Source organism: Burkholderia sp. AU28863 (assembly GCF_002223195.1).
GTDB lineage: Bacteria > Pseudomonadota > Gammaproteobacteria > Burkholderiales > Burkholderiaceae > Burkholderia > Burkholderia sola.
Genome location: NZ_NKFE01000005.1, coordinates 1,541,663 through 1,655,092, shown reverse-complemented (window position 1 = coordinate 1,655,092; position 113,430 = coordinate 1,541,663). Strand labels below are relative to the sequence as shown.

The following is a 113,430-nucleotide window of genomic DNA, read 5'->3' as shown; positions in this document are numbered from 1 at the left end:
AAGTCGGAAAGTAGATATGTGGGGCGCGACATTCATCCGTCACCGATGTCGCGCCGACGGTGGAGCGTGACAATTTTCTACATTTCAAAATTTGGTTATTTTATCAGATTGGTGACTTGATATCGCTCAATATGTCGATGATTTGTATGGAATTTTTTGGATATCGTTCCGTATAAATCTACTTGTATTTCGAGAGGATTGGTTTTCTCCGGTGACGGCTGGGAACCCACGTTGCAGCAGCACGAAGACCTATATTTCCCGTTCGGTGGTTCGATTTTAACGATGCTTGTTGAGATCGCGGCTGGATGTAATAAGAGATAAGAAAAAATGGAAATTTTAATAAAATCAAATAAAAATTCATAAAATAAATAAATGGCTTATGTGATTATTTTAAAATTCCGAATTGCCAGATCTGTGACCGGTGCGTGTTCATTTTCGTGAACACATGCTTCACTGGCGAGAGCGTTGTGGCACTGCGCCCCTGAAAGCGTGCATGGGCGAACGTGCCGGCGTAAAACCTCTCGTTCAACGGCAACCATGCGAACCATTCAGGATGTACTGAAACACCCCAATTCGGTCGTTACCCAACCTCTGCATCTCGAGATCGTGGGGCTCGATGCGCCGGTCTCCGTTCTGTCATTCGTTCTGACCGAGGAAATGAATACGCGATTCCTCGCGGACATCATCGTGACCTCGCAGGACAAGCGGATCGACGGTGCGACGATTGTGGGCCAGCCGGCAGTCTTCACGATCGTGGAACACGCTTCGGTGCCGTCGATGGCGGCTGTGATCGATCCGGTTCGGCATGCGGCGCGTACCGTGCACGGCGTCGTCACGCAATGGACTCGCGTCAAAACGTCTCGCGACGAAGCAACTTACCAAGTTCATCTGAAGCCGCGTCTCTCGCTGCTTGAAGAGGTGCACGATTCGGCCGTACTGCTGGACAGGTCGTTTCGCGAGCTGCTGAGCGACATGATCGTCGATCGCGACTTGTTCCAATCCTTCGACGTCGAGTTCGAGCTGGAAGGGCTCGACGGGAAGCTGGAGCAAACCGTGATGTACGAAGAGACGGTCGCGAACTTTATCGACCGGCACTGCCGGCGCGCGGGTGTCTATTACTACTTCAAGCAGGCGAAGAAGGAGGACGGCCCACAACGCGACACGTTGGTGTTCGGCAATACGCCTCGAGGCTATATGCGAGCGCTCGAGGTGCCGTTGATGCCGCATTCCGGTCTGACGAGCTGGCACGAGGCGATTCTGACGCTGGAAGTTACGCGTGCGCTGGTGCCGCAGACGGTGCGCGAATGGGATCGCAACTACCGCATACCCGACGATCCGCTGCAAGTCGAATCGATCGTGGCCTACGACGACCGCTCGGTATATGGAAGCGTGAATCGCAGCGTCGAGCATTTCCATTCGGTCGAGGAAGGGCAGGCGCTGGCTGATGCGCGGCGTGACGAACTGCTCACACGGCAAGTGCGGCTCACGGGCACGAGTAACGTCATCGGCATGACGCCTGGCATGGTGGTGCGGATCACCAATGACGAGGTGCACGAGGCGCCGCACGGGATGGTGATCACGAAGCTCGTCACGGCCGGTAGCCGGAGCCAGTCGGTGGTCAACACCTTCGAAGCGATCCCCGCACATCAGACCTACCGGCCCGAATACGTTCCTGAAAAGCATTGGCGATGGATCGCCGGCATGCTGATCGGTGTGGTCGAGTCCGGCGACGACGAGCCGTACGCATGGATGGACGAATATGGCCGCTATCGCGTCAGGCTCCTGTTCACCCGGCACAGCGGCAAGCGCGGCACGAACAGCATGCCGTTGCGCGTGCTGCGTACGTCGGCGTCGCACCAGGGCGGCCTGCACGTCCCCTTACTGCCGCGGTCCGAAGTACGCGTCGTCGCGACCCAGGGAAATTGCGACCGCCTGCTGATCGCAGGGGCGCTGCATGACCATGCGCGTCGTGACCTCGTTCACGGCAAGGAGGGTTGGTACAGCCGCGCCGTATTCCGCTCGCCATTGCTCGGCAACAAGTTGCGCTTCGAGGATCTGAAAGACCACGAGGGCATCCGGTTGGCGACGGTGTTCGGGCAATCGTCGCTCAACATGGGCCATCTGGTCGACAGGGACAAGAACAAGCGCGGCCAGGGCTTCGAATTGACCACGCAGAAATGGGGCACGTTGCGCGCGCCGAAGGGGCTGTTCGTTTCGGCAGACGCAGCAGGTGGATCCGAGACGCCGCATCTCGACATGCCCGCCGCTATCGCGCAACTCAAGGCTGCATTGCAGCGCGTGACGGACCTTGCGGCCGCGACGACGCAAGCCAAGGCCGACCCTGCGGACCGAGCGACGCAGGCGGCGCTGCTCGACGGCCTGAATCAGCTTCGCGACGCGGGGCTGCTTGCGAGTGCTCCCGGCGGCATGGCATTCGTGACACAGAAATCACTGCAGCAATCGGCGGGCGAGAACGTGATCGTTACCGCAGGCCGGGATATGGACGTGAGCATCGTCAGGCGACTGCGCATGGTGGCAGGTGACCTGATCTCGCTGTGCGCGCACAAGCTCGGGCTGAATTTTGTCGCAGCGAAGGGCAAGGTCATGATGGCGGCGCTTACGGACGGGATGGACTTGTTCGCGAAGCAGCAGTTGCGCGTCGCGAGCCAAAGTGCAGACGTCCAAGTGTCGGCCAAGTCGAAGATCACACTCAACAGCGGTGGAGCTTCGCTCGTAATCGAGAACGGCAACATGACATTTCACTGTCCCGGCGCCTTCACGATAAAGGCGGCGTCATTCTCGTTTCACGGGCCGAACAACGTCACAACACCATTGCCGTCGCTACCGCAGGCCAACCTGAAGGTTTCTGACCGGTACTCGTCGTCCCACTGAAGCCATGATCATCAGCCCTCCCTTTCTTCCCGTATCGGGCGCGACGTCTAGTGATGCGTCAAAGACGGACCCTATGATGGACGTCGTCGATCAGTTCGAGATTGGTCATCATGGGGTCTATCCCGTTGCCTTCGACCGGCGCTTTCACTGTGGCATTCACCTGGATCCGGGCGAGCAGCACGAACCGGTGCGGGCAATCGCTGACGGCGAGGTGGTCGCGTATCGCGTTTGCAAAAGCGCTCTGTCTGATGGCGCGAAAGATCCGACTGGACAACCAGTGCTGAACTCGAATGCGGGATTTGTCTTACTCAGACATAAGACCGAGACAGGACATGGGCGAACGATCACGTTCTACTCACTATATATGCATCTGCTGGACATGACCGAACAGGAGTGGCTTGCTCCCCAGTCAACCGATCCGCCGGCCGAGGGATCGATGAATGTCCTCCCCAAATGGTTGCTCGATACGGCGGGCGGCAAAGACGGAGTCGTTCAGCCGGGCGGCGCAAAGAAGGTGTACCGCAAGGACATGCTCGGGTACGTCGGTCAGCATCAGGGGGTGCGGCATCTGCATTTCGAAGTCTTCATGTCAGATGCTGACTTTACAGCCTGGTTTGATCAGGACGGCCAACAGGTTCAACTGGGCGAGAAAGATCCTGTTCAGCCTGCGTCGAGCGACTACTGGGGACATTCCTATTTCATCATTAAGGGTCCACAGGATTTTGTCGCGCAGCCGGCGGGTATGACGGACGACTGGTTTCCGCGACTGCCAGGCGGCTCAATTGGTGAGCAAGACATCCTTTATGTGGAAGCGTGGTTCAACAAGGGGCGGCGCTATACATGCGCATGGATCGACCGTGGTAGCAGCGGCAACGTTATCCTGCTTACACAGGTTCCGGTTGCTGACCCGTACGACGGAGAAACGAAACAGTACGAATATGATCTGTATGATCGAGCGGTAGCACTCTATTCAGAGTGTCCGAGCGATGGCTATGAAATGCTGCGCTTTGGGCGAATTCTTTCAAGTACGGTGGTGCCGGGAGAGGCGCCTGCTACTTGGGTCGCAGTGCCAATCGACGAGAATGGTACGCAAGGATATGTCAACATCGCTGCTGACGAGATCATCAAATTGTCGGACGCCGACTTTCCATTCTTCAAGGGCTGGAAAAAAGTTAACGAAAGCAATACGCCGTTTAATCAGGATGGGTTATGCGGATACGATGAACTTTGCCGTCTGACCGGCGTTGCTGATCCACAGGCAACGTCCGGAATGATCCAGCCGCTCGAATACGACAATAACAACGACGATAGTGCCAACCAGTTGCTCGCAGGCTATGTGCAGAATGCAGAGGGTGTGCGCACAAAGCTCAGAGGGTTGGTGTTCAACGCGCGCAGCGAGTGGGATCCGTTGTACAACGACGATCGCTATAAAGGTCTGAATGAACCAGATGGATTCTTTGGAAAGCAGAAAGATACCAATCCAGATGGCTATACCTCGTTTATTAAGTTCCTCGGAAACTTTCAATTTCTGGACAAGTTGCCGTCCGAATCGTCGCTAGCAGATCAGAAGTTCTGGTATTTTCATCCGCTTGAATTTATCCGGCACTTCAGGAAATGCGGGTGGCTCAGTAAGAAGGAGATGCTTCAGCTTATACCGGATCACGTTATCAGAAAGCCCGGGTCGCATAATTCGCCCTCTCAAGGAGTATGGGAATCGCCAAATCCAGATTATGCTTCATCTTTGCTTGATAGATTTGGACTGGGTTTGAACAATTCGATGAGGAAGTTCAAGCTTGATACCCCTGTCCGACAGGTGTGTTTTATGGCAAATGCTACACAGGAAACAGGGTGGTTCCGCTATCTTACGGAAGGGGATCGCAATGATGGCGCGACAGATCTGCACGGCGGTTGGTTTGGTCGGGGTTTTTTGCAGTTGACAAATCCTAACGGAAATATGGGTGGTGGGAATAATAATTATTATAAATATTTTAAATTCATTGGTCGAAACCCGAGTTTGCCGCCAGGGGAGCAGGAGTTGCGGTGGCGAAATGAGGTTGCAAGAGATGTTTTTCATGCGAGTCATAGTGCAGGAGCTTATTGGGTTTGGTCCGGAAAATCAATGCCAACGGCGAACAATCCGTCGCGACCACGGGTGGATAGTGCGAATAAATATGCGGACGAGATGAGTGTGAACGAAAGAAGGACAATTCGAACAAATGCCGGTGTTAAGGTGTGGTATTACAACCAGTCCTTTGCGAATTGTGCTGCGGCAGTGAATTATCCGGGGGCTACAGGAAGGAATCCACCAAACATGAATGGTCTAGTAGATCGATCGACGTCGTTCACTAATGCACTAATGGTTCTGACTGATATTGCGGTTTTCAAGGGCCCAAATCAAGAGGATCTAACGTGGCCGGAAAATTTCACAAGGCGGAAGTTGTCGTGAGAAATGTATTTTTAGCGTTGGTGGCATTTTTTTGGCTTGATGGGGCTGCGATAGCTGAGTTAGCTTCTAACGGTCGATCTAATTATAGGGATAATATATTTCTATTGGAGAGTCGGTGTGGGTATATTCTCGGTGAAAATATATCATCAAAAATAGTTGATTCATCTGTGAGTGTAAATAATGGAATTATATCGTTTGATTTTTATCTTGTGATGAAGCTGGATGGGTCTGCTATACGTGGAAAGCTGTCGTTTAGTTGCTTTGTGGCTGGGGCGAGTATTTCAGGGTCGAGTGTTGCGAATAAAACTACCGCCGTCGACGAAATTGCTTTGGAAGATTCTGGTGGGCGATATGTGCGCAATGTCGTATGGCAACGGAAATATGAAGGAAAGGGGTGGGATGGAACCGTTGCCTATGTTAATTCAGTATATGGCGATCGAGAAAGGGTGCGTGTTCCTGATTATTTTTTAATATGTCCTAATACGATATATTTTCCGTGTTTCTCGTTTGAGGTTATGGGGAGGGGGCTTGCAAAAAAGGAAAGCGAACGAATTCCTGCAGCACTCGGCGGAATTGAAGTTGTTGCCTTGCGATCGACAGTTCCTGAAACAGATGAAAGAAATCGATAGATTTTAATTCACCATTTGTTCGTGGGCTTGGGCGTGCGGTGTGCCGGGAATTCCCCAAATCCCTACTCAACTAGATAGCCGATATATGCAATCTCCCATTCGCAAAGGTGACAAGCTCGAACATGGCGGCGAAGTCACCAGTGGCTCGCCATGGACGATGTTCATGGACAGGCCGCTTGCACGTAAAGGCGATAATGCGACCTGCGACTTGCATGGTCCGACCGTCATTGACGAGGGCGCCGACAAGTATTCCGATCGCGACGAGAAGCTGTTCGCGCTGGACGGCCATCGATGTGCATGTGGTTGTCGATTGATTTCGTCGCTACCGAACGTCCACTTCGAGTAATGCCGGTCGATCTTTCTCCCGCCGGGCGCCCCAGCGCGTATCCGCCCAGGATGCGTTTCTGGCCGTGGGCATTAACTTGGTTCGTCTGTAATGTGTTCGTCCCGGTGGTTGTTTTGCTGGCATGGCCGAAAAGCGAGCCTTCGAGTGGCCTTAGGTTTTGGGGCTTGATTATTGGGGTGCCGAACGGGCTGTTTCTGGTCCTGCTCGGCTTTGGCCGCGCAGGCTACGAGGGGCTGTGGTATCGCTCATACTGGCGCAACCATCATCGTGACCGCTGGCTTGCGAAGAAGATCGGGTTCGCGCAGCGACCGCTTTATGTACTCGGCGCAGGCTATTGCCTGCCTCTTGGCGGGGCATCTCTGTCCGACGTTCTGATAGGGAAACGCTCCCTCATGCAGGTGCAAGCCCCGCGGCACGGCTCAGGAAAGGTTTTGTGCAATCGCTTTGAGGACAACGACCCGCTACTGGACGACCTGTCCAATGATCCGCCACTGGACGCTTCATTCATGCCGGATGAAGAGGAAACCCCAACTGACAATGCTGCCGTCCCGAAGAAAGCCGATCCAGTTGTGCAGATGATCCGCGTTGCGCTTGAGCCTCTCGCTGGAAGCATTCAGGCATTAACCCGATACGAAAGGGCATATTGGCCCCAAGTACGCGTATTGACCGAGTCGGAGGTCGCGAACATGCGTTTGACCCAGGTTCGCGCTGCAATGCATCTGGCGGCGCTTCCGCTCTTGGAAGTCCGGGCCGTTCCGGCTGCCGACGGGTTGCTTGTGGCCGATGTATGGCTTGATACGCATGAATCCCGTCCGCTCCTCGTCATCGCTGCGATGTGGTACGACGATGATATCGATGAGGGCCTCGCCGAGGGATGTGTGGCTGCGTTGCTCGATGCCGGCTGTTTCGAGCTTCCGCAGGAGGTCAGCAGAAAGGCTGCGCTACATAGGCCAGTTGCGGGCGACTCCGCTGAACCAGAATATGGTTTCGCGAACGCCGCGATCTGGGGCAAAGCCGATGCCGCGTCGGTGACGCGCGCATGGATAACGCGGCCGGTTGAAAACTGCGACCGCGCTTTGAACGCTGCCGGGTTTGTGATTGCAGCAAAAGACGCTGCGCAGAGTCGACTGGATCGTATCGTTGGCGACATGCGGGCAGCGAACGGTCTGCTGGCGATCGCTGCGGCGATCGAGTCCGGTGCCAGTGACGGACCGCAACTTGTCGTCGATGGCTCGCAGTCGGCCATCCTCCATGTCTTACCCCAAGATCAAACGGCTTCAACGCATGTCGATATCCAAAAATAACCTGCATAACGCGCAGCCTCAAGCGGCCTTAACCGAAGAAGCTCACAGCCGGGTCGCAATCTGGGGGCTGCCTCTTGCCGTGCTGGTTATTGCCGTTGCAGTGCTTGTGCTGGCGTGGTTCCAGGGCGAGCGCCTCGGCGTCCCCGATGGCACGCCTCGCACACTGGCATTGATCGGTATTCCGGTATTGCTGGTTGTCATCGTGATCATTCATCTGATTGCGATATCGACTGGCGCATATGTGGGCGCTGCCAAACTGTTTCGTCTGCAAACCGGCGAGAAGGAGGCTGCTTCAACGACGGGACAGCCGCTCAAACGCGATGCCCGTCTGCAACGCCTGGTCGAGGAACTACGGGTATCGCGGGGTCGGCGCTGGCGATACCGCTTGCCGTGGCTGATGGTGACCGGTGCGGACACGTTGCTCGATCAGGTCGCGCCGGGCCTGAAGCGCGCGGGCGCAATGCCGGTTGGCAACGCGATCCTCGTACACGCAGCACCTGACGGCATCGACGCGGGCGCGTGGCGTCGGCAGATCCGTAAGCTGCGCAGCAGACGGCCGGTCGACGGCATTGTGCACGTCACGCACGTGGACGAGCGCGATGTCGAATTGCCGCGCGTCCTCGCCGCGCTGGCCGCCGACATCGGCTGGGCCGCGCCTGTCAAGTTGCTGCACGCCGTGCCCGCGCAGGGCGATCGACCCGAGACGTTCGAGGCGATCGGTGCATTTCCGGGGGCGGCATACAAGGGGGGGCAGCCGGCGCTGGTCCTGCGCGATCAGCTTGCCGCGATCGAGCGTGGTACGGCGGACGCGGGCGTGCGGCAATGTACGGCGCCCACGCGGATCGGCTATCTGGCCGAAATCTCGCAATACATCGGGACACAGCTCGAGCACATCGTGACCGGCTGGCAAGTGCTTCGTGCATCGCAATGGCTGCGCGCGCCGCTGGTCGGCGTGATGTTCGTTCCCATATTCAAGGCGACAGCAGCGATGCCGACGCCGGTGCCGATCGCCGCGGACGCGAGCACAACGGTGACCAACATCCCGATCGAGTTCCCGCCGCAACCGGCTGCACTGCTACCCGCGTGGCGCGCAATCGCCAGCCGGCGACGCATTGGCCGGCGGGTGGGAGTCTATTGGCCGGATGCGCTGGCGATGGGCGTGACCGCTGCGGCGATCGCGTGGTGCGCATGGATGACCGCATCGTTCATCGGCAACCAGCGACTCATGCGCGAAGCGAAGGCGGCAGCGAGCGCAGCGCTGGATGCGCGGCCGCGGACCGCAGCCGCCTGGCGCGCGCAACTGGGGCTACAGCAGTTGATGGAAAAGCTCGAATACCGGCAGCAGCATGGCGTACCGTGGCACCTGCGGGCGGGCCTGTCCCGCAATGACGATATCCTCGCAGGTCTCTGGCAACCGTACCGAATCGCTGCGACCCGCAACTTGCAAGCGCCTGTCGTGCAAACAATCGGCGAACTGTTGGAGGCAGCAGATCAGGCGCGCGCCGATAGCCTGCAATCGCAGGACGCGCGAGCTAGTACCTACAACGCGTTCAAGACTTATCTGATGCTCGGCGAGCCATCGCGCGCCGAACCCGCATTTCTGAAGCGCATGCTCGTCACCCTGTGGGCGCGGCCGGTCGAGATGCCGCTCGGCGAGCGTGACGATACCGGCAGGCGGCTTGCAGGCTTCTACGCCGATCACCTGAGAGCGCATCCCGAATGGCGGATAGCGACGAACGACCGCATCGTGACCTCGACCCGCAACATGCTGGTCACGCAAATGGGGCTCGCGTCGGCTGACGACACGGTGTACCAACGTATCGTCGACGAAGTCAAAAACAAATACGCCGACGCGTCGCTCGAAACGCTGCTGAATGGCGCCGATGCGCATGGAATGTTCAAGGCATCACGGACCGTCCCGGGGATCTATACGCGTGCGGCATGGGACGGCATGGTCGCCTCGGCAATCGACAAGGCGTCGCATGAACGCCGGATCAGCAGTGACTGGGTGTTGTCCGGCTCGCAGGCTTCGCAGACGATCGGCAATACGCTCGCGCAGGGCATGACCCGAACCACGGCGATCGACGATGAGAAACGCGCAGCCGAGGAACTGAAGCAACGATTGACGGCCCGGTATTTTGGCGAGTACACGGCGGCATGGCAGCGCATGCTCAATAGCCTGCAGTGGCAACCGACGTCCAACCTCGGTGGCGCGGTCGAGCAGCTTTCCCGACTGGCAGATGCGCAGACGTCGCCGTTGATCGCGCTGATGAAATCCGTGCAGTATCAGGCGCAAGCGGGGCGGCCGTCGCAGGCGCTGGCCGCCACCCTGGTGAGAAAGGCGCAAAACCTAATCGGGGCTGACGAGCAAGCAGGGGCGACCGTCGTCAACCCGCTCGACAAGGCGTTTGGCCCGCTGCTGGTGCTGATGGGCGACACGGGCGCATCGTCTGCCGCGGAAAACGGGAAGCGCGCCACGCCAGCCGACATCGCGCTAAGCGGTGTCAGCTTGTCGCGCTACCTGACGGCGGTCACGACGATGCGGCTGAAACTGCAGCAGATCGCGGGCAGTCCGGACGCTCAGGTCATGGCACGCTCGCTCGCCCAGGCCGTGTTTCAAGGCAAGTTGTCGGAATTGTCCCAGGCGCGCAACGACGCGGCGCTCACGGCCGCGAGCCTGGGTACGGCGTGGGCGGGCTTCGGCGATACGGTGTTTGCGCAGCCGCTCGAAACGGCATGGCAGACGATCCTGCAACCGGCCGCCGCGAGCTTGAATGACGCATGGCGAGCCGGTGTTGCCGCACCGTTCAACGCAGCGATGAGCGGCCGCTATCCGTTCTTCGATACGCAGGCCGATGCGTCCTTCGCCGAGCTCGGCCGCTATGTACGACCGGATACCGGATTGATTTCGCGTTTCATCACGACCCAACTGGCCGGCGTGATGAAACTCGAGGGCGATCGTTGGGCGCCCAGCGAACTTGCACCGCAGGCCTTGCAGTTTGATCCGACATTCCTGAGCGCCGTCCGGCAGTTGTCGGCGGTTGGGGCACAGCTCTACCCGCAGGCCGATGCCGGGGAGAAATTCGACATGATGGCGCTGCCGACGCCGAACGTGACGCGATCGGAACTGTCGGTCGACGGCATGCAGATCGTCTATTTCAATCAGCAGGAGCGCTGGACCCCGCTGGCGTGGCCCGGCAACGGCTTGAACGGGCACGCGAGGCTCACATGGCAGACGCTCGACGCAGGCTTGCGACAGGCATTTGATTCGACCGGCGATTGGGCATTCCTGCGTCTGCTGAGCGAGGCGGAGATCAAGCCGCTCGATGGCGCACGCTATCGGCTCACGTGGAACACGGGGAGCGGCGAGCCGCTGTCGTACGTGTTGCGTACGCGGGTCGGCGCCGGGCCGATCGACTTGCTGAAACTGCGCGGGTTTCGCATGCCGGATCGCATTTTCGTCGTTGGCAAGGCGGGCGCCGTGCCGACGCCGCCGCTTCTTCCGCCACTGCCACAGGATTTCCAGCCATGAGTGAAGACGACAACCATCCGACGAAGCCTGCAGGGAGCGGTTTCGGTGTGGATGACGATCGATACCTGCGCTACTTCGATGCGGAGATGCGTTATCTGCGCGAGGCGGGGAGGGAGTTCGCGCGGTCCCAGCCACACGGAGCCCGCCGGGTCGGAATGACGATGCCTGGCGCGCGTCACGACAGTGTCGAGCAGACCTATGAGGCTTTCGCGTTCCTCACGAGCCGGCTGCGGATGAAGCTCGACGACGCAGCGCCGGAAATCACCGATCCACTGCTCGATCATCTGTGGCCGCATACAGGCCGCACGATTCCGTCGCTGACCATCCTCGAGTGCGTGCCGCGCAGCGGCGAGGCGCGCGTCCTCGATACGTTACCGCCCGGGTTGCAGGTACGTTCGACACCGGTCGGACCGGACGGGACGATATGTGTCTATCGAACCACTCGGGCGATACACTTGCTACCGCTCAACGTGCGCGAGGCGGGCGCACGCATGCGCGAGGACGGCCGCACGGTCATCCGTCTCGCGTTCGACCTGCTGCACCGCGAGCAGCGATTGCTGGACGACCTGTCGCGTATCCGGCTATACCTGCATGGCGACCGGCCGACTGCATCGGCGCTGTACGCGGTTTTCACGCGCCAGGTGGAGTCGATCGGCGTGCGCATGCCGCGCGTGCTCGACGGCCAGCTACAACCACGCCCGGCGATGACGATCGAGGCAGCGGGCTTCGGCGCACAGGCGCGACTGTGGCCGACCGACGTCGATATACGCGACGTCGATCTCGACCGCGAGCAGACGATGCTCGAATATTTCGCGTTCCCCGAGAAGTTCCACTTCGTGGACTTGTGCGGTTTCGACGCGGCCAGCGTGCCACCGGGTGAAACGCGTCTTGAATTCGAAATCGTGATTCGAGACCGAATCCCCGGTGACGCCACGTTCGGTGCGGACAACATCCGGCTGTTCTGCACGCCGGTGATCAATCTGCTCGAACTGGACGCCCAGGCAATCCGCCCTAATGCGCATGACCGCGACTATCCGGTGCGCGCCCCGACCTCCGCGGGCGAGCACGTCGAGCCCTACGATGTACTGTCGGTCGTGGCGACCGATCCGCGCACCGCGAGGCAATACCCGTATCAGTCGATCAAGGCATTCCGGCACCGCGGCGGGATGATGCGGCACGAGTCGCCGGATCGGTACTACCACGCTTCGATTCGGCAGGGCGTAACGGGCCAGCGCGAGATGGTCGTGACGTTGGGCGGGCATCTGTGGGCGGAACCGGGCAGCTTGCCGGACGCACACGTAACGGTCCGCGTATTGGCGAACAACGGGCGGCTGCCGCGCATGGCGCTGCGTGAATCGATGATTGCCACGCCTGCTTCGACCTTCAATGGCGTCGAGCGCGTGCACAACTTGACAGCCCCGACGATGCCGCTGTATCCGCCGCGCGGTGGCGACTATGACTGGCGGGTGATTTCTCACTTCAATGGGGCCGGCACAACCGAACTGAACATGATGGACGCGAATGTGCTGCGCGGCGCGCTGTCGTTGTACGACTGGACGCGAGAGGGCGATAACCGGCGACGCATCGACGCGATTCATCACGTTTGGCTCGATGAGGAAACGGAACGGGTGGGGGCGCGCGTCGACCGTATCGTGAATGTGAACGTGGGTATCGAGCCGTCGGGGTTTGCCGGGCCGGGCGACGTCGCGCTGTTCGGCGACGTACTCAGTCGCTTCGTCGGCCGCTATGCGTGCTTCCATTTTTCGGTGCGGCTCGTGCTGTATGAAGGCGTGGGCGGCCCGAGTCGGCGCTATCCATGCACGATCAAGACGGGAGACTGGCTGTGACGCCGCGAGCACATCCGATGATGCGAAGCGTTCGATTCGCGGCTGCTACTGCAATGACGGCCGCGTTGCTGTCTGGCTGCGGGTTGTGGCAATCGATGAAAGAGACGACCGCGGGCATGACACACGCGATTTTTGTCACGAAGGTCAAGCAGATGAACCTCGTGATCGAAAGCCGCGCCGCGCTCAACGAGAACGAGCAGGGACAATCTCTACCGGTCGTGATGCGCGTCTATCAGTTGAAGGATGTGAAGGTTTTCGAGAGCGCGGCTTACGTCTCGTTGCTTGATGACGACAATGCGTTACTGAGGGCCGATCTGCTCGACAGCATGGAGGCCACGCTCGTGCCTGGCGCCACGGTGACGCTGTCCGCGCCGATGGCAGCCGACGCGCAAGCCGTGGGTGTGGCCGGGTTCTTTCGCGATCAGCGTGGCGCCGAATGGCAACTGGTGATTCCGAAGTCGAAGTGGAAGAAGACGGACCCCGTCAAATTGGTCGTGACGGGCAACCGGATGGAACTGGCACCCTGAACGAGGGAATGCGCCGGTGGTGGGCTGGTGCGTTGCATGCGGGGTTTGCAGTTTGCACACGCCACGAGGTCGAACGCGGACGCCCGCGCCCGAACGGCCACAGGCCATCACTCCGGCAAATCCCGCTGGCTCACATCCCACTCGATCCCGCCCGCATTGAGCTGCTCGATCTTTTCCATCCGCTGCCGCGCCAGTTCCGGCAGCCGGTTCGTCACGCCGATCACCAGCGCTTCGGCGAGCGCGAGCGCCGGCACGTTGGTCTGCAGCATCGCGAAAGGACGACCCTGAATCCGCAGCACGATCTCCGCGAACTCGCCGATCGGCGAGCGCCATTCGTCGGTGATCAGCAGGATTCGCACGCCGAGCCGGTGCGCGGCCTGCGCGAAGCGGATGCTGTCCTTCTGGTAGCGGCGAAAGTCGAAGATCACGAGCACGTCGTTGCGCCCCATGTCGGCCAGCGCGACGGACGCGAGATTCACGTTCGGCTCGACGGACTGCACATGCGGCCGTGCATACGCGAGCGTAAACGAGAACAGGGACGCGAGCGGCGCCGTATAACGACCGCCGCCGCAGAACACGCGCACGTCCGGATCGGCCAGCACCGCCACGGCCGCATCGAATGCAGCCGCGTCGAGCCCTTCGATCGTGGTCGCGAGCGATTCGGACAGCCGCTGGAAAATCGCCGCATGGCTGTCGCGCATGCCTGTTTCCGAATGAAACGCGTCCATCCGCGCGAGCGGCGAATTCATCGCGGTGTCGATCTCGTCGTGCAGCGCCTGCTGGAACGACGAATAGTTCGGAAAGCCGATCCTGACGACGAAGCGGAACACGGTCGGGTCGCTGACTTCCGCCTGCTTCGCAAACTGCGCGATCGGGCCCAACCCGAGACTGGGATAGCGATCCAGCAACGCCTGCGCGACCTTCTGTTCCGACGGCGTGAAGCTATCCATCTGGGATAACAGCAACGCCCTGATGCTCGTCCCCATCGGCACTCCGGCTCTCTATCTGAATGGATTGACCAAACGGCAGACGGGCGCCTGCCGGCAACTGCACGCATGTTAGCCGATTGACGTGCGGCAACCCGCGTGTGGCCCGAAATTAGAGGGACGTATCACTCGGTCAGCGAATACGTTCATATGTGTAATAAATCGAACATACATCGGTGCACGTGGCGAGGTCCACTCCCAATGAATTTAGTGGTTACCCTAGTTTTTGGCGCAAAAAAGTGAGTGTTATGATCGCGGCCTCGCTGAAATGTATCGTTTATTACATGCTGGATGGGCTGGGCCGAATACGCAGCGGCGCACCGATGCATCCCGGCATGGCCCGGTTTATTCGTCTGGAGGATCCCGTCATGAGGCGGCTGGTAGTACTCACCCTGTTGTCGGCGATGAGCGTGTGCGCGTTCGCCGCGTCGGACCCGGCGATCGAAGCGAAGAACGGCATGGTCGTGTCGTCGCAGCACTTCGCGTCGCAGATCGGCGTCGACATCCTGAAGGCGGGCGGCAACGCGGTGGACGCGGCGGTGGCCGTCGGCTATGCGCAGGCCGTGACCAACGCGTGCTGCGGTAACATCGGCGGCGGCGGTTTCATGACGATCCACCTAGCCGACGGTCGCGACCGCTTCATCAATTTCCGCGAGACCGCACCGGCCGCGGCGTCCGCGAACATGTATCTCGATGCGTCGGGTAACGTGATTCCGGAGCAGAGCCTGTACGGCTATCGCGCGGTCGGCGTGCCGGGTACGGTGGCCGGCCTCGATCTCGCGCAGCGCAAGTACGGGAAGCTGACGCGCAAGCAGGTGATGGCGCCGGCGATCCGGCTCGCGCGCGACGGCTTCGTGCTGACGCGCGGCGATACGGACATCCTCGATACGACGGTCGAGCGCTTCAAGAAGGATCCGGAAGCCGCGCGCATCTTCCTGCGCCCGGACGGCACCGCGTTGCAGCCGGGCGATCGCCTGGTGCAGAAGGACCTGGCCCGCACGCTCGAGCGCATCGCGGAGCAGGGGCCCGACGCGTTCTATCACGGCGAGATCCCGAAGATCGTGGAGGCGGCGGCGAAGCGCGGCGGCGGCGTGATCACGGCGGCCGATTTCGCGTCCTATCGCGCGCAGGACATGGCGCCGCTGACCTGCACGTATCGCGGCTACGAGTTCGTGTCGGCGCCGCCGCCGAGCTCGGGCGGCGTGACGATGTGCGAGACGCTGAACATCCTCGAAGGGTATGACCTGCGCAAGCTTGGCTACCACTCGGCCGCGGCGGTCCACTATATGACCGAAGCGATGCGCCACGCGTACGAAGACCGCAACACGCTGCTCGGCGACCCGGACTTCATCGACAACCCGATCGCGAAGCTGACGAGCAAGGAATACGCGGCGCAGATCCGCAAGAGCATCCATGCCGATACGGCGACGCCGTCGGTCGACGTGCAGCCCGGTGTCGGCGTGCACGAGAAGCCGGAAACGACGCATTACTCGATCGTCGACCACGACGGCAACGCGGTGTCGACGACCTATACGGTCAACGGCCGCTTCGGCGCCGTGGTCATCGCGCCGGGCACGGGTTTCTTCCTGAACGACGAGATGGACGATTTCACCGTGAAGGTCGGCGCGCAGAACCTGTTCGGCCTCGTGCAGGGCACGCGCAACTCGATCGCGCCGGGCAAGCGTCCGCTGTCGTCGATGGCGCCGACGATCGTGAAGAAGGACGGCAAGGTGTTCATGGTGGTTGGTTCGCCGGGCGGTTCGCGCATCATCACGATCACGCTGCAGACCGTGCTGAACGTGATCGACTACGGGATGACGCCGCAGGACGCGGTCGCCGCGCCGCGCATCCATCACCAGTGGCTGCCGGACGCGGTCTATTACGAAACCTACGGCCTGTCGCCCGACACGCTCGCGATCCTGCGCAACATGGGCTACAAGATGGTCGAGCAGACGCCGTGGGGCGCCGCCGAGCTGATTCTGGTCGGCCTGCCGGGCACCGAAGCGGCGAGCCGCCAGAGTTCCGGGAACGATTCGTCCGTGTCCGGCAACGTGCGTGCCGGCTTCATCTACGGCTACAACGACCCGCGCCGTCCGGCGGGCGCCGCGATCGGCTACTGACCGATCGCTTCATGCCGAATCGCTGCCGCCGGCGTTCGCGTTGCCGCGAATGCCGGTGCGGCGGCAGCGCGTCCGTCGGTGGACATTCGCCAGCCTGAGCGGCACGCGCGCCTTTTTTCCGTCAACTCCGTCGCCATGCGGCGAATTCCGTCATGAACAAACGAATGTCTGCGGCAGGCTGGATCCTGCTCGCGATGGCAGCCGGCATCCTGATCGGCTACCTGATCTATACGCAGCTTCCGGACAAGCAGTCGGCCGCGGAAATCGCCGGCTACATCTCGCTCGTTTCCGACGTGTTCCTGCGGCTGATCAAGATGGTGATCGGCCCGCTGGTGTTCTCGACGCTGGTCGTCGGCATTGCGCACATGGGCGATGCGTCGTCGGTCGGGCGCGTGTTCGTGAAGGCGCTCGGCTGGTTCGTCACCGCGTCGCTGATTTCGCTGCTGCTCGGCCTGCTGATGGCGAACCTGCTGCGGCCCGGCGAGAACCTCGGCCTGCCGCTGCCGGATATCGGCGCGTCCGCGCATCTGGCGACGTCCAAGTTCACGCTGAAGGATTTCGTCGGCCACATGGTGCCGAAGTCGATCGCCGAGGCGATGGCGAACAACGAGATCCTGCAAATCGTCGTGTTCTCGATGTTCTTCGGCGTCGCGCTCGCCGCACTTGGCGAGCGCGGCAAGATCCTCGTCGCCGCGATCGACCAGCTCGCGCACGTGATGCTGAAGATCACCGGCTACGTGATGAAACTCGCGCCGCTCGCGGTGATGGCCGCGATGGCGTCGACCGTCGCGGTCAACGGGTTGTCGATCCTGCTGAAGTTCGCGGTGTTCATGGGCGACTTCTACGTGAGCCTCGTGCTGCTGTGGGCCACGCTCGTCGCGGCCGGGCTGCTGTTCCTCGGCCGTCGCGTGTTCAAGCTGCTCGTGCTGATCAAGGAAGCGTTCATGCTGTCGTTCGCGACCGCGAGCTCGGAAGCCGCGTATCCGAAGATCCTCGACGCGCTCGACCGTTTCGGCGTGCGTCGCAAGATCTCGAGTTTCGTGATGCCGATGGGCTATTCGTTCAACCTCGACGGCTCGATGATGTACTGCACATTCGCGTCGCTGTTTATCGCGCAGGCGTACAACATCCACCTGTCGCTCGGCACGCAGATCACGATGCTGCTGATCCTGATGCTGACGTCGAAGGGGATGGCCGGCGTGCCGCGCGCGTCGCTCGTCGTGATCGCGGCGACGCTGCACCAGTTCGACATCCCGGAAGCCGGGCTGCTGCTGATTCTCGGCGTCGACACGTTCCTCGACATGGGCCGCTCCGCCACGAACGCGGTGGGCAATTCAATCGCGAGCGCGGTGGTCGCGAAGTGGGAAGGCGAGCTGATGTCGGAGTCCGAGGCGAACGCGCATGCCGCGCATCTCGATGCCGAACTCGAACGGCAGAACGGTGCTCCGGCCTATGGCGCCGGTCAGACCACATCGACCTGACGGTCAGGCCGCCAATGCGTCGTCGATGCACGCCGCGAGCACCATCGCGGCGGCGTTGCCGGGCGTCGAGCCGAGCAGTTGCGGCGCATAGACGCTGTCGCCGATCTCGATCGATCGCCCCGACAACGCACACACTCCGCGCTTGCGCGTCGTGAACAGGCGCCACTTCTGGTAGCCGTAATGTCCGGTGCAGGCGTCGCACCACGAAATCATCACGGTGTCGGCCGTGGGCCGTTCGAGCACGCTGATGGTCGGCTTGCTCGTCGCGTCCCACGACGGCAGCCGGTCGCGCGTGATGCTGCGCCGCCGCGGCCCGCTCCACGAGACGGATGGCATGTCGAAGCTGCCGATCGCGGCGACGGTCATGAGCCAGGGCGCTAAACGGTTGTTCATGTCAGTTTTCCTCTAAACGTTACGCGACACCGCCAAGCGCGATATCACGACAGGCGGATGCGCGGCTGCACCCAGCCGTTGATCCGTTCGGCGATCCACAGCAAGGTCGCCTTCGAGAAGCCGTGCAGCGCCTGCTGGTGCCGCCGGTAGAGCATCAGGTGGCTGAACTGCGCGAAGCGCCCCTGGATGAAGCCGCCGCGGAAGAACCCAAACTGCCCGAGCGTGCCGAACGCGTCGTAATCGCTGATCGACACCAGTGCGCCGAAATCGTGGAACGCGAACGGCGGAATCGGCGTGCCGTCGAGCCACGCGGGCAGGTGCTTCGCGAGATGCTCGGCCTGCTGCGTCGCGACCTGCGCGGTCGGCGGCAGCGGCCGTTCCTGGCCATCGAGCTGCAGGCTTGCGCAATCGCCGATCGCGAACACATGTTCGTCGCCGCTCGCCTGCAGCGTGGAGCCGACGACGATCTGGTTCGCGCGGTTCGTGTCGAGCCCGCCCAGCCCCTGCATGAAATCGGGCGCCTTCACGCCGGCCGCCCAGACCATCAGGTCCGCTTCGGCGAATGAGCCGTCGCCGTAATGGAAACCGTTCGCGTCGGCCGACGTGACACGCGTCGACGTCAGCACGCGAAAGCCGATCTGCTCGAGCCGCCGCTGGGCCGACGCGGAAATCCGCGGCGGAAACGCGTTGAGGATGCGCGGGCCGCTTTCGAGCAGCGTGAGCTGCAGCCGCTCGCGCACCGTTTCGTCACCGTACGCCTGCGCCACTTCCAGCAAGCGGCTCAGCTCCGCCGCGAGTTCCACGCCCGTCGCCCCCGCGCCGACGATCGCGACGCGAAACGGCTCGTCGCGCGCGATGCTGCGGAACACGCGCATCCGCAACGCTTCGTTGAAGACCTCGGCCTGGCGCTGGCTATCGATGAAGTAGCAGTGCTCGCGCACGCCGGGCACGCCGAAATCGTTGGCCTGGCTACCGAGCGCCAGGATCAGCACGTCGTATTCGAGTTCGCGAGCGCCGATCACGACGTCGCCGTCCTGCGAGCGGATCTCGCCGAGTTGCACGCGGCGGCGCGCGCGATCCAGCCCCTTCAGTTCGCCGGGCTGGTACGTGTAGCCGTGGTCGCGGGCATGGGCGAGGAAGATCACCTGTTGCTGCTGGACGTCGCGCGTGCCGGCCGCGATCGTATGCAGCATCGGCTTCCAGATATGCGTCGGACTGCGGTCGACGATCGTGACCTGCGCCCGCCCGGACCGGCCGAGACGCTCGCGCAGGCGGGTCGCGAGCTGCAGCCCGGCGATCCCGCCGCCGACGATGACGATACGTGTAGGGGTTGTCATGTATAAATCATCACGTGATGAATAAGGTATGATCCTAGCGCTTCCCGGCTCCGCGTGTCAACGAAGCGGGGCAGGCCGCCCGATTCCGGGTCGGGAAACCGGGGCCGGATACGGGCATTCGAATCGTTCAAGGAGCAGGAAAAACGTGGCAGAAGTCACTGAGCGCGCGCCGTTGAAGCGGCGTACGCGCGGACGGCCGCTGGCGGAGGCGTCCGTCGGTCCGGACGTGATATTGCGGGCCGCGCGCCGCACGTTCGCGAAGCGCGGCTACGACGCGACGAGCGTGCGCGAAGTCGCGCGCGAGCTGGGCATCGACGCGGCGCTGATCGCCCATCACTTCGGTGCGAAGGAAACGTTGTGGCTGGCCGTCGTCGAGCAGATCGTCGAGCTGGCCGAACCGATGTTCGACGCGCTGCACGCGTTGCGCACGTCGCCGCTGTCGCGTCGCGACCGTGTGCGGCGCGCGCTCGAGCTGTGCGTCGATCACGAATTCGCGGAGCCGGATATCGGCATGTTCTTCTCGACGGCGGCGACCGAGGAGGGCGGGCGGCTCGATCGGCTGCAGGAGCGGATCGTGCGCCCGTATCACGACGCGATGTTTCCGCTGCTGGCGGACGCGGTCGAGGCCGGCGCGATCCGTCCGGTCGATCCGAACGTGCTGTTCTTCATGATCGCGAGCGCGATCGGCACGACGGTGTCGTACAGCCACATGATGCTGGAGTACACGTCGCTGCCGACGCGGCCGGAGGCGTTCCGCGAGGCCGTGCTCGGCGTCGTGTTCAACTTCCTCGGCGACCGGGACTGAGCGCCGCGCGCGATGCGCGCGGTCACGTCGCCGCAACCAGTCCCAGTTCGCGCACCGCGTTCCGCGCGGTGTCGCGCAGCGCATCGACGAGCGGCGACGGCGTACGGTACGCGAGCGCCACTTCGTATGCGAGCGGGCTGCCCGCATCCTTCAGTTCGCAGAACGTAATGCCTCGCGGCTGCATCGGCACGAACAGGCGCGGCATCAGCGCGACGCCGATGCCGCCGGCGACGAGCCCGGCCGTCGTCTGCATCTGGCGCGGCTGCTGGACCACGCGTGGCGCGAAGCCCGCCTGCGCGCACGCCGTCACGATCAGCGCGTGCATGCCGGGTCCGTGGTGCGCGGCAAACATGACCCACGGTTCGTCCGCCAGTTCGGCCAGCGCGATGCGGCGGCGGCGCGCGAGCCGATGCCCGTCGGGCAGCGCGGCCACCATCCGGTCGCGCAGCAGCGGCTCGACATGCACGTCGCCGGCGTCGGGCACCGGCAGCACGACGAGGCCGACGTCGGTGCGGTCCTGACGCAGCGCGAGTACCTGCTCGGCGGTCGTGCCTTCCTCGAGCTGAAAATCGACGTTGGGATGCCGTTCCTGGAACGCGCGCAGGATCAGCGGCAACAGCGCATTGACCGTGCTGTCGACGAAGCGTAGCCGCAGCGTGCCGCCGAGGCCGGCGCCCGCGCGGCGCGCGACGGCCACCGCGCGCTCGGCCTGTTCGAGCGCGCGCCTCGCTTCGAGCAGGAACGCTTCGCCGGCCGGCGTGAGCCGCGCGCCGCGATTGTCGCGTTCGAACAAAGCGACGCCCAGTTCATCCTCGAGCTTGCGGATCGCCGCGCTGAGGGGCGGTTGAGCCATGTGCAGCCGTTCGGCCGCGCGGCGGAAGCTGAGCGTTTCGGCCACCGCGATGAATTGGCGGAACTGACGCAGATCGATCATGCGATACCTGTTTCGTATCAAGACGTCATTGAATTCGTATTTTACCTATCGCTGCGCGTTGCCCACACTGCAACTGTCACCAAGCGTCAACACCGAGGAAAGGAGGGCAGGTCATGACGGGCAACGAACAGCAACGCACGGCGATCGTCACGGGCGGGTCGAGCGGGATCGGTTTCGCGATCGCGAACCGGCTGGTGCAGGACGGGTATCGCGTCGCGATCGTCGGGCGCGATGCGGCGAGGCTGGAGGCGGCCGTCGAGCGTCTCGGCGGTGAGGCGATCGGGCAGGCCGGCGATCTGAGCGTCCGGCGCGACGCGGAAGCGGCGGTCGCCGCGATCGTCGCGCGATGGCCGCGTATCGACGTGCTGGTCAACAACGCGGGGCTGACCGGGCGCGTCGGCGCGGATACCGAAGCGGGGGAGGCCGAGGCCGTATGGGACGCGGTGCTCCATGCGAACCTGAAAAGCCTGTTCCTGACGACGATGGCCGTGCTGCCGCACCTGGCCGACCGTGCCGCGCGAATCGTCAACATCGGTTCGATCGCGGCGCGCGCCGGCAGCCTGTTGCCGGGCGGCCTCGCGTATGCGGCCGCGAAGGCCGGCGTCGAAGGCTTCACCGTCGCGCTGGCGCGCGAGCTCGGGCCGCGCGGCGCGACGGTCAATACGGTCGCGCCCGGCTATATCGCCGGCACGCGCTTGTTCGGCGATAGCGGCGTCGCACCGGCCGTCGCGGCGATGATCCGCGTGCAGACGCCGGCCGGCCGCGCCGGGCAGCCGGACGACGTCGCCGATGCGGTCGCGTGGCTCGCCGGGCCGCGCGCGTCGTTCGTCACCGGCGCGACGATCGCGGTGAACGGCGGCTGGCGCGTCGGATGATGCACGGCGCGCGGCCTGCGTGTCATGCGGAATCGATCGGCGGCTTGTCGCCGAGCCAGCGCCGCGCGCCGGGCCCGTTGCGGCCCGCGCGGTCTTCCGGGTTCGTCAGCTTGCAGCGTTTCAGCGACAGGCAGCCGCAGCCGATGCATTCGTCGAGGTTGATGTAGAGCCGCTGAAGCTCCTCGATCCGGCTCGCGACGCGCTGCTTCCAGCCGCGCGACAGCCGCTGCCAGTCCTTGTTGCTCGGCGCGGTGTCCTCGGGCAGGCTGACGAGCTGTTCGGCGATCTCGTCGAGCGAATAGCCGATCTTCTGCGCGAACACGATGAACGCGATCAGCCGCAGCACCGCGCGCGAATAGTGGCGATGGCTCGAGCCGTTGCGGTGCGACTTGATCAACCCGCGCATCTCGTAGAAACGAAGCGTCGACGCCGGCACGCCGCTGCGCGCGGCCACTTCGCGGATCGACATCAGCGGCCATTGCGGCGTTTCCTGGATACCCATGACACCCTCCGGGAAAGCTTGACTTGAAGTTAACTTCAACTTTTATGCTACGCGGCAGTTTAACCCGTCGCGAGGCATCATGTTCTCCTTTTCCCTACGCAGGACGCCGCCTTTCGGCGCCGCCTGCGCCCTGTTGCTGGCGTTGTCGGGTTGTCACGACGGCAAAGGCGCATCGTCGGCTTACCCCCTTCCCGAAGTCGGCGTCGCCACGATCGCGCCGCGTACCGTCCGCCTCGCGGACGAATTCAACGGGCGCGTCGAAGCGGTCGACGCGGTCGAACTGCGACCGCGCGTGAGCGGCTATCTGCAGCGTGTCGCGTACAAGGAGGGCGACGTGGTCGCGCAGGGCGCGCTGCTGTTCGAGATCGATCCGCGTCCGTACCGGATCGCGCTCGACCGTGCGAATGCGCAGCAGCAGCGCGCCCGTGCGGCGGCAAGCCTCGCGAATGTGCAGCTCAAGCGCGTGCAGACGCTGATCGATGCGCATGCGACGTCGCAGGAAGAACTCGACAATGCGCGCGCCACCGCCGAGCAGGCACGCGCGGATCTGCAGGCGGCCGATGCGGCCGTTGCCGATGCGAAGCTCAATCTCGGTTTCACCGAAGTGCGCGCGCCGATCGCGGGTCGCGTCGGCCGCGCGGTCGCGACCGTCGGCAACCTGGCGCGCGCGGACGACACGCTGCTGACGACCGTCGTGTCGCAGGATCCGGTCTACGTGTATTTCGATTGCGACGAGCAGAGCTACCTGCGCTACAACGCGCGGCGCGCCGATCCGACGCATCGCGCGATCGGCGCCGATCCGGTGCGCATCGGCCTCGCGAACGAGACGGGCTTCCCTCATGCGGGCACCGTCGATTTCCTCGACAACCGGCTCGATCCGCAGACCGGCACGATCCGCGCCCGCGTGCGGCTGCCGAACGCGGACCATACGTTTACGCCGGGGCTGTATGCGCGCGTGCAACTCGTCAGCGGCCGCGACCAGCACGCATTGCTGGTCGACGACAAGGCCGTGCTGACCGACCAGGACCGCAAGTACGTGTACGTGATCGGCCCCGGCGACAAGGCGCTGCGCCGCGACGTGACGATCGGCCGCGAACTCGACGGCGAGCGGATCGTCGAGAAGGGGTTGCAGGCGGGCGATCGCGTGGTGGTCGACGGCGTGCAGCGTATCTACTATCCGGGCGCGCAGGTGAAGCCGAAGGCGCTGCCCGCGCGCGCCGCGGCGGACCCCGGCGCCGGCACGCAGGCCGTGGCCGACGCCGGCGCGCCTGCCGCGCAATGACGGGAGCGATACGATGGATTTCTCCCGATTCTTCATCGACCGGCCGATCTTCGCGGTCGTGCTGTCGATCGTCATCTTCGCGCTCGGCCTGATCTCGATTCCGATGCTGCCGGCCGGCGAATATCCGGAAGTCGTGCCACCGAGCGTCGTCGTGCGTGCGACGTATCCGGGGGCGAACCCGAAGGAAATCGCCGAGTCGGTGGCCGAACCGCTGGAAGAGGCGATCAACGGCGTCGAAGGCATCATGTACATGAAGTCCGTTGCCGGTTCGGACGGCAGCCTGCAGGTCGTCGTGACGTTCCTGCAGGGCGTCGATCCCGACACGGCCGCGGTGCGCGTGCAGAACCGCGTGAGTCAGGCGCTGTCGCGCCTGCCCGACGAGGTGCGCCAGTACGGCGTGACCACGCAGAAGCAGTCGCCCACGCCGCTGATGTACGTGAGCCTCTATTCGCCGGACAACAGCCGCGATTCGCTGTACCTGCGCAACTACCTGACGCTGCACGTGAAGGACGAGCTGTCGCGCCTGACCGGCATCGGCGACGTCGGCGTGTACGGCTCCGGCGACTATGCAATGCGGCTGTGGCTCGACCCGAATCGACTCGCGTCGCGCGGGCTCACCGCGAGCGACGTGATCGCGGTCGTGCGCGAGCAGAACGTGCAGGTGTCGGCCGGCCAGCTCGGCGCGGAGCCGTCGCCGAAGAAGAACGACTTCCTCGTGTCGATCAACGTGCGCGGCCGGCTGCGCACGGCGCAGGAGTTCGGCGACATCGTGCTGCGCAACGGCGACGACGGCCAGGTCGTGAAGCTGTCCGACGTCGCGCGCATCGAGCTCGGCGCGGGCGACTACACGCTTCGCTCGTATTTCAACGACAAGCATTCGGCCGTCGTCGGCATCTTCCTGTCGCCGGGCGCGAACGCGCTCGACGTCGCGAAGGCTGTGTATGCGAAGCTCGACGAGCTGTCGAAGCGCTTCCCGCCCGGCGTCGCCTATCGTCCGGTGTGGGACCCGACCGTGTTCGTGCGCGAATCGATCCGCGCGGTGCAGCACACGCTGATCGAGGCCGTCGTGCTGGTCGTGCTCGTCGTGATCCTGTTCCTGCAGACCTGGCGCGCGTCGATCATTCCGCTCGTCGCGGTGCCCGTGTCGGTGGTCGGCACGTTCGCGTGGCTCTACCTGCTCGGCTATTCGATCAACACGCTGACGCTGTTCGGGCTCGTGCTCGCGATCGGGATCGTCGTCGACGATGCGATCGTGGTGGTCGAGAACGTCGAGCGCAACATCGCACAGGGTTTGAGCCCGCGCGACGCCGCGCACCAGGCGATGCGCGAGGTGTCGGGGCCGATCGTCGCGATCGCGCTCGTGCTGTGCGCGGTGTTCGTGCCGATGGCGTTCATGTCGGGCGTCACAGGTCAGTTCTACAGGCAGTTCGCGGTGACGATCGCGATCTCGACGGTGATCTCCGCGATCAACTCGCTGACGCTGTCGCCCGCGCTCGCCGCGAAGCTGCTGCGTTCGCACGGTGCGCCGAAGGATGCGTTGACGCGCGCGCTCGATCGCGCGTTCGGCTGGCTGTTCCATCCGTTCAACCGTTTCTTCGAGCGCAGCTCCGACCGCTATCACGGCGTCGTCGGTCGCACGCTGAAGCGGCGCGGCGTGGTGTTCGCGGTCTATGCGGCGCTGCTCGCGGCGACCGCGCTGCTGTTTAACGCGGTGCCCGGCGGTTTCATCCCGGTGCAGGACAAGCTGTACCTGTTCGCGGGCGCGAAGTTGCCGGAAGGCGCGTCGCTCGCGCGCACCAGCGCGGTGACCGAGCAAATGACGAAGATCGCGCTCGGCATCGACGGCGTCGAGATGGTGCCGGCCTTTGCCGGATTGAATGCGCTGCAGGGCGTGAACACGCCGAACATCACGAATTCGTACGTGATCCTGAAGCCGTTCGACCAGCGCCATCGCAGCGCCGCGCAGATCAATGCGGATCTGAACGCGCGCTTCGCGGCGATCGATGGCGGCATCACGTATGCGCTGATGCCGCCGCCGATCCAGGGCCTTGGCAACGGTTCGGGTTACTCGCTGTATCTCGAGGATCGCGGCGGGCTCGGCTACGGCGAATTGCAGAAGGCGCTCGCCGCGTTCCAGGCGGCGGTCGCGAAGACGCCGGGGATGAGCTATCCCGTCAGCTCGTACCAGGCGAACATCCCGCAGCTCGAGGTGAAGGTCGACCGGCTGAAGGCGAAGGCGCAGGGCGTCGCGCTGACCGATCTGTTCAATACGTTGCAGGTGTATCTCGGCTCGATGTACGTGAACGACTTCAACGTGTTCGGCCGCGTGTATCGCGTGATGGCGCAAGCGGATGCCGGCCACCGGCAGACGGCCGCCGACATCGCGAACCTGCGCACGCGCAACGCGAAGGGCGAGATGGTGCCGATCGGCTCGATGGTGACGGTCGGGCCCGCGTACGGTCCCGACCCGGTCGTCCGCTACAACGGCTATCCGGCCGCCGACCTGATCGGCGACGCCGATCCGAAGGCGATGTCGTCGTCGCAGGCGATCGCGAAGCTGCAGCAGATCGCGAAGGACGTACTGCCGCCCGGCATCACGCTCGAATGGACCGACCTCAGCTACCAGCAGGTCACGCAGAGCAATGCGGCGATCGTCGTGTTCCCGCTCGCGGTGATGCTGGTGTTCCTGGTGCTCGCGTCGCTGTACGAGAGCTGGACGCTTCCGCTCGCGGTGATCCTGATCGTGCCCGTCTGCATGTGCGCGGCGCTGTTCGGCGTGTGGCTGTCCGGCGGCGACAACAACGTGTTCGTGCAGGTCGGACTCGTCGTGCTGATGGGGCTGGCGTGCAAGAACGCGATCCTGATCGTCGAATTCGCGCGCGAGCTCGAGATCCAGGGCACGGGCGCGGTCGAAGCGGCGCTCGAAGCGTGCAAGCTGCGGCTGCGCCCGATCGTGATGACGTCGGTCGCATTCATCGCCGGCTCGGTGCCGCTGCTGATCGGCAGCGGTGCAGGCAGCGAGGTGCGGGCGGCCACTGGCGTCACCGTGTTCACCGGGATGCTGGGCGTCACGCTGTTCGGGCTGTTCCTGACGCCCGTGTTCTACGTGGCGATCCGCAAGCTCGCGGGCGGCACGCCGGCCGTCTGGAGCGAACAGCACGGCACTCTCGAAGGAGAAAACAGATGAGCGCCGTTTTCCGTCTTTCCGCGCTCGCGATGTCGGTGACGCTAGCCGCCTGCGCGGTGGGCCCCGATTTCAAACGGCCGGATACGGCCACCGCCGCGCGGTTCGCGCGCGACGCTCACCCGGCGACGCAGCGCGACGGGGCGCCGGCCGATACACGGCCCGATATGCCGCCCGATGCATCGGCGGCGGCCGACGCCACGTTCTGGCGCGGCTTCGGCGATCCGACGCTCACGCAGTTGATCGATACGGCGCTCGCGGCGAACCAGGACCTGCAGGTCGCCGTATCGCGCTACGACGCGTCGAACGCGCTGTTGTCGCAGGCGACGTTCGATCGCTATCCGACGATCACCGCGAGCGGTCAGATCGGCCATCAGCTGACGAGCAAGGACCAGGCGTTCGGCGCGCCGCGCAGCCAGCGCGATACGCCGATGTCGAGCGTCGGCATCAATGCCGCGTGGGAACTCGACCTGTTCGGCCGCGTGCGCCGCTCGATCGAATCGCAGCGCGCGGAAACGGCTGCCAGCGCGGCCGACGTGCGCGCGGTGCGCGTCGCGATCGCGGGCGAGGTCGCGAGCACGTATGTCGACCTGCGCGGCTCGCAGGAGCGGCTGCGGATCGCTCGCGAGAACGCCGACAACCAGAAGCAGACGCTCGCGCTGATCAATGCGCGCGTCGGCGCGGGACGCGGCTCGGATCTCGATGCGGCGCGAGCACGCGCGCAGTACGAATCGACGACGTCGCGCATCGCGGTGTACGAAGCCGCGATCGGCGTCGACGAGCATCGGCTCGCGGTGCTGACCGGGCAGACGCCGGATGCGTTGATCGGCCGGTTCGATTGGCCGAAGACGGCCGCGCCGACCGGCACGCCGGTGCCGTTGCCGGCCCTTGTCGCCGACATCGATCCCGGCACGCCGGGCGACCTGCTGCGCCGGCGTCCCGATGTCGCGGCCGCCGAGGCGCGCCTGCATGCGGCGACCGCGCGCGTCGGCATCGCGACCGCCGACCTGTTTCCGCGCTTCACGCTGTCCGGCCTGCTCGGCAGCGCGACGAGCAGCTACGGGTTCTTCCGTGCGGGCAGCGACACGAACCTGATCGCGCTCGGCATCGACTGGTCGTTCCTCGACATCGGCCGCGTGCGTGCGCGGATCGCCGCGAGCGACGCGGAGGCGGTCGGCCAGCTTGCGCAGTACCGGCAGACCGTGCTCGGCGCGCTGGAGGAAACCGAGAACGCACTGCTGCGGGTCGCCCGCACGCGTGACGAGACCGCGCACCTCGTGCGCGCGGCCGACGACAGCGCACGCGCCGCGCAGCTCGCGCAGGCGCGCTTCTCGGCCGGCGCGATCGACTACTACGAAGTGCTCGACGCGCAGCGGACGCTGCTGCAGGCGCAGGATGCGGCGGCCGACGGGCGGATGCGCAGCGCGGCGTCGACGGTCGCGCTGTACAAGGCGCTCGCGGGCGGCTGGCCGGCGGGCACGGGGCAGGGCACACAAGGCCCGCTCGCTCGGTCGGGGAGGTAGCGCGAGCAGTGCGGCGCGGCGGTCGTGGCGCCGCGTCGCGCGACGAAACGCTTGCCTTGCCGATCGGCGGGCAAGACGGATGCGATGGCAGGCGCATGAAAGGGCCGTCGTTCTCGCGGTAAAATTTAATTGCAACTGCAATTAAGCGAGAGGAACGACCTGACATGAACGCAACCGAACCCGATCTGTGGTTCTCGTTCGTCCGCGCGCACCGGACGATGATCCGCGAGATCGAGCGTCGCCTCGCGGCGGCCCGTCTGCCTGCGTATGCGTGGTACGACGCGCTGTGGGGGCTCGAAAGCGGACCCGACGGCACGCGCCGGATGCACGAACTGGCCGACGTGCTCGCGATCGAGCGCTACAACCTGACGCGGCTCGTCGACCGGCTCGAACAGGAGGGGCTCGTCACCCGCACGCGTTCGGCGGACGACGGCCGTGCGGCGTTCGCGAGCATCACCGACAAGGGGCGGACGCTGCGCAAAAAGATGTGGAAGGTGTACCAGTCGACGGTCGCCGAGCTTTTTCTCGACCAGTTCACCGGCAAGGAGCGGGCGGCGATGGTCGCCGCGCTCGATCGTGCGACCGCTGCGGCGCGCGACGCGGCAGCCGACGCGAAGTAGCGGTATCCGGCGCACCGAGCGGCCACGCGCCACGCGCCGAGCGGAGACGCTGCGCGGCCTTGCGGCGCGTGGATGCCGGGCGCTGTACGGGCGGACCGGGTCGCACTTCTGCATGTCCCTCCTTCGAGTATTGGCATGTCGCCGGCGCCGACGGTTTCGGCATAGGATTGCAATTGCAACGATTGTAGTTGCAACGATAACCCGATGACAAGGACCGACATGACCTCGACGCACTCGCTCACGTTCTATACGGCCGACACGCCGAACGGGCACAAGATCGCGATCTACCTGGAAGAGGCAGGGCTCGCCCACGATCGCGTGCAGGTGAACCTGTCCGCCGGCGAGCAGCGCAGCCCGGCGTATCTCGCGATCAATCCGAACGGCAAGATCCCGGCCATCGTCGACCACGACACGGGGCTCGCCGTATTCGAATCCGGCGCGATCCTCAGCTATCTCGCCGCGAAGACGGGGTGCCTGCAGCCCGAAACGCTGGCCGAGCGCACGGCGGTCCAGCAATGGCTGCATTTCCAGATCGGCGGGATCGGGCCGATGCTCGGCCAGCTGTGGTGGTTCCTGCGCGCATCGAAGACGGGCAATGCGGAAGCGATCGACCGCTACCGGAAGGAGGCGCTGCGTCTCTACGGGGTCGTGAACGGCCGCTTGTCGGAATCGGCGTATCTCGCGTCGTCGCGGTATTCGATCGCCGATATCGCGGCGTTTCCGTGGCTGCGCACGGCGGACGAGCTCGACCTCGACATTGCCGGTTTTCCGCACGTCGAGCGCTGGCTTGCCGATATCGCCGCGCGGCCGGCCGTACAACGCGGCCTGATCGCATGCCGCGCGTCGACGGTCGAGGCGGCGCACTGACATCGGGCGCGCCGCATGCGGCCATGATCGCAAACAAAGCGCGCGCTTCGTGTCATCCGAATGGACGAGAACGCTGCATGCGGCCGGCGTGCGGATTCGTGTGGCGGGGCGTCGTTCCGGCTGCTCGCCAGCGTGTTCATGCACGACGGCACGCCATGCATGGTCGCGCGCCGCAGGTTCGGCGCAAGCTGCTGAGCGTCGAGTAGCGGCCGCACGGCCGGGGCGGCTATCCATCGGCGCTGGCCGTACGCAGGGTATCGCGCGAACCGATGCTTAGCATCGCGGCCGGCGGCCTACCGCGGCCGCCGCCCGGTCATTACGCTGGGGCGATCATTCACTCTGTCCGGAAGGTCGCCATGTCCCGGCTCGACTACACACTGCTCGGCCCCTGTCTGCTCGCCATCGCGCTCGACGCGATGGGATTCGGGCTCGTTTATCCGATGATGTCCGCGATCTTCAGCGATCCGCACGCGGGCATCCTGCCGGCCGACGCCGGCGCGCACGTGCGCAATTTCTATCTCGGTCTCGGCTACGGAATCTACCCGCTGTGCATGTTCTTCGGCTCGTCGCTGATGGGCGAACTCTCCGACCGCTACGGACGCCGCCGGATCCTGCTGCTGTGCGTGCTCGGCCTCGCGGCCGGCTACGCGATGATGGCGGCAGGCGCGTGGCACGCGAGCATCGCGTTGCTGCTGGCGGGCCGCGGGCTCACCGGCCTGATGGCCGGCTGCCAGGGCATCGCGCAGGCGGCCATCACCGATCTCAGCACGCCTGACACGAAGGCGTACAACATGAGCATCATGTCGCTCGCGTTCAGCGCGGGCGTGATCGTCGGGCCGGTGCTCGGCGGCGTCACGTCCGATCGGACGATCTCGCCGCTGTTCGACTACGGCACGCCGTTCGTGCTGGTCGCCGCGCTGTCGCTGATCTGCGCGTGCTGGACCTGGGCGTCGTATCGCGATTCCGCCGCGCCGCGCGGCGATACGCGCATCGATCCGCTGCTGCCGCTGCGGATCATCGGGGAGGCTGCGCGCCAGCGCAACGTTGCGTTCCTGTCGGCGGTGTTCTTCTTGATGCAGGTCGGTTACGGGCTCTACCTGCAGACCATCATGCTGCTGTTGCAGGCGAAATTCGGCTATACGAGCGCGCGGCTCGGGCTGTTCAGCGGCGTGATCGGCATCTGTTTCGTGTTTGGCCTGCTGTGCGTCGTGCGGCTGATGCTGCGCGTGTGGCGCGTGATCGATATCGCGAAGACGGGCCTGCTCGTCGCCGGGCTTGGTCAGATCCTGTCCGCGCTGTTTCCGCGCGAACCGGTGCTGTGGACGCTCGCGATGGTCGTCGGCTGCTTCGACATGGTTGCGTACACGACGATGTATACGGCGTTTTCCGACGCGGTCAGCGACGATAGGCAGGGCTGGGCGCTCGGCGTCGCGGGCTCGGTGATGGCGGTCGCGTGGGTCGTGACGGGCGCGCTGACGAACCTGCTGCCCGTGCTCGGCGAGACCGGGCTGCTACTGATCGGCGGCGCGGGTTTCCTGCTCGGCTTTGCGATGATGGTCGTGTATGGCCGCACGCGGCCGGGTGCGCGAACGGCCGTGTTGTCCTAGGCGGGCTCGCACGTCCGTTAGCCTGCCCGCGGCGATGATCCGGCGGCCCCACGAACATCATCGCGCGATCTGCGCGGCGCGCCGTCGTACACGCGAGTTGGAAGAAGGCGGGCGCGGGGCGCGGCGCACGCATCGGTCCGTTGGCTGGCGGTATGCGGCAGACGAGCGCGATGGGGCGAGCATGGCCGGATGCATGGCATGACGTCGTGGTCGGAACGATGTCGTCGGAATGGCGGCCAAACGATATGTTCGACCGTAGCGCGGCTGCCGTGGCGCGTGATTCCGTGGCGCGGACAGCGCTCACGCTCGCGCGCGGTCCGGCTCCGGAACTTGATCGGTCGGAGCCGGACCGCAGCTTACCGCCACGAACCGTCGACGTAGACCCACACCGGCCCCTGCCGGCGCCAGTAGCCGGGCACCCAGCGGCGTCCGGGGCGCCGTGCGACCCAGCGGCCGGACACCCATATATAACGGCCGCGCTGCCAGCGCCAGTAGCCGTCCGTCCATATATAGCCGTGCGGCCGTGGCGGCGGCGGGCGACGGTCGTGGCGTGCCGGCGGCGGCGCGAAGCCGGGGCGATCCGCATACGGCGGGCCGCCGGGAACGCGGTTCGGGCCGGATGGCCGGTACACGGGCGGGGCAGGCTGGGCAGAGGCGGCACGCAGCCAGCCGGTGCCGACGAAGGCGGCGGTCAATCCGATGGTGCGCAGCAGCGAGCGTCGATTCATGGCGGTTCCTGTTCTGTATTCGAGGCCGCCTTACATTAGCCTGCCTGTACGCCCGCCGGGTTACGTGGACGGTCAAGGCTGTTACCGAGTGTCACGGCAGGCGCGAGCCGCCTTTCCTTTCCAGCGACTGACGGATCGCGCCGTGGACCGGCGGGCGCCCGCTGTTGACGGGTCGAGGGGCGCTTTGGAGGCGGATTGGCCAATATTTGAGATTGATTTGGGTAATAGTTACCGATTTGAGGCTGCCGAACCGAATCCGTTTGTTGTTTCTATGCAACCGTCAAGACGATGACATGTAAGAATGGTGCGATGAAAGCCTCCAAAAAGTACGCGTCAAGAAGTCAAAAACAAACGTTAAAACAAATACTTATGACACGTCCCCACTTTCATTATTTCTAGTTCTGGAAAAGCTTATTTCTTTATTTGCGGATCGCTCCCCTAGGGTACACCCCTAAACTCACGGTTCCCAAACGGGCAACTATCCGGGCGCCGCCAGCAGGACCGATGGCGCTCCCGGGCGGTTGCAGACCGTTTATGAACAAGGTCGCGAGACCTGCCTCTTTTTATAGAAGGGAGCTCCACGAATGAACAAGACTCTGATCGTTGCAGCAGCTGCAGCATCGTTCGCTACCGTCGCTCACGCGCAAAGCAGCGTCACGCTGTACGGCGTGCTGGACGCAGGCATCACCTACACGAGCAACGTCCAGCCGGCACTCGGCCAAGCTGGCAAGTCGCGTTGGGCGATGGGTTCGGGCATTGACCAGAGCCGTTTCGGCCTGCGTGGCTCGGAAGATCTGGGTGGCGGCCTGAAGGCAATCTTCACGTTGGAAAGCGGCTTCAACATCGGTAACGGCCGCTTCGCGAACGGCAACGGCGGCATGTTCAACCGCCAGGCTTTCGTCGGCCTGTCGAGCCAGTACGGCACGGTCACGCTGGGTAAGCAGTATGACGCAACGCAAGACTACCTGGCGCCGCTGACGGCAACGGGCTCGTGGGGCGGCACGTACTTCGCGCACCCGCTGAACCTCGACCGTCTGAGCACGAACGGTGACGTCGCACAGAACAACACGATCAAGTTCACGAGCGCAAACTACGCTGGCCTGCAATTCGGCGGCACGTACTCGTTCTCGAACAACACGAACTTCGGCAACAACCGTGCGTACAGCGCAGGTGCTGCATACCAGTTCCAAGGCCTGAAGCTGGCAGCTGCATACTCGCAAGCGAACCTGGGTGACGGCACGAACGCAAACGGCGCAACGTCGTCGGCGATCGGTGGCATCGCTTCCCAAGGCCGCGTCCGCACGTACGGTGCTGCTGCTGGCTACGCATTCGGCCCGGCACAAGTCGGCGCTGCATGGACGCAAGCACGTCTGGACAACAACGCAGTTGCTGCAGGCACGCTGCGCACCGACAACTACGAAGTCAACGCGAAGTACAACCTGACGCCGGCTCTCGGCCTGGGTGCTGCTTACACGTACACGAACGCGAAGATCAACAACGGCAGCACGCACTGGAACCAGTTCGGCCTGCAAGCTGACTACGCACTGTCGAAGCGCACGGACGTCTACGCACAAGCTGTGTACCAGCGTGCAGCGAAGAACGGCATCGGCGCGTCGATCTACAACGGCGACAGCTTCAACAACAACCTGCCGAGCTCGTCGATCAACCAAACCGCAGCAACGGTTGGTCTGCGTCACCGCTTCTAAGCGTGACGGGCGGGGTAACCCGCTCCGCAGCATCGAAAAGGCGCCTTCGGGCGCCTTTTTTTCGTTTGCGGAAGGCGATGACGATAATCCGGATCGTCCGAATGCGAAAAAGCGAGGCTCATGCCTCGCTTTTGTCGTTCCGTGCCCGTATGGCGCGGCGCTGACCGGCTGCTCGCTCAGCGCGTGTATTCGCCGTTGGCTTCCGGCTGGAAGACGATCGCGGCGACCTTCATCAGCTTTTCGCCGCCGCTCGGCTGCATCACCTTGACCATCTGGCCGCGCTGCGTGCCCAGCAACGCCATGCCGACGGGCGAGAACACGTTCAGGCGCCCGAGTTCGAGGTTGGCGGCGTCCGGATAAACGATCGTCCAGGTGGCCTGTTCCTGGGTTGCTTCGTCGAGCAGCGTGATTTGCGAGTTCATCGTGACGACGTTCGCCTTGATGGCGTCGGGCTGGACGATATCGGCGCGCTCGAGCAGCGTATCAAGCATCGTCTGAAAGCGCGGGTTGTGCTCGGCGTGCTTTTCGAGGCGAGCGACGTCGAGTTCGGTCAACTGGTAAAGGCGTTGTTTCATGGTGGTTCTCCAAATGATCGGCAGGGGCAGGCGTGGCGTGCCTATGAGGATCGCCCGGAGCCTGTCTAACCTGGCTCCGGGTGGAGACCGTGCGGTCAGATCAGGCGCCGGGCAGGGGCGAGCGGCACCTGGGCCGTGCGTCGAGCGAGGGGGTGCGCCGGCTGGCTGGCGCGCGCGCACACGCCGGCCGGGCCGGACTGCGAAACCGAAAGGGGCGCGAGCGCGTACATGATGGACGGAATATCGACTGGCGAATGAAACCTTACGATTCTACAACACAACCTTCCGGACATGTGATCTGGCTGTTGGCGTTTCGTCAGCGATTGTTGTGTAGATGAAGCAAGTTGGGGCGACCCTGTTCCGAAACAGTGGGCGATCTTTTCCAAAAACGCAACGCTGTATGTTCAAACTAAGGGTTTCCCCTTGGGGTGGCGCGCACTACACTGAATTCAATCGCTTCGGACAGTCCTGCCGAGGCGACGTCAAAACAGAACATATTCCGGAGGTAAATCATGAAGTCGATCATCTATGCAGCCATCGCCGCATCCGTCCTTGCCGCTCCGATCGCATCGTTCGCGCAGTCCGAGCAGGGGTTGACCCGCGCCGAGGTCAAGGCCGAACTCGTGCAACTCGAGCAGAACGGCTACAAGCCGCAGGCGAGCGATTCGCAATACCCGAGCGACATCCAGGCCGCCGAGCAGCGCGTCCGGCCGAACCAGCCGATGCTCGCGCAAGCCGACACGAGCGGCTACGGTGCCGTGGCAACGGGCGCGGCGCAAGGCGGCCGCCGCGTGACGCGGGAAGCGCCGAATCCCGTGAATTCGGTCTACTTCGGTAACTGATCGAACGTCCCCCCCGGGTCTGCCCGAGCGCACCGCTGAATTGACGAGACGCGCGCCAGGCGCGCGGGTCGTTCGCCCGCAGGAGCAGAACCTCCGTCGCCGCATGCCGGCGGCTTTCCGCCCAGACGCTGACGCGTTTGGGCCTTTTTTGCTGGGCGGATCAGGCGGACGTGACGCTCGGCGTGCCGTGGATGTAGTGCTCGAGCTGGCTGATCGTGAACTGCTGATCGGCAATCACGCTCTTCACGAGGTCGCCAATCGAGATGAGGCCGACCAGCTTGCCGCCGTCGAGCACGGGCAGGTGACGCATCCGGTGCTCGGTCATCAGCGCCATGCACTCGTCGGTGGATTGCGACGGTTCGACGTAGCGCACCTTCGCCGTCATGATTTCCTCGACGCGGGTGGCCTTCGACGAGCGGTCCTGCAGGACGATCTTGCGCGCGTAATCGCGCTCGGTGACGATGCCCGCAATGTCGTCGCCGTCCACGACCAGCAGTGCGCCGATGCCCTTTTCCGCCATCAGCTTGATGGCGTCGTAGACGAGATCGGTCTTCGCGACGGTGTAGATGGTGCGGCCCGAATCCGGCTTGGCCTTGAGAATCTGCGCGACAGTCGTGCTCATTCGCTTTCTCCGTGTGCAGGTCGATGCAGGGCAGGCGGGGCGTGCTGCGCGTCACCCGGTGAACCCAGTATAGCCGGGCGGGCGGCGGCAGTCGCGTGACGTTTCCAGATTAGCGGTAAACTCGCGTCACGCACCATCCACATAACTCCTACATTCCTGAAGTTTCGATTGAATTCATGATGTCTTCGCGTCCCCAATCGCCCACGCCGGGCAATGGCCAGGCCGACGAGTGCGTGACGCTCGTCGCCACCGCGTCGCTGCCCACGCGCTACGGTACGTTCACGTCATACGCGTTTCGCGTATCGGGCAGCGATGCCGAACACCTCGCGCTCGTGATGGGCGACGTGACGGGCGAGCAGTCCGTGCTGACCCGGCTGCATTCCGAATGCCTGACCGGCGACGTGTTCGGCTCGTACCGCTGCGATTGCGGCGAGCAACTCGATCTCGCATTGCGTTACATCGCGGCCGAAGATCGCGGCGTACTGCTGTATCTGCGCGGCCATGAAGGCCGCGGCATCGGCCTGAGCAACAAGATCCGCGCGTACGCGCTGCAGGAGCAGGGGCGCGACACCGTCGAGGCGAACCTCGATCTCGGCCTGCCAGACGACGCTCGCGAATACGACTCGGCCGCCGCGATCCTGCGCATCCTCGGCGTGACGTCGGTGCGGCTGATGAGCAACAATCCGAAGAAGTTCGATACGCTCGTGAAGCACGGCATTCCCGTTTGCGAGCGCGTGGCGCTCGCGGTGCCCGTGCGCGAGGAAAACGAACGTTATATCCGCACGAAGCAGACGAAGTTCGGGCATTACTTCGAGGAAAACGAGTAACCCGAGCAGGCGTGCCAGCGCCTGTTTCTTGTCACCCATTCTTTCGATCGTCGCTGCGACATGCGACGATCGCGATTTCTTCCTCATTCGTTCCGGTTCCGGGTTCGTGACGTCATCTGAATTGCACCCGCCGCCCATCTGCTCTGCACGCCCATGACGACCACGCCATTCAGGATCGAAACCGAACGCCTGACGCTGCGCCGCTGGCGAACCACGGATGCGGAAGCGCTATCGGCGATGCATGCGGATCCGGACGTGACCGCGTGGCTCGCGCGCGGCCCGATGTCGATCGACGAGGCGGGTGACGTCATTGCGCGCTTCGACGCGCATGTCGATGCGCACGGCTTTGGCGCGTGGGCAGTCGAGCGTCGCGCCGATGCGTTTCTGGTCGGCGTTTGCGGGCTGTCGTATGAGGCACGCGCAACGCATCCGATGGCGCCCTGCGTCGAGATCATGTGGCGACAGGCGCGCCATGCGTGGGGGCATGGCTACATGGGCGAAGCGGCCGCTGCCGCATTGGCCGACGGGTTCGACCGGATCGGGCTCGGCGAGATCTTCGCGTGGACGGCCGACGCCAACCTGCGATCGCAACAGGTGATGCAACGGCTCGACATGCTGCGCCAGCCCGCGCGCGATTTCGACCATCCCGCGTTGCCGGAAGGGCACGCGCTGCGACGGCATGTCGTTTACGTCGCCCGCTCCGGCAGCCACGCCGGCGTGTAACGGCTCCGCGCGCGTGCCCGTCAGCGCCACGTGCCGTTCTGCAACACGATCCTATAGCCGTCGGCATCCTCGAAGGTCTGGCCTGATATGTCCCAGTATGGATTGAACGACGTCACCGGCATGAAGCCGTGTGCGGTCGCGCGCTCGCAGGCGGTTTCCCATTCCGGACGATCGGGCAGATAGAACACGATCAGATCCTCGGGTGTCGGCGATGGCGCGATCGGATGGTCGGGGCAGTGCGTGAACTCGAAGTGATAGTCGAGGCCTTCGCGTCCGAGCATCACGCCGGAAAAGCCGTCGTGATCTTCGAAGCGAGCCAGTACGGACAGATCCAGTGCGTCGCGATACATGCGCTCGGTGCGGGCGAGGTTGCTGACCGGGCGGGCAATGCGCAGATGGGCGTGCAAGATGGCCTCGGCGGGAAGTGGCGGGCCGCTCAATGATAAGCCGTCCGATCGCGATTGCGCGAGGCGAGCGGGCCGCGCTTCGGGCGATACTTGGCGTATCGAACGATATCGATTCGATACGGCCAAGCGAATCGAATGGTGTCGACTCTCATCTCGCGAAAGAAAAAAGCATGACGCTTCTCGATTCCATGTGGGCACGCCGCGTCGCAGCGGCCACTCGTCGGCAAGACATTCGAATTCATGCGTTCGGCGCCGCCTGTCGCACGACATGCGGATACGCGCATGCTGGGTGGGAGGTGACGAATGGGTAAGCCCGATTTTCGTCGACCGGTTGCCGGACCTTATCGTCAGTCGCGATGGGCGGCTGGAGTTGAGGCCGCCTTCGGGTGGGTGGCAAGGGGGACGTTGGTGCTGGCCGGCTTGGCGCTGGTCGCGTTGGCGGCGCTGACGGGCGACGTCGGTGCCCTGACGGACCTGCCGACGACCCGGAAGGGCTGGCTGTACCTGCTGCTGGCGCTTGTCGTCGCGGTCGCGCTGATATTTGCGGTGCGCCACTACTGGCTGCGGCCGACTGGTATGCATCCAGCGGGCTAGCCACACGGGGAAGATGATGCGCCCCCACAAACGTTCAGGCAATAAAAAAGCCCGCTGCTTGAGCGGGCTGAATCCATGTTTGGAGACATGGAGGAGACAGACGTAAATTTAAGGGAAAACCCGGACGTTTGCAAGCCCTCGTTGTATCCGCACAACTTACCGCCGCGCAGATCGCCGCGCAGCGGCACGGCCTCATTCACATGCCGCCGGCCCGTGCATGCGCCGCAAACGCGCCAAACCGCTCTTGCGCGATGGGGAGCGCGTATTTGCTGCGCATTTCCGTCTCGATCCATGCACAGGCCTCGCGTGCGCAGTCGGTCAATGCGTGCCGCGTCGCATGCCCGTCGATGTCGTAGACGAAACGCACGCCGACCTCGTCGTCGTCGACCTGTCGCTCGAGCTGATTGAGCTGCAGTTGCGGCCCATGCTGTTGGGACAGCGCGCGCAATTCGTCGAAGTGATATTCGAGCCAGTCCGCGAAGAACAGCGCGTCGCTGTGGCTGGGCAGGCGGAAAGCTGCGCTGCGCGACGGGCGCGCTGCGATTTCGCCGGGCGCCGCACGCGGTTCCCGGGCCGAGGCGACGGGCGCGAGCGGGTGCCGCATCTGCCGGTACGGCTCGCGATCGCGCAATGCGTGCCACAGCAATTCGTCGCCCGCCGCGCCGGACGGCTGCATCGTCAGGTCGTGCCGGCCGTCGCCGGTCGCGGCGATGTCGCGGATCACGAGACGCAGCGAGCACAGCGGCTCGTCCGCAACCAGCAGGGTGGCCGGGCGCGGCAGCCCGCACACGAGCGGCGCGGCGCCGGCTGCCCGAAACACGAGCCCGCGGCGGTCGAGCCGTACGAGCGGCAACGGCCTCGGAAACGCCGGATAGGCGACCGCGATGCCGGCGCCGCTGGCGTTCGTCAACCGCGGCATCATCGCGCGAAAGACCTGGGACTGGTCCACGTTGGTTCTCCTTCGTTACGATGCCGCCCGGACGGAAACGTGCGTTCCGGCTCAGGCGGCGATAGCTTGCCGGGCAGTCTGCCCCGGCTCGATTCCTAGTGCCGCAAACGTTTGCGAGTCGATGTCGATCCAGCACGCGACCACCAGACGTCCGTCGACCTGCTTCGGCGGGCCTGCGCGGTGCGCGTGTATGCCGATCCGGCGGAACAGCCGCTCCATGCTCGCGAACGTCACGCCGATCAACTGCCGCGCACCGAGCTGCGCCGCGCATTCGACGACGGCCGCGAGCATCGGGCGCACGGCCCATTCGGCATTGCCGGGCCCGCCTTCGTCGTCGGTCGCCGCGAATCGGGACAGTTCCCACACGGCGGCCGATTCCGGCAGCGGCATGTCCCCGGCGACCAGGTCGGCGAACAGCGACTTCAGCAGATACGGGCGCGTCGTCGGCAGCAGGCGCGCGCAGCCGCACATGTCGCCGTCGGCGTTGCGCGCGAACACGTAGACGGTATCGTCGCGATCGAACTGGTCGCGCTCGAAACTTTCGTTCGCCGACGGGAGCGCCCAACCGAGCTGTTCGACGAACACGCGGCGCCGATAGCGCCCTAGATCCGCCGCGAGTTCGTGTGATAACCGCCCTTCCTCGTGAACGAAGGTCTGCATGGATGTCCTCGGATCTGTGCTTTTGTATGCATGCATTACAGCGCGCGGCACGAGGAGCCTGTAACTGGTAACTCTTACAGGGTGATGGCGTAAAGACGCCATTTGCGCGGTGGTAACGGTTTCTTGATCGACGGGATTGAAAACCGGGCCGCTTTTGCTTATAAAGAGCGCCAGTCTTGCAAAATTGTCAGAGGAATGCGCAGCCGGTTGTCACTGGAGCGTGGGCCCGGCATGATAGGCGTCGTCGTGCCCGAGGAGGGCCGACGCGACCGCGGCGGGCCAGTCGATGGCGGCGAGCCGCGCGGCGAGCGCGGCGGCCGTGCGGAACATGCCGATGTCGGCGCCCTTGGCGTCGACGGCCATCACGTTGCTGCGGACGTCGCCGCCCGCGATCACGAACGTGCCCGTCGCACGTTCGAGGTACCAGTCCCAGCCGACCGTCACGTAGGCGACGCCGGCACCGGCCGCGCGATGCCATTCGGTATAGCCGGCGAGGCGGGCGTCGATCGCGTTGTCGTGCAGTTCGGCCAGCAGCGAGGGGTCGAGGCCGCTCGCGACATGGTCGAGCACAAGCGCGGCCAGTGCGCTTTCTGACAGGCGTACGTAGCCGTCCGGGGACGGGCCGGGGACTGGGTGCAGCAAGGGTGAAGTCATGCGCGGAATGTATCAGCCTCGAACGGGTGCTGGAACCTGACAAGTATGACAGCGTGACGTTGTCGGAGAAAGAATGGAACTGCGCTGGCAGGATGCCTACCAACAATTCAGCGCCGCGGAAGACGAGCAGCAGCTCTTCCAGCGGATCGCCGCCTATTCCAGGCGGCTGGGATTCGAATATTGCTGCTACGGCATTCGCGTACCGCTGCCCGTTTCGAAGCCCGCGGTCGCCATCTTCAATACCTACCCGGAAGGCTGGATGGCGCACTATCAGGCGCAGAACTATATCGAGATCGACTCGACGGTTCGCGACGGCGCACTCAGCACCAACATGATCGTCTGGCCGGACGTCGACAACATCGACCCATGTCCGCTGTGGCAGGACGCGCGCGATTTCGGGTTGTCGGTGGGCGTCGCGCAATCTAGCTGGGCGGCGCGCGGCGCGTTCGGCCTGTTGAGCATCGCCCGTCATGCCGACCGGCTGACGCCGGCCGAGATCAACATGCTGACGCTGCAGACGAACTGGCTCGCGAACCTGTCGCATTCGCTGATGAGCCGCTTCATGGTGCCGAAGCTGTCGCCCGCGGCGGGCGTCACGCTGACCGCGCGCGAGCGCGAGGTGCTGTGCTGGACGGCCGAGGGCAAGACCGCGTGCGAAATCGGCCAGATCCTCAGCATCTCGGAGCGGACGGTCAACTTCCACGTGAACAACATCCTCGATAAGCTCGGCGCGACCAACAAGGTCCAGGCGGTCGTCAAGGCGATCTCGGCCGGCCTCATCGAACCACCTTGACGTGACGTCGCGCGACGGTGGCGCCGGATGCGGCGGCCGCCACGCCGCGGCTCACTCCATCATCGGCTCCGCTTCCTTCGCGGTCCAGCTCACGCTGGAAATGCTTTTCTCCATGCTCATCCGGCTCGCGATCTGCTCGAGCTTCTGCTGATCCTTCGGATGCAGCTTCAGCGTCGCGGTCACCTTCAGCCGGTCGGGTTGCTCGGGCACGTCTTCGCTCGTAAGGCTCTGGAACGACAGCGGCTTCGCATACATCGCGTTCGACAGCAGCGTGCGGATGTGCACTTCGTCGGCGGCGAGGCAGATCACGGTGATCTGGTATTCGCGCACGAGATCGGCATTCGACACGGGCGTCGCGTTGATGGCCTGGCTGACGCCGCGCAGCACCGTATTGGTGAGCAGCACGACGCCCGTGCCGGCGAGCGCCGGCACGTAGTGGCCGGAGCCGGCCAGCACGCCGACGGCGGCCGAGCACCACAGCGTCGCGGCGGTGTTGATGCCCTGGATCGAGCCCTTGTCGCGCATGATCACGCCGCCGCCGAGAAAGCCGACGCCCGACACGACGTACGCGGCGATCTGCGTGACGCCCGCGACGCCGTTGCCGGTCAGCACGCCGAGCGTGACGAACAGGCACGCGCCGCTCGCGACGAGCGTGATGGTGCGCAGGCCGGCCGTGCGCTGGCGCATCTGCCGCTCGAGGCCGATGGCGACGCCGCAGGCGAACGCGGTGAATAGACGGAGTGCGAAATCGAAAGTCATGGTTGTCCTGCCGTGCAAGAAGCGCATGCCGGCGCGCGTCGCCACGGCGCAAGGCCGAACGCGACGCGGCGATAGCCGTCATCGCGCGGTACTGTACCGCGCGAATGCGTCATTCAGTGTGAAACGGGGGGAGCGTGCGGCTCGCGGAACGCGAGCCGCGGCAGGAGAACTGCGGCGGACAGGCGTTCAGGCGGCAAGCGGCGCACGCAACGGAGTGCTGCAACTGTCCACGATGGTTCCTGAAGGAAGAATGGGCGGCATTCTAGTGGGCGGCGCGCGCCCGCGTCAACCGCCTCGCGGCGGCGCTACCGGGTCGTGCCGATCGTCCCCGTCGCGAGCGCGAGCGCGGCGGCGGCCGACAATGCGCCGGCATAGCTGTCGACTTCCGCGTTCCGCGCGGCGAGCAACTGGCTTTGCGCGATCGTCGCGTCGGTGACCGAACCGACGCCGCTCCGGTACGCGGTCAGCGCCGCGTCGTAGCTGGTTTGCGCGGCATCGACGAGTGCCTTCGCGGCGTCGTGCGACGCCAGGCTCGTCTGCACCGCGTTCTGCGCGGCGACGACCTGGCGCACCGCTTCCTCCTTGGTCCGCGTGAGGCGAGCGGATGCGTTGTCCGCGTCGTTGCGCGCCTGCATCAAGACGGCGGAGCGCAAGCCGCCGTCGTACAGCGGAATCGTCACGCCGAGGAACACGCCGCCACCGTAGCGGCTGCCGTTCAGGTTGACGGTCGGCGCCTGGTCGCCGATCGCGGGCAGCGCGGAGATGGACGTGCCGCCGCTCGCATACGACGTCGATGCGGACAGGAAGATCTTCGGCATGAACGCGGCTTGCGCTGCCTTAATCTTCGCGCGATTGGCCTTTTCGACCGCGAACGCGCCCTGCAGATCGGGGCGGCGCGCGATCGCGTCCGACACGATCGCATCGACCGACGAGCCGAGCGCGGGCGGCAGCGGCCGCTTCGGCAGCGCGGCGATCGTCGGCTTCGACAGCGGCGAGATGCCGAGCGCGGAGACGAGCGCGAGGTAGCCGTCGCTCTCGGCGCCGTTCGCCTGCACGAGCGCGAGGTTCGCCTGCGCGCGGTTCTGCGTCGCCTGCGCGAGCTCGACGACCGTGCCGACGCCGTGCTTGAGCCGTGCGCGGGACGCCGCAAGGATCGCATCCGCGTTCGCGAGGCCCTGTTGCGCGCTGAGCGCGCGCGAGCGGGCGGCTTCGTAGCGGTAGTACGAGACGGTCACGTCGTGGATCACCTGCTGGTGCACGGCCGTGAACGCGACGTTCGACGCGATCGACGCCTGCTCGGCCGCTTCGACGCGCGCCGCGCGGCCGCCGAAATCGAACAGCAACCATTGCAGCGACAGCGCCGAAATCGTGCCGTGCACGGTGGTGTTGCTCGACGAATCGCCGAGGATCGTCGACGTCGAACCGTGGTTCGCCTGGTACGCGCCCATTGCCGTCGCCGACAGGCGCGGCAGATAGGCGGACTTGGCGAGGCCGACCGCGAGCGCCGCGTTGCGCGCGTCGTTCCAGGCGATGCGGGTCAGCGGGTTCGCCGATTCAGCGAGATCGATCAGCTCGGGCAGCGTGTACGCATGCGCGGCATCGAGCGCGGCCGGCGCCGACACCGACGCGAGCGCCGGCGAGGCCGGCAGCGTGTAGTCGTGTGCACCTTGCGCGGATGCGCGCGGCGGCGCCGCCACGATGTCGCCCGCGGCCGACGTTTGCGGTTGCCACGGGCGGTCGGACGCCTCCGGCGCCAGATCGATCGACGACGTCGCGCAGCCGGCCAGCGCGACGGCGGTCGCGAGCGCGGCGGCGGCGATCGAGGCGGCCGGCGGTTCAGGTACGCGCATGAGGGGCAGACTCCTTCGGTGTGGCTTGACGGGCGGCGTCGGCGATCTGCGCGAGCCGCGTGTCGATCAGGTTCAGCAGCGCGTCGCGCGCGGGGTCGGTGGGGGCGGCGCTCGACGGCGGAGCCGGGGCACGCGCGCGGGGCATCGTTTCGTCATCGTCCGGCGCGGCCACGCGTGCGAGTTGCGCGCCGATCGCCGCGTCCCCGGGCTTGCGTTCGGCGAGCAGGAACAGAGGGCCTTCGAGCGCGCCGAGTTCCGCGAGCGCGCGTCGCCGGGTGGCCAGCCACGCCGCGGCCGGCCGCACCCACGACGGTTCGTAATGGACCAGGCCGAGTTCCTGCGAGATCGCCCCGTGACGCGCGAACGCGTCGGCCGCGAGCGCGCGCCGTTCGGCCGGCTGCGGGATCTGCGCGATGCGCCGCCACTGGTCGAGCAGCGCGGCGAACGCGACGTCGATCTGCTTGCCGATGCTGACGGGCCAGATGCGCGTGAACACCAGATACACGACGACGTTGCCGAGCAGGATGCCGATCGTGCGGTCGCGCGCGATCGTCAGGTCGAAGCCGGGTCCGGCGCCCTGAATCACGCACAGGAAAAACGCGAACGCAATCTGGAAGCCCGCATACGCGATGCGCGGCGATCCGAACGCGACCCACGCGGACAGCCACGCGCCGGCGAAGACGAGCGCCATCAGTTCGCCGATCGACGACAGCGCCGGCACGACGAATACGAGCGCGGCGGTGCCGAGCAATGCGCCGATCATGCAGCCGAAGATCCGCAGCGTGAGCTTCTCGACCGTTTCGGCCGTCGAGCCGAGCGACACGATGTAGCAGGTGACGACGCAGGTATGGATGCCCGACCAGTCGAGCTGCGAGTACAGCAGGTAGCAGAAGATCGCCGCCGCTGTCGTCTTCAGCGCATAGCGGATGTGGTCGGGATTGGTGCGTGCGTCGGGCAGGAAGAAGCCGCCGCGTGGGGCCGCTACCGGGGCGGCGGTGGGTGCTTCGGGCGTGGCGGCAGGGGCGGCGGGCGTTGCTTGGGCCGAAGCCTGCGCCGCTGCATCGGCCGTCGGGGCCGTCGCGCCCGGCTCCGCAAAATGCGTGATCGTTGCCTGCAGACCGGTCGCGACGACGCGCGCGAGCGGCGGCAGCGCGTCGGCGGGCGGCAGCGCGAGCGTCACGTCGACCGGGTAGCCACCCTGTTCGAGAATGGCGGCCATGTCGTCGAGCGTCGCGGCGATCGGCGTGGCGAACGCATCGGGCAGCCGCGCTTCCGGTTCGCGATCGGCCAGCGCGACGTCGACCATCAGCGCGGTGCTCGATGCGATCGCCTGTCGCAGCGCCGCGAAATCCGCGACATCGGACGAGCCTTCGAGTTTCGACAGCTTGAGCCACGTGAGCAACGGCTTGTCGCCTTCGCGCAGGCTCGCGTCGAACGCGGCGCGTGCATCGTCGTCGTCGCGCAGTCGCCGCGCGGCGAGCCGCAGCCGCTTCGCGAGTTGCGCGTGCGCGAGCTTGCGCGGCGACGGCGCGATCAGCAGGTTGACGACGAGCGCGACGCCGACGGGGATCGCGATCGTCAGCCAGATGTACAGCAGCGCGCGGGTGGCGGCTTCGCCGAACGGCGCGAGGCCGAGCTGGTCGAGCCCGAAGCCGACGATCATCGCGAGAATCGCGCCCACCGGGCGCAGCTTGCTCGCGGAAGTCAGGTACAGCAGGGCGACCGACAACACGGCCATGCATGCGACGCGCAGGATCGAATAGTCGATGCTGAAGATCGCGATGCCGAGCACGAGCCCGATCACGATCGTGACGATCAGCAGCAGCGCGGCCGCGAGTACGACGCTCGTGACGCGGTCGGCGCGGATCATGAAGAACACGACGTACGCGGACAATGCGGCTTCGGGCGTGCCGTATGCGGCCGTCACGAGCGCGGTCAGCGCGCAGATCAGCGCGACGCGCACGGCCATGGCCGTGCGCCCCGGAAACGGCGCAAGCAGCCGCAGGACTTCGCGCGGGCCCGGCGTGCGGACCTCAGCGGCAGGCTGAGCCATGCCGGACCTCGACGATCGCGCTCGCGCCGACACGCACGAGCTTGCCGTCGGGTTCGTCGAGCTTCACGCGCACGGGGAAGCGCTGCGCGACGTGCACCCAGTTCACCGAGCGCTGCACGATCGGCAGCGAGCGCGGCAGGTTGATGCGATCGCTGTCCGCGATGCCGGCGCCGATGCCGACGACCTTGCCCGTCATCGGGCGGTCACGGTCGATCATCGAATAGACGGTCGCGCAGTCGCCGACCGCGATGCGATTGAGCGACGTCTCGCGGAAGTTGCCGACCGCGAACCATTCGCTCGCGTCGATCAGCGTGAAGATCGACTGGTTCGGTGCGAGGGTTTCGCCGGGGAGTACGCTCAGCCCCGTCACGAGCCCGTTGTGCGGCGCGCGCACGACCGTGTCGTCGAGCGCATGCTGCGCGCGGGCCAGCGCGGCTTCGCGTGCATGCAGCGTCGCGATCGCGTCGGCGTCGTCGCCGATCGTCTGCGCGGACGCGCGCTGCTGCTCCTGCGCCTGCGCGAGCGACACGGACGCGTCGCGCTGGCGCACCTTCGCCTGGTCGAACTGCTGCGCGCTGACGTAGCCCTGCGCGGCGAGCGGCGCAAGCCGGTTCACGTCGCGCGTCGCGAGATCGTAGTTCTGCGTCGCGCGCTTGACCTGCTCGGCGGCGACGGATGCGTTCGAGCGCTCGCCGATCAGCGAACGGCGGCGGGTGTCGAGCGACGCGCGCGCGAGTTCGAGGTCGGCCTGCGCCTGCGCGACGCTCAGCCGGTACGGCACGGGATCGATCACGTACAGCAGGTCGCCTTTCGCGACGCGCTGGTTTTCATGCACCGCGAGCTGCACGATGCGGCCGCCGACCGGCGACGCGACGTGCACGACGTCCGCGTCGATCGACGCATCGTCGGTGGACGGATAGGCGGTCGTGCGATGGTACGCGTACGCGAGCGCCGCGATGCCGAGCGCGACGATCGCGAGCGCGATCACGCGGCCTTTGACGGACGGGCGGGCGATGCCGGCGGCCTTCATGCGAACGGCCCCGTGCCGGCGAGCCAGACGATCACGGCGACCACGAGCCCGATCGCGGTGCAGACGGCCAGCTGGTAGGGCACCGTCGCGGCCCAGCCGGTCGCGACGAACACGCGGTGAGCGACGATCGCGCCGACGATGCCGACGATCGCGCTGACGAGCCACAGCGGGAAATACGCGCCGAACAGCACGTAGGACGGTGCGCCGCGCGATGCGCAGCCCGCGAGCGGCAGGGCGGGCGCCAGCACGGCGGCGACGCGCAGGGGCGCGCGCGGCGTTGTTTTTCTCATGGTGTGACGAGCTCGACGTTGGGGGTGGATGCCGGGCGCGGCGCAATGCGGATCGTCGCCGCGACGACGATTCCAGGATACGGAGGCGATCATAAATCAGCGCGATACGGATCGCCAGCAATCCGGCATGTTCACCGCATCGGCCGAGGCTGGCCGTGGCCGCGTCGTCAGTCATGCCGGACGATCCGGCAGCGCGTGTCGGCAGCGATGATCGGACCGCCGCGATTTTGCCAGCACCCGCTCGCGTAGGGTTGCTAACGGACTGTAAAGGATCGTCAGATGAAATCGCGCGGCGGAATTTGCCATGCCGACGCAGCGGCAATCGGCGCGCAAACCGTCGATTGCTGCTTGGACCCATGCAAATCCGGTGGGCCCGCTGACCGCGCGGATCCTCGACGAGCCGGCCGACGAGATAGTGGCGGAGCACGCCCGGCAGGAACGCGCTCATCGCCGTGGTGTTCGCGAACACGCGTACGTGGCCTTTTATGCCCGACGCCTGTTCCTGCCGGTTGCCGGTCAGCTGCTGGAGCTGGCGCAGCACGCCGCGCGCATGCGTGTCGCCCGGCGCGGTCAGCGTGACGCCCTGGCTCGTGCGGCTCGGCAGTTCCACGCCGACCTGCTCCTCGAGGGGCTTGATGCGCATGATCGCGGCCGGCCGCGACAAATGCGCGCGTTCGGTGGCGCACGTGGGGATGCTCGCTTCGGCGATCTGCGTGAAAAGTTTGAAGTCGACGAGAACGAAGCGCATGGCCGTGGCGGCGGGAGGATGGCCGATTGGCGTGTAAAGCGGCACGGCGCTGCGCCGCCGGCCGCGACCCGTCGTCGCGGCCGGGATCTGTGTACCATCGTGCGTATGGCGCGACGCGCGGCACCGGGCATCACGGCCCGCGCGACGCGCGTCGGGGAAGCAGTACTGCAACGAAGGTGAACGTTCCATGCGAAGTTTCTTTGTCCGGTTCATTGCAATCGGCGTGCTGTTCCATCTGTACGTCGGGATGCGGATCATTCCCGACGCATTCGCGTCGCCGCTCGCACGCACGATCGCGGCGCTCGTGCTGGCGAGTTTCGTCATCCTGATTCCGGTCGGCATGTTCTCGCGCCGTTTCGACGAAGGGTGGGCGGCGACGCTGGTCGGCTGGGCCGGCGCGCTCGCGATGGGTTTCTTCTCGTCGCTGCTGGTGCTGACGTTCCTGCGCGAAATCGTGCTGCTCGGCGTGCTCGCGTGGCGGCATCTCGGGCATGACGGCGCATGGAGCCGCGCGGCGCCCGACACGGCGCTCGGCGTGCTGGCCGTCGCGGTGCTCGCGACCGCGATCGGGTTCGTCGGCGCGCGCCGTACGGCGGCGGTCAAGCGCGTGTCGATTCCGGTCGCCGGGTTGCCGGCCGCGCTCGACGGGCTGACGATCGTGCAACTGTCCGACATCCACGTCGGGCCGACGATCAAGCGGCCCTACATCGAACGGATCGTGCGCGCGGTCAATGCGCTCGACGCCGACCTGGTGGTCGTGACGGGCGACGTGGTGGACGGTTCGGTCAAGCGCCTGCGCGAACACACGGCGCCGCTCGGCCAGATGCGCTCGCGGCACGGCACCTTCCTCGTGACGGGCAACCACGAGTACTACGCGGGGGCGCATGCATGGATCGACGAGTTTCGTCGTATCGGGCTGACGGTGCTGCTCAACGAGCACGTGCTGATCGAGCACGGCGGCGCGCGCGCGGTGCTCGCGGGCGTGACCGATTTCACGGCGGGCGGCTTCGATCCCGCGCATCGCAGCGACCCTGCGCAGGCGCTGGCGGGTGCGCCGCGCGACGTCGGCACGAAGATCCTGCTCGCGCACCAGCCGCGCAGCGCGGAAGCGGCGAACCGCGCGGGCTTTACCGTACAGTTGTCAGGGCACACGCATGGCGGCCAGTTCCTGCCGTGGCCGCCGTTCGTGCGGTTGCAGCAGCCGGTGATCGGCGGGCTGAACCGCTTCGGCGACATGTGGCTGTATACGAGCCGCGGCACCGGCTACTGGGGACCGCCTAACCGTTTCGGCGTGCCGTCCGAGATCACGCTGATTCGGTTGACGCGCGGCTAGCCGATGGCCGGGAGGCGGCCGTCGCGCGATACGAACGCGCCTCGCGGTGCACGGCGGCTTCCTGTCGGCCTTTCGGCGGCGAATGACAGCGCATGGCGGCGCGCGGCGCCGTTGGCTAGTATGCAGACATGCGTCGTTCGCTCCGTTCCTTGCCCGTTCCTGCCGACATGTCGACCCCCGATCTCTTCGCTGACACGCCCGTGCCCGACGTGGACTGGTACCCGGACTGGCTTGCGCCAGCCGACGCCGATCGCGCGCTGGCCGCGCTGATCGGCGAGGTCGCGTGGCGGCAGGACACGATCCGCACGCCGCGCGGACGCATTCCGTTGCCGCGGCTCACCGCGTGGCAGGGCGAACCGGATGCCGTGTACGTGTATTCGGGGATCCGCAACGTCCCCGAGCCCTGGACGCCGGCCGTGCTCGAGCTGAAGCAGGCGGTCGAGGCGACCTGCGGCGTGCGTTTCAACAGCGTGCTGCTCAACCGCTATCGCAACGGGCTGGACAGCCTCGGCTGGCATGCGGACAACGAACCCGAACTCGGCGACGCGCCGGTGATCGCGTCAGTGAGCCTCGGTGCGATGCGCGTGTTCGATCTTCGTCATCGCGCGATCGGCATCACGCATGCATACCGCCTCGTACATGGCAGCCTGCTCGTGATGCGCGGACGCACGCAGGCCGAATGGCAGCACCGCGTGCCGAAGGCGCCGGGCGTGCAGGGCGAACGTGTGAACCTGACCTTCCGGCGCGTGTCGATGGCGGGCGGATAGGTCGCGCCCCGTTTCTTTGATTCACGAAAGGTGGACGCAAGCAATCGGCCGCGCGTGCGGCACGTTGCCGCACGAACGCGATACCGGACGGCGCGACCGGGCGCTGAGGCCCGTCCCGTATGGATTTCAGGTAGATTCGATCGACCACGCGGTTCCGATAGGTGAGTGAAACCTCTGATGGTGCGTCGCAACAATTCCTGAATAAACTGTCGAATGACAGAAGTGCGTCGGCATGCCGGCGCGACCCTTTCGACATGTCTCCGTGCGTGGCCGACGCAGCGCGCAACGGGGCAGGAGCAAAACGCGTGACCGTACTCGACCCTTCCTTCGCACCCTCGCTGCACGTCTTCGAGCAAGACGACGGATGGCAATGGGCGCTGACGGTGAAGCGGGCGACCGGCGTCGGCGTGAAAGTCGTGGCGTTCAGCCGGGAAGGCTTTCGCGGCGAAGCCGAGGCATACGCCGCCGGCCAACTCGCCCGCGCCGAATATGACGCCGCCGTGACGGCCTGACGCCGTCGCGGCGATCCCGCCCGAGGATCGTCTTCCTCCGTGCCGTCCGTTACCGGGCGGTGCTTCCCTGACTGCTTTCCATTTTTCGCTTTTCGCGGGTGGCGAGAGGCGACTGCCCGCTCGCGTTTGCCGCGCCATCTGTCCTCGCGCCGACGATGCGACGCGCATGGCGAAAGCCTGTACGCGGGCTCGCGAGCCCCCGAGCAAGTACGCACTGCGTTCGGCGCGAGCAAGCCCGGAAAACGCCCGGCCATATCGTAATAAGATATGACGTTATCGCACCGGCGAGACGATGACGTCCCGCCTTCCTGAAAGGAGCTATCCGTGCAACTGACCCAGTTAGGCGGGCATGTCGCCCAATCCGGTGTCGCCGAGCGGCAAAAACACGCGCAAGCGTTGATGTTCGGGATGGCGAACATCGACGAATACGTGTCCGGCGGCGTCTGCTACGACGCCGCGGCGTATGTCCGGTATCTGCTGCGCGCCGACGCGATGATCGCGCCGGGCGCGCTGCTCGACACGATCGGCCAGCTATGGAAGACGCGCTTCAACTTCGAGACCGGCAATCAATGGGACGGGCGCGCGAGCATTCCCGCGGGCACCGCGGTGGGCTTCGCGCGGGGCACCAATGTCTTTCACGCCGCGATCGCCGTCGGCGGTACCCGAATCCGCGGGATCAACGGTGGCTTGCTGGGCGCCGGATGGCTGCATCCGGTCGATCTGACGCGGGTACTGCAGCCGGACCCGGCCGGCGGCTTTGCGTACGACCGCACGACCATTCGCGTCTATCTGTCGCGCCTGTAGGCTGTCCGGCGTCGAATCTCACGCTCCGGCCAGCGTCGCCCGACCACGTGCCGCGCGCGGCCGCCTTCCGGCCGTCCGGCGATTTCCGCATGGCGTCGCGCCGTCCAACGCTGCTATCCTCTCGACCTTGAATGACGTGCGATGGCGGCGGGCGCGCATGCCGCATCGCGGCGCTGCGCGCCGGTGCGAGCCCACGCGCGCACTGAGGTAGCATGACTGAATATCCACGACGATCGACGACCTGTTTCGTGACTGACTTCCTTCCGTCCATGTCCACATGGTCAAGACAACGATGAGCGGTGCACCCGATCCGGCGGCGCCCGGCGACGACGAGTCGTCGGGCGGCGTTTCGTCCTATCTGGTGCCGGGGCTCGAGCGCGGGCTGCGGATTCTCGCCGAATTCTCCGCGCGCGAGCCTGTACTCGGCGCGCCCGAGCTGTCGAAGCGCATCGGCATTCCGCGCACGACCACGTTCCGCCTGCTGCAGACGCTCGAGGCGCTCGGTTTCCTCGAGCGTGTGAACGGCGACCGCTATTTCCGGCTCGGCGTCGGCGTATTGCGGCTCGGCTTCGAATACCTGAATTCGCTCGAACTGACCGATCTCGGCACGCCCGTGCTCGAACGGCTGCGCGATTCGACCGGCCTGTCGACGCACCTGCTGATCCGCGATCAGCGCGACGTGGTGTTCGTCGCGAAGGCGCAGAGCAATACGTCGATGTTCGGTTCGGTGAAGGTGCACGTCGGCACGCGCCTGCCCGCGCATGCGACCGTGCATGGCCACGTGCTGATGGGCGACCTGACGCGCGATGCGCTGCGGCAGCTCTACCCGGAGAAGAAACTCGAACGGTTCACCGAGCGCACGCCCGGCACCGTCGACGAACTGTACGAACGCGTGCGTCATTACGCACGGCTCGGCTACGCGGTCAGCGAGGCGGCGTTCGAGAGCGGCATTTCGGCCGTGACCGCGCCGGTGCGCGATCATTCGGGTTCGATCGTCGCGGCGATCACTGCGACGGTGCCGCGCTCGGAGATCGGCGACGCCGGCGAGAAGGAGCGGCTCGTCGAAGCCGTGTGCGGCGCGGCGGTCGACCTGTCGCAACGGCTGAACTATCGTCCGCTCGAAAGCGATCCGACGTTCGCGCATGCGCGCCACAAGGTCGCGATGTTCTGACGCGTGCGCGTCGTACCGGCCGCGGCGCGCGGCATCCCAGACGAAGAGAGCGGCCCGCGGGCCGCTCTTGTCGTTTTCGGGCGTCGAAGCCTGGTGCCTGAACGCGCTCAGAACGAGTGATGAATCCCGGTCAGCACGATCACCTGGTTCGCGGTGCTCGACACGCCGGCCGTGAAGAACGCAGCCTTTGCGCCGCCCGAACCGTGTTCATACAGCACGTTCGCATACAACTGCGTGCGCTTCGACAACGCGTAGATGTCGCCGAGTTCGACCTGCGTCCAGCGGCGGCCGGCCAGCGTCGTGGTCGCCGCGCCGCCCGCGATCGTGTTGAACGCGCTGCTGCGGTAGTTCACGCCCGCGTCGTAGCTCTGGAACGTGTCGGAAAACCCGTTCGACCGCATCTTCACGCGCGTGTAGAGGCCATGCACGAGGAAGTCGCCGATCTGGTACGACGCGCCCGCGCCGATGTTCTCGACCTTGTTCGCGAGGTAGCCGTTCGCGGTGTTCTGCCCCTGGAACGACGTGATGCCGGTCTGGCCGATCAGGATCGAGCGGTCGTGCTCGTTCGAGTAGACGGCCGACGCCTTGAGCGGCCCGTTCGCATAGTTCAGCGCGACGCCGACCGATTTGCCGGTCGAGAAGTTCGTCGTGTTGCCGAGCGCGAGCGTGGCCGCGGCCGAGAAACCGGCGAACGTCGGTGAGCGGTACTTGACCGAATTGTTGTACGGCACGTTGCCGGTCGCGGCGAGCCCGTCGATGTTGCCCGGATGGAACGCAAACCAGCTCAGCGCGAGGTACGCGGTGCTGAGCGGATCGAGATAGTCGAACGTCAACGGCGTCTGGCGGCCGAGCGTCAGCGTGCCGTAGCGCTCCGAGCCGAGGCCGACGAACGCCGCGCGGTTCCAGATCGTGTTCGCGGTCGCGAACTGGCCGTTGTTCGTATAGAAGCCGTTTTCCAGCTGGAAGATCGCCGACAGCCCGCCGCCGAGATCTTCCTTGCCCTTCAGGCCCCACCGGTCGGGCTGCGTATTGCCCTGGATCATTGCCCACTTCGCGTGGCCGCCGACGTTGTTCACGTACGCGACACCCGCGTCCATGCTGCCGTACAGCGTCACGCTGCTTTGCGCCCACGCGCCCGACGCGGCGCCCATTCCGATGACTGCCGCTGCTACCGCATGCTTGACCATTTCGTCTCCTGACTCTCCAACCTGATGAATACGTGTTGTGACGGCCTGCGCAGGGACGGCCGGCCGTCGCGCATGTTCATCGCCGAGTGGGCATTCTTATGTTCCATATAGGGAACAACGTGCCTTTGATGGAATGGAGTATAGGGGTGTCGCACGCCCGATCAAAAATAAATTTTTCGGGACAGATGGATGCCGTCCGGAGACCAGCCTGCGCGGCGTCATGTCTCGAAACAGTCGATAAATACCCGTCGTAAAACAAAAAATCACATTAGATAGGGTAAGTGGAGGGACAGGTCGACCTGCCGGTCGGTGTTTTCCCTAGGACATGCAGCTTTTTGTTTTACTCGTGGAAGGTCGCTCCTATAATCACCATCCATAAACTGCTGTTCCGGATATGGAACAAATCAAGAGTCGATCAGAAGGAAGGGTGCGAGATGTCTGAGCAATGGATTTGCGCCGGTCACGCCGGCGCACTGTCGGAAGACACGCCGATCGAGTTCAAGCGGACCGACGGCGTGGAAATCGGGATCTACCGCGTCGGCGACGACGTGTATGCGCTCGAGAACGTGTGCCCGCATGCGTATGCGCTGCTGACGCAGGGCTTCGTCGACGAAGGCACGGTCGAATGCCCGCTGCACGAGGCCGTGTTCGACATCAAGACGGGCGAATGCCTGAAGGGCCCGGGCGGGCGTGCGCTGAAGCAGTACGCGGTGCGCCTCGCCGGTGAAGAAATCCAGATCAAGGTGGAGTGACATGAAAGAAGCGACCGTCAATTTCAATCCCTTCCTGAAGCCGTGGGTGGCGCCGCAGCCGAACAACGTCGCCGGCAAGGGGCGGATCGAGATCCCCGGCCAGGTCGAGAACCAGGTCTGGCAGAACCGCAAGGCGGAGCCGACGCAGTACGAGAACGACCTCGGCGATGCGCTCGAACGCGTGTTCGAGAGCGGCGCGACCGAACTGGAAGACGTCGTCGCGGGCCTGAACCGCATCGGTTTTCGCGCACCGGACGGCACGGTTTGGACACCTGAGCGCTTCCGCGCCGAAATGGCCTCGCTGGCGGAATGAACGCACCGACCGCGCCGCGCGCCTGAGCGCCGATCTGAAGACAACCGCATCCGGAGCACACTGATGACGTCCCCCGTACAACACGAAACCCAACACGACCCGGTCCGCGATTACCTCGACCGCGGCATCAAGAACTACTGGTATCCCGTCGCGCCAAGCTGGCAGGTGTCGAACGCGCCCGTCGGCGTCACGCGCCTGTCCGAGCAGATCGTGCTGTGGCGCGATCACGAAGGAAAGGTCCACGCGCTGGAAGATCGCTGCCCGCACCGCGGCGCGCGCCTGTCGCTCGGCTGGAACCTCGGCGGCAACATCGCGTGCTGGTATCACGGCATCGAAGTCGACGGCGGCGGCACGGTCAACCGCGTGCCGGCCGTATCGAACTGTCCGCTCGAAGGCACGAAATGCGTGAAGTCGTATCCGGTCGAAGAGAAGGCCGGCGCGATCTTCCTGTGGTTCGGTGACGAAGCGCACGGCGAGCCGGCGCCGCTGAACCTGCCGGAAGAACTGGTCGCCGACGAGTACGCGCACTTCCTGTGCGTGTCGAACTGGAAGTGCAATTACCAGTATGCGATCGACAACGTGATGGACCCGATGCACGGCGCGTATCTGCATGCGACGTCGCACTCGATGGCCGAAGGCGACAAGCAGGCCGACATGCGCGTGCGCAAGACGGAAACGGGCCTGATGTTCGAGAAGATCGGCCAGCGCGACGTGAACTTCGACTGGGTCGAACTTGGCGAAACGGGTTGCCTGTGGATGCGCCTCGCGATTCCGTACAAGCAGAAGTTCGGTCCTGGCGGCAATTTCGGGATCATCGGCTTCGCGACGCCGGTCGACGGCGACAACTGTCAGGTCTACTTCTGGCGTACGCGCAAGGTCGGCGGCTGGCAGCGCGACGTGTGGCGCTTCATGTACCGCAACCGCCTCGAGGGCCTGCACTGGGACGTGCTCGAGCAGGATCGCTACGTCCTCGAAAGCCTCGCGCCGCAGGCGCGCGATCACGAATACCTGTACCAGCACGACGTCGGCATTACGCGTGTGCGCCGGATGTTGCGCCAGCGTGCGCAGGAGCATCTGTCCTCGCTCGACGCGCATCGCGCGGCCCACGCCGCCTCGGAGCCCGCGAATGGCTGAATTCGCTCCGGTCGTGGCGCTGCCCGGTCGCCGCGTGCTGGTCACGGGCGGCGCGCGCGGTCTCGGCGCCGCATTCGTGAAGGCGCTGGTCGAAGCGGGCGCACAGGTCGCGTTTGGCGACGTGCTGGTCGACGAGGGCCGCGCGCTGGCCGCGCAGCTCGCGCAAGCCGGCCACACCGCGCATTTCTTCGCACTCGACCTCGCCGATCCGGCCAGCATCGACGCGTTCGTCGCACAGGCCGCGGCGGCGCTCGGCGGCATCGACGCGCTGATCAACAACGCGGCGATCACGAACTCCGGCGGCAAGCTCTCGACGGAGCTCGACGTGTCGACGTGGGATGCCGTGATGACCGTGAACGTGCGCGGTGTGTGGCTCGTCAGCAATGCGGCGCTGCCGCACCTCGCGCAATCGGGCCGCGGCGCGATCGTGAACCTCGCATCGGACACCGCGCTGTGGGGCGCGCCGAAGCTGCTCGCGTACGTCGCGAGCAAGGGCGCGGTGATCGCGATGACGCATGCGCAGGCACGCGAGTTCGGCGCGCACGGCGTGACGGTCAACGCGATCGCGCCGGGGCTGACCGAAGTCGAGGCGACGGCCTACGTGCCCGCCGAGCGCCATGCGTTCTACCTGCAGGGCCGTGCGCTCACGCGCGCGCAGGTGCCCGACGACGTGACGGGCCCTGTGCTGTTCCTGCTGTCGGACGGCGCGCGCTTCGTGACGGGTCAACTGCTGCCGGTGAACGGCGGCTTCGTAATGAACTGATTTGAAGTTTTCACTCGGAATGAAGGAGAGGACGATGGCGGACGCCGATCTCGAACGCAAGTCGTGGGACCAGCCGGAAGGCGCAAGCTTCAACGACTGGATGGAAGGGCGCGTCGCGCGCTATGCGACGCGGCGCTACGACTGGGACGCACTGAAGTTCCAGGCCGACTACGACCCGAAGTACCGCCGTGCGCAGATGCGCTACGTCGGCACGGGCGGCACGGGCGTCGCGAAGGACGTCAACACGGTGCCGGCCGGTAACTTCACGTTTTCGACGATGGTGATCCCCGCCGGCAACATTGGCCCGAGCCACATCCATATCGACGTCGAGGAAATCTTCTTCGTGCTGCGCGGCAAGATGAAGGTGATCTGCGAGCGCGACGGCGAGACCTGGGAAGCGATCCTCGGCGAGCGCGACCTGATCTCGGTGCCGCCGGGCGTATATCGAACGGAAATCAACATCGGCGAGGAAGACGCGCTGATGTGCGTGATGCTCGGTTCGTCGAAGCCGATCACGCCGACGTATCCGCCCGATTCGCCGCTCGCGAAGATCAAGCGTTGAGACGGAGCCGGTGAAGCAATGAGTGTCATCGACAAACGCGAACGTGAACGCGACCGCACCGCGGCGTTCGCCGCGCTGCTCGGGCAGTTTCCCGAACAGCGTTGCGAAGCCGGCGCGGCGGGCACGATCGGCTACCGGGAGGCCCGCGCGCAGCATGCGAGCCGCACGCTGCCCGTCGTGCTGCTGCACGGAATCGGCTCGGGCGCGGCATCGTGGGTGAGCCAGCTCGATACGCTGCGCGCATCGCGGCGCGTGCTCGCGTGGGATGCGCCCGGTTACGGCGTGTCGACGCCCGTGCACGGGGCGTCGCCGGCCGCCGCCGATTACGCGGCATCGCTGAACGCGTGGCTTGAGGCACTCGGCATCGAGCGTTGCGTGCTGGTCGGGCATTCGCTCGGCGCGATCGTCGCGGGCGGGTTGGCTCGCGTGATGCCCGCGCGGATCGCCGGCCTGCTGCTGATTTCGCCCGCGGGCGGCTACGGCAACGCACCGGCCGACACCCGCGAATCGCGCCGCGACGCGCGGCTCGCGATGCTCGCGGAACTCGGCCCGGCCGGGCTCGCCGAGCAGCGCAGCGGCAACATGTTGTCCGGCTTCGCGAACGAGGACGCGCGTGCATGGGTGCGCTGGAACATGGCGCGCATCGTGCCGGCCGGCTACGCGCAGGCCACGCATCTGCTCGCGAACGCCGATCTCGCGGCCGATCTTGCCGGTTTTCGCGGCCGCACGGCCGTGGCCGTCGGCGCGAACGATGCGATCACGCCGCCGGCCGCGTGCGAGCGGATCGCCGCGGCCGCGCACGTCGGGCTGCAGGTGGTTCCGCAGGCGGGTCATGCGGGTTACGTCGAACAGCCGGCAGTCTATTCATCGCTGATCGACGGCTTCTGTCGCCAATGCGATCGTCAACGGGGGCTGGAATGAGCGAACCGTTGCAACAACGGCAGGACGCGGACAACGCGAAGGCCGAAGCCGGCTACGTGGTGCCGGGCCTCGAACGCGGGCTGCGCATTCTCGCCGAATTCTCGCCGCGCGAGCCCGTGCTCGGCGCGCCCGAACTGTCGAAACGGCTCGGCATTCCGCGCACGACGGTGTTCCGTCTGCTGCAGACGCTCGAATCGCTCGGCTTTCTCGAACGCGCGGACAAGGATCGCAACTACAAGCTCGGCATCGCCGTGCTGCGGCTCGGCTTCGAATACCTGAGCTCGCTGGAATTGACCGACCTCGGGCTGCCGGTGATCGAGAGCCTGCGCGATGCGACCGGCTTCACGACGCATATCGTGATTCGCGACGGCCGCGACGTGGTGTTCGTCGCGAAGGCGCAGAGCCAGTCGCCGGTGTTCAGCTCGATCCGCGTGAACGTCGGCACGCGGCTGCCCGCGCATGCGACGACGCACGGCCACGTGCTGATGGGCGACCTGTCGCTGAAGGAACTGCACGCGCTGTATCCGGAAGGCATGCTGAACCGGATGACGAGCGCGACGCCGGAGACGGTCGACGCGCTCTACGAAGTGATTCGCGAGGATGCGCTGCGCGGCTACGGCGTCAGCAATTCGTCGTTCGAGCGCGGGATCTCGGTTGTCACGGCGCCGGTGCGCAACGAGACGCAGAAGATCGTCGCGTGCATCACGGTGACGGTGCCGCGTCCGGAGATCGACGCGGCGCTGATCGCGGACGGGCTGATCGACAAGGTGCAACGCGCGGCGGCGGAATTGTCGCGGCGGCTCAATTACCGCTCGGATGACGAGCACACGTTTCTGAAAGCATTAGGACTCCGATGATCAAGATCGATCTGACCGGGCAAGTAGCAGTGGTGACGGGCGGCTCGTCCGGCATCGGCCTCGCGACGGCCGAACGGTTCCTGCAGGCCGGCGCATCGATCGCGATTTGCGGCCGCGACGGCCACCGCCTCGCACGCGCCGAAGCAATGCTTCGCGACAAGTACGCAGACGCACAACTGCTGGTCGCACGCTGCGACGTGCTCGACGAAGCCGACGTGACCTCATTCGCGCAAGTGGTGTCCGCGCGATTCGGCCGCGCCGACATGCTGGTCAACAACGCCGGCCAGGGCCGCGTGTCGACCTTCGCCGACACGACCGACGACGCATGGCGCGAAGAACTCGAGCTGAAGTACTTCAGCATCATCCGTCCGACGCGCGCATTCCTGCCGCTGCTGCGCGATGCGGCCGCGCCGACGATCACCTGCGTGAACTCGCTGCTCGCGCTGCAACCGGAGCCGCACATGGTCGCGACGTCGTCGGCGCGCGCCGGCGTGCTGAGCCTCGTGAAGTCGCTCGCGACCGAACTCGCGCCGCAGCGCATCCGCGTGAACTCGATCCTGATCGGCATCGTCGAGTCGGGGCAGTGGCGCCGCCGTCATGAAGCGCAGGCGCAGCCCGGCGAAAGCTGGGAGGCGTGGACGGGCACGCTCGCCCGCAAGAAGAACATTCCGCTGAATCGCTTCGGCAAGCCCGACGAGGCGGCCTGGGCCCTTTTTTATCTCGCAACGCATCTGTCGTCCTACACGACGGGCAGCCATATCGACGTTTCTGGAGGCTTTGCACGCCATGTCTGAAAAAACCACGGTTGGCGAGCTGATTGCCGCCTTTCTCGAGCAGTGCGACGTCAAAACCGCATTCGGTGTCATCTCGATCCACAACATGCCGATCCTCGACGCGATCAACTCGCGCGGCAACATCCGGTATGTCGGCGCACGCGGCGAAGCCGGTGCGCTGAATATGGCCGATGGGCTGGCCCGCGTATCGGGCGGCCTCGGCGTCGCATTCACGAGCACGGGCACGGCCGCCGGCAACGCGGCCGGCGCGATGGTCGAGGCGCTGACGGCCGGCACCGCGCTGCTGCACATCACCGGGCAGATCGAGACGCCGTACCTCGACCAGGACCTCGCGTACATCCACGAAGCGCCCGACCAGTTGTCGATGCTCGACTCGATCTCGAAGGCCGCGTTCCGCGTGCGCACGGTCGAAACGGTGCTGCCGACGATCCGCGAAGCCGTGCGCGTCGCGCAGACCGCGCCGACGGGCCCCGTGTCGGTCGAGATTCCGATCGACATCCAGGCAGCCGAAATCGAATGGCCGGAAGACCTCGCACCGGCGCACGTTGCGGTGCGTGAGCACGACAGCACCCGCGTCGCGAAGCTCGCCGATGCGCTCGTGGCCAAGCGCCGCCCGCTGCTGTGGCTCGGCGGCGGCGCGCGGCATGCCCGCGCGGAAGTCGAACGCCTCGTGAAGCTCGGCTTCGGCGTCGTGACGAGCGTGCAGGGCCGCGGCGTGCTGCCGGAAGATCACCCGGCGACGCTCGGCGCGTTCAACGTGCATGCGTCGGTCGAAGCGTTCTACAAGACCTGCGACGCGCTCGTCGTGGTCGGCTCGCGCCTGCGCGGCAACGAAACGCTGAAGTACAAGCTTGCGCTGCCGCAGCCGCTGTTCCGCGTCGATGCCGATGCGCTCGCCGACAACCGCGGCTATCGCAACGCGCTGTTCGTGCACGGCGATTCGAAGCGCGTGCTGGCAGAGCTGGCCGACCGCCTCGAAGGCCGCCTGTCGGTCGATCCGCAATTCGCGGCCGACCTCGCGGCGGCTCGCGAGGACGCGGTGGCCGACGTGGCGAAGGGCCTCGGGCCGTACAGGAAGCTCGTCGACACGCTGCAGGCCGCCGTCGGCCGCGACTACAACTGGGTGCGCGACGTGACGATCTCGAACAGCACGTGGGGCAACCGCCTGCTGAAGATCTTCGAGCCGCGCGCGGGCGTGCATGCGCTCGGCGGCGGCATCGGCCAGGGCATCCAGATGGGCATCGGCGCGGCGCTGGCCGGTTCGGCGGCGAAGACGGTCTGCCTCGTCGGCGACGGCGGCCTGATGGTCAACGTCGGTGAGCTCGTCACGGCCGTGCAGGAAAACGCGAACGTGATGATCGTGCTGATGAACGACCAGTGCTACGGCGTGATCCGCAACATCCAGGACGCGCACTACGGCGGCCGCCGCTGCTTCGTGCAGCTGCATCAGCCCGATTTCGCGCAGTTCTGCGCGAGCTTCGGCCTCACGCACTACCGGATCACGTCGCTCGACCAGGCCGAAGCGATCGTGCGCGAAGGGATTGCGAAGGAAGGGCCGGTGATGGTCGAGGTCGACATGCTGTCGGTCGGCTCGTTCGCGTCCGCCTTCGCGGGCCCGCCGGTGAAGAAGGAAGCGCCGACGGAGCGCCAGTATGCGTAACGGGCACAAGCGGGCACCCGTCGACGTCGCGATGATCGGCTTCGGCGCGATCGGCGCGGCCGTGTACCGCGCGGTCGAGCACGACGCGTCGCTGCGCGTCGCGCATGTGATCGTGCCGGAGCATCAGCGCGACGCGGTGCAGCGCGCGCTCGGCAGTGCGGTGGAGGTCGTGTCGTCGGTCGACGCGCTGGCCCGCCGCCCCGCGTTCGCGCTCGAATGCGCGGGCCACAGCGCGCTCGTCGATCACGTCGTGCCGTTGCTGAAGGCCGGCACCGACTGCGCGGTCGCGTCGATCGGCGCGCTGTCCGATCTCGCGCTGCTCGACGTGCTGTCGCAGGCCGCCGACGAAGGCGGCACCACCGTGACGCTGCTGTCCGGCGCGATCGGCGGCATCGATGCGCTGGCGTCCGCGCAGCAGGGTGGCCTCGACGAAGTGCTGTACGTCGGTCGCAAGCCGCCGCTTGGCTGGCTCGGCACGCCGGCCGAGGAACTGTGCGACCTGCGCGCGATGACCGCGGAGAAGGTGATCTTCGAAGGCACTGCGCGCGATGCGGCGCGGCTGTATCCGAAGAACGCGAACGTCGCGGCGACGGTCGCGCTCGCGGGCGTCGGCCTCGACGCGACGCACGTGCGCCTGATCGCCGATCCGGCCGTCGAGCGCAACGTGCACCGCATCACCGCGCGCGGCGCATTCGGCGAGATGTCGCTGGAAATGAGCGGCAAGCCGTTGCCCGACAACCCGAAGACGTCCGCGCTGACGGCGTACAGCGCGATCCGCGCGCTGCGCAACCGCGCGGCCTGCTGCGTGATCTGACCGGACCATCGAGCGTCCGCCCGCGCCACGGCGAGGGCGGATGTGCAGAGACAGACTTGTGAGACTTGTGACATGACTCCTTTCGATACGCGCCTCGTGCCCGACGGCAACATCCTGATCGGCGGCGAGTGGCGGCGCGGCCGCGGCGCGCCTTACGCGAGCCTCTATCCGGCCGACCAGTCGCTGAACATGGAAGTGTCGACGGCGAACGCGGAGGACGCGGCCGACGCCGTCGTGGCCGCCGACGCCGCATGGCGCCGCGCCGACTGGGCCGGGCTCAAGCCGCATCAGCGCGCGCAGGTGCTGTACCGGATCGCCGACCTGATCATGCAGCGGCACGAGGCGCTCGCGAACCTGCAGCGCCGCGACAACGGCAAGCCGATCGCCGAGACGCGCGTGCTCGTGGCCAGCGCGGCGAATACGTTTCGCTATTTCGCGGCGTGCCTCGAAACGCTCGACGAAGAACTGACGCCGTCGCGCGGCGACTACCTGACGATGAGCGTGTACGAGCCGATCGGCGTGATCGCGGCGATCACGCCATGGAACTCGCCGATCGCATCCGATGCACAGAAACTCGCGCCGGCGCTCGCCGGTGGCAACGCGGTGGTGCTCAAGCCGGCTGAAGTCACGCCGCTCGTGTCGCTCGCGCTGGCGCGCATCTGCGAGGAAGCCGGCGTGCCGACGGGCGTGCTGAGCGTGCTGCCGGGCAAGGGCTCGGTGATCGGCGACGTGCTCGTGCGTCATCCGCTGGTGAAGAAGGTGTCGTTCACCGGCGGCACCGAAGTGGGCCGCGGCATCGCGCGCATCGCCGCCGAGAAACTGATGCCCGTGTCGCTCGAACTCGGCGGCAAGTCGCCGACGATCGTATTCGACGACGCGGATCTCGATCACGCGGTCAACGGCGTGCTGTACGGAATCTTCAGCTCGTCGGGCGAGGCGTGCATCGCCGGTTCGCGGCTGTTCGTGCAGCGCGCGGTGTACGACGCATTCATGCAGCGGCTGGTGGCCGGCGCGCGCAAGCTGCGCGTGGGCGACCCGATGCGACCCGATACGCAGATGGGCCCGCTGATCACCGCGAAGCATCGCGAGTCGGTCGAGCGCTACGTCGCGCTCGGGCTGGAAGAAGGCGGCCGGCTGTTGTGCGGCGGCGAGCGGCCGTCGGGCGACGGTCGCGAGGACGGCTTCTTCTATCAGCCGACGATTCTCGAAGGCTTGCCGAACAGCGCTCGCATCTGCCAGGAGGAAATCTTCGGGCCGGTGCTGGTCGCGATGCCGTTCGACGACGAAGCGTCGCTGATCGCGCAGGCGAACGACAGCGTGTTCGGCCTCGCGGCCGGCATCTGGACGCGTGACTACAAGCGCGCGTGGCGCATCGCGCGGGCGCTGGAGACGGGCACCATCTGGATCAACACGTACAAGCTGTTCTCGATCTCCACGCCGTTCTCCGGCTGGAAGGAGAGCGGGATGGGCCGCGAGAAAGGGCGTCTCGGCATCCGCGAATACATGCAGCAGAAGAGCCTTTACTGGGGCTTGAACGACGCGCCGCTGCCGTGGGCGAACTGAGCGAAGGGGAATGACGCAATGAGCATCTTGGGAATCGAGCAGATCACGTACGGTGTCGACGACCTCGCCACGTGCCGGCGCTTTTTCGCGGACTGGGGCTTGAAGGAAGTCGCGCACGACGACACGCGTGCGCGTTTCGAGACGCTGAACGGTTGCACCGTGCTCGTCGTGAAAGCCGACGATCCGTCGCTGCCGCCCGCGTTCGAAGCGGGCCCGACGTTGCGGGAAGTCACATGGGGCGTCGCGACGCGGCAGGAAGTCGACGCACTGCGCACGAAGCTGGCCGGCCAGCCCGGCTATTACGCACAAGACGATGCGGTCGGCTGCATCGACCCGAACGGGATGGCGATCCGTATCGAAGTCACGCGCAAGCGCGCACTCGACATCACGGGCTCGCCGTCGAACGTGTGGGGCCAGACGCTGCGCGTCGATCAGCCGAGCCCGATTTATGCGCGCGCGGAGCCGGTCGAGGTCGGGCACGTCGTGTTCTTCACAAATTGCCTCGATGCGCAGGAAAAGTTCTATCACGAACGGCTCGGCTTCGAGACGTCGGACCGTTATCCGGGCCGCGGTGCGTTCATGCGCTGCGCGCCGCATGGCGGCCACCACGACCTGTTCCTGCTCGCGCTGCCGAACGGTAAACGCGGCCTGAACCACGTCGCGTTTACCGTGCGCGACATCCACGAAGTGTTCGGCGGCGGCATGCACATCGACCGCTGCGGCTGGGAAACGCAGCTCGGCCCGGGGCGTCATCCGGTGTCGTCCGCGTATTTCTGGTACTTCCAGAACCCGGCCGGCGCGCTGATCGAGTACTACGCGGACGAAGACGTGCTGACGCCCGAATGGCAGCCGCGCGAATTCGAACCAGGCCCGACCGTGTTCGCCGAGTGGGCCGTCGACGGCGGCCTCGACGGCAACACGCGCCGGCAGAAGAACGCGAAGGCGCCGGAAGGCAAGTTCATGACGGAGCGCAAATCGTGAGCGAAGAGAACACACAGGAGCAGGCCGCGCCGGGCACGGTCGTCGTGATCGGCGGCGGCCAGGCGGCCGGCTGGGTGCTGAAGACGTTGCGCGCGCAAGGGTACGCGGGCCGTCTCGTGATGATCGCCGACGAGCCGCACCTGCCGTACGAGCGTCCGCCGCTGTCGAAGGCCGTGCTGGCCGGCGACGCCGACATCGAGACCGTGCGCGTCGTGCGGCCCGACGAATTCGACGCGCTGAACGTCGAAGCGTGGCAGCCGGAACGCGCGGCGTCGATCGATCGCGCACGTCGCGTGGTGAGAACCGAAAGCGGTCGCGAGATCGAATACGACCGGCTCGTGATCGCGACCGGCGGCACGTCGCGCCGCTTACCCGGTGCGCTCGTCAACACGCCGAATCTGCATTACCTGCGCACGCTCGACGAAGCGGCCGCGCTCGGCGAGAAGCTGCGTGCGAGCCGGCGCGTGCTCGTGATCGGCGGCGGCTGGATCGGCCTCGAAGTCGCGGCGACCGCGCGCAAGCTCGGCGTCGACGCGGTGGTCGTCGAAGGCGCGCCGCGCCTGTGCGGCCGCTCGGTGCCGCAGGTCGTATCGGACTTCCTGCTCGACCTGCATCGCTCGAACGGTGTCGACGTGCGACTTGGCGCGGCGCTTGAATCGCTCGATGCGCCGCCCGGCGATGCATCGAAGGTACGCGCGACGCTTGCCGACGGCACGACGATCGACGCCGACTTCGCGGTGGCCGGCATCGGCCTTGCGCTGAACGCGTCGCTCGCGAGCGACGCGGGGCTCGCGGTAGACGACGGCATCGTCGTCGACGAATACGGCGCGACCAGCGACCCGGCGATCTTCGCGTGCGGCGACGTCGCGAACCATCACAACGGCTGGCTGAAGCGGCGCGTGCGGCTCGAATCGTGGGCGAACGCGCAGAACCAGGCGATCGCGGCGGCGAAGGCGGTGCTCGGCGTGCGTGCACCGTACGCGGAGATTCCGTGGTTCTGGTCCGATCAGTACGACGTGAACCTGCAGATCCTCGGCGATCTGCCGGCCGATGCGCAGCTCGTCGTGCGCGGCGATCTCGCCGCGCGTCGTGCGACGCTGTTTTTTGTTGGCGACGGGCATGTGAGAGGTGTCATCGCCGTGAACAACGCGCGTGAGCTGAAGCTCGCACGCAAGTGGATGAACCAGGGCCGGGCAGTGGATACGGAAGCCCTGGCAGACACGACCCAAGCGCTTGCCTGACCGGTTCGACCGGAAAGAGACCCAGGAGACACCCCGCATGAGCACTTTCGACAACGTCGTGGCCGGCAAGGCCACGATGGAAGCTGCCGCTTCCACGCCCGGCGCGATCATCGCGCGGCTCGAGCGGCTTCCGGCCAACGCGATGCAGATCCGCGCGCGCGTGCTGATCGGCACCGCGACGTTCTTCGACGGCTTCGACGTGATCACGATCGCGGCGACGCTGCCGCTGCTGATTCACAAGTGGGGGCTGTCGCCGACGCAGATCGGCATGCTGATCGCGTCCGGCGCGATCGGCCAGTTGATCGGCGCATTCCTGTTTCCCGCGCTCGCGGAAAAGCATGGCCGCGTGAAAGCGATCGCATGGAGTTCGGCCGTGATCGGCATCACGAGCACCGCGTGCGGTTTCGCGCCGACGTTCGAGATCTTCGTGCTGCTGCGGATTCTGCAGGGGCTCGGGCTCGGCGGCGAGTTGCCGGTCGCCGCGACGTACATCAACGAGATCACGCGTGCGCATGGCCGAGGCCGTTTCGTGCTGCTGTACGAGATCGTGTTTCCGATCGGCCTGCTCGTGTCGATGGCGCTCGGCGCTTGGCTCGTGCCGCGCTTCGGCTGGGAGATCATGTACTTCGTCGGCGGGCTGCCGGTGATCCTGTCGCTCGTGCTCACGCACCTCGTGCCCGAATCGCCGCGCTGGCTCGCGTCGCGCGGGCGGCTCGCGGAAGCCGGGCGGGCGACGAGCGCGTTCGAGGCGTCGGTGCGCGGCGAACTGCCGCCGGTCACGCAGGCGGCCGCGTTCGACGAGATGGTGCGCCAGCATCCGAAGCGCAGGATGAGCGACCTGTTCCGCGCCGCGTATCGCAAGCGCACGCTCGCGGTGGCGACGCTGTGGGCGACCTGCGGGTTCATCCAGTACGGGTTGTCGACGTGGCTGCCGACGATCTACAAGAACTTCTATCACGCGCCGCTGCAGCTCGCGCTGAACCTCGCGGTGATCGGGTCGGTCATGGGCGTGCTCGGGTCACTGGCGTCGGCGCTGCTCGTCGACAAGCTCGGCCGCAAGCCGGTGATCGTGTGGTCGTTCGTGCTGTGCGCGCTGTCGCTCGCACTCGCGGGTATCTATCACGCGTCGTCGGTGTACGTGGTCGCGATCTTCTGTTCGCTGTCGCTCGGGCTGATGGCGTCCGGGTTCATTACCGCGTACGTCTACACGCCGGAGCAGTATCCGACGAGCATCCGTGCGTCGGGCTGCGGGCTCGGCAGCGCGTGGCTGAAGATCGCGTCGTTCGTCGCACCGATGGTCGTGCCGCACGCGATCATCGGCGGAAACCTCGCGCCGGCGTTCTATCTGATCGGCGTGGTGCCGCTGATCGCGGCGCTGACCGTGCACTTCGTCGGAATCGAGACGAAGGGGAAGGTGCTGGAGGCGCTCGAGGCGTAAGCGGGGCCGGCGGCGGTAGCGGACGACGTGGTGAGGCCCGGGCGATGCCCGGGCTTTTTGTTTTTGCGGCGATGTTGGCGTGGCGGGACGGGTCGTGCGAATGCGCGGCATGGCCGACTTGAGGCTTGCGTGTTCTAATTCACGCTCCCGTTTTTCGATCGAGTGTTGTCATGCCCCTGTTCGAACCAGTCACGCTGGAAACATCCCGCCTCGTGCTGCGGCCGCTTCGCGACGCCGACGCGCCGGCCTTCTTCGAGATCTGGTCCGATGCGGAAGCGATGCGCTATTTCTCGTTCTCGCCGATGACGGAAATCGAACAGGCCGAGGCGCGCGTCGCGCGCAACGTGCAGACGTCCGCAAGCGGGGAGAGCCTGGTCTGCGTGCTTGAACTGCGGGAAACCGGCGAAACGCTCGGCGAGTGCGTGCTGTTCCATGCGAACGCGCAATGCCGACGCGCCGAGATCGGCTTCAGCCTGCGGCGCGCGTTCTGGCGCGGCGGATACATGCGCGAAGCGGCGTCGGCCGTGATCGATCATGCATTCGGCACGCTGCGGCTGAACCGGCTCGAGGCCGATATCGATCCGCGCAACGTCGCGTCGGCGGGGCTGCTCGAACGGCTCGGCTTCGTGCGGGAAGGGCTGCTGCGCGAACGCTGGATCGTCGGCGACGAAGTGTCGGACAGCGCGCTGTACGGGTTGCTGGCGAGCGACCGCCGCGCGTAAATAGCCGACTTGCCGGATTCGCCGGGCGAACGTACGCTTGGTCGATACCACGATCGACCCACAGGTTCTCGACCATGCAAGCCCATCCTTTGCGTCTTTCTCCCGGCGACGATCTGCGCGGCGCCATCGAGGCAGCGTTACGTCAGCACGAAGCGCATGCGGCCTTCGTGATTCAGGGCATCGGCAGCCTGAGCGTCGCGCAGTTGCGTTTCGCCGGCGTCGATCAGCCGACCGAACTGCGCGGCGACCTCGAAATCCTGACGCTGGCCGGCTCCGTATCGCCGGACGGCGCGCACCTTCATATGTCGATCTCCGATGCAGCCGGCCGCGTGACGGGCGGCCACGTCGCGAGCGGCTGCGTGGTGCGCACGACGGCCGAGATCCTGCTCGCGCTGCTGCCCGCGCATCGCTTCTCGCGCGAGCCGGATGCGGGCACCGGCTTCAACGAACTGGTGATCCGTCGCGAGTCGGGCGGCGACGCCGCATGAATGGACAGCGACGCTAGAATCGCCGGTCATCGAAGACTTTCCCGTTACCGCTCATTCCGCAAGACGCAATCCATGGACGACACCGACATCGAACAGAAGGCGTGGGACATCGTCCGGGCGTGGCTCGAACGCGCGACGCCCGAGCAGTGGCACCGGTTCGCCGCACGCTCCAATTACGATGGCAACGGACGCGCATTGCGCTGGCTGCTGGACAATCGCAACGTCGATCGCGCGACCGCACTGCTGATCTACTGGAATCTCGGCGCCGCGTGGTTCGTGCAGTATGCGAGCGAAAGCGATCTGGGCGACGCGTCGTATCAACTCGATACGTTCCGGCTGCTTCGCGACATCGAGCAACGTTACGCCGACGGCTATTACGCCAATCACGGCATCTGGTTCGATCCGCACGACTTCGATGGTGCGGGGCCGAACGATTATCCGGACGTACCGGTCGCGCGGCCCGTGCCGGCGCTGATGCTGCAACCGACCGACGGGCGCGAGTACGTCGATCTCGACGAAGCGGACGGCTATGACGAAGGCGTGCCGTTCGACGTCGTCGAGCGGCTGCACGCGCTGTACGACTGACCGGACGGGCGCGTCCGGTCGCCGACGCATGAAAAAAGCGCCGCGGCCTTTCGGCTTGCGGCGCCTTTCGGTGCGCTGCGACGTCGACCGCCCGTCGCAGCCCGACTGCGGGCTTACACCTGCACGGTGTCGGCCACTTCCTTGAAGTCCTCGATCTGGTCGAAGTTCATGTACTGGTAGATCTTGTCGCCGTTGGCGGTGAGCACGCCCATGTCGGCCATGTACTCTTCCTTGGTCGGGATCTTGCCCAGACGCGAGCAGATCGCGGCCAGTTCAGCGGAGCCGAGGTACACGTTCGTGTTCTTGCCGAGACGGTTCGGGAAGTTGCGGGTCGACGTCGACATGACCGTCGCGCCTTCGCGCACCTGCGCCTGGTTACCCATGCACAGCGAGCAGCCCGGCATTTCGGTCCGTGCGCCGGCCGTGCCGAACACGCCGTAGTGACCTTCTTCCGTCAACTGCTTCTGGTCCATCTTGGTCGGCGGCGCGACCCACAGCTTGACCGGGATGTCGCGCTTGCCTTCCAGCAGCTTCGACGCGGCACGGAAGTGACCGATGTTGGTCATGCACGAGCCGATGAACACTTCGTCGATCTTCGCACCGGCGACGTCGGACAGCGTCTTCACGTCGTCCGGGTCGTTCGGGCAGGCGACGATCGGCTCGTGGATGTCGGCGAGGTCGATCTCGATGACGGCCGCATATTCGGCGTCGGCATCCGGCGACAGCAGTTGCGGGTCGGCCAGCCACTGTTCCATCGCGGCGATACGACGCTGCAGGCTGCGCGGATCCTGGTAGCCCTGCGCGATCATCCACTTCAGCAGCGTGATGTTGCTGTTCAGGTATTCGATGATCGGTTCCTTGTTCAGGCGCACCGTGCAACCGGCGGCCGAACGCTCCGCCGATGCATCCGACAGTTCGAACGCTTGCTCGACCTTGAGGTCGGGCAGGCCTTCGATTTCGAGGATGCGGCCCGAGAAGATGTTCTTCTTGCCTTGCTTGGCGACCGTCAGCATGCCTTGCTTGATCGCGTACAGCGGGATCGCGTTGACGAGGTCGCGCAGCGTGACGCCCGGCTGCATCTTGCCCTTGAAGCGGACCAGCACCGATTCCGGCATGTCCAGCGGCATCGTGCCGGTGGCGGCCGCGAACGCGACCAGGCCCGAACCCGCCGGGAAGCTGATGCCGATCGGGAAGCGCGTGTGCGAATCGCCGCCGGTGCCGACGGTGTCGGGCAGCAGCATGCGGTTCAGCCACGAGTGGATCACGCCGTCGCCCGGGCGCAGCGCGATGCCGCCGCGCGTGCTGATGAAGTTCGGCAGCGTCTGGTGCGTCTTCACGTCGACCGGCTTCGGATACGCGGCGGTGTGGCAGAACGACTGCATCACGAGGTCGGCCGAGAAGCCGAGGCAGGCCAGATCCTTCAGTTCGTCGCGGGTCATCGGGCCCGTGGTGTCCTGCGAGCCGACCGAGGTCATCTTCGGTTCGCAGTACGTGCCCGGGCGCACGCCCTGGCCTTCCGGCAAACCGCACGCGCGGCCGACCATCTTCTGCGCGAGCGAGAAGCCCTTGCCGCTATCGGCCGGCTGATGCGGCAGGCGGAACAGCGTCGACGGCGCGAGACCCAGCGCTTCGCGCGCCTTCGCGGTCAGGCCGCGGCCGATGATCAGCGGAATGCGGCCGCCGGCGCGCACTTCGTCGAACAGCACGTCGGACTTCACCTGGAATTCGGCGATGACCTTGCCGTCCTTCAGCGCCTTGCCTTCGTACGGGCGCAGTTCGACCACGTCGCCCATGTTCATTTGCGACACGTCGAGTTCGATCGGCAGCGCGCCGGCGTCTTCCATCGTGTTGTAGAAGATCGGCGCGATCTTGCCGCCGAGGCACACACCGCCGAAGCGCTTGTTCGGGACGAACGGGATGTCTTCGCCGGTGAACCACAGCACCGAGTTGGTGGCCGATTTGCGCGAGGAGCCGGTGCCGACCACGTCGCCCACGTACGCGACGAGGTGACCCTTTTCCTTCAGCGATTCGATGAACTTGACCGGGCCGCGCTTGCCGTCTTCTTCCGGCGTGATGCCGGGGCGCGCGTTCTTCAGCATCGCGAGCGCGTGCATCGGGATGTCCGGGCGGGTGGTGGCGTCCGGTGCCGGCGACAGATCGTCGGTGTTGGTTTCGCCCGTGACCTTGAACACGGTGATGGTCAGGCTTTGCGGCACTTCCGGACGGCTCGTGAACCATTCGGCGTCGGCCCAGCTCTGCAGCACGGCCTTCGCGTGCGCGTTGCCGTTGTCGGCGAGTTCCTTCACGTCATGGAACTGGTCGAACATCAGCAGGGTTTTCTTCAGCGCGTCGGCGGCGACCGCGGCGACGGCTTCGTCGGACAGCAGTTCGATCAGCGGCTGGATGTTGTAGCCGCCGAGCATCGTGCCGAGCAGCTCGGTGGCGCGCGCACGCGAGATCAGCGGGCAGGCGGTCTCGCCCTTGGCCACGGCGGCCAGGAAGCCGGCCTTCACGCGGGCGGCTTCGTCGACGCCGGCGGGCACGCGATGGGTGATCAGCTCGAGCAGCGTCTGCTCTTCGCCGGCGGGAGGGTTGGTCAGCAATTCGACCAGTTCGGCGGTCTGCTGAGCCGTCAGCGGCAGGGGAGGAATACCGAGCGCGGCGCGGGCGGCCACGTGAGCACGAAAGTTTTCAAGCATGGGGAGACCTGCTGATATTGCGTTTGAGGGGAAGGCCTTGCCGGCACTCCGGGGCTATTCCAGGCACTGCTTTGAGCGGGATTCTAATCTCAATGACCTGGAACGTCAAATGTCTTATGTCTTATATAAGACTTGTCGGTGCGAAAGACCGGAGGGCGGCTGCATGGCGGAAACGGCCTTGTCGGGGCGGGGTTCGGCGGGCGGAGGCGCGGTGTGGGTTCCGGTCGCCGGTGCGTACATATCTGCACAAGCCCGCAGGAAACGGCACACACCGGCCGCGTTCGGGTCGCTACGCTTGCTGTCGCGCAGCTTGCAATCGGGCGTCGGAACGGGAGGCGGAAGTCGTCGCGCGCCTGTCGATTCGGCCCGGGCGGTAGCGATTCCATTGACTCCGGCGATCCACGACATGCACTCCAGAAACGCGATTTTCCTGATGATGGCGCTCGTCGCGTCGCCGGCCGTTCACGCCGCCACGCCCGGCGACGAAGCGCGGGATGCGGCGAGCCGGCCGGTCGCGCTGGTCTATCGCGGGCCTGCCGCGTGCGACGGGTGCGCCGAAACCATCGCCAGACGCCTGCGGGAATCGGACTACCGGTTCAGGGTGATCTACGTGGGGCCGGCGGAAAAGCTCAGGATCACGCCCGCGGCGCTGGCCGGTGCGGCGCTCTATGTGCAGCCCGGCGGCGGGCAGGACATTCCCGGCGCGGCGGCCAGCATCGGCCGAAATGAAATCCGGGCCGTGCGGCGATACGTGGCGAACGGCGGTCGATATCTCGGAGTGTGCATGGGCGCCTACCTTGCCGGCGAGCAGGGTTTCGGGCTGGTCGCCGGCGATATCGACTCCGAGGTCGACCGGCCGGGCTCGACGCTTCACGGCGTCGCCGACACGGTGACACCGGTCGTCTGGCGCGGGAAAAAGCGCTGGATCTACTATCAGGACGGTGCGAGGCTGCCGGTCGCGCCGATCGGCTCCGGCGGGATCGTGCTGGCGATCTACCCGAACAAGGACATCGCGGCGGCCACGTATCGCTACGGCAAAGGGCGCGTCGGCCTTGCCGGCCCGCATCCGGAGGCCGATGAAAGCTGGTATCGCCAGAACGGCCTCACGAATCCGGACGGCGTGGTGCCGGACATGGCCTACGACCTGATCGACGCGACGATGAAGCCGTAACGGAGGTGCCGCGGCGCGCGCGGCTTATTTCCGTTTGGCGCGATACGCGTCGAGATTTTTCCGTGCCTGTGCACGGATCGCACGCTGCATGAAAGGCGTCCAACCGAGCAGCGCGCCTTTCATTCCGAGAGCCTGACGCGCCCAGCGCCACAGGTCGAAATGGTCGCGATGCTCGACGATGCGTCCGTCGCGAAACCGGAAGCGCGCATCGATCCGGTTGACCACCATCCGCCCGGTCGCGGCGAACCGGTAGCGCGCGCTCCACTTCGCGCGCCCGGCCTGATCGTCCGCGGCGACTTCGCCGAACGTCAGAGCGAATTCCTGCGCCCGCGCGACCAGCATCCGCCACATGTCGCGCGCAAGTTCGCCGCGCAGCTCGCCGAATGCGGGATCGCTGAACACGATGTCGTCGGCGTAGCACGCAAGCATCGCATCGATGTCGCGTTGCTGGAAGGCCGTGTAGAAGCGCTGGATCAACTCGGTGTTCGGATCAGTCATGTCGGGGCGTAACGGGGCAGGGAGGGGCGGACGATGACGTCCGTCGAAACGTCGATCGGGAAAGTGATGGCCGGCAGCGCAAACGGGCGCCCGTGCCTGCGACTTCAGGCGCGGCACGCTCGTCCCACGGATGATACGCGTCAGCGGGCCGCCATCGCGACGTTCCGATCGTTCCGTCCCGTCACCAGGCAGCCCGACATGAAGGCCTCGCTCTGGCTGCCGGCAGCGGCTTCGCCGAAGCCGCGACCGAGCGCATCGGCCTTCACCTGCGCGGCGCCTTGCTCGCACGCGAGCGGGCTGGCGTCGCGGCCCTGTGCGTGCAGGATCGCGCGATCGCCGATGAGATAGGCCAGCAGTGCAAAAACAGCGATATGTACGGCTCGTCTCATGGTTCGTCTCCTCGTCGCTCAAGCGTAACGCGGACACGTTCGACGAAGCACTTGGGGCTTCCCCCGGTAAACGTCTGCTGAAAGCGGTGGCGTGCAGGACGATCCTGTCCTGTTTTTTCGTCACCGCCGCCCGGCGGGCGGGCAATGCGCGCCAGTTTGACGAATGTCAGGGTCGGGGCGGGCGGCGGCGGCCGCGCGGCCGTTCAAGGCGATAGCATGAACGCATGATTTGACGGAACGCGATGCGGGTCAACGCATCGGGTCCGGCAAGCAGGCCGATGTTGAATATCGCTGTCGAAATAGTGAGGAATCCAAATGTTGAACGTCTCGTCCGTCCTGATCAGTCTTGCCCCGATGTGGGCCATCCTGCTGCTGGCATCTTCGGCGGCCGCCTATTTCGTGTTCTGGCGCAAGGTCATCAAATAAGCGCTGCGCGACAGCGTGCGCACGATGCGCACGCGTGACGCGCCTTTCCGTCATTGCACCGCCGTCACCGGCACATTCGAAATCTGCACCAGACGGGCCATCACGCTGCGCCGAAACACCGACATCAGCGCGTGCAGCGGATCGCGTCTCGGCGCGGCCACGACGATCTCGTCGCACCCGGTCTCGGCCGCCGCGGCCGCGATCGTGTCGGCCACCGGGCCGACCTTCAACACGACGCTGAACTTCACGTCCGCATCGCGCAGGATTCGCTCGGCCATCGCGAGATCGTCGGTCGCGAATTGCGTCTCGATCGCGCGCAGCCGCGACAACGGGTGATAGGCCTCGAGCCGCGTCGATTCCAGCGGCGCCTGCACGTTGATCAGCACGACCTCCGACGCGCAGCGCTCGCGATACAGGAACGTCGCGTGGCGAACCGCCTGAAGCGAGCGGGGCGAATGGCCGACCGGAACCAGCAGCTTGAGCATAGACGATGAACCCGGAAACGAAGTGCTTCCAGCGTAGCGGGCCGCCGGACGAAGCGATCTAAAGAGATCGGCTGGCCGCATAAAAATGTCGTTAACGTGCGCGATCCCGTGACTCACCGATTAAAAATATAAGAAATTTAAGTTTATGCGCATAAACGGCTGCGAGCGGCGGCGCCGGTCCTGCCCGGCCGTCGCCGGCTGTCCGACGCATCGCGATTCAGTCGAATCCGCAATGAATTGCGCCGCAAAATATCGGAGGTTGCCCGGATCGCGTCGCGTAGAGTAGAGCGGCGGCCGCCGCCGGGCGGCGCGCCATCCGATACCGCTTCCCAGGAGACCTCGCATGCCGCACGGCGCCCCGCAGTTTCTCGCTCCCGCTTCCATTTCCGTCGATCCGATCGTGCGCCTGTCGGCCGGCGAGCTTGCGTCGGCGATCCGCGGCAAGGCGGTTTCGTGCGTCGAGACGATGCGTGCGTATCTCGACCATATCGAGCGCGTGAACGGCGCGGTCAACGCGATCGTCGCGCTGCGCGACCGCGATGCGCTGCTGGCGGAAGCCGCGGAAAAGGATGCGGAGCTGGCGCGCGGCGACTATCGCGGCTGGCTGCACGGGATCCCGCAGGCGCCGAAGGATCTGGCGATGACGAAGGGGTTGCGGACGACCTACGGCTCGCCGATCTTCCGCGAGAACGTGCCGCAGGCCGATTCCGTCGGCGTCGCGCGGATGCGCGAGGCCGGTGCGATCTTCATCGGCAAGACCAATACGCCCGAGTTCGGGCTGGGTTCGCACACGTTCAACGCGGTCTACGGCGCGACGCGCAACCCGTACGACCTGACGAAGAGCGCGGGCGGCAGCAGCGGCGGCACCGCGGCGGCGCTCGCGTCACGGATGCTGCCGGTGGCGGACGGCAGCGATTTCGGCGGGTCGCTGCGCAATCCGGCCGCGTTCTGCAACATCTACGGCTTCCGTCCGTCGCAGGGCCGCGTGCCGCGCTGGCCGGGCGTCGACGTGTTCATGCAGCAGCTCGGCATCGAAGGGCCGATGGGCCGCACCGTCGGCGACGTCGCGCAACTGCTCGCGATCCAGGCCGGCTACGACCGCAACGATCCGCTGTCGCTCGCGGAAGATCCGGCGGTGTTCGCGCAGCCGCTCGACGCGGACCTGCGCGGCAAGCGCATCGCGTGGGTCGGCGACTGGAACGGCTATCTCGCGACCGAGGCCGGCGTGCTCGCGCAGTGCGAGCGCGGGCTGGCGACGCTGCGCGAGATCGGCTGCGACGTCGATGCGGCGCAGCCGGCGTTCGCGCCCGACCGGATCTGGCGTCTATGGCTCACGCACCGGCACTTGCTGTCGGGCGGCGGGCTGCTCGCGCACTATCGCGACCCGGCGCGCCGCGCGCTGCTGAAGCCCGAGGCGATCTACGAGGTCGAAGGGCTGCTCGCGCTGCAGGGCGAGGCGGTGTTCGACGCGAGCGTCGAACGGACCGCATGGCATCAGGCGGTGCTGAGCTTCTTCGACCGTTACGACTTCATCGCGGCGCCGACCGCGCAGGTGTTCCCGTTCGACGTCGACCAGCGCTGGCCGAAGGAGATCGCGGGCCGCGCGATGGATACCTACCACCGCTGGATGGAAACGGTCGTGCCGTGGACGCTGGCCGGCTGCCCGGTGATCAACGTGCCGGTCGGCTTCAACGACGCGGGGTTGCCGATGGGGATGCAGCTGATCGGGCGTCCGCGCGCCGATCTTGCCGTGCTGCAGCTTGCGCGCGGGTACGAGCGGGCGGCCGACTGGGTCAACCAGCGGTTGCCCGCATGGATGGCCGCGTAACGGCGCCGCCGGCAGTCAGCCGATGGCGGGCGGTAGCGGCCGGATGACGAGGCGGGCGGTGACGCGCTGCCCGTTCTGCGTGGCATCGCTCGACGCGAAACGCGCCCGGGGAGGGGTTTCGTCGCGCCGCCTGCGCACGCGGGAGCCGGCGTCCATTGACGCAACCGGAGAAAGAATGCCGGTACGCGCGCGACATCGCATCGCAAACGCGGACGAATCGGCGCGACGACGTTCGCCGGCCGCGGAATTGCAAGCGGCGGCGCGCGGTGATTTCGTTTCGATGTGTTTCAGTCGTTGCGGCGGCGCGCGACGCGCTTCGACAATATCGCCTCGACCATTCGGGCACGAGGGAAACACATGAAGCACATTCGCGCGACGGGCCGGCATCTGGCCTTGGCAGGCATCGCGTTCGGCATCCTGGCGAGCGGCGCCGCGCATGCACAGCTCGACCTGCAGTCGATCGGCGCGTCGCTGCTCGGCGGCGGGCAGCAGCAGGCGGCCCCTGCGCAGGGCGGTGTCGCGCAGTTGCTGCAGGCCTATGTCGGCGCGAACCAGCAGGTGCTGAGCGGCCAGTCGTCGCTCGCGTCTGCGATGGGGCTGACGGGCGCGGCCGGGCAGGCGCAGCAGGCGGCGAGCCAGTTGTCCGGCGGCGATGCGCTGTCGCCCGCCACGCTGTCGCAGATGGGCGGCGCGCAGCAATCGGTGTCGCAGGCGCTCGGCCAGGCGTTCGCGAGCGGCGGCGCCACGCACGGCCCGATCGACAAGCAGGCGTTCAGCAACGGCCTCGCCTCGCTCGGGCAGGGGCTCACGCAGTACTCGCAACTGCAGTCGGGGCTCGGCAATCTCGGTTCGACGAGCGCGGCATCGCTGCTGCAGTCGGGCCTGAATCCGCAGAACATGCAGGCCGCGACGTATATCGCGCAAAGCGCGCCGGGGCAGTTGCAGTCGCTCGCCGCGACGCTCAGCCAGGCCGTGCAGTTCGCGACGAGCCAGGGCATTTCGGTGCCGTCGGTCGCGTCGTCCGCCCTGAAGCTGCTGCCGTAACGTCGTGCGGGAGCGATGCGTGGCCGTCATCGGGCACGCCGGCCGCGAACGATAGTCCCGCACAACATGGGGATTTCGCGCGATGCTATCGTGGCGGGTCCCTTTCATCGGTGCCGGTTCATGACTGACTCGTTCGACCTCTCGCGCTATTTCTCCCGCATCGGCTACGACGGCCCGGCCGAGCCGACGCTCGACGTGCTGCGCCGGCTGCATCTGCTGCACCCGCAGGCGATTCCGTTCGAAAACCTCAATCCGCTGACCGGCGCGCGCGTCGCGCTCGACCTGCCCGCGATCGTCGACAAGGTGATCGAACGCCGCCGCGGCGGCTACTGCTTCGAACTCAACAAGCTGTTCTACACCGCGCTCACGACGATCGGTTTCCGCGTGACGCCGCTGATCGCGCGCGTGCGCTGGATGCGGCCGCCCGAGATCGTCACCGCGCAGACGCACATGCTGCTGCGCATCGACCTCGACGGCGCGGCGTGGCTCGCGGACATCGGCTTCGGCAGCGCGACGCTGACCGCGCCGCTGCGCTTCGTGCCGGGCGAGCGGCAACTGACGCCGCACGGCGCGTTTCGCGTGATCGATGCCCCGGTCGACGGCGAGTTCGACATGCAGTTCGAGATCCCCGACGGCTGGCAGACGACCTACCGCTTCTCGCTGAAGCCGGCCGAATGGATCGATTACGACGCCGCGAACTGGTTCACGTCGACGTATCCCGAATCGATCTTCGTGAACGACCTGATCGCGTGCCGCGTGCTGCCGGACGGCCGCGCGGCGCTGCTCAACACCGTGCTGACGCTGCGCGACGCGGCCGGCGCCGGGCGCACGGTCACGTTCGACACAGCAGCCGACTGGGCCGCATGCCTGCGCGACACGATCGGCATCAATACGGCGGGATTCGATCTCGACGCGCTGTTCGCGCGGCTCGCGGCGCGAGCCGCGCGGTAACGCGGGCATACGAGACACTGCAAGCGGCCTGCTCGCGGGCCGCGCGCCGGTTCAATCCAGTCGTTTCATCGCATCCGTATTTGACTTTTGCTAGATTGCTAGCATACTAGCCTCCATGACCGACGAAGAAGTGAAGCAATTCAACGTGTACCTGCCGCTCTCGCTGATCCGGCAGGTCAAGCATCGCGCCATCGAAACGGAGCAATCGCTGTCCGCGCTGGTGGCCGACGCGTTGCGCGCGTACCTGGCCGCGCCGCCCTCAGGCGCGGAACCGTCCAACAAGGAGGAGTGACATGTCATCCGAGCGAATCGAAGCCGTGTACCTGACGACGCACAACTGGGGCAAGTCGGCGAAGTTCTTCCAGGCGCTGGGCTTCACGCTGGAATTCGAAACCGATCACCAGTCGGGCCAGTTGCGCAGCGGCGACGGCCCGTTCCTGTTCATCGCCGAAGTGCCGCCGGGCGAAAAGCCCGACATGCCGGTCGTACTCAAGGTGGCCGACGAGCAGGCGGTGCAGCCGCAGCCGATCGTCGATGTCGTCACGCCGTTCGAGGATACGCACTGGGGCACGCGCGACATGACCGTGCGCGATCCGGACGGCCGGGTGTGGCGTCTGCAGGCGCCGGGCAAGCAGCACGCGTGAGGTCGACATGACGGTTATCCGCGAAGACGACGCGCCCGACAGCACGGCCGCGCGCGTCGCGCTGTGGCGGGCGCTGCACGTCGAGCTCGATGCACCGCCGCACGTGCTTGCCGACGAAATCGGGTTGCAATTGCTTGCGCCGGCACCCGGCTGGCGGCAGCGCGGCGACATGGATCCGCAGTTCACGCGGCCGTTTCGCGCATCGATCGTCGCGCGGGCGCGCTTCATCGAGGATCTCGTCATCGAGCAGGTCGCGCGCGGCGTGAGCCAGTACGTGATCCTCGGCGCGGGGCTCGACAGCTTCGTGCAGCGCCGGCCGGACATGGCGTCGCGCATGACCGTGTTCGAAGTCGACCAGCCGGCGCCGCAGCGCTGGAAGCAGCGCCGCCTGGCCGAACTCGGCTTCGGCGTGCCCGACTGGCTGCGTTTCGTGCCGGTCGATTTCGAGGCGAGGCAGTCGTGGCGCGACGCGCTCGTCGGCGCGGGCTTCGATGCGGGCCAGCCGGCGGTCGTGGTGTCCACCGGCGTCAGCATGTACCTGACGTGCGAAGCGAATGCGGCCGCGCTGCGCGAAGTCGCGTCGCTCGCGCCCGGTTCGACGTTCGCGATGACGTTCCTGTTGCCGCTGGACAATGCGGATCCGGACGTGCGCCCGGGGCTGGACATGGCCGCGAAGGGTGCGCGGGCAAGCGGCACGCCGTTCATCAGCTTCTTCGAGCCGGACGAGATCCAGGCGCTTGCACGGGAGGCCGGCTTCGCGCAGGCCGAACACGTGTCGGCCGCCGAGCTGACGCGCCGCTATTTCGCCGATCGCCCGGACGGCCTGCGGCCGCCGAACCGCGCGGAGGAGTTGCTCGTCGCGACGGTTTGACCCGCCGCCTTCGTCACGCTCGTCACGCGCGTTCGAGCACGGCCATTTCCCGCACGACCACGAGCAGCACCGCGAGGCTCGCGCCGCCGGATGCGCGCAGGTCCGCGAGCAGGTGCTCGTAGCGCGCGAGCGCGGCCTCGCGGCGCGCGCGCCACGCGCCGACGATCGTGTCCGGCGTGGTCGAATCCGGCGATTCCGCGAGCGCGCTCGTCGCGAGCGTGCGCTTGAGCCGCGCGATTTCCGCGAGCGCGGCGGCGCGCGCCAGCATGTCCCAGTGCGTCGGCGTCGGCAGGTTCGCCGCGCGTTCGCCGATCCACCCGTAATTGAGCAACGTGCCGAGGGAGAAATAGACGCCCGCGACGAGTTCGAGGCTGCGGTTGCAGGTCGCCGCCACTTCGGCGATGTCGAGCAGCGCGGCCGAGATGTCGCCGCTCGCGACGCGTACCGCGAGCGCGCTGTCGACGCCGGCATCGACCAGCACGCGCTGCCGCTCGGACAGCGCTTCCAGATCGTCGGCCGGCAGCAGCGACGGCAGTTGCGGCGCGATGCGCTGCACCGCGTCGCGGCAGCGCGCGATCAATCCGGCGACGCCGCCGTCGGCCACCGCGCCGGACTGCAGATGCCGCAGGAACCACAGCGCCGCGCGCTCCAGCAGCCGCGCGACGTCGACGAACATGCGCGCCTGCACGTCGTCGGCGACGCGGTTGTCGAGCGCGTCGATATCGCGCCACACCGCATCGAGGTCGAACACGTCGCGCGCCATGATGCACGCACGCACGATGTCGCCGGGCTTCGCGTCGGTTTCCTCCATCAGCCGGTGCACGAACGCGCAGCCGACGCGGTTCACGAGTGCGTTCGTCAGATGCGTCGCGAGAATCTCGCGGCGCAGCGGATGGCGGCGCATCGGCTCGCTGAAGCGCTGTTGCAGCGGCTTCGGGAAGTAGTCGACGAGCATCGCGGCCACCAGCGGATCCTCGGGCACGTCGGATTCGAGCAGCGCGTCGTAGAGCCACATCTTGCTGTACGCGAGCAGCACGGCGCGCTCTGGCGACGTGAGGCCGAGCTTCGCGGCCTGCCGCTCGGCGACTTCGTCGTCGGTCGGCAGGAATTCGATCACGCGGTTCAGGCGGCCCGCGCGCTCGAGCCAGCGCATCAGGCGTGCCTCGGCGTCGAGCAATTCGACCGCATGGCGGCCGGCGATCGACAGCGCCTGCGTCTGGTAGTAGTTGTCGCGCAGCACGAGCAGCCCGACTTCGTCGGTCATCTCGGCGAGCAGCGCGTTGCGCTGCTTCTCGGTCATCTCGCCGTCGGATACGACGAGCCCGAGCAGGATCTTGATGTTGACTTCGTGATCGGAACAATCGACGCCGGCCGAGTTGTCGATCGCGTCGGTATTGATGCGGCCGCCGCGCTGCGCGAATTCGATGCGGCCGAACTGCGTGCAGCCGAGATTGCCGCCTTCGCCGACGACCTTGCAGCGCAGGTCCGCGCCGTTCACGCGCACCGCGTCGTTCGCGCGATCGCCGACCTGCTGGTGCGTTTCGCGCGCGGCCTTCACGTAGGTGCCGATGCCGCCGTTGTACAGCAGGTCGACCGGCGCCTGCAGGATCGCGCGGATCAGCTCGGTGGGCGGCAGCGCGTGCGCGTCGATGCCGAGCGCGGACTGCACGGCCGGCGACAGCGGGATCGTCTTCGCGGTGCGCGGATACACGCCGCCGCCGGGCGAGATCACCGACGTGTCGTAGTCGGCCCAGCTCGAGCGTTCGAGCGCGAACATGCGCTGGCGCTCCGCGAAGCTCGTCGCCGGGTCGGGGTTCGGGTCGAGGAACACGTGCCGGTGATCGAACGCGGCGACGAGCCGGATATGCGGCGACAGCAGCATCCCGTTGCCGAACACGTCGCCCGACATGTCACCGACGCCAACCACGGTGAAATCGGTGGCCTGCGTGTCGACGCCCATCTCGCGGAAGTGCCGCTTCACCGATTCCCACGCGCCGCGCGCGGTGATCGCCATTTTCTTGTGGTCGTAGCCGACCGAGCCGCCGGACGCAAACGCGTCGTCGAGCCAGAAGCCGTATTCGTGCGAGATCGCGTTCGCATAGTCGGAGAAGGTCGCCGTGCCCTTGTCGGCGGCGACGACCAGGTACGGATCGTCGGGGTCGTGGCGCACCACGTCGGGCGGTGGCACGATCGCGTTGCCGGCGAGGTTGTCGGTGAGGTCGAGCAGCCCGCGCAGGAACGTCTGGTAGCATGCGATGCCTTCGCGCATCCAGGCTTCGCGATCGCTCTGCGGCGGCGGGTTCTTCACGACGAAGCCGCCTTTCGAGCCGACCGGCACGATCACGACGTTCTTCACCATCTGCGCCTTCATCAGCCCGAGCACCTCGGTGCGGAAATCCTCGCGGCGATCCGACCAGCGCAGGCCGCCGCGCGCGACGCGCCCGCCGCGCAGGTGCACGCCCTCGACGCGCGGCGAATACACCCAGATCTCGAACATCGGTTTCGGTTCGGGCAGTCCCGGTACCTTCGCCGGGTTGAACTTGAACGACAGGTACGGCTTCGATTCGCCGTTCGCGTCGGCGAGGAAGTAGTTCGTGCGCTCGGTCGCGTTGATCACGCCGAGGAACTGGCGCAGGATGCGGTCCTCGTCGAGGTTCGGCACCTGGTCGAGCGCGCCTTCGATCGCCTTCAGCAGCCGTTCGGCCTGCACGTCGCGCGTGTCGCCGATGCGCGGGTCGAAGCGCAGCAGGAACAGCTCGACGAGTTGCCGCGCGATCGCCGGATTGCCGGTCAGCGCGCGTTCGATATACGCGTCGCTGAAGGTCGAGCCGACCTGCCGCAGATATTTCGCATACGCGCGCAGGATCGTCACCTCGCGCGCGCTCAGGTGTGCGCGCAGCACGAGGCGGTTGAAGTCGTCGTTCTCGATCCGGCCGCTCCAGATCCGGTCGAACGCATCCTCGAACAGGCCTTTCACGCGCTCGATGTCGAACTCGGTATCGTCGGCGAGTTCCAGGCCGAAATCGTGTACCCACGCGTGCGCGGCATCCTGCGTCTGGATCCGGTACGGCCGCTCCTCGTCGACGCGCACGCCGAGATGTTCGAGCATCGGCAGGCTGCGCGACAGCGCGATCGGGTCGCCCGCGCGGTACACCTTGAAGCGGAACGCGCGCGGCTCGGCCTCGATCGGCCGGTACAGGTTCATCGCGAGTTGGCCCGAGTCCTTCACGCGCTCGATCAGCTCGATGTCGCGCACGGCCGTGCGCGCCGGATAGTCGTCGCGATAGCCGGCAGGGAACGACTCGGCATAGCGCTGCAGCAGGCGGTTGCCTTGTTCTTCGCCGAATGCGTCGAGCAGCGCGTCCGCGAGATCGTCCTGCCAGCGGCGCGTGACCTGCACGAGCCGCGTTTCGAGTTCGCGCGTGTCGACGTCGGGCATCGTGCCCGGTTCCGCATGCACGACGAAGTGAATGCGGGCGAGCGCCGATTCCGACAGCAGCGGCGTGAATTCGACGTTCACGCCGTTGTACGCGTCGACCAGCAGCTTCGCGATGCGGCGGCGCAGGTCGGTGTTGTACTTGTCGCGCGGCACGAACACGAGGCACGACACGAAGCGGTCGAACCGGTCGCGCCGCACGAACAGCCGCGTGCGCTGGTGTTCCTGCAGGCGCAGGATGCCGAGCGCGATGTCGTAGAGCTGGTCTTCGTCGGCCTGGAACAGTTCGTCGCGCGGATAGGTTTCGAGCACCGTCACGAGCGACTTGCCGAGATGCCCTTTCGGCAAAAAGCCCGCGCGCCGCACGATGTTCGCACACTTGCGGCGCACGATCGGAATCTCGGTGTACGAACCGAAATAGGCGGTCGACGTGTAGAGCCCGATGAAGCGGCGCTCGCCGGTGACCTTGCCGTCGGCGCCGACGAGTTTCACGCCGACGTAGTCGAGGTAGCCGGGCCGGTGCACCGTCGCGCGCGAATTCGCCTTGGTCACGAAGATCGGCCATGCGCCGGTGATGATGTCGGCGGCGGCCGGCGGCAGCGGCGTCACGTCGGCGGCGCCCGACGTGCGCAGCGATTCGCGCAGGATGCCGAAGCCCGAGCCCTCGATGCCGCGCAGGCCGAAGCCCGTGCCGTCCGATACGAGCGCGTAGTCGCGCTGACCGAGGAACGTGAAGTGATCGGCGGCCATCCATTCGAGGAACGCGCGCGCTTCGATGTCCTCCGCGGTCGATTCGCGTGCCTTCATCTCCTTGATCGTCGCGTGAGCGATGTCGACGATTTTCGGCCAGTCCTCGACCGACGCGCGCACGTCGCCCAGCACGCGCGCGATGTCCTCGCGCAGCGTGTCGAGCAGCGCGGCGTCGCCGCAGCGGTCGACTTCGAAATGGATGAACGACGCGAGTTGCGACTGGCCGTCGCCGGACGTCGCACCGCCCGCGTCGACGCGCTCGATGCCGCCGCCGGCGCCGCGCCAGATGCGGAACACCGGATGCAGCGCCGAATGCAGCGCGAGCCCGAGACGGTTGATGGCCATCGTCACCGAGTCGACCAGGAACGGCATGTCGTCGTTGACGATCTCGATCACCGTGTGGTCGGAATGCCAGCCGTGCTGCTCGAGGATCGGGTTGTACACGCGCAGGCGTTCGCTGCCGGGCACGAATTTCTGGGCGGTCTGCCAGTGCGCCATCGCGGCGCCGTACAGGTCGGCGATGCTGCGGCTCTGCAGATCGTCGGCATCGACGAAATCGTAGTAATGACGCAGGAAGGGTTCGACGATCCGGAACGTGGCGTCGGGCAGCCGAGCGCGCGCGAATTCGACGACATCGGAGAGCAGGTGTGCGACGACTTCCTCGTTCTTCGCTTCCATGGCGGTCTCCGTCGGGTGGCCATTGGCTGCTGCGTCTGTCCGGCATTATGCGCCGATTGCGTGACAAAGCGATGTGCGGGCGCACAAGGGCGGCGGGCGGAGAAACCCGCATGCAGCGTCTCGTGCGCGCGCCGCAGTGCAGGGTTCAGCGCAGGGCGGGCGGCGCCGACGCGACGCCGCCGTCGGCGTTCAGCGCTCGTCGCTCCACAGCCTCCCGGCCGTCGCCCAGTTCTCCTTCTTCACGTCGGCGAGGATGATGTCGACCGAGCCCGGGTCGCAGCCGAGCGTCTCGCACGTGACACGCGTGATTGCTTCGACGAATGCGCGCTTCTGCTCGAGGGTGCGGCCTTCGAACAGCTGGATATTGAAAGTCGGCATGACACAGGCTCCGGTTGGGATTGAACGATTCGGTCGAGTGCGGATGCGCCGTCAGTCGCGATACGACGGATCGATCCGGTCGAGCCGGCGCAGCAGCGCCGGCCATTCCAGTTCGCCTTCGATCGCGCCGCCGTCGCGCAACTGTTCGGCGGTGCGCTCGGCGATGGCCGGCTCCGGCAGCACGAGCGGCCCGCCGCCGGCCTGCGCGCGCACCTGGATGTCGCACGCCTTGATCAGCGTATCCATCAGCACGTAGGCTTCGGCGACGGTCCGGCCGACCGTGAGCGTGCCGTGATTGCGCAGCAGCATCGCGGATTTCGCGCCGAGGCTCGCGGTCAGCCGCGCGCCTTCGGCCGGCGAGAATGCGAGCGCTTCGTAGTCGTGATACGCGAGATCGCCATGAAAGCGCAGCGCGTGCTGCGATGCCGGCAACAGCCCGTCGCGCTGGATCGACACGGCGATGCCGGCCGTATTGTGCAGGTGCATCACGCAGACGGCATCGGCGCGCGCGGCGTGCACGGCCGCATGCAATGCGAAGCCGGTCGCGTTGACCGCGTGCTCGCTGTCGCCGATCCGGTTGCCGGCCACGTCGATCTTCACGAGGTTCGATGCGCGAACCTCGTCGAACGTGAGGCCGAACGGGTTGATCAGGAAGTGGCCGGGCTCGCCGGGCACGGTCGCGGACAAATGCGTGTAGATCAGGTCGTCCCAGCCGTTCAGCGCGACGAGCCGGTATGCGGCGGCGAGGTCGACGCGCAGCCGGCGTTCGGCGTCGGAGATCGGACCGCCGGGCTTCACGGCGTCAGGACGGTGTGCGAATGACATCGGGTGCTCCGAGCGTGAGGCGGCGCGCGACGGCTACGGTCGCCCATGCCGCGAGCGCGAAAGGGGCCGTGAACGTGGGGATGCCCGCGCGCATCGCGAGCCACTGGATCAACGCGGCGAGCGCGGCAGCCGCGAGCGCCGCATGCGGGCCGCGCGACATCAGCGCGAGCGCGGCGAGCGTGCCGTTGAAGCCGAGCAGGCCGTCGGCGAACGACGCGGCGCTTGCGCCGAGCGCGGTCAGCAACACGGTCGACACGATCGCGCCGCCAAGTGCGAATGCGGCCGCGCGGCGCGACGCGACGGCGAGGCCGGCGACGACCAGCGCGCCGGCCCAGGCGCCTTGCGCGAAGGTGGCCTGAGCAACGCCCGACAGCAGCGCGTCGGTCGCGGAAGCGAACGTCGGCACCGGGGCGGCGGTCGCGCCGTCCGCATGCTGCACCGCGACAGACGGCAGCCACAGCGCGGTGACGACCAGGCACGGGCTCGAATACGGGCACTGGCGCCAGCGGGCGAGCGACGCGCGCATCGTGCGTTGCACGAGCGCCGCGCCGATCGCGACCAGCGGCACCAGCGCGACGGCGGCGAGTTGATGGGGCGCGAACGAGACGGCGATCAGCGCCGCGAGCGCGCCGTTGAAGCCGTGCAGCCCCTGTTCGACGTCGCGGCGTTCGGCGCCGGTCAGCACGGCCGTCATGCTGGCGGCGGCCGAGCCGACCAGCGCCGCGCATGCGAGCCGCAGGTCGTTCAGCGCGAGCGCGGCGAGCAGCAGCGCGCCGGTGAGCGCATTTGCCTGCAGCACGATCTGCCCGATGCCGCGCAGCAGGATGCGCAGGTCGATCGATGGCGAGGCGGGGCGGGCAATAGGCATGATCGCGGCGGAACAGGATGAGCCGCGAGCATAGAACAGGCTGCGATGCGCCGGAATAGGGAATTCTGGATAGTCAGGATTTGTGCGACGATGCTCCGCAGGGCGAAAACCGGGAGGTGGAAAGATGCGTGAGGTGCGCTGGGCGTCGCTCGAGGGCGACGGAATCGAACATCTGACGTTCGATCGGAGTGAATCCGGCATCGTCGTCGAAAGCGCGGTGGTCGGCCAGCGGTACGGCCGTGCGTACGGGCTCGCGTATCGCGTCGAGTGCGATCCGCAGTGGCGGGTGAAGTACGCGGTGCTCAAGGTGATGGGCGGCGGCACGCTCGAACTGCGCGGCGACGGGGCCGGGCACTGGCGCGACGGTTCAGGCCGCGAACTGCACGAGCTGGACGGCTGCATCGATATCGACATCGCCGCGACGCCGTTCACGAATTCGCTGCCGATCGGCCGCCTGGGGCTCGCGCGCGGCGAGCGGCGGCCGATCGACGTCGCATACATCTCGACGCCGGATCTGAAAGTCACGCCGGTCAAGCAGGCTTATGCGTGCATCGTACCGGGCCGCCGCTACCGCTACGAAGGGATCTTCCGGAATTTCACCGCGGAGATGGACATCGACGACGATGGGCTCGTGATCGACTACGAAACGCTGTTCAAGCGTCTGCCGCCGCTGCGCTGAACTGCGGCTTCCGTTCGCGTGGCCGGCGCCGCCACCGGCGCCGCGGCGACCGCGGGCCGTTCATGCGCGGCCGCGAACCGGTCGATCCGCGACGCGATCAGGTCCGGATGACGCAGCACGATCCAGTGCGTGCCGTCGATTTCCTCACGCACGTGCTCGCCGAGCCAGCGGTCGAGGTCGACCGACATTTCGGGCGTCACGTAGCGGTCGCGCACCGGCACCAGGATCTGCACCGGCGCCTGCGCGTACCGCTCACGCGGCTTGCGGGCCCGTGCAAGGAAGTTCGCGCGGTACATCCGCATCCCGTTCAGCGCGTTCTTCAGTTGCGCGGGATCGCGCTCGGCGCGCACGCGTTCGGTGAGCTGCAGCCAGCGCGGCCACAGCGCGGCACCGCCGAGCCGCCATGCCAGCGACGGCACGAGCGGCAGATGGAAGAACGCGATGTACCAGGATTTCAGGCTCTGCCTGAGCCGCATCTTCGCGCGGAACACGTGATCGAGGCACGGGCCGGAGATCGACGTGTACGACGCGATGCGGCCGCGGAACGCGGGGTCGGTCACGGCCTCCCAGCACTGGATCGAGCCCCAGTCGTGGCCGACCAGGTGGAACGGCCGGCCGCCGCAGGTCGCGTCGGCGACCGCCTTCAGGTCGCCGGCGAGCCGTTCGAGCGTGTAGTCGGCGCGGCGGCGCGGCGCATCGGATGCGCCGGCACCGCGCACGTCGTACGCGATCACGCGGTAGCGCTTCGCGAGCCGCGCGCGGATCGGCGCCCACACGGTCGCCGAGTCCGGGTAGCCATGCACGAGGATCAGCGGCGGCGCGCGACGCGACCCGCTGACGTAGACGGCGAGTTTCACGTCGCCGGACCGGACGGTCAGCATCTCGTGAGCGCGCGCCATCGCGTCATGCCTGCGCCGCCGAATGCAGCGGCACGCGGCGCGGGGCGGCTTGCGCCGCATAGCGCGCGTTGGTCGCGTCGATGTTATCGAGCAGCGTGTCGAGCTCCTGCAGATACTGATGGTTGTCGTGATCCCACGGGTGGAAGCCCGGGCGGAAGTAGTCGAGCCATTCGCGCGCGATGCTCGGGAACACGCCGTTCTTCGGGCTGTACAGGTACTTCACGAGGCGCCACATGCCGCCGAACTTGCCGTGTTCGCGACGGTGCGCGCGCATCAGTCGCACGTGGAAGTCGAACACGATGGCCCAGAAGAATACCGTCGTCGTCAGCATCGTGCCGGTGCGCAGCAGGTAGCTGCCGATGCCCGGCTTCATCACGGTGCGCCACACGTCGTAGGACACCGCCTTGTGCTCGGTTTCCTCCATCGCGTGCCACATCCACATCTGCTGGTAGCCCTCGACCGAGCCGTCGATCCGGTGCTCGTGGCCCGACAGCAACTGGTTCGCGAGGATCGCCGTGTAGTGTTCGAGCGCGATCGTGATCGCCAACTGCATCGAGTGCGGCAGCACCTTCTTGAACCAGCCGAGGATCGTCCACAGGCGCTTGTCGAGCTTGTGCGCGGGCAGGCCGGCTGCCTGCAGCAGGTCGTTGTATTCGATGTGCTCGCGGGTGTGCATCGCTTCCTGACCGATGAAGCCGATCACCTGCTTCTTCAGCTCGGGATCCTCGATCCGGTCGCGGTAGTTGCGCACCGAATCCATGAAGAAGCGCTCGCCGGCCGGGAACAGCAGCGACAGCGCATTCATGAAGTGCGTGACCGGCACGCCCTGCACATGCCAGTCCTTCGCGCGTTCGGGTGGCAGCGCAAATCGGATGTCGCGCCGCACGGGCATCATGTTCGGTGTCGTCATGATTGTTCTCCCTGATTGCCTGCATTGTTGTAGGTGGCGTGCGCCGGCGCCGGCGTGCCGCGTGCGGCACGGCGGGCTTTCGCGGCCTCGCGGCGCGTCGCGAGCACGACGAGCGCCTGGTACGCGGCCGGCAGGATGCGCGCCATCCAGTCCGCGCCTTTCGCGTCGCGGCCGATCAGCACGCGGCGCTTGTTCTTGCGCACGCCGGCGAGGATCGTGCGCGCGGCGTCGTCGGCGGTCGTGATGAAGAACTTCTCGAAGCTGTCCTTGCCTTGCTGTTCGCTCTCGACGATGAAGCCGACCATGTTCTTCGCGACGCGGCTCGACTGCGCGATGTTGGTGCGGATGCCGCCCGGATGCACACAGGTGGCCGACACGCCGCACTTCATCATGTCGAGTTCCTGGCGCAGCGATTCGGTGAAGCCGCGCACCGCGAACTTGGTCGCGTTGTAGCCGCTCATGCCCGGCTGCGCGAAGATGCCGAAGATGCTCGACGTGTTGATCACGTGGCCGTCGCCCGATGCCTTCAGGTGCGGCAGAAACGCCTTCGTGCCGTGCACGACGCCCCAGAAGTTGATGTTGACGATCCACTCGAGATCGCCGTAGTCCATGCCTTCGATCGTGCTCGACAGCGCGACGCCCGCGTTGTTGAAGATCAGGTTCACCTTGCCGTGCTCTTTCGCGGTGTCGTCGGCCCACGCGAACATCGCGTCGCGATCGCCGACGTCGAGCACGCGTGTCGATACGCGCACGTTCGGCGCGATCGCGCGGACGATCCGTTCGGTTTCGGCGAGGCCGACGCCGTTCTTGTCGGCGAGCGACACGTGGCAGCCGGCCTGCGCGAGCTGGATCGCCAGCGCGCGGCCCATGCCCGAGCCGGCACCCGTGATCGCGGCGACCTTGTTGGCGAAATCTCTCATGTCGATGGCTCCTTGTCTGGCTCAGGCCGCTTCGGCGGACGTGGAAGCGGAAGCGGCCGGCGCGGCGGCGGGCCGCGCGGTCGTGTCGTGCGGCGCGCGATACGCGTGGTAATCGGCGATCGAGAACTGCGCTGTGGCCTGACGGAAGCGCCACGTGAAGCCCGGCCACAGCGTCGTGTTCTTGCCGGTGCGCGGGTCGAGGTACCAGCTCTTGCAGCCGCCCGTCGACCAGATCGCCTTCTTGAGCTTGCCCTGCAGGTCGTCGTTGTACTGCGCCTCGACGAGCGGTCGCACCTCGATCGCCTCCGCGCGTTCGCGGCGCATCGCCTGCAGCGCGCCGAGGATGTATTCGATCTGCGACTCGATCATGAACACCATCGAGTTGTGGCCGAGGCCCGTGTTCGGGCCGACGATCATGAAGAAGTTCGGGTAGCCGGGCAGCGTCGTGCCGAGATACGCGTGCGCGCCGTCGCGCCACGCATCGACGATGTCGAGGCCGCCGCGGCCGATGATCGCGCCGCGCGGATACGGGTCGGCCACCTGGAAGCCGGTGCCGTAGATCAGGCAGTCGACTTCATGACGCTTGCCGTCGGTCGTCACGACCGCGTCGGCTTCGATGCGATCGATGCCGGTCGTGATCACGTCGACGTTCTTGCGCGACAGCGCCGGGTAGTAGTCGTTCGAGATCAGCACGCGCTTGCAGCCGAGCGTGTAGTTCGGTGTGACGGCCTTGCGCAGTTCCGGATCGGGAATCTGCTTGCGGATGTGACGCAGCGCGAGCTTCTGCACGTTCTTCATCAGCGACGGATGGATCGCGAAGCCGAGCACGCGCGATTCGAGCATCCAGTAGATACCGCCGCGCACGGCCTTCTGCGTGACCGGCAGCGTGCGGAACAGCCACTTCTCGAAACGCGTCAGGTTGCGGTCGGGTTTCGGCATGATCCACGGCGGCGTGCGCTGGAACAGCGCGAGCGATTTCACGCGCGGCGCGATCTGCGGCACGAACTGGATCGCGCTCGCGCCGGTGCCGATCACCGCGACGCGCTTGCCTTCGAGCGGGTAGTCGTGATCCCACTGCTGCGAATGGAACGCGCGGCCCTTGAAGGTTTCGACACCGGGAATCGCCGGCAGCGCGGCGCGCGACAGCCCGCCCATTCCCGACACCAGCACGCGCGCCGACAGCCGCTTGCCGTTCGCGAACGTGAGGCGCCAGCGTTGCGCGGCTTCGTCGTACTCGGCGCGCTGCAACTCGTGATTCAGCCGCAGGTGCGGGCCGACGTCGAAGCGCTGCACGCAGTCTTCCAGATACGCGCGGATCTCCGGCTGCGGCGCGAACATGCGCGTCCAGCGCGGGTTCGGCGCGAACGAGAACGAATAGACGTGCGACTGCACGTCGCATGCACACCCCGGGTAATGATTGTCGCGCCACGTGCCGCCGACCGACGCCGCCTTCTCGAGGACGACGAAGTCGGTCACGCCGGTTTGTTTCAGGCGGATCGCCATCCCGAGGCCGGCGAAGCCGGTGCCGATGATGGCGATGTCGATGGCTTCGTCCAGGCCGTCATGGCCGGGCGGGCCGAAAGGCAACGTGCGAGCATTCATCCGGGTGTCTCCGATCTGGCTCATTTTTTAATGTTACATTGGTTGATGTAACGATAGTGGGTGAACCCGGAAACCGCAAGAGGCTAGAAGCGACGCTCTAAGGGCCGGAAACCAAGCGGGGAAAGGCTGAGCGGGGTTTGGAACGGTCCCGTCTCCGCCATGCGGGATGCGCGGAAAGGGCCGTCGGCACGGCGGGAGAGGGAAGAGGCAGGACCGCCGGCGCGCGACGGCCTGTTTGAAACGGTATCAGGGACGGATCGACCGGGCGGACATCTCATGGAAAACCCCGGCCACGATCGTGACCTGCGCGAGCGCATAGAGGCCCCAGATCAGATAGTCGATGCCGGGAAAACCGCCGAGGAACCGGCCGACGCCGATCAGCGTGTCCGAGCCGACGAAGATGAGGCTGCCGATCGCGACCAGCGGGCCGCGCGTGCGTGCGGCAAGCGCGAAGCTCGCCATCGCGCACAGCACGAGCATGTAGACGGCGACCGGCGCCAGCAGCTCGCCGAGGTGCGGGAAGAACGCGACGTAGAACGCCGGCGCGGCGATCCATAGCACGACGAGCGCAACGATGCGCCAGCCATGCGGCCGCGCGCGCCACCGGAAGAAGATCGCGCAATAACACAGGTGCGTGAGCAGGAACGCGCCGAGGCCGAGCACGAACGACAGCGGCCAGTCGGGCAGCGCGAGCAGCACGTCGCCGAGCACGGCCGTCGCGAGTGCCGCGCACAGCCACGTGCGTTTGCGCGGCGCGCCGCAGGTGCTGGCCGCCGCGAGCAGCAGGATGCCCATCGCGGCCTTCGCGGCGGCCTGGCCCGGATAGGGCGCGGCGGCGAGCGACAGCCCGTACAGCAGCGCCGCGGCGATGGCGAGCGGCCAGAGCCGGCGGTACGTGGCGGGAAGCGTGGCGATCAAGGCGGGTGTCTCCGGTTTGTTGTTGTCTGCGGTGGACGGCGCGCCGTCGACAGCGCGGCTGCCGGCCATTATCCGGAAGAACGGGGGCGCGAAAACCGGCGAATCCTTCTAGGAAACGATCGCGACCGGCGCCGCCGCCGCCGGACTTTTTTCGCGCGTTGCCCCGGCTGAACCGGGGCAACGGTTCCGATTCGGCTTGCTACGATCGCCGCGGTATTACCGTTGTCGTTGTCGATGTCCCGCCTCGCTTCGCGAACGGATGCGCGAGCCGGTACATGCCCGATGAATCCCGCCGTGCCCGGCCCGCGCGCTCAGTCGAAGCGGGACGGTCCGGCCACCACGAAAACAGGTCCGACCATGACCGAACTTCTCCACGGCGACGGCGCGATCCGTCGCGCGACGCCGTACGGCTCCTCGATCGAAAACACCTATGCGGGCGTGCTGTCGTTCATGCGCCGCAACTACTCGCGCGCACTCGACGGCGTCGACGTCGCGATCTCCGGCGTGCCGCTCGATCTCGCGACGACCTATCGTTCCGGTGCGCGGCTCGGGCCGGCCGCGATCCGCGCGGCGAGCGTGCAGCTCGCGGAGCTCAATCCGTATCCGTGGGGCTTCGATCCGTTCGACGATCTCGCGGCCGTCGACTACGGCGATTGCTGGTTCGATGCGCACAACCCGCTGTCGATCAAGCCGGCGATCGTCGAGCATGCGCGCACGATCCTGCGCTCGGGCGCGAAGATGCTGACGCTCGGCGGCGACCACTACATCACGTATCCGCTGCTGGTCGCGCACGTGGAGCGCTACGGCAAGGCGCTGTCGCTGATCCATTTCGACGCGCACTGCGATACGTGGGCCGACGACGATCCGGACAGCCTCAATCACGGGACGATGTTCTACAAGGCGGTAAAGGAAGGGCTGATCGATCCCGCGACGTCGGTGCAGGTCGGCATCCGCACGTGGAACGACGACTTTCTCGGGATCGAGCGGCTCGATGCCGCGTGGGTGCATGACCATGGTCCGCGGGCGGCGGTCGCGCGGATCGTCGAGATCGTCGGCGCGCGGCCTGCGTATCTGACGTTCGATATCGATTGCCTCGATCCGGCGTTCGCGCCGGGGACGGGGACGCCGGTCGCGGGCGGGTTGTCGTCAGCACAGGCGCTGGCGATCGTGCGGGCGCTCGGGGCGGTGAATCTGGTCGGGGCGGATGTGGTGGAGGTCGCGCCCGCGTACGATCACGCGGACATCACGGCGATCGCGGCCGCACATGTGGCTTGCGATCTGCTGTGCCTGTGGCGGCAGAAGAAGATGGCGGAAGCGTTGCGTTGAGCGCGTGCCGAGCGGGACACGAAAGCGGCCGGTCGGGCAGCGCGCCCGGCCGGCCTGCTGACGGATGGGGCCGCGAGCGTTACTTCGCCGCCAGCGCACTCGCCACGCTTTTGTCGACCCAGGCATTCCCGGCCACGCTCAGCTTCTGCGGAATCAGCTTCGCCGCGTAGAACGCATCGGCAACACCTTGCTGCGCGGCGACGATGCGCTCGTCGATCGGCACCGCACCGAACGGCACCCGCTTGATCCACGTCTCGACGAGCGCCTCGGGCAACCCGACCTTCGGCGCCAGCAGCGCGGCCGTGTCGGCCGGATGCCCGTTGACCCACTGGCCCGTTTCGCGCGCCTGTTTCAGGATCGCGCCGACCACGTCGGGATGCCGTTGCGCGAAACTCCGCGTCGCTTCGTAGAAGTTGTTGGTCGCCGCGAGCCCCGTGTAGTCGGACAGCGTGCGCACCTTCAGCGCGTTTTGCGCGGCCGCGTAGTACGGATCCCACACGGCCCACGCATCGACATTGCCGCTTTCGAACGCGGCGCGCGCATCTGCCGGAGCGAGATACACCGGATGGATTTCGTCGTAGCGCACGCCGGCTTTCTTCAGCGCCTCGAGCAGCAGGTAGTTCGCGCTCGAGCCTTTCTGCAGCGCGACCTTCTTGCCGCGCAGGCCGGCCACCGTCCGGATCGGCGAATCGCTCTTCACGAACACCGCTTCATTGTGCGGCGCAGGCGGTTCCGCGCCGACATAGACGAACTGCACGCCGGCCGCCTGCGCGAACACGGGCGGCGGCGCACCCGTGTAGCCGAAGTCGATGCTGTTCGCGTTCAGCGCTTCGAGCAGTTGCGGGCCGGCCGGGAATTCGAACCATTGAACGTCATAGCCGAGCGGCTTGAGCCGTGCTTCGAGCGCGCCCTGCGCCTTGACGATCGACAGCAGGCCGGCCTTTTGATAACCGATGCGCACGATCTTGTCGGCGCCGCCTTGCGCGAATGCCGACGCGGCGGACAGGGCAACGAGCGAGACCGCGGTGGCGCGGGTGATCCAGCGGGTGAAACGAATCATCGAATGAACTCCATGCGAGGCATCTTCGGAGAGCGGCCGGTGCCGCTCGGTTGGAAGAATCGTCGCATGGGCGATTGCGCCCGCAAACGAAGCATTGCCGATATGGATATGACGGCGGCGGCCCTATGCTTTGGCGCCGTGGCCTGCCGGGGCGGCCGCCCGCCGGTTTTGATGACCGTCTGCGCTGATATCGACAGTAGCGCGGCCTTTAACCGCGCGTATCGACCCAGTTGCGTGCCCAGCGTGCCGAATGCGCGAGCGCTTGCGCTTCGCTCGCGAAGTAGTCGAGCGAATAGAACTGGTAGCGGCCTTCGTCGTGCGCGCTATCGGTGCGTTCGAGCAGCAGGTTGGATGAAAAACTCCCGTCGGGCAGACGATGCGCCGAGGGGTGGACGGCATAGCCGTTGTACTGTTGAATTCGTTGATTGTGCATTTTAATTTTAATGATGATCGAGTGCGCGCGTGCCGTGCTGAATGCGCACGGGTACGCCGATTCAACGCCATTGCGAGCGGAATCTGACGCAGTCGGAAAGCGAAAATAAGGCGTTGCGGCCGGAGGGGGGATGAAGTGCAACGAGACGTGTGGCGCCTGGCAAGCTGCTCATCGAGCAGAGGCAGCTCAAGCCGATCGCGCCAACTTTGGGAGACGAAGCTCCGTGGGGATGTCGCTGCGACCCGGCGTCCGTCGCGGACGCCGGGCCCTTCAAACGTTACAGCGGCTTGATGTTGGCCGCTTGCAGACCCTTCGGGCCCTGCTTCGTTTCGAAGCTCACTTTTTGGTTTTCAGCCAGCGTCTTGAAGCCGTCGGCACGAATTTCGGAGAAGTGAGCGAACAGGTCGTCGCCGCCGTTGTCCGGCGTGATGAAGCCAAAGCCTTTGCTGTCGTTGAACCACTTGACGATACCGGTATCCATGAAGATTCCTTGAGAAAAAAATAGAGATTTGCTCTGTTGAAGAGCGCGTGAAGCGTCAAGGAGGGAGAGGACAACGAATACCGCTGGGAAGGAGCGAGCAATTGATGAACAGCAATCGGACTTCTTGGACTTCGACGCATACACTAACCGCCAGGCGGGCTCGCGTCAACCTATAACTTGTAACTGTGCCGCGGCCGCGTGGCTACCGTGCGTGGGGCGATGTGGCGCCGCCTGGCTGAAACGGGGGCCGAGCGGCGCTCCTGGCCATTCGCCGACCCGTGCGAACCGCGGTTGCCACCGGCAATGGCCGTCGGCGTTGCCGCGAACCGGCTACGCGCGCGTCGTGGCGACATGCCGGCGCATGCATGATGGCCGCGCGTCTATGCGTTGTCGCCGTCGCCTTGCGTATCGCTCGTACCGGACTGCCGCGCTGCTTCGTCGCTGAGCTTCCTGTCGAGGATCGTCGCGACCCGGCCGCCGAGATACGCGCCCGCCGCGGTTTCGAGCGCGCGGTTCGTCTCGCCTTCGACGAACACGGCCGCGAGCGGGCGCAGCCGCCAGATCGCGTCGACCAGTTCGGGGACGTCGGTGGCCGGCGGCAACGTGCCGGCGTCGTAGCGGTCGAGCCGCTTCACGACGAGATCGACGAGCAGCCGCGCGATCGCGTCGAAATGCGGCCGCGCGAGGCTGATCACGTCGAGCAGCTCGCGCGGCGGAATGCCTTCCTTCGTCATCGCGGCCGCCGCCTCGAGCAGCGCGGGGCTTTTCGCGACGAACGACAGGCCGCGCCGTTCGAGCAGCCCGAGCTCGGTCACGCGCGACAGTTGCGTGGTCGCCTGCGGGCCGAACATCTGCGCGAGTTGCGCGAGCGAATAGGTTTTCGGCAGCTCGTGCGACCAGCGGCCGCCGATCGCGTTTTCGAGACCGAGGATCGAGCGCAGGTCGTGGCCTTCGTCGATCGCCTTGATCAGGTCCTGGATGTTCGACAGCGTATAGCCGCGCGCGAGCAGATGGTTGATCAGCTTCAGGCGCGCGACGTGCGTGTCGTCGTAGATGCCGACGCGCCCGCGTTTCTCCGGCGGCGCGAGCAGCCCGCGATCCTGGTACGCGCGGACGTTGCGCACGGTGGTGTCGGACACGCGCGCGAGTTCGTCGACCGTGTACTCGTTGCGGGAATCCGGCGCGGCCTCGTCGGGCGTGGAAGAAGTCTGTTTTGACATGCGGCCATTTTAGCGCGCCGCGGCAGGCTCGGGCGAGGCGGGGCGCGTGTTCGCGCCGTCGCCGAGCGGGCGCTGCATCAGCGCGGTGTCGATCCAGCGGCCGTGCTTGAAACCGACCGCTTTCAGCTGGCCGGCCGGTTCGAAGCCGAATGCGCGATGCAGCGACGTCGAGCCGCCGGTGCCGCCGTCGGCGATTACCGCGATCATCTGCCGCCACGGGCCGCCTTCGCAGCACGCGATCAGCGCCGCCAGCAACGCGCGGCCGATGCCTCGCCCGCGTTGCGCATCGTCGATGTAGATCGAATCCTCGATCGTGAAGCGGTACGCGCTGCGCGTGCGATAGGGCGTCGCATACGCGTAGCCGGCGATGCGGCCGTCGCATTCCGCGACGAGATAGGGCAGCCCGTGACGCAGCACCGCGTCGCGGCGGCCGCGCAGTTCGTCGACGTCGGGTGGCGTCTCCTCGAACGACGCGACGCTGTGGCGCACATGGTGTGCGTAGATCGCGTGAATGGCGGCGAGATCGGCATCGGTCGCGTCGCGGACGACGCAGGCGGCTGGCGTGGCGGACATGGCAAGGGGCGTGGATGCGGGCAAACCCCGACTATGCGGGCAATTGCGCGGCGCGTAAAGCGGCGGTGGAGGCCGGGCGTCGCGCATCGTCGCGTTCAGTTCGGCAGCCGCTTGCGCTGCGTGTCGCGCGGCAGCTCGTTGAAGCGGGCGAAGTAGTAGCCCGAAAAACGGCCGAGATGGCCGAAACCGAACGTCAGCGCCGTATCGGTAATGCTGGCCATCGGGTCGGTCAGCAACTGCGCGCGGGCGGCGTCGAGCCGGATGTTGCGCAGCAGTTCCATCGGGGTTGCGCCGTGGTAGCGGCGGCACAGCACGTTCAGCGTCCGGAAGCTGACGCCGGCCGCCCTGGCGAGATCCTCAAGCGAGATGGGCGCGCAGAGTCGCGCATGGATGAATTCGAGGAGCGCGTCCATTTGCCGGATGCCGCCCCCGGATCCGGATGGCCCCGGAAGATTGCACGCTTCCGGTGAAGCGAGGGCATGCGCGGTTGTCGGCGATGGCGGGCAATGTACGAGCAGGAATAGCGCGAGGCTGCGTTCGAAGTGGTCGCGCCACTCGGCCCGGATGCCGCCGTCGCCGGCCACCGCGAGGACGTTGAGCAGCGACTGTGCGATCAGGTCCCATTGCGAGGCCAGTGCGGGCGGCAACAGAAATCCCGGCACGAGGCCGGGCCTTCCGTCGTCGGGCCGGCAGCCGGAAACCGCGTGCAGCAGCGCGTCGGGGACCTTGACGATCAGTTGCAGGGTGCCGGGCCGCCAGCGCAGGTGGACGCGCGTCCTGGGCGCGAGCACGGCGGTGCGTCCTTCGAGCACGTCCATCACATGCCCGTCGCACTCGATTTCGGCGCCGCCCGCGAGCGACGTGTGGACGAGCGAAAAACCGTCGAACGGGCGCGGCGCGACCTCGACTTCGGCGCCGTACTGCAGCGCGTAGACGCTCAAACGATTCAGTCGCCCCTTGAAAAGGGCGGCGTCGGCGACGCCGTGCTTCCAGTGCAGCACATGCTCGGCCAGCTCCGCCGAGACCTGCTCGTGCGCATCCGTGCGGGATCCGGATCGGAACAGGCAATTCCGGTACAACGCGGACAGCACGTCCGCATTCGGCGTGAGGGGCATGGGGCGTCTCCTGTGCGGCATTTCCGTACAGCGCATCCGGCTGGCCGCGGATGCGCGTCGTGCCGCATCGGTTTCTCTTGCGTGCGCGAAATCTCCTGGACGGATGATATTGACCTTCGTCAGGCTTGTCCAAAGTATCGCGAGGGTTTGCAAGAATCGGATAGTCCTGTTCCCGCCCAGGAAAAATCCGGATAGCGCGCGGCACGAGAAAAAAACGGATTGAATTCGTGCGCGGCCTGCAAATTCCGGATAGTGGGAATCATTGTGGCTTCCTACACTGCGCCGACGCGTGCTGGAGGGCCGTGCATCTCGCCACGTAACTTCGGACAACTACTAAATATGCAGGCCGAGCGATCGTACTGATTCGAAGCCTCCCCTGAAAAAAGAAGGAATTCCATGCGTCAAATCAACCTGCAGGCGCTCTCGGACGATGCGCGGCTGGGTCCGCTGCACGGCGTCGTGCTGTTCTGGTGCGCGCTGATCATCGTGTTCGACGGCTACGATCTCGCGGTGGCAGGCATCGCGCTGCCGGCGATCATGAAGGACATGGGCGTCAGCCCCGCGCATGCCGGCTTCATGGTGAGTTCGGCGCTGTTCGGCATGATGTTCGGCAACATCGTGTTCGGAACCGTCGCCGAGCGGATCGGGCGCCGCCGCGCCATCGCGGCCTGCCTGACGCTGTTCAGCGTCTTTACCGCGGCGGCCGGGCTGGCGCCGACGCCCGCGCTGTTCGGCGCCGCCCGCTTCGTGGCGGGCATCGGCATCGGCGGCGTGATGCCGAACGTGATTGCCCACATGACCGAGTACGCGCCGCGCCGCGTGCGCAGCACGCTGGTGACGCTGATGTTCAGCGGCTATTCGGTGGGCGGCATGCTGGCGGCCGTGATGGGCAAGGGAATGATCGAGGCGTACGGATGGCGGTCGGTGTTCGTCGCCGCGGGCGCGCCGGTGCTGCTCGTCCCGCTGTTCGTGAAATGGATGCCGGAATCGATGTCGTTCCTGGTACGGCGCGGCAGGACGGGCGAACTCGCGCGCATCGCGAGCCGGCTCGATCCCGCGTACCGGCCTCTGCCGGACGACCGCCATGTGTTCCCGCGCGAGGACCAGGCTGGCAACGCGCCGGTTCGCCGTCTGTTCGACGACGGTCGCGGGTTCAGCACGATCATGTTCTGGATCGCCTGCTTCATGTGCCTGTTCATGGTGTACGCGCTCAGTTCGTGGCTGACCCGGCTGATGGCGGGGGCGGGCTACAGCCTCGGTTCCGCGTTGACGTTCGTGCTGGTGCTGAACGCCGGCGCGATGGTCGGCGCGATCGGCGGCGGCTGGCTGGCCGATCGCTTTCCGATCAAGACGGTGCTCGTTTCGATGTATCTGCTCGCCGCGGTGTCGATCACGCTGCTCGGCTACAGGATGCCGACCGCGCTGCTGTTCGTGCTGGTCGGGCTGGCTGGCGCGTCGACCATCGGCACGCAGATCGTCAACTGCGCGTATGCGGGGCAGTTCTATCCGGTCGCGATCCGCTCGACCGGCATCGGCTGGACGCTGGGCATCGGCCGCGGCGGCGCGATCCTCGCGCCGATCGTGATCGGCGTGCTGGTGGGCATCGATCTGCCGCTGGAGCAGAACTTCATGGCGATCGGGTTGCCAGCGCTGGCGGCGGCGCTCGCGGTCGGCCTGATCGATCATCGACGCTCGGCTTCGCATCGCGACCGTGCGGGCGGTGCCGGCGAACCGCAGCAGGCACCTGCCCGGCAATCCTGAGCAGCGGTTACGACGGCCGGGGCGTCAGAGCCGCCCGTCGGCCGCGTGCACCGCATCGGCGATCGCATCCGCGACACGCTGCACGCGCGGCGACCGGCGCACGTCCGGGTGGACGACGAGCCAGATTTCGCGCTCGATGTCGCAGCGCGGCGCGGCCGTGAGCTCGACGAGCGCCGTGGCGGCGCGGGCGGTTTTGTCGACGTGGGTGTCGGCCGCGTCTTGCGGTCCGCCGGTGTCGGGTTCGCCGGGCGACCGGGGCGCCGCCGGCAAGGCGTCGAACGCCGGATCGTCGAGCAGGAAGCGCGGCAACAACGCGATGCCCGCGCCGGCGAGGCACGCGCGGTGCAGTGCGGCCAGATCGTTGGCGATAAACGCGAAGCGGCGTCCGGCCGCGAAGCGTTCGAGCCATTGTTGCTGCGGCATCTGCGCGAGCGCGTCGTCGTAGCCGAGAAACGTCCACGTGTCGGGCGGCGCGGCGGCCCAGTCCGGCGCCGAGCACAGCGCGAAGCGCATCGTGCCGAGCCGGCGCGCGGCGAGCCCCGGTTCGCTCGGCCGCGACAGCCGCACCGCGAGATCGGCTTCGCGCGCATACAGGTTCGCTGCGTGCATCTCGCCCATCAGGTCGATCCGCAATGTGGGCCACGCACGTTGCGCGCGGGCCAGGCGTGGCGCGAGGAAGTGGCTCGCGAATACCGGCGACGCCGACACGCGCACCACGCCGTCGAGCGCCGCGGCCCCCTGCGCCGCGCGCGCGAACGCGTGCGCGTCGGCTTCGAGGCGCGCGGCGTGCTCGGCCAAGTGCAGCCCTTCGTCGGTGGGCGGCCAGCCGCGCGGCAGCCGGTCGAACAGCCGGATCCCGAGCGCCCACTCGAGCGCGTCGATGCGCCGCGCGACCGTCGAATGCTGGACCTGCAGCGCTCGCGCCGCGGCTGACAGGCTGCCGCCGCGCAGCACCGCAAGGAAGTAGCGGATATCGTCCCAGCTCATCGGCGGCGCAGGCGGGGCGGCGGAATCGTGATCGGTCGAATTTTGCACAGTAAATGGGCGTTCAGTGTGAATTCCGTTCGATTATGCACAATGGGATGATCGTGTCACTTCATTCGACAGCGAGGAACGTCATGACCCAAACAGCCAACGCCATCCGGATCGGCATCGACCGTTACGGCGACGCCGGCGTGCTACGCCGCGTCGATGCGCCTGTCGCGCCGCCCGGCGCCGGCGAAGTGCGGATTCGACAGACCGCGATCGGCGTGAACTTCGTCGACATCTATTTCAGGACGGGCGCGCACGCGTTGCCCGCGCTGCCGGAGGCGCTCGGCGTCGAGGCAGCCGGCGTGATCGATGCGGTTGGCCCGGGTGTGACGGAGCTCGTGCCCGGCCAGCGCGTCGCGTATGCCGGCATGCCGACCGGCAGCTATGCGAGCCTGCGCACGATGCCGGCCGGGCGCGTGCTGCCGATTCCCGCCGGGCTGAGCGACGAAGCCGCCGCCGCCGGGCTGCTGAAGGGCATCACCGTCTACATGCTGATGCATCGCGTCCGGCAGGTCGGCGCCGGCGATACGGTGCTCGTGCATGCGGCGGCCGGCGGCGTCGGGCTGCTGGCGACGCAATGGGCGCATGCGCTCGGCGCGCGCGTGATCGGCACGGTCGGATCGGCCGCGAAAGCCGCGCTCGTGCGCACGCACGGCGCCGAAGCGGTGATCGATTATCGCGAGGAAGACTTTGTCGCGGCCGCGCGTGCGTTCGGCGGCGGTGCGGGCGTCGACTACGCGATCGACGGGATCGGCGGCGACGTGCTGACCCGCACGCTGGGGGCGATTCGTCCGTTCGGCATGGTCGCGAGTATCGGGCAGGTGGCGGCGGTGGGCGCGCGGCAGACGTTCGACCTCGACGAACTCGGGCCGGCCCGTTCGATCGCGCTGGCGCGGCCGAGCGTGCTCGGTTTCATCGCGCGCGACGTCGGCGCGTATCGGGACGCCGCACGTGCGACGCTCGACCGGCTGGCGGGCGGGATGCACGTCGAGATCGGCGCGCGGCTGCCGCTCGAGCAGGCGGCCGACGCGCACCGGTTGCTGGAGTCGCGCGCGACGACGGGCGGTGTCGTGCTGCTGGCGTGACGGCGGGCGCGGACGGGGCGAGTCGCGGTTCGACGGTCGCACCGCGAGGAGCCGACCGCTCGGTGGTGCTGGCGCTGCGGCGCATCCTCGACGAACCATGCGAGCACGAGCACGAGCACGATCGCGCCCGACCGCCGCGGCCGCCGGATACACGACGTGCGGCGAGCCGGCGAATGCGTCGACGTGCGCGTCGCGCACCGGGTCCGGTAACCGGTGCACGGCGGCCAGGCCGAGCGCAGGGGGCCGCGCCGTGCCGGCCGGCAGCGCGTGCATCATCCGCGACTGCAGCCGGTGCGAGAACAGCGCGCCGAACCCGGCGACGCCGAGCAAGCCGCCGATCGAACGGAACAGCGTCGCGCCCGACGGAGATTGCCGGCCCGAAAAATTGACGACGATCAGCCGCGAGGCAGGAGCGGACTCAAGTTTTTTGCAGGCACACCGTAATACAGAGGGCCGCGGACCGATTGCCGCGGCATTTTTTCTCGCTCACGTGCCGTCATGAACCTGAACGCCCTGTTTTCCCGTTTCTCGATCCGTACGCGGATTTTCTCCACGCTTGGTCTCGTCGCCGCGCTGCTCGTCGTGTCGGGGCTGATCGGCCTTGCGGGCATGCAGAGCTCGAATCGCGCCCTCGACGAGGCCTATACGCGGCAACTGGCGGCGAAGACCGCGCTGTCCGCGGCGAGCCTGAACCTGACGATCGTGCGCACGACGCTCGACCGTGCGCTGCTGCATCCGGAAGCGACGGAGGTGCCCGATCTCGTCAAGAAGGCCGAAGGTTATTTGGCGAAGGCCGACACGGCGTGGCGCAGCTACGCGGCGATGCCGCACGGCGACGACGAAGGCCCGCTCGCGAGCCGCCTCGATGCCGCGCGTCAGGCGCTGATCGGACAGGCGCTGAAGCCGATGATCGATGCGATCCGCGACGGGCGGCGCGACGAAGCCGACCGGTTGCTGATGACGGTCGCACCGCCGCTGTCGGTCGCGCTCACGCAGGCGACCGACGCGCTCGATGCGTACCAGGCCGCGCGCGGCAAGGACGTGTACGACACCGCGCAGACCTATTACGGCTGGATGCGCATGGGCGCGCTCGCGGGCATCGCATTTGGGCTGGCCGCGTGCCTTGGTTGCGCGATCGGCCTGCATTTCGCGATCACGCAACCGGTGAATCGCCTGCTGTCGCATTTCCGCCGGCTGTCGGACGGCGATCTCACGTCGGAATTGCACTGGTCGTCGCGCGACGAGATGGCCGAACTGGTCAACGGCGTGACCGGCATGCAGCGCAGCCTCGCGGATACGGTGCGTCAGGTGAGCCAGGGCTCCGAAGCGATCTCGACGGCGACGCACCAGATCGCGGCCGGCAACACCGACCTGTCGCAGCGCACCGAGGAGCAGGCGTCGGCGCTGCAGGAGACGGCCGCGAGCATGGAGCAGCTGACGGCAACCGTGAAGCAGAACGCGGACCACGCGCTCGAGGCACAGGCCTGCGCGGACAGCGCGAGCGAGATCGCGACGCGCGGCGCGACGGTCGTCGGCGAGGTGATCGGCACGATGAACGAGATCGACCGGAGCTCGCAGAAGGTCGCCGACATCATCGGCACGATCGAAGGCATCGCGTTCCAGACCAACATCCTCGCGCTGAATGCGGCGGTCGAAGCCGCACGCGCGGGCGAGCAGGGCCGCGGCTTCGCGGTGGTCGCGGGCGAGGTGCGCACGCTGGCACAACGCTCGGCGTCCGCGGCGAAGGAAATCCGCACGCTGATCGGCGAATCGGTCGAACGTGTCGCGACCGGCTCGCGGCTCGTCGGTACGGCCGGCACGACGATGCAGGACATCCAGCAGGCGATCGGGCGCGTGACGGGCATCATGACGGAGATTGCGGCCGCCTCGAGCGAGCAGCGCGACGGGATCGAGCAGGTGAACCGCGCGGTGTCGCAGATGGATCAGGTGTCGCAGCAGAACGCGGCGCTCGTCGAGCAGGCGGCCGCGGCTGCCGCGTCGCTCGAGGAGCAGGCGGATGGGCTGCGTCGCGCGGTGGGGGCGTTTCGGGTGGGTTGAGCAAAATGACGGCGGCACGGTAACGGACGGGCGTTCGCGCCGCCCGCCGCGTCAACCCACCGCGTCCGCCAGCTGCGCTGCCGCGCGCGACGACGCGACGATCAGTAGCTTCATCGTCGCGCGCGTTGCGCCGACGAACAGCTTGCGCGCGGCACGCGCGTCAAGCGTGTCGAAGTCGACTTCGGTGAGGATCACGCACGGCGCCGACTGGCCCTTGAAGCGGTAGATCGAATCGAGCAGCACGTCGCCTTCGCGATATTCCGGGTTGCCGAACAGATCGTACTTGCCGGTGAAGCGCTTGATCCGGTGCGGGCCGAGCTGGTCGAGCGGCGCGAGCACCGAACCTTCGCGGCCGCGGTACGACAGCACCGCGATGTCCTGCTTGCGGAAGCCGAGCGACAGCGCCTGCGTGATCGCGCGCTTGGTCGCGTCGATGCAGGCTTGCGCCAGTGCGTCGCCCGACGTGCCGTCTTCCCCGTATGCCGATACCGACGGATCGGAGCCGTCGAACGGGCTGCCCGAGCGCAGTTCGGCCGCGAGCGGCTCGACCCGACCGACGACGTCGCGCACGAATTCGAGCAGGTCGCGCGGGCTGCGGTAATTCGTGAGCGCCTTCAGCGTGACCCAGCCGGGCAGCGCGACGGGTTCGCGCATGTACAGGTTCTGCAGCGGATCTTCCAGCCACCACCATGCGGCGTCCGGCGCGAGCAGGCGCTCCAGCGCGGCCGCCCACGGCGCATGGAAATCCTGCCCTTCGTCGACGATCAGTACATCGAAGCGCCAGCGCTCCGGAATCGGCGTCTCGGCGAAGCGCGCCTCGAGCCGTTCGAATTCGCCGGGCGTCTGGAAGTCGGGCGTATAGCCGCCGTCGCGCGCGACCCAGTCGCACAGCTGGTGGTAGTTCGCGATCTTCGCGCCGGGCGGCGCGATGCGCGCGATGTAGTCGGCGAGCGGCCGGTTGAAGCATACGTAGAGCACGCGCTGGCCGGCCGCGACGGCGTCGCGCATCACCTGCACCGCGAGCTGTGTCTTGCCCGACCCGGCGGTGCCGGTCACGCGCAGCCGGAACGGCGTGAAGTCGAGCTGGCGCGCCCATGCGGCGAGCCCCCCCGACAGCCGGGTGACGAGCGTGCCGGCCTGCCCGACGAGCGCACTCGTGTCGGGCGTGAGCGCGAGCTCGTCCGCGAGGAAATGGTGGAGCTTCGGCGCGTTCGGAAAGTGTTCGTCGTCCTCGGGCAGGATCTGCAGGATCACCTGCGCGAGCTGCGCCTTGCGCGACGCATCGACGATGCGGTCGGGTGCGACGCCGGCGATCGATGCGTCGCGGATCGCGTAGTCGGGGCAGTACAGCAGCGCCTCGACGCCGTAGACGCCTGCGCCGAGCGCGGCCGTCAGGCGCCGGTGCAGCGTTTCCTGCGTGCGCGCGAGCTGAATCGGGACATTGCGCTCCTTCTGCAGGTAGACCTTCACGAGCCCTTTCGCGGTTTCGCGCAGGAAGCCGGCCTTCTGCTCGATCAGCAGCACGCGGCCGGTCGGGCTCACGACGACGAACGCGGCTTCGCCGAACACCGAGAACGCCTGGTCGGCGCGCGTCCAGTGGACGCCGTGATACACGGTGTAGCTGTCGGGCAGCGCATGTTCGAGCGCGGCGAGCGTTTCGCGCTCGCGTTCGGCCGCGCCGGTCGCGGCGAGGCTTTTCCAGTCGTCGGGGATGAGGCGGGCCATGGAGTCGGGCGGCGGATGCCGGCGTGAGCGTGAACGGGTGCGGCTATTGTACTGAGGAACCCGTTCATGCCTGCGGCGCCGCGCGTGCGTGGGCCATTCGACGGGCGGCCGGCCCGGCGGACGTCAGCCGCGCGCGAGCCGCTTCGCGAGATCGGCGCTGAGGATCGCCATGCGCGCGGGTTTTTCGTAGCACACCACGTCGAACGCGCGGATCACTTCGCTGATGTCGGCTTCGCTCGCGCGGCCGGTGAGCAGGTCGCCCGTCAGCACGAAAATCGGCGCGCCCGGGTTGTCGGACGTGCGCACGGCCTTGATTGCGGTGGCGGCCGTGCCGTCGTCGAACAGCCATTCGGTCAGGACTGCGTCGAAGGCCTGACCCTGCAGCGCGTCGACGAACGCCGCGAGGCCGTCGAACGCGGCCGTCGCGAAACTTTGCCGTTCGAGATAGCGGCACAGCTCGGTCGCGCTGACGCGATCGGGATCGATCACCGCGATGACGAGCTTGTCGCTCTCCGCGCGGCGCGGGTAGATCTCGATCTTGTGCACGTCGTACGCGTTCTGGTACAGCACGCCGGTATGGCGCAGCACGCGCCAGCGGCCATTCTGTTCGTACGCGACGAACTCGGGGCGCGCGCCGGCTTCGAGCGGCGCGCCGATCCAGGCGGTGCACGGAATCTCGGCGACGCCCGCATACAGGACCGCTTCCTGCGAATAGGCGCCGACCATGCCGGGGTCGAGCGTTTGCGCGCCGAACAACTGGGCGGCGGGCTCGCCGTACGCTTCGGCGACTTTCTTGATCTGCGCGAGCGTCCAGGGGCTGCTGCCGCGCAGTTTGCGGTGGCCTTGCGAGAAACTCAGATCGAGGATGCGGCACAGCTCGGTGGTCTGCTGGCGCTTGCCGATGCCGTTGCGGGTCATCAGCTCGCGCACGCGCTCGGCAACCGCGAGGGAATCCGTGGTGATTGCTTCAGTGGTCATGCTACGGGAACGGATTGTGACGTTCAGAACGACGCCTTGCGGCAGTCTCGGCGGACAGTCTTCATGACGTCCAATGGCGAGCCGACCGGCCACGCACGGAAAAGATAACTTTACCGCAAAATGGTCGGCATTCAGTGTGGTGAAAGGTGCGTTTGTGTGAAAGGTGTGTCATGAAGTTACGTCCGGCCTGTCGCGGCGGGCGTGCGCGAAGGCGCGTTCGCGCCGTCACGGCAGGATTTCACCGGCCCGGACACGATTCCGCACCAAGCGGTGGGTAATCCCGCGACATGCACCAGCGCGGGGCACGTACGCGCCCGGAACAAGCTATCCGCCCGAGTTTCGGAGGATATCGCGCGAGGGCCGGCGGAAGCCCTGCAAAAGGGGGCGCTCGATGGTTTCCTCTAGTGAAACCAACACGGATACATTTACGGACGCCAGTGCAACTGCGTGCTACGATTTTCGCCGTCTCAAAAAAGTGTTGAACCGATGCAGAAGAAATTCTTGATGCGCGGATACGAAATGAACTGCGAGCCGCGCGTGACGGAGGCCGGCAAATACGCCGCGCAGGTCGAGGTCACGAAGGTGGGCTTCAGCCGTGAGGCTGCGTTCCGCAAGCTGGGTGAATTCGAGACCGAAGCCGAGGCGGTCGCGTACGCGAGACAATTCTCCGAAGAGTGGCTGAGCCGCTATGCGTAGGGCGGCGCCCCGAACGGCCGGAATTCGTGCCTGAATATTGCGAATGCGTTCGGAAATTTGTAGATTGATGACTCCTGTTGTGAGGTATCGATCGTCCGAAGGCAACGCAATTGGAGACTGCGAATGTCCACTTTGTGCATGCAGACCGTCGTTCACGGCAAAACTGTCCAGGTCGTGCTGTCGCCCGAGCGGCGTACCGCCAGGATCGACATCGTCGATGACGAAGCCGGCGGCTATCCGCCCCGCACGATGAGCATCGAGCGGTACGTCAATGCCGGCATGGCCGCCGACGAAATCGCGCGGCATGTTCTCGAGGTCGTCGCGATGTCGATCGAGCAGCTTGCGAGGCTGCAGCCGTTCGAACGCACGGCAGGCACCCAAGCGCGCTATTCGCACTGAGGGCGCTTGCGTAGCGGCGGCGCCCGTGCAGACCGCGAAGTCCGGCCCGAATGGCCGCGTGGTTGATCGAGCGTCCGCCATGTCGCCGTGGCGCCGATACGAATGGATGCGCGTTCGCGCTACGCCGGCATATACATGAACGGCTCGCCATCCTCCCGCTCGACGGACAGCAGCCGCTGGAGCTGATCCAGCGCGAACAGCCGTTTTCCATCCGCCGCGGCTTCGGCGATCGCCGCGTCGACCAGCTTGCGCGCCCGCGCAAGGATCACGGACCGCTGACGGACGATCTCGAGCACCATGCGTTGTTCGACGTTCTGCCGATTCGATTTCTTGTCGCTCAGGTGGCGCCAACGATCGCGAAGCTCGGCCCAGGTGATGCGCTGAAATTCCGGAATCGTGCTCGGCAGCGTGCCTGCCTCGGCCGGCTCGGGCTGCCCGCGCAATGCGCAGCGCAGCGACGCGCGGGCACGCCATTCGTCCGAAAACGGCGCATACACGTCGCGCGTGCGCCCGATCGGGTTGGCACGCTCGATTTCCTTGTCGAGCAGGTAGCCGAGCCGCCGAAGCGCGGACCCATGCGCGAGCATGTCCGGATCGAGCACGCGGATGCGGCGCGAGGCATCCGCGACGTGGGCTTTCAACTCCCACAGCGTCAGACGGAGGTGCTGCACTTCGAGGATCAGGCGCTGTACGTCCGCGTAGGTGCACTTCGTCCACCATTCGGTGAGATCGTTCAGCTTCGGGGGATCGAATGGGGGGAGGATCATTTTTACTGCAGCGATACTGTATGGATATACAGTTTATCTCGCGACGGTCCGGGGGCGTCAAGCCGAAAAAACGGGGCCGGTCGACGTGCGTTTTGTGCAGACGATTGCCCTCGTTGTGGGCAAGAGCACGAGCATGAACAGGGTCGATCGCGCCGGATCGATCGCTGTTTCGGCAGCAGGAAGCGATTGGCGCGATCGTTTGTTGACCCGCGCCGGCTGCACACGACAATCGCCAGATGCCCGGCATGGATCGGGCATGGTCTGCCATTGCATTTGTAGTCCTGATTAAATTAAAAAGTCCGGATGCGTGAGCGGACGCCTGCATCGAGTGCGAAGTTTATTTCGATGCAGCAGTTCGCGTGCCGCTCCGCGATCTCGCATCGTCGAGTATCGTCGAATGGACTTTCCGCGACGGCGTTGGATGTCGGAGAACCGGCGCCGGTCGACGATTTCATCGCTGCCGGTATCGACGCGCAAGCACCGGCAACCGTCAATGCAACACGCGACTCCGGCACCGTGGCTTCGGCAGGTCACGTGACTGCGGTCGGCGTCAATGCGATGGTGGGCCTCGACGGGATCGCCGAATGACGGTTTCCCGCAATTTATCGCTTCATGCGACGACGTTGCCGCGATAAGCTTTGCCGGCCATGCATTGACACTCGACAGAAAACAATGACCACCACCTATCCGCTGCACGACGCATTGAGTTACGCCGATACGGCGTTTCCGCCCGAGGCCGACGTCGTGATCGCCGGCGCCGGTATCATGGGCTGCGCGGCGGCTTACTACCTCGGCCTGCGCGGCCTGAAAGCCGTCGTGCTCGACAAGTCGCGCATCGCCGGCCAGCAATCGACGCGCGCGTGGGGCTTCGTGCGACAGCAGGGACGCGAATCCGCCGAAGTGCCGCTGATGATGGCCGGCATGCGGATATGGGAAGGCCTGGAGCACGCGCTCGGCTTCGATCTCGAATGGCGGCAGGGCGGCTGCCTCTACATCGCGGACAACGAAGACGACTGGGCGTCGTTCCAGGCGTGGCTCGCCGTCGCGCGCGAGCACGGGCTCGACACGCGCACGCTGACGCGCTCGCAGATCGGCGAACGCGTGAGCGGGCTGTCGACGCACGTGCGTACCCTCGGCGGCTTGTACACGGCGACCGACGGGCAGGCCGAGCCGCGTCGCGTGGCCGCCGCATTCGCGGCGCGCGCGATCGAGGCCGGCGCGCGTTTCTTCGAAGGCTGCGGCGTGACCGCGATCGAGACGGCCGGCGGTGCGGTCGTCGGCGTCGAGACCGAACGCGGCACGATCCGCACGCGGCGCGTGATCTGCGCGGCCGGCGCGACCAGCTTCCGGCTGCTCGACGGCGTCGGCATCCGGCTGCCGCAGCAGGCCGTGCGGGGCACCTGCATGCGCACCAACGTGGTCCCACCGGTGACGGCGGCGACGGTGTGGGGCCATGGCCTCGGCATCCGGCAGCGCAAGAACGGCGCGATCAATCTCGCCGACGACATGCAGGTCGACGTCGATCTGACGCTTGGCCACTTCCGCGGCTTGAGCCTCTTCTGGCCGCAATTCTGGTCGCAGCGCGACAAATTCCGGCTGCAACTGGGTGCGTCCGCGTGGCGCGACGTGCTCGCCCGCATCAACGGCTCGACCGGGCCGATCGAGCCGCGTGATCCGCAGCCGCAGCCGAATCGCACGCATGCGCCGCGCGCGCTCGCGAAGCTCAAGGCGATCTTTCCCGCGCTGAAGGATGCGCAGGTCGTCGAGGCATGGGCCGGCCTGATCGACGTGTTGCCGGACGGCATCCCGGTGATCGATGCACCCGGCACGCCATCGGGGCTCGCGATCGCGACGGGGTTCTGCGGGCACGGTTTCGCGATGGGGCCGATCGTCGGCCGCCTGCTCGCCGAATGGATCGACACGGGCGCGCCGTCGCTCGACCTGTCGGCGTTTCGCGCTCGGCGTTTCGTCGACGGAACGATGGTGCGGCCGCGCAGCATGCTGTGACGGCCGGGCACACGCGTTCCCGTCGTAGAATCGAGCCCGCATCCTTCAGGAGATTCCCCGTTGGCCACGCCATCCGATCAGCGCCGCTCGTTGCGCATGCGCCTGCGCCGCGCCCGTAATCCGTGGCAGGCGCCGCGTGCGCGCACGCTGTTCACACGCCCCGCGACGTCGCCGCGGCGCACGCTGCTGTTCCGTCTCGGCGCGGTCGTGCTGTTGTGCACGCTTGCGTTCCTCGTGCTGTATCTCGATCGCGACGGCTTGCGCGATTCGACCAAGAGCACGCCGATGACGGTCGCCGATCTCGTGTACTTCACGATGGTCACGGTCGCGACGGTCGGCTACGGCGATATCGTGCCCGTCACGGCGCGGGCGCGCCTGCTCGATGCGTTCTTCATCGTGCCGATCCGCATCGGCATCTGGTTCATTTTCCTGGGCACGGCGTATCAGTTCGTGATCCAGCGCGTCATCGAGGAATTCCGCATGAAACGCCTGCAGAAGCAACTGTCCGATCATATCGTCGTGTGCGGTTATGGCCTGTCGGGGTCGATCGCGGTGCGCGAGTTGCTGGAAAGCGGCGTCGATCCGGCGACGATCATCGTGATCGATTCGCAGCAGCAGGCCCTCGAGGCGGCGA

Annotated in this window: 105 protein-coding genes and 3 pseudogenes (2 of these 108 only partly in view); 65 read left to right on the top strand and 43 right to left on the bottom strand. The window is 66.3% G+C overall.

All coding sequences use genetic code 11. The features are described 5' to 3' along the window. The 9 genes from CFB81_RS24060 to tssJ all read left to right on the top strand — a co-directional run. A protein-coding gene (locus CFB81_RS24060) for an AAA-associated domain-containing protein (RefSeq protein ID WP_089436769.1) crosses the window boundary here: on the top strand, position 1 shows a 1-nt sliver of it. The gene continues 1,346 nt to the left of window position 1, outside the view; only 1 of the gene's 1,347 nt is visible here; the start codon falls outside the window, past its left edge; only part of the stop codon is in view: it crosses the left edge, with 1 base visible at position 1. A 536-nt stretch (positions 2-537) separates the two neighbouring features. Then, a complete protein-coding gene (locus CFB81_RS24055) occupies positions 538-2,892 on the top strand; it encodes a type VI secretion system Vgr family protein (protein WP_089436768.1) in 2,355 nt (784 codons plus the stop codon). A gap of 76 nt (positions 2,893-2,968) precedes the next feature. Beyond that, positions 2,969-5,338: a hypothetical protein gene (locus CFB81_RS24050; RefSeq protein ID WP_306427157.1), complete on the top strand. Its 2,370-nt coding sequence runs from the start codon at positions 2,969-2,971 to the stop codon at positions 5,336-5,338. Then, on the top strand, positions 5,302-5,967 hold the full coding sequence (locus CFB81_RS35730; RefSeq protein ID WP_143328635.1) for a hypothetical protein: 666 nt from the start codon (positions 5,302-5,304) through the stop codon (positions 5,965-5,967). The genes CFB81_RS24050 and CFB81_RS35730 overlap by 37 nt, the downstream gene beginning before the upstream one ends. Before the next feature lie 85 nt (positions 5,968-6,052). Further along, a complete protein-coding gene (locus CFB81_RS24045; protein WP_089436766.1) occupies positions 6,053-6,313 on the top strand; it encodes a PAAR domain-containing protein in 261 nt (86 codons plus the stop codon). Further along, positions 6,313-7,617 (top strand): hypothetical protein, encoded by a 1,305-nt coding sequence (locus tag CFB81_RS24040; RefSeq protein ID WP_089436765.1) that lies wholly within the window; start codon positions 6,313-6,315, stop codon positions 7,615-7,617. Before CFB81_RS24045 ends, CFB81_RS24040 begins: the two co-directional genes overlap by 1 nt. Further along, entirely contained in the window at positions 7,565-11,149 is a 3,585-nt protein-coding gene (locus tag CFB81_RS24035; RefSeq protein WP_256976310.1) for an ImcF-related family protein, read from the top strand. Before CFB81_RS24040 ends, CFB81_RS24035 begins: the two co-directional genes overlap by 53 nt. After that, positions 11,146-12,996 (top strand): type VI secretion system baseplate subunit TssF, encoded by a 1,851-nt coding sequence (gene tssF, locus CFB81_RS24030; RefSeq protein ID WP_089436763.1) that lies wholly within the window; start codon positions 11,146-11,148, stop codon positions 12,994-12,996. The genes CFB81_RS24035 and tssF overlap by 4 nt, the downstream gene beginning before the upstream one ends. Next, positions 12,966-13,523 (top strand): type VI secretion system lipoprotein TssJ, encoded by a 558-nt coding sequence (gene tssJ, locus CFB81_RS24025; protein ID WP_256976309.1) that lies wholly within the window; start codon positions 12,966-12,968, stop codon positions 13,521-13,523. Before tssF ends, tssJ begins: the two co-directional genes overlap by 31 nt. Positions 13,524-13,630: 107 nt before the next feature. On the opposite strand, the gene CFB81_RS24020 is transcribed toward tssJ, so the two are convergent. Beyond that, positions 13,631-14,509, bottom strand: coding sequence for a MurR/RpiR family transcriptional regulator (locus CFB81_RS24020; RefSeq protein WP_089436761.1), 879 nt, complete (start codon positions 14,507-14,509; stop codon positions 13,631-13,633). 368 nt (positions 14,510-14,877) lie between these two features. Here CFB81_RS24020 and ggt point away from each other — a divergent pair, with 368 nt between their 5' ends. Both ggt and CFB81_RS24010 read left to right on the top strand, forming a co-directional pair. Further along, positions 14,878-16,629, top strand: a complete 1,752-nt coding sequence (ggt, locus tag CFB81_RS24015) for a gamma-glutamyltransferase (protein WP_069619301.1) — start codon at positions 14,878-14,880, stop codon at positions 16,627-16,629. Positions 16,630-16,781: 152 nt separating this feature from the next. Further along, a complete protein-coding gene (locus CFB81_RS24010; RefSeq protein WP_069619300.1) occupies positions 16,782-18,110 on the top strand; it encodes a dicarboxylate/amino acid:cation symporter in 1,329 nt (442 codons plus the stop codon). 3 nt (positions 18,111-18,113) lie between these two features. On the opposite strand, the gene CFB81_RS24005 is transcribed toward CFB81_RS24010, so the two are convergent. Beyond that, positions 18,114-18,503: a DUF3331 domain-containing protein gene (locus CFB81_RS24005; protein WP_069619299.1), complete on the bottom strand. Its 390-nt coding sequence runs from the start codon at positions 18,501-18,503 to the stop codon at positions 18,114-18,116. 44 nt (positions 18,504-18,547) lie between these two features. Continuing rightward, positions 18,548-19,840 (bottom strand): NAD(P)/FAD-dependent oxidoreductase, encoded by a 1,293-nt coding sequence (locus CFB81_RS24000; protein ID WP_089436760.1) that lies wholly within the window; start codon positions 19,838-19,840, stop codon positions 18,548-18,550. 145 nt (positions 19,841-19,985) lie between these two features. Here CFB81_RS24000 and CFB81_RS23995 point away from each other — a divergent pair, with 145 nt between their 5' ends. Beyond that, positions 19,986-20,645, top strand: a complete 660-nt coding sequence (locus tag CFB81_RS23995; protein WP_089436759.1) for a TetR/AcrR family transcriptional regulator — start codon at positions 19,986-19,988, stop codon at positions 20,643-20,645. A gap of 22 nt (positions 20,646-20,667) precedes the next feature. Here the strand turns inward: CFB81_RS23995 and CFB81_RS23990 are convergent, their stop codons facing one another. After that, positions 20,668-21,579, bottom strand: a complete 912-nt coding sequence (locus CFB81_RS23990) for a LysR family transcriptional regulator (protein WP_089436758.1) — start codon at positions 21,577-21,579, stop codon at positions 20,668-20,670. Between the two features lie 113 nt (positions 21,580-21,692). Between CFB81_RS23990 and CFB81_RS23985 the strand changes: the two genes are divergently transcribed. Further along, on the top strand, positions 21,693-22,454 hold the full coding sequence (locus CFB81_RS23985) for an SDR family NAD(P)-dependent oxidoreductase (RefSeq protein ID WP_089436757.1): 762 nt from the start codon (positions 21,693-21,695) through the stop codon (positions 22,452-22,454). Between the two features lie 22 nt (positions 22,455-22,476). On the opposite strand, the gene soxR is transcribed toward CFB81_RS23985, so the two are convergent. Beyond that, a complete protein-coding gene (gene soxR / locus CFB81_RS23980; protein WP_069619294.1) occupies positions 22,477-22,956 on the bottom strand; it encodes a redox-sensitive transcriptional activator SoxR in 480 nt (159 codons plus the stop codon). Between the two features lie 79 nt (positions 22,957-23,035). Between soxR and CFB81_RS23975 the strand changes: the two genes are divergently transcribed. The 7 genes and pseudogenes from CFB81_RS23975 to CFB81_RS36915 all read left to right on the top strand — a co-directional run. Then, positions 23,036-24,238 (top strand): efflux RND transporter periplasmic adaptor subunit, encoded by a 1,203-nt coding sequence (locus tag CFB81_RS23975; RefSeq protein ID WP_089436756.1) that lies wholly within the window; start codon positions 23,036-23,038, stop codon positions 24,236-24,238. A 13-nt stretch (positions 24,239-24,251) separates the two neighbouring features. Continuing rightward, positions 24,252-27,425, top strand: a complete 3,174-nt coding sequence (locus CFB81_RS23970) for an efflux RND transporter permease subunit (protein WP_089436755.1) — start codon at positions 24,252-24,254, stop codon at positions 27,423-27,425. Further along, positions 27,422-28,945 (top strand): efflux transporter outer membrane subunit, encoded by a 1,524-nt coding sequence (locus CFB81_RS23965; RefSeq protein ID WP_089436754.1) that lies wholly within the window; start codon positions 27,422-27,424, stop codon positions 28,943-28,945. Before CFB81_RS23970 ends, CFB81_RS23965 begins: the two co-directional genes overlap by 4 nt. Positions 28,946-29,109: 164 nt before the next feature. After that, on the top strand, positions 29,110-29,565 hold the full coding sequence (locus tag CFB81_RS23960; protein WP_089436753.1) for a MarR family winged helix-turn-helix transcriptional regulator: 456 nt from the start codon (positions 29,110-29,112) through the stop codon (positions 29,563-29,565). Positions 29,566-29,784: 219 nt separating this feature from the next. Next, a complete protein-coding gene (locus CFB81_RS23955) occupies positions 29,785-30,432 on the top strand; it encodes a glutathione S-transferase family protein (RefSeq protein WP_089436752.1) in 648 nt (215 codons plus the stop codon). 356 nt (positions 30,433-30,788) lie between these two features. Further along, on the top strand, positions 30,789-32,039 hold the full coding sequence (locus CFB81_RS23950) for an MFS transporter (protein WP_089436751.1): 1,251 nt from the start codon (positions 30,789-30,791) through the stop codon (positions 32,037-32,039). A 31-nt stretch (positions 32,040-32,070) separates the two neighbouring features. Continuing rightward, positions 32,071-32,154 (top strand): annotated as a pseudogene (locus tag CFB81_RS36915) (transcriptional regulator); the annotation flags it as partial. A 241-nt stretch (positions 32,155-32,395) separates the two neighbouring features. Here the strand turns inward: CFB81_RS36915 and CFB81_RS23945 are convergent. Continuing rightward, positions 32,396-32,767, bottom strand: coding sequence for a YXWGXW repeat-containing protein (locus CFB81_RS23945; RefSeq protein WP_089436750.1), 372 nt, complete (start codon positions 32,765-32,767; stop codon positions 32,396-32,398). 584 nt (positions 32,768-33,351) lie between these two features. On the opposite strand from CFB81_RS23945, the gene CFB81_RS23940 reads away from it, so the two are divergent. Further along, positions 33,352-34,473 carry a porin gene (locus CFB81_RS23940; RefSeq protein ID WP_069619286.1) on the top strand — a complete coding sequence of 374 codons (1,122 nt, stop codon included), beginning with the start codon at positions 33,352-33,354 and terminating at the stop codon, positions 34,471-34,473. 176 nt (positions 34,474-34,649) lie between these two features. Here the strand turns inward: CFB81_RS23940 and CFB81_RS23935 are convergent, their stop codons facing one another. Then, complete coding sequence (locus CFB81_RS23935) at positions 34,650-35,048, bottom strand: GreA/GreB family elongation factor (RefSeq protein WP_089436749.1); 399 nt, start codon at positions 35,046-35,048, stop codon at positions 34,650-34,652. A 512-nt stretch (positions 35,049-35,560) separates the two neighbouring features. Here CFB81_RS23935 and CFB81_RS23930 point away from each other — a divergent pair. Next, positions 35,561-35,890, top strand: a complete 330-nt coding sequence (locus CFB81_RS23930; protein ID WP_089436748.1) for a DUF4148 domain-containing protein — start codon at positions 35,561-35,563, stop codon at positions 35,888-35,890. Between the two features lie 160 nt (positions 35,891-36,050). Here the strand turns inward: CFB81_RS23930 and CFB81_RS23925 are convergent, their stop codons facing one another. After that, positions 36,051-36,512, bottom strand: a complete 462-nt coding sequence (locus tag CFB81_RS23925) for a CBS domain-containing protein (protein WP_089436747.1) — start codon at positions 36,510-36,512, stop codon at positions 36,051-36,053. Between the two features lie 176 nt (positions 36,513-36,688). On the opposite strand from CFB81_RS23925, the gene ribA reads away from it, so the two are divergent. Beyond that, entirely contained in the window at positions 36,689-37,339 is a 651-nt protein-coding gene (ribA, locus tag CFB81_RS23920) for a GTP cyclohydrolase II (protein WP_006480964.1), read from the top strand. A gap of 153 nt (positions 37,340-37,492) precedes the next feature. Then, positions 37,493-38,062 carry a GNAT family N-acetyltransferase gene (locus CFB81_RS23915; protein ID WP_089436746.1) on the top strand — a complete coding sequence of 190 codons (570 nt, stop codon included), beginning with the start codon at positions 37,493-37,495 and terminating at the stop codon, positions 38,060-38,062. A gap of 20 nt (positions 38,063-38,082) precedes the next feature. Here CFB81_RS23915 and CFB81_RS23910 read toward each other — a convergent pair whose 3' ends face one another. Then, positions 38,083-38,469 carry a VOC family protein gene (locus tag CFB81_RS23910; RefSeq protein WP_089436745.1) on the bottom strand — a complete coding sequence of 129 codons (387 nt, stop codon included), beginning with the start codon at positions 38,467-38,469 and terminating at the stop codon, positions 38,083-38,085. Between the two features lie 303 nt (positions 38,470-38,772). Here CFB81_RS23910 and CFB81_RS23900 point away from each other — a divergent pair, with 303 nt between their 5' ends. After that, a complete protein-coding gene (locus tag CFB81_RS23900; RefSeq protein ID WP_089436743.1) occupies positions 38,773-39,063 on the top strand; it encodes a hypothetical protein in 291 nt (96 codons plus the stop codon). Between the two features lie 196 nt (positions 39,064-39,259). On the opposite strand, the gene CFB81_RS23895 is transcribed toward CFB81_RS23900, so the two are convergent. The 3 genes from CFB81_RS23895 to CFB81_RS23885 all read right to left on the bottom strand — a co-directional run bounded on the left by CFB81_RS23895 (position 39,260) and on the right by CFB81_RS23885 (position 41,326). Further along, positions 39,260-40,012 carry a hypothetical protein gene (locus tag CFB81_RS23895; RefSeq protein ID WP_179236054.1) on the bottom strand — a complete coding sequence of 251 codons (753 nt, stop codon included), beginning with the start codon at positions 40,010-40,012 and terminating at the stop codon, positions 39,260-39,262. Between the two features lie 51 nt (positions 40,013-40,063). After that, positions 40,064-40,672, bottom strand: coding sequence for an acyl-homoserine-lactone synthase (locus CFB81_RS23890; RefSeq protein ID WP_089436741.1), 609 nt, complete (start codon positions 40,670-40,672; stop codon positions 40,064-40,066). A 210-nt stretch (positions 40,673-40,882) separates the two neighbouring features. Then, on the bottom strand, positions 40,883-41,326 hold the full coding sequence (locus CFB81_RS23885; RefSeq protein WP_069619277.1) for a DUF4902 domain-containing protein: 444 nt from the start codon (positions 41,324-41,326) through the stop codon (positions 40,883-40,885). A 73-nt stretch (positions 41,327-41,399) separates the two neighbouring features. On the opposite strand from CFB81_RS23885, the gene CFB81_RS23880 reads away from it, so the two are divergent. Then, positions 41,400-42,119: an autoinducer binding domain-containing protein gene (locus CFB81_RS23880; RefSeq protein WP_069619276.1), complete on the top strand. Its 720-nt coding sequence runs from the start codon at positions 41,400-41,402 to the stop codon at positions 42,117-42,119. A gap of 51 nt (positions 42,120-42,170) precedes the next feature. Here the strand turns inward: CFB81_RS23880 and CFB81_RS23875 are convergent, their stop codons facing one another. The 6 genes and pseudogenes from CFB81_RS23875 to CFB81_RS36810 form a co-directional block, all read right to left on the bottom strand. Then, positions 42,171-42,878, bottom strand: coding sequence for an MgtC/SapB family protein (locus tag CFB81_RS23875; RefSeq protein ID WP_069619275.1), 708 nt, complete (start codon positions 42,876-42,878; stop codon positions 42,171-42,173). A 305-nt stretch (positions 42,879-43,183) separates the two neighbouring features. Further along, entirely contained in the window at positions 43,184-44,728 is a 1,545-nt protein-coding gene (locus tag CFB81_RS23865; protein ID WP_089436740.1) for a TolC family protein, read from the bottom strand. Continuing rightward, positions 44,715-46,781 (bottom strand): FUSC family protein, encoded by a 2,067-nt coding sequence (locus CFB81_RS23860; RefSeq protein ID WP_089436739.1) that lies wholly within the window; start codon positions 46,779-46,781, stop codon positions 44,715-44,717. Before CFB81_RS23860 ends, CFB81_RS23865 begins: the two co-directional genes overlap by 14 nt. Further along, positions 46,762-47,811, bottom strand: coding sequence for a multidrug transporter subunit MdtN (mdtN, locus tag CFB81_RS23855; protein WP_089437119.1), 1,050 nt, complete (start codon positions 47,809-47,811; stop codon positions 46,762-46,764). The genes CFB81_RS23860 and mdtN overlap by 20 nt, the downstream gene beginning before the upstream one ends. After that, a complete protein-coding gene (locus tag CFB81_RS23850; RefSeq protein WP_069620939.1) occupies positions 47,808-48,101 on the bottom strand; it encodes a hypothetical protein in 294 nt (97 codons plus the stop codon). Before CFB81_RS23850 ends, mdtN begins: the two co-directional genes overlap by 4 nt. Positions 48,102-48,507: 406 nt before the next feature. Continuing rightward, positions 48,508-48,849 (bottom strand): annotated as a pseudogene (locus CFB81_RS36810) (LysR family transcriptional regulator); the annotation flags it as partial. A 187-nt stretch (positions 48,850-49,036) separates the two neighbouring features. Between CFB81_RS36810 and CFB81_RS23840 the strand changes: the two are divergent. The 5 genes from CFB81_RS23840 to CFB81_RS23820 all read left to right on the top strand — a co-directional run bounded on the left by CFB81_RS23840 (position 49,037) and on the right by CFB81_RS23820 (position 53,436). Beyond that, positions 49,037-50,182, top strand: coding sequence for a metallophosphoesterase (locus CFB81_RS23840; protein WP_089436738.1), 1,146 nt, complete (start codon positions 49,037-49,039; stop codon positions 50,180-50,182). Positions 50,183-50,349: 167 nt separating this feature from the next. Continuing rightward, positions 50,350-50,949, top strand: a complete 600-nt coding sequence (locus CFB81_RS23835) for an alpha-ketoglutarate-dependent dioxygenase AlkB (RefSeq protein ID WP_176730258.1) — start codon at positions 50,350-50,352, stop codon at positions 50,947-50,949. A gap of 305 nt (positions 50,950-51,254) precedes the next feature. Then, positions 51,255-51,461 carry a hypothetical protein gene (locus CFB81_RS23830; protein WP_069620943.1) on the top strand — a complete coding sequence of 69 codons (207 nt, stop codon included), beginning with the start codon at positions 51,255-51,257 and terminating at the stop codon, positions 51,459-51,461. A 324-nt stretch (positions 51,462-51,785) separates the two neighbouring features. Continuing rightward, positions 51,786-52,265 carry a type 6 secretion system effector deamidase TecA gene (tecA, locus tag CFB81_RS23825; RefSeq protein WP_069620944.1) on the top strand — a complete coding sequence of 160 codons (480 nt, stop codon included), beginning with the start codon at positions 51,786-51,788 and terminating at the stop codon, positions 52,263-52,265. A 277-nt stretch (positions 52,266-52,542) separates the two neighbouring features. Then, on the top strand, positions 52,543-53,436 hold the full coding sequence (locus tag CFB81_RS23820) for an IclR family transcriptional regulator (RefSeq protein ID WP_089436736.1): 894 nt from the start codon (positions 52,543-52,545) through the stop codon (positions 53,434-53,436). A gap of 107 nt (positions 53,437-53,543) precedes the next feature. Here the strand turns inward: CFB81_RS23820 and CFB81_RS23815 are convergent, their stop codons facing one another. Continuing rightward, positions 53,544-54,623 (bottom strand): porin, encoded by a 1,080-nt coding sequence (locus tag CFB81_RS23815; RefSeq protein ID WP_089436735.1) that lies wholly within the window; start codon positions 54,621-54,623, stop codon positions 53,544-53,546. Between the two features lie 434 nt (positions 54,624-55,057). On the opposite strand from CFB81_RS23815, the gene CFB81_RS23810 reads away from it, so the two are divergent. The 17 genes from CFB81_RS23810 to CFB81_RS23730 all read left to right on the top strand — a co-directional run bounded on the left by CFB81_RS23810 (position 55,058) and on the right by CFB81_RS23730 (position 70,211). Continuing rightward, the gene (locus CFB81_RS23810) at positions 55,058-55,375 is read left to right on the top strand and encodes a non-heme iron oxygenase ferredoxin subunit (protein ID WP_006489883.1); all 318 of its coding nucleotides are present in this window, start codon (positions 55,058-55,060) and stop codon (positions 55,373-55,375) included. 1 nt (position 55,376) lies between these two features. Continuing rightward, on the top strand, positions 55,377-55,688 hold the full coding sequence (locus tag CFB81_RS23805) for a recombinase-like helix-turn-helix domain-containing protein (protein WP_069620947.1): 312 nt from the start codon (positions 55,377-55,379) through the stop codon (positions 55,686-55,688). Between the two features lie 63 nt (positions 55,689-55,751). After that, positions 55,752-56,822, top strand: coding sequence for an aromatic ring-hydroxylating dioxygenase subunit alpha (locus CFB81_RS23800; protein WP_089436734.1), 1,071 nt, complete (start codon positions 55,752-55,754; stop codon positions 56,820-56,822). Further along, entirely contained in the window at positions 56,815-57,585 is a 771-nt protein-coding gene (locus CFB81_RS23795; protein ID WP_089436733.1) for an SDR family oxidoreductase, read from the top strand. The genes CFB81_RS23800 and CFB81_RS23795 overlap by 8 nt, the downstream gene beginning before the upstream one ends. 34 nt (positions 57,586-57,619) lie before the next feature. After that, positions 57,620-58,147, top strand: a complete 528-nt coding sequence (locus tag CFB81_RS23790; protein WP_006489904.1) for a cupin domain-containing protein — start codon at positions 57,620-57,622, stop codon at positions 58,145-58,147. Between the two features lie 18 nt (positions 58,148-58,165). After that, complete coding sequence (locus tag CFB81_RS23785; RefSeq protein WP_089436732.1) at positions 58,166-59,068, top strand: alpha/beta fold hydrolase; 903 nt, start codon at positions 58,166-58,168, stop codon at positions 59,066-59,068. Next, complete coding sequence (locus CFB81_RS23780; RefSeq protein WP_069620951.1) at positions 59,065-59,925, top strand: IclR family transcriptional regulator; 861 nt, start codon at positions 59,065-59,067, stop codon at positions 59,923-59,925. Before CFB81_RS23785 ends, CFB81_RS23780 begins: the two co-directional genes overlap by 4 nt. Then, positions 59,922-60,719 carry an SDR family oxidoreductase gene (locus CFB81_RS23775; protein WP_089436731.1) on the top strand — a complete coding sequence of 266 codons (798 nt, stop codon included), beginning with the start codon at positions 59,922-59,924 and terminating at the stop codon, positions 60,717-60,719. The genes CFB81_RS23780 and CFB81_RS23775 overlap by 4 nt, the downstream gene beginning before the upstream one ends. Beyond that, positions 60,712-62,379 carry a thiamine pyrophosphate-binding protein gene (locus CFB81_RS23770; RefSeq protein WP_089436730.1) on the top strand — a complete coding sequence of 556 codons (1,668 nt, stop codon included), beginning with the start codon at positions 60,712-60,714 and terminating at the stop codon, positions 62,377-62,379. The genes CFB81_RS23775 and CFB81_RS23770 overlap by 8 nt, the downstream gene beginning before the upstream one ends. Continuing rightward, positions 62,372-63,193, top strand: coding sequence for an aspartate dehydrogenase (locus tag CFB81_RS23765; protein WP_089436729.1), 822 nt, complete (start codon positions 62,372-62,374; stop codon positions 63,191-63,193). Before CFB81_RS23770 ends, CFB81_RS23765 begins: the two co-directional genes overlap by 8 nt. A 72-nt stretch (positions 63,194-63,265) precedes the next feature. Beyond that, entirely contained in the window at positions 63,266-64,756 is a 1,491-nt protein-coding gene (locus tag CFB81_RS23760; protein ID WP_089436728.1) for an aldehyde dehydrogenase, read from the top strand. A gap of 18 nt (positions 64,757-64,774) precedes the next feature. Continuing rightward, positions 64,775-65,737, top strand: a complete 963-nt coding sequence (locus tag CFB81_RS23755) for a VOC family protein (RefSeq protein WP_069620956.1) — start codon at positions 64,775-64,777, stop codon at positions 65,735-65,737. Continuing rightward, positions 65,734-66,978, top strand: a complete 1,245-nt coding sequence (locus CFB81_RS23750) for an NAD(P)/FAD-dependent oxidoreductase (protein WP_069620957.1) — start codon at positions 65,734-65,736, stop codon at positions 66,976-66,978. The genes CFB81_RS23755 and CFB81_RS23750 overlap by 4 nt, the downstream gene beginning before the upstream one ends. Positions 66,979-67,015: 37 nt before the next feature. Continuing rightward, positions 67,016-68,416 carry an MFS transporter gene (locus tag CFB81_RS23745; RefSeq protein WP_089436727.1) on the top strand — a complete coding sequence of 467 codons (1,401 nt, stop codon included), beginning with the start codon at positions 67,016-67,018 and terminating at the stop codon, positions 68,414-68,416. A 170-nt stretch (positions 68,417-68,586) separates the two neighbouring features. Beyond that, positions 68,587-69,138 carry a GNAT family N-acetyltransferase gene (locus CFB81_RS23740; protein WP_069620959.1) on the top strand — a complete coding sequence of 184 codons (552 nt, stop codon included), beginning with the start codon at positions 68,587-68,589 and terminating at the stop codon, positions 69,136-69,138. 74 nt (positions 69,139-69,212) lie between these two features. Next, the gene (locus CFB81_RS23735; RefSeq protein WP_069620960.1) at positions 69,213-69,626 is read left to right on the top strand and encodes a PPC domain-containing DNA-binding protein; all 414 of its coding nucleotides are present in this window, start codon (positions 69,213-69,215) and stop codon (positions 69,624-69,626) included. Between the two features lie 72 nt (positions 69,627-69,698). Beyond that, positions 69,699-70,211, top strand: a complete 513-nt coding sequence (locus CFB81_RS23730; protein ID WP_089436726.1) for a DUF4274 domain-containing protein — start codon at positions 69,699-69,701, stop codon at positions 70,209-70,211. Between the two features lie 113 nt (positions 70,212-70,324). Here the strand turns inward: CFB81_RS23730 and acnB are convergent, their stop codons facing one another. Then, positions 70,325-72,910 carry a bifunctional aconitate hydratase 2/2-methylisocitrate dehydratase gene (gene acnB, locus CFB81_RS23725; protein ID WP_069620962.1) on the bottom strand — a complete coding sequence of 862 codons (2,586 nt, stop codon included), beginning with the start codon at positions 72,908-72,910 and terminating at the stop codon, positions 70,325-70,327. A gap of 163 nt (positions 72,911-73,073) precedes the next feature. On the opposite strand from acnB, the gene CFB81_RS23720 reads away from it, so the two are divergent. After that, the gene (locus CFB81_RS23720) at positions 73,074-74,081 is read left to right on the top strand and encodes a BPL-N domain-containing protein (RefSeq protein WP_256976308.1); all 1,008 of its coding nucleotides are present in this window, start codon (positions 73,074-73,076) and stop codon (positions 74,079-74,081) included. A 24-nt stretch (positions 74,082-74,105) separates the two neighbouring features. On the opposite strand, the gene CFB81_RS23715 is transcribed toward CFB81_RS23720, so the two are convergent. The 3 genes from CFB81_RS23715 to CFB81_RS23705 form a co-directional block, all read right to left on the bottom strand. Continuing rightward, positions 74,106-74,579: a nuclear transport factor 2 family protein gene (locus CFB81_RS23715; protein ID WP_069620964.1), complete on the bottom strand. Its 474-nt coding sequence runs from the start codon at positions 74,577-74,579 to the stop codon at positions 74,106-74,108. Between the two features lie 140 nt (positions 74,580-74,719). Further along, positions 74,720-74,968 (bottom strand): hypothetical protein, encoded by a 249-nt coding sequence (locus CFB81_RS23710; protein WP_050011907.1) that lies wholly within the window; start codon positions 74,966-74,968, stop codon positions 74,720-74,722. A 476-nt stretch (positions 74,969-75,444) separates the two neighbouring features. Beyond that, a complete protein-coding gene (locus CFB81_RS23705; RefSeq protein WP_089436724.1) occupies positions 75,445-75,879 on the bottom strand; it encodes a universal stress protein in 435 nt (144 codons plus the stop codon). A gap of 343 nt (positions 75,880-76,222) precedes the next feature. Here CFB81_RS23705 and CFB81_RS23700 point away from each other — a divergent pair, with 343 nt between their 5' ends. The 6 genes from CFB81_RS23700 (at position 76,223) to CFB81_RS23675 (ending at position 81,217) form a co-directional block, all read left to right on the top strand. Then, complete coding sequence (locus CFB81_RS23700; protein ID WP_089436723.1) at positions 76,223-77,707, top strand: amidase; 1,485 nt, start codon at positions 76,223-76,225, stop codon at positions 77,705-77,707. Positions 77,708-78,064: 357 nt separating this feature from the next. Continuing rightward, positions 78,065-78,751: a hypothetical protein gene (locus CFB81_RS23695; RefSeq protein WP_089436722.1), complete on the top strand. Its 687-nt coding sequence runs from the start codon at positions 78,065-78,067 to the stop codon at positions 78,749-78,751. A gap of 120 nt (positions 78,752-78,871) precedes the next feature. Beyond that, a complete protein-coding gene (locus CFB81_RS23690) occupies positions 78,872-79,702 on the top strand; it encodes an arylamine N-acetyltransferase (protein WP_089436721.1) in 831 nt (276 codons plus the stop codon). Between the two features lie 115 nt (positions 79,703-79,817). Beyond that, positions 79,818-79,994: a ribbon-helix-helix domain-containing protein gene (locus CFB81_RS23685; protein WP_069620968.1), complete on the top strand. Its 177-nt coding sequence runs from the start codon at positions 79,818-79,820 to the stop codon at positions 79,992-79,994. Position 79,995: 1 nt separating this feature from the next. Continuing rightward, positions 79,996-80,346, top strand: coding sequence for a glyoxalase/bleomycin resistance/extradiol dioxygenase family protein (locus CFB81_RS23680; protein ID WP_089436720.1), 351 nt, complete (start codon positions 79,996-79,998; stop codon positions 80,344-80,346). Between the two features lie 7 nt (positions 80,347-80,353). Then, on the top strand, positions 80,354-81,217 hold the full coding sequence (locus tag CFB81_RS23675; protein ID WP_089436719.1) for a class I SAM-dependent methyltransferase: 864 nt from the start codon (positions 80,354-80,356) through the stop codon (positions 81,215-81,217). A gap of 22 nt (positions 81,218-81,239) precedes the next feature. Here CFB81_RS23675 and CFB81_RS23670 read toward each other — a convergent pair whose 3' ends face one another. The 4 genes from CFB81_RS23670 to CFB81_RS23655 form a co-directional block, all read right to left on the bottom strand. After that, positions 81,240-86,081: an NAD-glutamate dehydrogenase gene (locus tag CFB81_RS23670; protein ID WP_089436718.1), complete on the bottom strand. Its 4,842-nt coding sequence runs from the start codon at positions 86,079-86,081 to the stop codon at positions 81,240-81,242. Positions 86,082-86,270: 189 nt separating this feature from the next. Continuing rightward, positions 86,271-86,459 carry a 4-oxalocrotonate tautomerase gene (locus CFB81_RS23665; RefSeq protein WP_069616855.1) on the bottom strand — a complete coding sequence of 63 codons (189 nt, stop codon included), beginning with the start codon at positions 86,457-86,459 and terminating at the stop codon, positions 86,271-86,273. Positions 86,460-86,510: 51 nt separating this feature from the next. After that, complete coding sequence (locus tag CFB81_RS23660; protein WP_089436717.1) at positions 86,511-87,284, bottom strand: class II aldolase/adducin family protein; 774 nt, start codon at positions 87,282-87,284, stop codon at positions 86,511-86,513. Further along, the gene (locus CFB81_RS23655; RefSeq protein WP_089436716.1) at positions 87,262-88,152 is read right to left on the bottom strand and encodes an urea transporter; all 891 of its coding nucleotides are present in this window, start codon (positions 88,150-88,152) and stop codon (positions 87,262-87,264) included. The genes CFB81_RS23660 and CFB81_RS23655 overlap by 23 nt, the downstream gene beginning before the upstream one ends. Before the next feature lie 124 nt (positions 88,153-88,276). Here CFB81_RS23655 and CFB81_RS23650 point away from each other — a divergent pair, with 124 nt between their 5' ends. Beyond that, complete coding sequence (locus CFB81_RS23650; RefSeq protein WP_069616858.1) at positions 88,277-88,831, top strand: putative glycolipid-binding domain-containing protein; 555 nt, start codon at positions 88,277-88,279, stop codon at positions 88,829-88,831. On the opposite strand, the gene CFB81_RS23645 is transcribed toward CFB81_RS23650, so the two are convergent. The 5 genes from CFB81_RS23645 to CFB81_RS23625 all read right to left on the bottom strand — a co-directional run bounded on the left by CFB81_RS23645 (position 88,792) and on the right by CFB81_RS23625 (position 94,080). Next, the gene (locus tag CFB81_RS23645) at positions 88,792-89,730 is read right to left on the bottom strand and encodes an alpha/beta fold hydrolase (protein WP_089436715.1); all 939 of its coding nucleotides are present in this window, start codon (positions 89,728-89,730) and stop codon (positions 88,792-88,794) included. The genes CFB81_RS23650 and CFB81_RS23645 overlap by 40 nt on opposite strands. A gap of 4 nt (positions 89,731-89,734) precedes the next feature. After that, positions 89,735-90,640 (bottom strand): metal-dependent hydrolase, encoded by a 906-nt coding sequence (locus CFB81_RS23640; RefSeq protein ID WP_089436714.1) that lies wholly within the window; start codon positions 90,638-90,640, stop codon positions 89,735-89,737. Further along, positions 90,637-91,560 (bottom strand): SDR family oxidoreductase, encoded by a 924-nt coding sequence (locus CFB81_RS23635; RefSeq protein ID WP_089436713.1) that lies wholly within the window; start codon positions 91,558-91,560, stop codon positions 90,637-90,639. Before CFB81_RS23635 ends, CFB81_RS23640 begins: the two co-directional genes overlap by 4 nt. A 21-nt stretch (positions 91,561-91,581) precedes the next feature. Continuing rightward, complete coding sequence (locus CFB81_RS23630) at positions 91,582-93,162, bottom strand: NAD(P)/FAD-dependent oxidoreductase (RefSeq protein ID WP_089436712.1); 1,581 nt, start codon at positions 93,160-93,162, stop codon at positions 91,582-91,584. 246 nt (positions 93,163-93,408) lie between these two features. After that, positions 93,409-94,080 (bottom strand): lysoplasmalogenase, encoded by a 672-nt coding sequence (locus CFB81_RS23625; protein WP_089437118.1) that lies wholly within the window; start codon positions 94,078-94,080, stop codon positions 93,409-93,411. A 357-nt stretch (positions 94,081-94,437) separates the two neighbouring features. On the opposite strand from CFB81_RS23625, the gene speB reads away from it, so the two are divergent. Further along, the gene (gene speB / locus CFB81_RS23620) at positions 94,438-95,406 is read left to right on the top strand and encodes an agmatinase (protein ID WP_089436711.1); all 969 of its coding nucleotides are present in this window, start codon (positions 94,438-94,440) and stop codon (positions 95,404-95,406) included. A gap of 79 nt (positions 95,407-95,485) precedes the next feature. Here speB and CFB81_RS23615 read toward each other — a convergent pair whose 3' ends face one another. The 6 genes from CFB81_RS23615 to CFB81_RS23590 all read right to left on the bottom strand — a co-directional run bounded on the left by CFB81_RS23615 (position 95,486) and on the right by CFB81_RS23590 (position 100,288). Further along, on the bottom strand, positions 95,486-96,466 hold the full coding sequence (locus tag CFB81_RS23615; RefSeq protein ID WP_069616864.1) for a sulfonate ABC transporter substrate-binding protein: 981 nt from the start codon (positions 96,464-96,466) through the stop codon (positions 95,486-95,488). A gap of 208 nt (positions 96,467-96,674) precedes the next feature. Then, positions 96,675-96,899, bottom strand: coding sequence for a hypothetical protein (locus CFB81_RS23610; RefSeq protein ID WP_069616865.1), 225 nt, complete (start codon positions 96,897-96,899; stop codon positions 96,675-96,677). 277 nt (positions 96,900-97,176) lie between these two features. Further along, positions 97,177-97,380 (bottom strand): cold-shock protein, encoded by a 204-nt coding sequence (locus CFB81_RS23605; protein WP_006485974.1) that lies wholly within the window; start codon positions 97,378-97,380, stop codon positions 97,177-97,179. A gap of 380 nt (positions 97,381-97,760) precedes the next feature. Beyond that, positions 97,761-98,600 carry a MerR family transcriptional regulator gene (locus tag CFB81_RS23600; RefSeq protein ID WP_089436710.1) on the bottom strand — a complete coding sequence of 280 codons (840 nt, stop codon included), beginning with the start codon at positions 98,598-98,600 and terminating at the stop codon, positions 97,761-97,763. 9 nt (positions 98,601-98,609) lie between these two features. Next, the gene (locus CFB81_RS23595) at positions 98,610-99,173 is read right to left on the bottom strand and encodes a GNAT family N-acetyltransferase (RefSeq protein ID WP_089436709.1); all 564 of its coding nucleotides are present in this window, start codon (positions 99,171-99,173) and stop codon (positions 98,610-98,612) included. Positions 99,174-99,268: 95 nt separating this feature from the next. Next, positions 99,269-100,288 carry an AraC family transcriptional regulator gene (locus tag CFB81_RS23590; RefSeq protein WP_089436708.1) on the bottom strand — a complete coding sequence of 340 codons (1,020 nt, stop codon included), beginning with the start codon at positions 100,286-100,288 and terminating at the stop codon, positions 99,269-99,271. Between the two features lie 396 nt (positions 100,289-100,684). Here CFB81_RS23590 and CFB81_RS23585 point away from each other — a divergent pair, with 396 nt between their 5' ends. Further along, on the top strand, positions 100,685-102,049 hold the full coding sequence (locus tag CFB81_RS23585) for an MFS transporter (RefSeq protein WP_089436707.1): 1,365 nt from the start codon (positions 100,685-100,687) through the stop codon (positions 102,047-102,049). Positions 102,050-102,073: 24 nt separating this feature from the next. On the opposite strand, the gene CFB81_RS23580 is transcribed toward CFB81_RS23585, so the two are convergent. Next, positions 102,074-103,036: a LysR family transcriptional regulator gene (locus CFB81_RS23580; protein WP_089436706.1), complete on the bottom strand. Its 963-nt coding sequence runs from the start codon at positions 103,034-103,036 to the stop codon at positions 102,074-102,076. A gap of 131 nt (positions 103,037-103,167) precedes the next feature. Here CFB81_RS23580 and CFB81_RS23575 point away from each other — a divergent pair, with 131 nt between their 5' ends. Beyond that, positions 103,168-104,166, top strand: coding sequence for a quinone oxidoreductase (locus CFB81_RS23575; protein WP_089436705.1), 999 nt, complete (start codon positions 103,168-103,170; stop codon positions 104,164-104,166). Positions 104,167-104,228: 62 nt separating this feature from the next. On the opposite strand, the pseudogene CFB81_RS36665 reads toward CFB81_RS23575, so the two are convergent. Beyond that, positions 104,229-104,529 (bottom strand): annotated as a pseudogene (locus CFB81_RS36665) (EmrB/QacA family drug resistance transporter); the annotation flags it as partial. 135 nt (positions 104,530-104,664) lie between these two features. On the opposite strand from CFB81_RS36665, the gene CFB81_RS23565 reads away from it, so the two are divergent. After that, on the top strand, positions 104,665-106,224 hold the full coding sequence (locus CFB81_RS23565) for a methyl-accepting chemotaxis protein (protein WP_179236052.1): 1,560 nt from the start codon (positions 104,665-104,667) through the stop codon (positions 106,222-106,224). A gap of 51 nt (positions 106,225-106,275) precedes the next feature. Here the strand turns inward: CFB81_RS23565 and CFB81_RS23560 are convergent, their stop codons facing one another. Then, complete coding sequence (locus CFB81_RS23560) at positions 106,276-107,949, bottom strand: ATP-dependent helicase (RefSeq protein WP_089436704.1); 1,674 nt, start codon at positions 107,947-107,949, stop codon at positions 106,276-106,278. A gap of 123 nt (positions 107,950-108,072) precedes the next feature. Continuing rightward, positions 108,073-108,927, bottom strand: a complete 855-nt coding sequence (locus CFB81_RS23555; RefSeq protein WP_069616873.1) for a helix-turn-helix domain-containing protein — start codon at positions 108,925-108,927, stop codon at positions 108,073-108,075. Positions 108,928-109,413: 486 nt separating this feature from the next. Here CFB81_RS23555 and CFB81_RS23550 point away from each other — a divergent pair, with 486 nt between their 5' ends. Further along, the gene (locus CFB81_RS23550) at positions 109,414-109,623 is read left to right on the top strand and encodes a hypothetical protein (RefSeq protein ID WP_027780901.1); all 210 of its coding nucleotides are present in this window, start codon (positions 109,414-109,416) and stop codon (positions 109,621-109,623) included. Positions 109,624-109,746: 123 nt separating this feature from the next. Continuing rightward, positions 109,747-110,022, top strand: coding sequence for a hypothetical protein (locus CFB81_RS23545; RefSeq protein ID WP_069616874.1), 276 nt, complete (start codon positions 109,747-109,749; stop codon positions 110,020-110,022). Between the two features lie 119 nt (positions 110,023-110,141). Here CFB81_RS23545 and CFB81_RS23540 read toward each other — a convergent pair whose 3' ends face one another. Beyond that, the gene (locus tag CFB81_RS23540) at positions 110,142-110,789 is read right to left on the bottom strand and encodes a hypothetical protein (protein ID WP_089436703.1); all 648 of its coding nucleotides are present in this window, start codon (positions 110,787-110,789) and stop codon (positions 110,142-110,144) included. Positions 110,790-111,134: 345 nt separating this feature from the next. Between CFB81_RS23540 and CFB81_RS36240 the strand changes: the two genes are divergently transcribed. The 3 genes from CFB81_RS36240 to CFB81_RS23525 form a co-directional block, all read left to right on the top strand. After that, the gene (locus tag CFB81_RS36240) at positions 111,135-111,377 is read left to right on the top strand and encodes a hypothetical protein (protein WP_179236050.1); all 243 of its coding nucleotides are present in this window, start codon (positions 111,135-111,137) and stop codon (positions 111,375-111,377) included. 84 nt (positions 111,378-111,461) lie between these two features. Next, complete coding sequence (locus CFB81_RS23530) at positions 111,462-112,796, top strand: FAD-binding oxidoreductase (protein WP_089436701.1); 1,335 nt, start codon at positions 111,462-111,464, stop codon at positions 112,794-112,796. 60 nt (positions 112,797-112,856) lie between these two features. Continuing rightward, positions 112,857-113,430: the 5' portion of a TrkA family potassium uptake protein gene (locus CFB81_RS23525; RefSeq protein WP_069616877.1), read on the top strand. It continues 521 nt past the right edge of the window; the window shows 574 of its 1,095 coding nt (coding positions 1-574); it begins with the start codon at positions 112,857-112,859; its stop codon lies off the right edge, out of view.

Coding starts and splice junctions, on each gene's coding strand:
- CFB81_RS24055 (WP_089436768.1), top strand. CDS start 538: ATGCGAACCATTCAGGATGTACTGAAACACCCCAATTCGGTCGTTACC.
- CFB81_RS24050 (WP_306427157.1), top strand. CDS start 2,969: ATGGACGTCGTCGATCAGTTCGAGATTGGTCATCATGGGGTCTATCCC.
- CFB81_RS24045 (WP_089436766.1), top strand. CDS start 6,053: ATGCAATCTCCCATTCGCAAAGGTGACAAGCTCGAACATGGCGGCGAA.
- CFB81_RS24040 (WP_089436765.1), top strand. CDS start 6,313: ATGCCGGTCGATCTTTCTCCCGCCGGGCGCCCCAGCGCGTATCCGCCC.
- CFB81_RS24035 (WP_256976310.1), top strand. CDS start 7,565: ATGTCTTACCCCAAGATCAAACGGCTTCAACGCATGTCGATATCCAAA.
- tssF (WP_089436763.1), top strand. CDS start 11,146: ATGAGTGAAGACGACAACCATCCGACGAAGCCTGCAGGGAGCGGTTTC.
- tssJ (WP_256976309.1), top strand. CDS start 12,966: ATGCACGATCAAGACGGGAGACTGGCTGTGACGCCGCGAGCACATCCG.
- CFB81_RS24020 (WP_089436761.1), bottom strand. CDS start 14,509: ATGGGGACGAGCATCAGGGCGTTGCTGTTATCCCAGATGGATAGCTTC.
- ggt (WP_069619301.1), top strand. CDS start 14,878: ATGAGGCGGCTGGTAGTACTCACCCTGTTGTCGGCGATGAGCGTGTGC.
- CFB81_RS24010 (WP_069619300.1), top strand. CDS start 16,782: ATGAACAAACGAATGTCTGCGGCAGGCTGGATCCTGCTCGCGATGGCA.
- CFB81_RS24005 (WP_069619299.1), bottom strand. CDS start 18,503: ATGAACAACCGTTTAGCGCCCTGGCTCATGACCGTCGCCGCGATCGGC.
- CFB81_RS24000 (WP_089436760.1), bottom strand. CDS start 19,840: ATGACAACCCCTACACGTATCGTCATCGTCGGCGGCGGGATCGCCGGG.
- CFB81_RS23990 (WP_089436758.1), bottom strand. CDS start 21,579: ATGATCGATCTGCGTCAGTTCCGCCAATTCATCGCGGTGGCCGAAACG.
- CFB81_RS23985 (WP_089436757.1), top strand. CDS start 21,693: ATGACGGGCAACGAACAGCAACGCACGGCGATCGTCACGGGCGGGTCG.
- soxR (WP_069619294.1), bottom strand. CDS start 22,956: ATGGGTATCCAGGAAACGCCGCAATGGCCGCTGATGTCGATCCGCGAA.
- CFB81_RS23975 (WP_089436756.1), top strand. CDS start 23,036: ATGTTCTCCTTTTCCCTACGCAGGACGCCGCCTTTCGGCGCCGCCTGC.
- CFB81_RS23970 (WP_089436755.1), top strand. CDS start 24,252: ATGGATTTCTCCCGATTCTTCATCGACCGGCCGATCTTCGCGGTCGTG.
- CFB81_RS23965 (WP_089436754.1), top strand. CDS start 27,422: ATGAGCGCCGTTTTCCGTCTTTCCGCGCTCGCGATGTCGGTGACGCTA.
- CFB81_RS23960 (WP_089436753.1), top strand. CDS start 29,110: ATGAACGCAACCGAACCCGATCTGTGGTTCTCGTTCGTCCGCGCGCAC.
- CFB81_RS23955 (WP_089436752.1), top strand. CDS start 29,785: ATGACCTCGACGCACTCGCTCACGTTCTATACGGCCGACACGCCGAAC.
- CFB81_RS23950 (WP_089436751.1), top strand. CDS start 30,789: ATGTCCCGGCTCGACTACACACTGCTCGGCCCCTGTCTGCTCGCCATC.
- CFB81_RS23945 (WP_089436750.1), bottom strand. CDS start 32,767: ATGAATCGACGCTCGCTGCTGCGCACCATCGGATTGACCGCCGCCTTC.
- CFB81_RS23940 (WP_069619286.1), top strand. CDS start 33,352: ATGAACAAGACTCTGATCGTTGCAGCAGCTGCAGCATCGTTCGCTACC.
- CFB81_RS23935 (WP_089436749.1), bottom strand. CDS start 35,048: ATGAAACAACGCCTTTACCAGTTGACCGAACTCGACGTCGCTCGCCTC.
- CFB81_RS23930 (WP_089436748.1), top strand. CDS start 35,561: ATGAAGTCGATCATCTATGCAGCCATCGCCGCATCCGTCCTTGCCGCT.
- CFB81_RS23925 (WP_089436747.1), bottom strand. CDS start 36,512: ATGAGCACGACTGTCGCGCAGATTCTCAAGGCCAAGCCGGATTCGGGC.
- ribA (WP_006480964.1), top strand. CDS start 36,689: ATGATGTCTTCGCGTCCCCAATCGCCCACGCCGGGCAATGGCCAGGCC.
- CFB81_RS23915 (WP_089436746.1), top strand. CDS start 37,493: ATGACGACCACGCCATTCAGGATCGAAACCGAACGCCTGACGCTGCGC.
- CFB81_RS23900 (WP_089436743.1), top strand. CDS start 38,773: ATGGGTAAGCCCGATTTTCGTCGACCGGTTGCCGGACCTTATCGTCAG.
- CFB81_RS23890 (WP_089436741.1), bottom strand. CDS start 40,672: ATGCAGACCTTCGTTCACGAGGAAGGGCGGTTATCACACGAACTCGCG.
- CFB81_RS23885 (WP_069619277.1), bottom strand. CDS start 41,326: ATGACTTCACCCTTGCTGCACCCAGTCCCCGGCCCGTCCCCGGACGGC.
- CFB81_RS23880 (WP_069619276.1), top strand. CDS start 41,400: ATGGAACTGCGCTGGCAGGATGCCTACCAACAATTCAGCGCCGCGGAA.
- CFB81_RS23875 (WP_069619275.1), bottom strand. CDS start 42,878: ATGACTTTCGATTTCGCACTCCGTCTATTCACCGCGTTCGCCTGCGGC.
- CFB81_RS23865 (WP_089436740.1), bottom strand. CDS start 44,728: ATGCGCGTACCTGAACCGCCGGCCGCCTCGATCGCCGCCGCCGCGCTC.
- CFB81_RS23860 (WP_089436739.1), bottom strand. CDS start 46,781: ATGGCTCAGCCTGCCGCTGAGGTCCGCACGCCGGGCCCGCGCGAAGTC.
- mdtN (WP_089437119.1), bottom strand. CDS start 47,811: ATGAAGGCCGCCGGCATCGCCCGCCCGTCCGTCAAAGGCCGCGTGATC.
- CFB81_RS23850 (WP_069620939.1), bottom strand. CDS start 48,101: ATGAGAAAAACAACGCCGCGCGCGCCCCTGCGCGTCGCCGCCGTGCTG.
- CFB81_RS23840 (WP_089436738.1), top strand. CDS start 49,037: ATGCGAAGTTTCTTTGTCCGGTTCATTGCAATCGGCGTGCTGTTCCAT.
- CFB81_RS23835 (WP_176730258.1), top strand. CDS start 50,350: ATGTCGACCCCCGATCTCTTCGCTGACACGCCCGTGCCCGACGTGGAC.
- CFB81_RS23820 (WP_089436736.1), top strand. CDS start 52,543: ATGGTCAAGACAACGATGAGCGGTGCACCCGATCCGGCGGCGCCCGGC.
- CFB81_RS23815 (WP_089436735.1), bottom strand. CDS start 54,623: ATGGTCAAGCATGCGGTAGCAGCGGCAGTCATCGGAATGGGCGCCGCG.
- CFB81_RS23810 (WP_006489883.1), top strand. CDS start 55,058: ATGTCTGAGCAATGGATTTGCGCCGGTCACGCCGGCGCACTGTCGGAA.
- CFB81_RS23805 (WP_069620947.1), top strand. CDS start 55,377: ATGAAAGAAGCGACCGTCAATTTCAATCCCTTCCTGAAGCCGTGGGTG.
- CFB81_RS23800 (WP_089436734.1), top strand. CDS start 55,752: ATGACGTCCCCCGTACAACACGAAACCCAACACGACCCGGTCCGCGAT.
- CFB81_RS23795 (WP_089436733.1), top strand. CDS start 56,815: ATGGCTGAATTCGCTCCGGTCGTGGCGCTGCCCGGTCGCCGCGTGCTG.
- CFB81_RS23790 (WP_006489904.1), top strand. CDS start 57,620: ATGGCGGACGCCGATCTCGAACGCAAGTCGTGGGACCAGCCGGAAGGC.
- CFB81_RS23785 (WP_089436732.1), top strand. CDS start 58,166: ATGAGTGTCATCGACAAACGCGAACGTGAACGCGACCGCACCGCGGCG.
- CFB81_RS23780 (WP_069620951.1), top strand. CDS start 59,065: ATGAGCGAACCGTTGCAACAACGGCAGGACGCGGACAACGCGAAGGCC.
- CFB81_RS23775 (WP_089436731.1), top strand. CDS start 59,922: ATGATCAAGATCGATCTGACCGGGCAAGTAGCAGTGGTGACGGGCGGC.
- CFB81_RS23770 (WP_089436730.1), top strand. CDS start 60,712: ATGTCTGAAAAAACCACGGTTGGCGAGCTGATTGCCGCCTTTCTCGAG.
- CFB81_RS23765 (WP_089436729.1), top strand. CDS start 62,372: ATGCGTAACGGGCACAAGCGGGCACCCGTCGACGTCGCGATGATCGGC.
- CFB81_RS23760 (WP_089436728.1), top strand. CDS start 63,266: ATGACTCCTTTCGATACGCGCCTCGTGCCCGACGGCAACATCCTGATC.
- CFB81_RS23755 (WP_069620956.1), top strand. CDS start 64,775: ATGAGCATCTTGGGAATCGAGCAGATCACGTACGGTGTCGACGACCTC.
- CFB81_RS23745 (WP_089436727.1), top strand. CDS start 67,016: ATGAGCACTTTCGACAACGTCGTGGCCGGCAAGGCCACGATGGAAGCT.
- CFB81_RS23740 (WP_069620959.1), top strand. CDS start 68,587: ATGCCCCTGTTCGAACCAGTCACGCTGGAAACATCCCGCCTCGTGCTG.
- CFB81_RS23735 (WP_069620960.1), top strand. CDS start 69,213: ATGCAAGCCCATCCTTTGCGTCTTTCTCCCGGCGACGATCTGCGCGGC.
- CFB81_RS23730 (WP_089436726.1), top strand. CDS start 69,699: ATGGACGACACCGACATCGAACAGAAGGCGTGGGACATCGTCCGGGCG.
- acnB (WP_069620962.1), bottom strand. CDS start 72,910: ATGCTTGAAAACTTTCGTGCTCACGTGGCCGCCCGCGCCGCGCTCGGT.
- CFB81_RS23720 (WP_256976308.1), top strand. CDS start 73,074: ATGGCGGAAACGGCCTTGTCGGGGCGGGGTTCGGCGGGCGGAGGCGCG.
- CFB81_RS23715 (WP_069620964.1), bottom strand. CDS start 74,579: ATGACTGATCCGAACACCGAGTTGATCCAGCGCTTCTACACGGCCTTC.
- CFB81_RS23710 (WP_050011907.1), bottom strand. CDS start 74,968: ATGAGACGAGCCGTACATATCGCTGTTTTTGCACTGCTGGCCTATCTC.
- CFB81_RS23705 (WP_089436724.1), bottom strand. CDS start 75,879: ATGCTCAAGCTGCTGGTTCCGGTCGGCCATTCGCCCCGCTCGCTTCAG.
- CFB81_RS23700 (WP_089436723.1), top strand. CDS start 76,223: ATGCCGCACGGCGCCCCGCAGTTTCTCGCTCCCGCTTCCATTTCCGTC.
- CFB81_RS23695 (WP_089436722.1), top strand. CDS start 78,065: ATGAAGCACATTCGCGCGACGGGCCGGCATCTGGCCTTGGCAGGCATC.
- CFB81_RS23690 (WP_089436721.1), top strand. CDS start 78,872: ATGACTGACTCGTTCGACCTCTCGCGCTATTTCTCCCGCATCGGCTAC.
- CFB81_RS23685 (WP_069620968.1), top strand. CDS start 79,818: ATGACCGACGAAGAAGTGAAGCAATTCAACGTGTACCTGCCGCTCTCG.
- CFB81_RS23680 (WP_089436720.1), top strand. CDS start 79,996: ATGTCATCCGAGCGAATCGAAGCCGTGTACCTGACGACGCACAACTGG.
- CFB81_RS23675 (WP_089436719.1), top strand. CDS start 80,354: ATGACGGTTATCCGCGAAGACGACGCGCCCGACAGCACGGCCGCGCGC.
- CFB81_RS23670 (WP_089436718.1), bottom strand. CDS start 86,081: ATGGAAGCGAAGAACGAGGAAGTCGTCGCACACCTGCTCTCCGATGTC.
- CFB81_RS23665 (WP_069616855.1), bottom strand. CDS start 86,459: ATGCCGACTTTCAATATCCAGCTGTTCGAAGGCCGCACCCTCGAGCAG.
- CFB81_RS23660 (WP_089436717.1), bottom strand. CDS start 87,284: ATGTCATTCGCACACCGTCCTGACGCCGTGAAGCCCGGCGGTCCGATC.
- CFB81_RS23655 (WP_089436716.1), bottom strand. CDS start 88,152: ATGCCTATTGCCCGCCCCGCCTCGCCATCGATCGACCTGCGCATCCTG.
- CFB81_RS23650 (WP_069616858.1), top strand. CDS start 88,277: ATGCGTGAGGTGCGCTGGGCGTCGCTCGAGGGCGACGGAATCGAACAT.
- CFB81_RS23645 (WP_089436715.1), bottom strand. CDS start 89,730: ATGGCGCGCGCTCACGAGATGCTGACCGTCCGGTCCGGCGACGTGAAA.
- CFB81_RS23640 (WP_089436714.1), bottom strand. CDS start 90,640: ATGACGACACCGAACATGATGCCCGTGCGGCGCGACATCCGATTTGCG.
- CFB81_RS23635 (WP_089436713.1), bottom strand. CDS start 91,560: ATGAGAGATTTCGCCAACAAGGTCGCCGCGATCACGGGTGCCGGCTCG.
- CFB81_RS23630 (WP_089436712.1), bottom strand. CDS start 93,162: ATGAATGCTCGCACGTTGCCTTTCGGCCCGCCCGGCCATGACGGCCTG.
- speB (WP_089436711.1), top strand. CDS start 94,438: ATGACCGAACTTCTCCACGGCGACGGCGCGATCCGTCGCGCGACGCCG.
- CFB81_RS23615 (WP_069616864.1), bottom strand. CDS start 96,466: ATGATTCGTTTCACCCGCTGGATCACCCGCGCCACCGCGGTCTCGCTC.
- CFB81_RS23610 (WP_069616865.1), bottom strand. CDS start 96,899: ATGCACAATCAACGAATTCAACAGTACAACGGCTATGCCGTCCACCCC.
- CFB81_RS23605 (WP_006485974.1), bottom strand. CDS start 97,380: ATGGATACCGGTATCGTCAAGTGGTTCAACGACAGCAAAGGCTTTGGC.
- CFB81_RS23600 (WP_089436710.1), bottom strand. CDS start 98,600: ATGTCAAAACAGACTTCTTCCACGCCCGACGAGGCCGCGCCGGATTCC.
- CFB81_RS23595 (WP_089436709.1), bottom strand. CDS start 99,173: ATGTCCGCCACGCCAGCCGCCTGCGTCGTCCGCGACGCGACCGATGCC.
- CFB81_RS23590 (WP_089436708.1), bottom strand. CDS start 100,288: ATGCCCCTCACGCCGAATGCGGACGTGCTGTCCGCGTTGTACCGGAAT.
- CFB81_RS23585 (WP_089436707.1), top strand. CDS start 100,685: ATGCGTCAAATCAACCTGCAGGCGCTCTCGGACGATGCGCGGCTGGGT.
- CFB81_RS23580 (WP_089436706.1), bottom strand. CDS start 103,036: ATGAGCTGGGACGATATCCGCTACTTCCTTGCGGTGCTGCGCGGCGGC.
- CFB81_RS23575 (WP_089436705.1), top strand. CDS start 103,168: ATGACCCAAACAGCCAACGCCATCCGGATCGGCATCGACCGTTACGGC.
- CFB81_RS23565 (WP_179236052.1), top strand. CDS start 104,665: ATGAACCTGAACGCCCTGTTTTCCCGTTTCTCGATCCGTACGCGGATT.
- CFB81_RS23560 (WP_089436704.1), bottom strand. CDS start 107,949: ATGGCCCGCCTCATCCCCGACGACTGGAAAAGCCTCGCCGCGACCGGC.
- CFB81_RS23555 (WP_069616873.1), bottom strand. CDS start 108,927: ATGACCACTGAAGCAATCACCACGGATTCCCTCGCGGTTGCCGAGCGC.
- CFB81_RS23550 (WP_027780901.1), top strand. CDS start 109,414: ATGCAGAAGAAATTCTTGATGCGCGGATACGAAATGAACTGCGAGCCG.
- CFB81_RS23545 (WP_069616874.1), top strand. CDS start 109,747: ATGTCCACTTTGTGCATGCAGACCGTCGTTCACGGCAAAACTGTCCAG.
- CFB81_RS23540 (WP_089436703.1), bottom strand. CDS start 110,789: ATGATCCTCCCCCCATTCGATCCCCCGAAGCTGAACGATCTCACCGAA.
- CFB81_RS36240 (WP_179236050.1), top strand. CDS start 111,135: ATGCAGCAGTTCGCGTGCCGCTCCGCGATCTCGCATCGTCGAGTATCG.
- CFB81_RS23530 (WP_089436701.1), top strand. CDS start 111,462: ATGACCACCACCTATCCGCTGCACGACGCATTGAGTTACGCCGATACG.